At 39.5% G+C, this 115343-nt stretch carries 111 protein-coding genes, 5 tRNA genes, 2 pseudogenes and 1 riboswitch (2 of these 119 cut by a window edge); of the genes and pseudogenes, 44 read left to right on the top strand and 74 right to left on the bottom strand.

Going from position 1 to position 115343, the window contains the following annotated elements; all coding sequences use genetic code 11:
• From F886_RS04175 to F886_RS04160, 4 genes are all read right to left on the bottom strand, one after another.
• Positions 1–407, bottom strand: partial view of a DMT family transporter gene (locus F886_RS04175; protein ID WP_005301817.1) — the 5' portion only. It extends 508 nt beyond the left edge of the window; 407 of the gene's 915 nt are visible here — the first part of the coding sequence; the start codon lies at positions 405–407; its stop codon lies off the left edge, out of view.
• Positions 408–442: 35 nt separating this feature from the next.
• On the bottom strand, positions 443–1192 hold the full coding sequence (rlmB, locus tag F886_RS04170; protein WP_005301814.1) for a 23S rRNA (guanosine(2251)-2'-O)-methyltransferase RlmB: 750 nt from the start codon (positions 1190–1192) through the stop codon (positions 443–445).
• 102 nt (positions 1193–1294) lie between these two features.
• Complete coding sequence (locus tag F886_RS04165; RefSeq protein WP_004795031.1) at positions 1295–1621, bottom strand: pyrimidine/purine nucleoside phosphorylase; 327 nt, start codon at positions 1619–1621, stop codon at positions 1295–1297.
• Between the two features lie 76 nt (positions 1622–1697).
• Complete coding sequence (locus tag F886_RS04160; RefSeq protein ID WP_005301811.1) at positions 1698–3008, bottom strand: tetratricopeptide repeat protein; 1311 nt, start codon at positions 3006–3008, stop codon at positions 1698–1700.
• 114 nt (positions 3009–3122) lie between these two features.
• On the opposite strand from F886_RS04160, the gene recN reads away from it, so the two are divergent.
• From recN to ruvX, 3 genes are all read left to right on the top strand, one after another.
• Positions 3123–4790, top strand: coding sequence for a DNA repair protein RecN (gene recN, locus F886_RS04155; protein ID WP_005301808.1), 1668 nt, complete (start codon positions 3123–3125; stop codon positions 4788–4790).
• Positions 4791–4915: 125 nt separating this feature from the next.
• Positions 4916–5470 (top strand): YqgE/AlgH family protein, encoded by a 555-nt coding sequence (locus F886_RS04150; protein WP_003654562.1) that lies wholly within the window; start codon positions 4916–4918, stop codon positions 5468–5470.
• Complete coding sequence (ruvX, locus tag F886_RS04145) at positions 5470–5910, top strand: Holliday junction resolvase RuvX (protein ID WP_005301800.1); 441 nt, start codon at positions 5470–5472, stop codon at positions 5908–5910. The genes F886_RS04150 and ruvX overlap by 1 nt, the downstream gene beginning before the upstream one ends.
• 57 nt (positions 5911–5967) lie before the next feature.
• Here the strand turns inward: ruvX and F886_RS04140 are convergent, their stop codons facing one another.
• From F886_RS04140 to F886_RS19615, 4 genes and pseudogenes are all read right to left on the bottom strand, one after another.
• On the bottom strand, positions 5968–6969 hold the full coding sequence (locus tag F886_RS04140) for an HlyD family secretion protein (RefSeq protein WP_004795040.1): 1002 nt from the start codon (positions 6967–6969) through the stop codon (positions 5968–5970).
• A 39-nt stretch (positions 6970–7008) separates the two neighbouring features.
• The gene (locus F886_RS04135; protein WP_004795042.1) at positions 7009–7215 is read right to left on the bottom strand and encodes a DUF1656 domain-containing protein; all 207 of its coding nucleotides are present in this window, start codon (positions 7213–7215) and stop codon (positions 7009–7011) included.
• A complete protein-coding gene (locus F886_RS04130; RefSeq protein ID WP_005301795.1) occupies positions 7208–9307 on the bottom strand; it encodes an FUSC family protein in 2100 nt (699 codons plus the stop codon). Before F886_RS04130 ends, F886_RS04135 begins: the two co-directional genes overlap by 8 nt.
• Positions 9298–9429: pseudogene (locus F886_RS19615) on the bottom strand (hypothetical protein). The gene F886_RS04130 and the pseudogene F886_RS19615 overlap by 10 nt, the downstream one beginning before the upstream one ends.
• A gap of 367 nt (positions 9430–9796) precedes the next feature.
• Between F886_RS19615 and F886_RS04125 the strand changes: the two are divergent.
• The gene (locus F886_RS04125) at positions 9797–10570 is read left to right on the top strand and encodes an IclR family transcriptional regulator (RefSeq protein WP_004795045.1); all 774 of its coding nucleotides are present in this window, start codon (positions 9797–9799) and stop codon (positions 10568–10570) included.
• Positions 10571–10754: 184 nt separating this feature from the next.
• On the opposite strand, the gene F886_RS04120 is transcribed toward F886_RS04125, so the two are convergent.
• From F886_RS04120 to F886_RS04095, 6 genes are all read right to left on the bottom strand, one after another.
• Positions 10755–11366: an alpha-ketoglutarate-dependent dioxygenase AlkB family protein gene (locus F886_RS04120; protein ID WP_004795047.1), complete on the bottom strand. Its 612-nt coding sequence runs from the start codon at positions 11364–11366 to the stop codon at positions 10755–10757.
• Complete coding sequence (locus tag F886_RS04115) at positions 11363–12217, bottom strand: methylated-DNA--[protein]-cysteine S-methyltransferase (protein WP_005301791.1); 855 nt, start codon at positions 12215–12217, stop codon at positions 11363–11365. The genes F886_RS04120 and F886_RS04115 overlap by 4 nt, the downstream gene beginning before the upstream one ends.
• Positions 12218–12342: 125 nt before the next feature.
• Positions 12343–12930, bottom strand: a complete 588-nt coding sequence (gene pgsA, locus F886_RS04110; RefSeq protein ID WP_004795051.1) for a CDP-diacylglycerol--glycerol-3-phosphate 3-phosphatidyltransferase — start codon at positions 12928–12930, stop codon at positions 12343–12345.
• A gap of 118 nt (positions 12931–13048) precedes the next feature.
• Positions 13049–13843: a thioesterase family protein gene (locus F886_RS04105; protein ID WP_005301789.1), complete on the bottom strand. Its 795-nt coding sequence runs from the start codon at positions 13841–13843 to the stop codon at positions 13049–13051.
• 120 nt (positions 13844–13963) lie between these two features.
• Positions 13964–15763: an excinuclease ABC subunit UvrC gene (uvrC, locus tag F886_RS04100; RefSeq protein WP_005301786.1), complete on the bottom strand. Its 1800-nt coding sequence runs from the start codon at positions 15761–15763 to the stop codon at positions 13964–13966.
• A 133-nt stretch (positions 15764–15896) separates the two neighbouring features.
• The gene (locus tag F886_RS04095; protein ID WP_034590871.1) at positions 15897–16427 is read right to left on the bottom strand and encodes a peptidoglycan hydrolase; all 531 of its coding nucleotides are present in this window, start codon (positions 16425–16427) and stop codon (positions 15897–15899) included.
• A gap of 139 nt (positions 16428–16566) precedes the next feature.
• On the opposite strand from F886_RS04095, the gene F886_RS04090 reads away from it, so the two are divergent.
• Both F886_RS04090 and F886_RS04085 read left to right on the top strand, forming a co-directional pair.
• Positions 16567–16938, top strand: coding sequence for a hypothetical protein (locus F886_RS04090; protein WP_005301782.1), 372 nt, complete (start codon positions 16567–16569; stop codon positions 16936–16938).
• A 33-nt stretch (positions 16939–16971) separates the two neighbouring features.
• Complete coding sequence (locus F886_RS04085) at positions 16972–17208, top strand: hypothetical protein (protein ID WP_005301778.1); 237 nt, start codon at positions 16972–16974, stop codon at positions 17206–17208.
• A 76-nt stretch (positions 17209–17284) separates the two neighbouring features.
• On the opposite strand, the gene lpxO is transcribed toward F886_RS04085, so the two are convergent.
• Positions 17285–18199: a lipid A hydroxylase LpxO gene (lpxO, locus tag F886_RS04080; RefSeq protein WP_004795061.1), complete on the bottom strand. Its 915-nt coding sequence runs from the start codon at positions 18197–18199 to the stop codon at positions 17285–17287.
• Between the two features lie 572 nt (positions 18200–18771).
• Between lpxO and fadB the strand changes: the two genes are divergently transcribed.
• Positions 18772–20925 carry a fatty acid oxidation complex subunit alpha FadB gene (fadB, locus tag F886_RS04075; RefSeq protein ID WP_004795062.1) on the top strand — a complete coding sequence of 718 codons (2154 nt, stop codon included), beginning with the start codon at positions 18772–18774 and terminating at the stop codon, positions 20923–20925.
• A gap of 12 nt (positions 20926–20937) precedes the next feature.
• On the top strand, positions 20938–22110 hold the full coding sequence (fadA, locus tag F886_RS04070; RefSeq protein WP_005301776.1) for an acetyl-CoA C-acyltransferase FadA: 1173 nt from the start codon (positions 20938–20940) through the stop codon (positions 22108–22110).
• Between the two features lie 46 nt (positions 22111–22156).
• Here the strand turns inward: fadA and F886_RS04065 are convergent, their stop codons facing one another.
• Positions 22157–22648 carry a hypothetical protein gene (locus tag F886_RS04065; RefSeq protein WP_005301773.1) on the bottom strand — a complete coding sequence of 164 codons (492 nt, stop codon included), beginning with the start codon at positions 22646–22648 and terminating at the stop codon, positions 22157–22159.
• A gap of 279 nt (positions 22649–22927) precedes the next feature.
• Here F886_RS04065 and F886_RS04060 point away from each other — a divergent pair, with 279 nt between their 5' ends.
• Entirely contained in the window at positions 22928–23644 is a 717-nt protein-coding gene (locus F886_RS04060) for a YidX family protein (protein ID WP_005301771.1), read from the top strand.
• 69 nt (positions 23645–23713) lie between these two features.
• Here the strand turns inward: F886_RS04060 and F886_RS04055 are convergent, their stop codons facing one another.
• Entirely contained in the window at positions 23714–24358 is a 645-nt protein-coding gene (locus F886_RS04055) for an RBBP9/YdeN family alpha/beta hydrolase (protein ID WP_034590836.1), read from the bottom strand.
• Between the two features lie 71 nt (positions 24359–24429).
• Here F886_RS04055 and F886_RS04050 point away from each other — a divergent pair, with 71 nt between their 5' ends.
• Positions 24430–24795 (top strand): MerR family transcriptional regulator, encoded by a 366-nt coding sequence (locus F886_RS04050; protein WP_005301767.1) that lies wholly within the window; start codon positions 24430–24432, stop codon positions 24793–24795.
• A 21-nt stretch (positions 24796–24816) separates the two neighbouring features.
• Here F886_RS04050 and F886_RS04045 read toward each other — a convergent pair whose 3' ends face one another.
• A complete protein-coding gene (locus tag F886_RS04045) occupies positions 24817–25575 on the bottom strand; it encodes a hypothetical protein (RefSeq protein WP_005301764.1) in 759 nt (252 codons plus the stop codon).
• Positions 25576–25752: 177 nt separating this feature from the next.
• On the opposite strand from F886_RS04045, the gene F886_RS04040 reads away from it, so the two are divergent.
• From F886_RS04040 to F886_RS04030, 3 genes are all read left to right on the top strand, one after another.
• Positions 25753–26454, top strand: coding sequence for a DsbA family oxidoreductase (locus F886_RS04040; RefSeq protein ID WP_005301761.1), 702 nt, complete (start codon positions 25753–25755; stop codon positions 26452–26454).
• 360 nt (positions 26455–26814) lie between these two features.
• Positions 26815–27957 (top strand): hypothetical protein, encoded by a 1143-nt coding sequence (locus tag F886_RS04035; RefSeq protein WP_005301758.1) that lies wholly within the window; start codon positions 26815–26817, stop codon positions 27955–27957.
• Positions 27958–28082: 125 nt separating this feature from the next.
• Complete coding sequence (locus F886_RS04030) at positions 28083–28979, top strand: hypothetical protein (RefSeq protein ID WP_005301756.1); 897 nt, start codon at positions 28083–28085, stop codon at positions 28977–28979.
• 83 nt (positions 28980–29062) lie between these two features.
• Here the strand turns inward: F886_RS04030 and htpG are convergent, their stop codons facing one another.
• The 5 genes from htpG to F886_RS04005 form a co-directional block, all read right to left on the bottom strand.
• On the bottom strand, positions 29063–30982 hold the full coding sequence (gene htpG, locus F886_RS04025; protein ID WP_005301754.1) for a molecular chaperone HtpG: 1920 nt from the start codon (positions 30980–30982) through the stop codon (positions 29063–29065).
• Between the two features lie 102 nt (positions 30983–31084).
• Complete coding sequence (locus tag F886_RS04020) at positions 31085–31438, bottom strand: lysozyme inhibitor LprI family protein (protein ID WP_005301752.1); 354 nt, start codon at positions 31436–31438, stop codon at positions 31085–31087.
• A gap of 189 nt (positions 31439–31627) precedes the next feature.
• The gene (locus tag F886_RS04015; protein ID WP_005301750.1) at positions 31628–32218 is read right to left on the bottom strand and encodes an OmpW/AlkL family protein; all 591 of its coding nucleotides are present in this window, start codon (positions 32216–32218) and stop codon (positions 31628–31630) included.
• Positions 32219–32546: 328 nt separating this feature from the next.
• Positions 32547–33971, bottom strand: coding sequence for a Na+/H+ antiporter family protein (locus F886_RS04010; RefSeq protein ID WP_005301747.1), 1425 nt, complete (start codon positions 33969–33971; stop codon positions 32547–32549).
• Positions 33972–34072: 101 nt separating this feature from the next.
• Positions 34073–34951 carry an alpha/beta fold hydrolase gene (locus tag F886_RS04005; protein ID WP_081402088.1) on the bottom strand — a complete coding sequence of 293 codons (879 nt, stop codon included), beginning with the start codon at positions 34949–34951 and terminating at the stop codon, positions 34073–34075.
• Positions 34952–35068: 117 nt separating this feature from the next.
• Between F886_RS04005 and F886_RS04000 the strand changes: the two genes are divergently transcribed.
• The gene (locus F886_RS04000; RefSeq protein WP_005301740.1) at positions 35069–35554 is read left to right on the top strand and encodes a DUF4442 domain-containing protein; all 486 of its coding nucleotides are present in this window, start codon (positions 35069–35071) and stop codon (positions 35552–35554) included.
• A gap of 44 nt (positions 35555–35598) precedes the next feature.
• On the opposite strand, the gene F886_RS03995 is transcribed toward F886_RS04000, so the two are convergent.
• From F886_RS03995 to F886_RS03845, 30 genes are all read right to left on the bottom strand, one after another.
• Positions 35599–35955, bottom strand: a complete 357-nt coding sequence (locus F886_RS03995) for a hypothetical protein (RefSeq protein WP_004795095.1) — start codon at positions 35953–35955, stop codon at positions 35599–35601.
• A gap of 215 nt (positions 35956–36170) precedes the next feature.
• Positions 36171–36536, bottom strand: a complete 366-nt coding sequence (locus tag F886_RS03985) for a hypothetical protein (protein WP_005301737.1) — start codon at positions 36534–36536, stop codon at positions 36171–36173.
• 180 nt (positions 36537–36716) lie between these two features.
• The gene (gene rpoC / locus F886_RS03980; protein WP_013199106.1) at positions 36717–40910 is read right to left on the bottom strand and encodes a DNA-directed RNA polymerase subunit beta'; all 4194 of its coding nucleotides are present in this window, start codon (positions 40908–40910) and stop codon (positions 36717–36719) included.
• A gap of 86 nt (positions 40911–40996) precedes the next feature.
• Positions 40997–45085 (bottom strand): DNA-directed RNA polymerase subunit beta, encoded by a 4089-nt coding sequence (rpoB, locus tag F886_RS03975; protein ID WP_005301734.1) that lies wholly within the window; start codon positions 45083–45085, stop codon positions 40997–40999.
• Between the two features lie 305 nt (positions 45086–45390).
• Positions 45391–45756 carry a 50S ribosomal protein L7/L12 gene (rplL, locus tag F886_RS03970; RefSeq protein WP_005037257.1) on the bottom strand — a complete coding sequence of 122 codons (366 nt, stop codon included), beginning with the start codon at positions 45754–45756 and terminating at the stop codon, positions 45391–45393.
• Between the two features lie 48 nt (positions 45757–45804).
• Entirely contained in the window at positions 45805–46311 is a 507-nt protein-coding gene (gene rplJ / locus F886_RS03965; protein ID WP_004699170.1) for a 50S ribosomal protein L10, read from the bottom strand.
• 313 nt (positions 46312–46624) lie between these two features.
• On the bottom strand, positions 46625–47320 hold the full coding sequence (gene rplA / locus F886_RS03960) for a 50S ribosomal protein L1 (protein WP_005301727.1): 696 nt from the start codon (positions 47318–47320) through the stop codon (positions 46625–46627).
• Between the two features lie 3 nt (positions 47321–47323).
• Entirely contained in the window at positions 47324–47752 is a 429-nt protein-coding gene (rplK, locus tag F886_RS03955) for a 50S ribosomal protein L11 (protein ID WP_001074682.1), read from the bottom strand.
• 109 nt (positions 47753–47861) lie between these two features.
• A complete protein-coding gene (gene nusG / locus F886_RS03950; protein ID WP_003654499.1) occupies positions 47862–48395 on the bottom strand; it encodes a transcription termination/antitermination protein NusG in 534 nt (177 codons plus the stop codon).
• A gap of 7 nt (positions 48396–48402) precedes the next feature.
• Positions 48403–48843 carry a preprotein translocase subunit SecE gene (gene secE, locus F886_RS03945; protein WP_004795106.1) on the bottom strand — a complete coding sequence of 147 codons (441 nt, stop codon included), beginning with the start codon at positions 48841–48843 and terminating at the stop codon, positions 48403–48405.
• A 75-nt stretch (positions 48844–48918) separates the two neighbouring features.
• Positions 48919–48994, bottom strand: a tRNA-Trp gene (locus tag F886_RS03940).
• 60 nt (positions 48995–49054) lie between these two features.
• On the bottom strand, positions 49055–50245 hold the full coding sequence (gene tuf, locus F886_RS03935) for an elongation factor Tu (RefSeq protein WP_004794160.1): 1191 nt from the start codon (positions 50243–50245) through the stop codon (positions 49055–49057).
• Positions 50246–50391: 146 nt separating this feature from the next.
• Positions 50392–50466 (bottom strand) — tRNA-Thr (locus tag F886_RS03930).
• Positions 50467–50479: 13 nt separating this feature from the next.
• A tRNA-Gly gene (locus tag F886_RS03925) sits at positions 50480–50555 on the bottom strand.
• A gap of 37 nt (positions 50556–50592) precedes the next feature.
• Positions 50593–50676, bottom strand: a tRNA-Tyr gene (locus F886_RS03920).
• 52 nt (positions 50677–50728) lie between these two features.
• Positions 50729–50804 (bottom strand) — tRNA-Thr (locus tag F886_RS03915).
• A gap of 98 nt (positions 50805–50902) precedes the next feature.
• On the bottom strand, positions 50903–52396 hold the full coding sequence (trpE, locus tag F886_RS03910) for an anthranilate synthase component I (protein ID WP_005301723.1): 1494 nt from the start codon (positions 52394–52396) through the stop codon (positions 50903–50905).
• A 108-nt stretch (positions 52397–52504) separates the two neighbouring features.
• The gene (locus F886_RS03905) at positions 52505–53173 is read right to left on the bottom strand and encodes a phosphoglycolate phosphatase (protein ID WP_005301721.1); all 669 of its coding nucleotides are present in this window, start codon (positions 53171–53173) and stop codon (positions 52505–52507) included.
• 65 nt (positions 53174–53238) lie between these two features.
• Positions 53239–53868 carry an FHA domain-containing protein gene (locus F886_RS03900; protein ID WP_005301719.1) on the bottom strand — a complete coding sequence of 210 codons (630 nt, stop codon included), beginning with the start codon at positions 53866–53868 and terminating at the stop codon, positions 53239–53241.
• 39 nt (positions 53869–53907) lie between these two features.
• Entirely contained in the window at positions 53908–56175 is a 2268-nt protein-coding gene (gspD, locus tag F886_RS03895; RefSeq protein ID WP_005301716.1) for a type II secretion system secretin GspD, read from the bottom strand.
• Positions 56176–56216: 41 nt separating this feature from the next.
• Complete coding sequence (locus F886_RS03890) at positions 56217–57053, bottom strand: type II secretion system protein N (protein WP_005301713.1); 837 nt, start codon at positions 57051–57053, stop codon at positions 56217–56219.
• Positions 57053–57796 carry a type II secretion system protein N gene (gene gspN / locus F886_RS03885; RefSeq protein WP_005301710.1) on the bottom strand — a complete coding sequence of 248 codons (744 nt, stop codon included), beginning with the start codon at positions 57794–57796 and terminating at the stop codon, positions 57053–57055. Before gspN ends, F886_RS03890 begins: the two co-directional genes overlap by 1 nt.
• Positions 57797–58128: 332 nt before the next feature.
• Positions 58129–58455 carry an H-NS histone family protein gene (locus F886_RS03880; RefSeq protein WP_002053185.1) on the bottom strand — a complete coding sequence of 109 codons (327 nt, stop codon included), beginning with the start codon at positions 58453–58455 and terminating at the stop codon, positions 58129–58131.
• Between the two features lie 194 nt (positions 58456–58649).
• The gene (locus tag F886_RS03875; RefSeq protein WP_005301707.1) at positions 58650–59090 is read right to left on the bottom strand and encodes an acyl-CoA thioesterase; all 441 of its coding nucleotides are present in this window, start codon (positions 59088–59090) and stop codon (positions 58650–58652) included.
• Between the two features lie 7 nt (positions 59091–59097).
• Positions 59098–60291 (bottom strand): hypothetical protein, encoded by a 1194-nt coding sequence (locus F886_RS03870; RefSeq protein WP_005301703.1) that lies wholly within the window; start codon positions 60289–60291, stop codon positions 59098–59100.
• Between the two features lie 9 nt (positions 60292–60300).
• The gene (locus F886_RS03865) at positions 60301–61143 is read right to left on the bottom strand and encodes a hypothetical protein (RefSeq protein ID WP_005301699.1); all 843 of its coding nucleotides are present in this window, start codon (positions 61141–61143) and stop codon (positions 60301–60303) included.
• Positions 61144–61151: 8 nt separating this feature from the next.
• A complete protein-coding gene (locus F886_RS03860) occupies positions 61152–61919 on the bottom strand; it encodes a uroporphyrinogen-III synthase (protein WP_005301697.1) in 768 nt (255 codons plus the stop codon).
• 3 nt (positions 61920–61922) lie between these two features.
• Complete coding sequence (hemC, locus tag F886_RS03855; RefSeq protein WP_034590869.1) at positions 61923–62840, bottom strand: hydroxymethylbilane synthase; 918 nt, start codon at positions 62838–62840, stop codon at positions 61923–61925.
• A gap of 101 nt (positions 62841–62941) precedes the next feature.
• The gene (locus F886_RS03850) at positions 62942–63682 is read right to left on the bottom strand and encodes a LytR/AlgR family response regulator transcription factor (protein ID WP_005301691.1); all 741 of its coding nucleotides are present in this window, start codon (positions 63680–63682) and stop codon (positions 62942–62944) included.
• A gap of 60 nt (positions 63683–63742) precedes the next feature.
• Entirely contained in the window at positions 63743–64882 is a 1140-nt protein-coding gene (locus F886_RS03845) for a sensor histidine kinase (RefSeq protein ID WP_005301688.1), read from the bottom strand.
• Here F886_RS03845 and argH point away from each other — a divergent pair.
• Together argH and F886_RS03835 are read left to right on the top strand one after the other, a co-directional pair.
• A complete protein-coding gene (gene argH, locus F886_RS03840; protein ID WP_034590825.1) occupies positions 64873–66306 on the top strand; it encodes an argininosuccinate lyase in 1434 nt (477 codons plus the stop codon). The two genes, F886_RS03845 and argH, sit on opposite strands and share 10 nt — an antisense overlap.
• Before the next feature lie 9 nt (positions 66307–66315).
• Positions 66316–66585: an oxidative damage protection protein gene (locus tag F886_RS03835; protein WP_004795121.1), complete on the top strand. Its 270-nt coding sequence runs from the start codon at positions 66316–66318 to the stop codon at positions 66583–66585.
• A 310-nt stretch (positions 66586–66895) separates the two neighbouring features.
• Here the strand turns inward: F886_RS03835 and phoU are convergent, their stop codons facing one another.
• The 4 genes from phoU to F886_RS03815 all read right to left on the bottom strand — a co-directional run bounded on the left by phoU (position 66896) and on the right by F886_RS03815 (position 70631).
• Positions 66896–67618: a phosphate signaling complex protein PhoU gene (gene phoU, locus F886_RS03830; protein WP_013199117.1), complete on the bottom strand. Its 723-nt coding sequence runs from the start codon at positions 67616–67618 to the stop codon at positions 66896–66898.
• Between the two features lie 105 nt (positions 67619–67723).
• Positions 67724–69055, bottom strand: coding sequence for a multidrug efflux outer membrane protein AbuO (locus F886_RS03825; protein ID WP_081402087.1), 1332 nt, complete (start codon positions 69053–69055; stop codon positions 67724–67726).
• A 96-nt stretch (positions 69056–69151) separates the two neighbouring features.
• Entirely contained in the window at positions 69152–70057 is a 906-nt protein-coding gene (locus F886_RS03820) for a DMT family transporter (RefSeq protein WP_005301679.1), read from the bottom strand.
• Positions 70050–70631 carry a TetR/AcrR family transcriptional regulator gene (locus F886_RS03815; protein WP_005301675.1) on the bottom strand — a complete coding sequence of 194 codons (582 nt, stop codon included), beginning with the start codon at positions 70629–70631 and terminating at the stop codon, positions 70050–70052. The genes F886_RS03820 and F886_RS03815 overlap by 8 nt, the downstream gene beginning before the upstream one ends.
• Before the next feature lie 107 nt (positions 70632–70738).
• Between F886_RS03815 and F886_RS03810 the strand changes: the two genes are divergently transcribed.
• From F886_RS03810 to gluQRS, 6 genes are all read left to right on the top strand, one after another.
• Complete coding sequence (locus F886_RS03810) at positions 70739–71824, top strand: hypothetical protein (RefSeq protein WP_212749659.1); 1086 nt, start codon at positions 70739–70741, stop codon at positions 71822–71824.
• Between the two features lie 34 nt (positions 71825–71858).
• A riboswitch (TPP riboswitch) is annotated at positions 71859–71993 on the top strand.
• Between the two features lie 88 nt (positions 71994–72081).
• Positions 72082–73959 (top strand): phosphomethylpyrimidine synthase ThiC, encoded by a 1878-nt coding sequence (gene thiC, locus F886_RS03805; RefSeq protein WP_004795134.1) that lies wholly within the window; start codon positions 72082–72084, stop codon positions 73957–73959.
• A gap of 75 nt (positions 73960–74034) precedes the next feature.
• On the top strand, positions 74035–74670 hold the full coding sequence (locus tag F886_RS03800) for an NUDIX domain-containing protein (protein ID WP_005301669.1): 636 nt from the start codon (positions 74035–74037) through the stop codon (positions 74668–74670).
• Positions 74667–75479, top strand: coding sequence for a 3',5'-cyclic-AMP phosphodiesterase (gene cpdA / locus F886_RS03795; RefSeq protein ID WP_005301666.1), 813 nt, complete (start codon positions 74667–74669; stop codon positions 75477–75479). The genes F886_RS03800 and cpdA overlap by 4 nt, the downstream gene beginning before the upstream one ends.
• Positions 75480–75690: 211 nt before the next feature.
• A complete protein-coding gene (gene dksA / locus F886_RS03790; RefSeq protein WP_002121205.1) occupies positions 75691–76227 on the top strand; it encodes an RNA polymerase-binding protein DksA in 537 nt (178 codons plus the stop codon).
• Between the two features lies 1 nt (position 76228).
• Positions 76229–77125, top strand: coding sequence for a tRNA glutamyl-Q(34) synthetase GluQRS (gene gluQRS / locus F886_RS03785; protein ID WP_005301662.1), 897 nt, complete (start codon positions 76229–76231; stop codon positions 77123–77125).
• 50 nt (positions 77126–77175) lie between these two features.
• Here gluQRS and ftsW read toward each other — a convergent pair whose 3' ends face one another.
• The 5 genes from ftsW to F886_RS03760 all read right to left on the bottom strand — a co-directional run bounded on the left by ftsW (position 77176) and on the right by F886_RS03760 (position 82289).
• The gene (gene ftsW / locus F886_RS03780) at positions 77176–78372 is read right to left on the bottom strand and encodes a putative lipid II flippase FtsW (RefSeq protein ID WP_004795141.1); all 1197 of its coding nucleotides are present in this window, start codon (positions 78370–78372) and stop codon (positions 77176–77178) included.
• Between the two features lie 24 nt (positions 78373–78396).
• Positions 78397–79743 (bottom strand): UDP-N-acetylmuramoyl-L-alanine--D-glutamate ligase, encoded by a 1347-nt coding sequence (gene murD, locus F886_RS03775; RefSeq protein ID WP_005301658.1) that lies wholly within the window; start codon positions 79741–79743, stop codon positions 78397–78399.
• A 160-nt stretch (positions 79744–79903) separates the two neighbouring features.
• Positions 79904–80155, bottom strand: a complete 252-nt coding sequence (locus F886_RS03770; protein WP_005301654.1) for a DUF6587 family protein — start codon at positions 80153–80155, stop codon at positions 79904–79906.
• A gap of 20 nt (positions 80156–80175) precedes the next feature.
• A complete protein-coding gene (gene feoB / locus F886_RS03765) occupies positions 80176–82029 on the bottom strand; it encodes a ferrous iron transporter B (protein WP_005301651.1) in 1854 nt (617 codons plus the stop codon).
• Positions 82026–82289, bottom strand: coding sequence for a FeoA family protein (locus tag F886_RS03760; RefSeq protein WP_013199126.1), 264 nt, complete (start codon positions 82287–82289; stop codon positions 82026–82028). Before F886_RS03760 ends, feoB begins: the two co-directional genes overlap by 4 nt.
• Before the next feature lie 143 nt (positions 82290–82432).
• On the opposite strand from F886_RS03760, the gene xerD reads away from it, so the two are divergent.
• The 4 genes from xerD to thrC all read left to right on the top strand — a co-directional run bounded on the left by xerD (position 82433) and on the right by thrC (position 87051).
• Complete coding sequence (gene xerD, locus F886_RS03755; RefSeq protein WP_005301648.1) at positions 82433–83353, top strand: site-specific tyrosine recombinase XerD; 921 nt, start codon at positions 82433–82435, stop codon at positions 83351–83353.
• A 146-nt stretch (positions 83354–83499) separates the two neighbouring features.
• On the top strand, positions 83500–84312 hold the full coding sequence (locus F886_RS03750; protein WP_005301646.1) for a DsbC family protein: 813 nt from the start codon (positions 83500–83502) through the stop codon (positions 84310–84312).
• A gap of 243 nt (positions 84313–84555) precedes the next feature.
• Positions 84556–85857, top strand: a complete 1302-nt coding sequence (locus F886_RS03745) for a homoserine dehydrogenase (protein ID WP_005301642.1) — start codon at positions 84556–84558, stop codon at positions 85855–85857.
• 54 nt (positions 85858–85911) lie between these two features.
• Positions 85912–87051 (top strand): threonine synthase, encoded by a 1140-nt coding sequence (gene thrC / locus F886_RS03740; RefSeq protein ID WP_004795157.1) that lies wholly within the window; start codon positions 85912–85914, stop codon positions 87049–87051.
• Between the two features lie 105 nt (positions 87052–87156).
• Here thrC and pbpG read toward each other — a convergent pair whose 3' ends face one another.
• Positions 87157–88203, bottom strand: coding sequence for a D-alanyl-D-alanine endopeptidase PBP7/8 (gene pbpG / locus F886_RS03735; protein ID WP_147306163.1), 1047 nt, complete (start codon positions 88201–88203; stop codon positions 87157–87159).
• 212 nt (positions 88204–88415) lie between these two features.
• On the opposite strand from pbpG, the gene F886_RS03730 reads away from it, so the two are divergent.
• The 3 genes from F886_RS03730 to F886_RS03720 are packed head-to-tail and all read left to right on the top strand — an operon-like array spanning position 88416 to position 92073.
• Entirely contained in the window at positions 88416–89051 is a 636-nt protein-coding gene (locus tag F886_RS03730) for a response regulator transcription factor GacA (protein ID WP_003654436.1), read from the top strand.
• 10 nt (positions 89052–89061) lie between these two features.
• Positions 89062–90630, top strand: a complete 1569-nt coding sequence (locus tag F886_RS03725; RefSeq protein WP_005301638.1) for a sensor histidine kinase — start codon at positions 89062–89064, stop codon at positions 90628–90630.
• Positions 90631–90654: 24 nt separating this feature from the next.
• Positions 90655–92073, top strand: coding sequence for a sigma-54-dependent transcriptional regulator (locus F886_RS03720; protein ID WP_005301635.1), 1419 nt, complete (start codon positions 90655–90657; stop codon positions 92071–92073).
• Between the two features lie 2 nt (positions 92074–92075).
• Here F886_RS03720 and F886_RS03715 read toward each other — a convergent pair whose 3' ends face one another.
• From F886_RS03715 to lptF, 4 genes are all read right to left on the bottom strand, one after another.
• Entirely contained in the window at positions 92076–93260 is a 1185-nt protein-coding gene (locus F886_RS03715; RefSeq protein WP_005301631.1) for a S41 family peptidase, read from the bottom strand.
• Positions 93261–93275: 15 nt separating this feature from the next.
• Positions 93276–94823: a 2,3-bisphosphoglycerate-independent phosphoglycerate mutase gene (gene gpmI, locus F886_RS03710; protein ID WP_005301627.1), complete on the bottom strand. Its 1548-nt coding sequence runs from the start codon at positions 94821–94823 to the stop codon at positions 93276–93278.
• A gap of 126 nt (positions 94824–94949) precedes the next feature.
• Positions 94950–96020, bottom strand: coding sequence for an LPS export ABC transporter permease LptG (gene lptG / locus F886_RS03705; RefSeq protein WP_005301624.1), 1071 nt, complete (start codon positions 96018–96020; stop codon positions 94950–94952).
• On the bottom strand, positions 96020–97120 hold the full coding sequence (gene lptF / locus F886_RS03700; protein ID WP_013199136.1) for an LPS export ABC transporter permease LptF: 1101 nt from the start codon (positions 97118–97120) through the stop codon (positions 96020–96022). The genes lptG and lptF overlap by 1 nt, the downstream gene beginning before the upstream one ends.
• Positions 97121–97263: 143 nt before the next feature.
• Here lptF and F886_RS03695 point away from each other — a divergent pair, with 143 nt between their 5' ends.
• From F886_RS03695 to F886_RS03680, 4 genes are all read left to right on the top strand, one after another.
• A complete protein-coding gene (locus tag F886_RS03695) occupies positions 97264–98712 on the top strand; it encodes a leucyl aminopeptidase (protein WP_005301620.1) in 1449 nt (482 codons plus the stop codon).
• Positions 98705–99112: a DNA polymerase III subunit chi gene (locus tag F886_RS03690; protein WP_005301618.1), complete on the top strand. Its 408-nt coding sequence runs from the start codon at positions 98705–98707 to the stop codon at positions 99110–99112. The genes F886_RS03695 and F886_RS03690 overlap by 8 nt, the downstream gene beginning before the upstream one ends.
• A gap of 37 nt (positions 99113–99149) precedes the next feature.
• Positions 99150–99788 (top strand): cell division protein BlhA, encoded by a 639-nt coding sequence (locus tag F886_RS03685; protein ID WP_005301616.1) that lies wholly within the window; start codon positions 99150–99152, stop codon positions 99786–99788.
• A 130-nt stretch (positions 99789–99918) separates the two neighbouring features.
• The gene (locus F886_RS03680; protein ID WP_005301614.1) at positions 99919–100137 is read left to right on the top strand and encodes a hypothetical protein; all 219 of its coding nucleotides are present in this window, start codon (positions 99919–99921) and stop codon (positions 100135–100137) included.
• Positions 100138–100198: 61 nt separating this feature from the next.
• On the opposite strand, the gene F886_RS03675 is transcribed toward F886_RS03680, so the two are convergent.
• From F886_RS03675 to glnK, 6 genes are all read right to left on the bottom strand, one after another.
• Positions 100199–100858, bottom strand: coding sequence for a riboflavin synthase (locus F886_RS03675; RefSeq protein ID WP_005301612.1), 660 nt, complete (start codon positions 100856–100858; stop codon positions 100199–100201).
• A 43-nt stretch (positions 100859–100901) separates the two neighbouring features.
• On the bottom strand, positions 100902–102194 hold the full coding sequence (locus F886_RS03670) for a DNA adenine methylase (RefSeq protein ID WP_005301611.1): 1293 nt from the start codon (positions 102192–102194) through the stop codon (positions 100902–100904).
• On the bottom strand, positions 102191–103276 hold the full coding sequence (gene ribD / locus F886_RS03665) for a bifunctional diaminohydroxyphosphoribosylaminopyrimidine deaminase/5-amino-6-(5-phosphoribosylamino)uracil reductase RibD (RefSeq protein ID WP_005301609.1): 1086 nt from the start codon (positions 103274–103276) through the stop codon (positions 102191–102193). Before ribD ends, F886_RS03670 begins: the two co-directional genes overlap by 4 nt.
• A gap of 15 nt (positions 103277–103291) precedes the next feature.
• Positions 103292–103750 (bottom strand): transcriptional regulator NrdR, encoded by a 459-nt coding sequence (gene nrdR, locus F886_RS03660; protein WP_004795187.1) that lies wholly within the window; start codon positions 103748–103750, stop codon positions 103292–103294.
• Between the two features lie 164 nt (positions 103751–103914).
• Positions 103915–105309 (bottom strand): ammonium transporter, encoded by a 1395-nt coding sequence (locus F886_RS03655; protein ID WP_005301607.1) that lies wholly within the window; start codon positions 105307–105309, stop codon positions 103915–103917.
• Between the two features lie 56 nt (positions 105310–105365).
• Positions 105366–105704, bottom strand: coding sequence for a P-II family nitrogen regulator (gene glnK, locus F886_RS03650; protein WP_000780326.1), 339 nt, complete (start codon positions 105702–105704; stop codon positions 105366–105368).
• Positions 105705–105982: 278 nt separating this feature from the next.
• Here glnK and F886_RS03645 point away from each other — a divergent pair, with 278 nt between their 5' ends.
• Both F886_RS03645 and F886_RS03640 read left to right on the top strand, forming a co-directional pair.
• Positions 105983–106210, top strand: a complete 228-nt coding sequence (locus F886_RS03645) for an accessory factor UbiK family protein (protein WP_004795193.1) — start codon at positions 105983–105985, stop codon at positions 106208–106210.
• Positions 106211–106275: 65 nt separating this feature from the next.
• Positions 106276–107115, top strand: a pseudogene (locus F886_RS03640) (YifB family Mg chelatase-like AAA ATPase); the annotation flags it as partial.
• A 141-nt stretch (positions 107116–107256) separates the two neighbouring features.
• On the opposite strand, the gene F886_RS03635 reads toward F886_RS03640, so the two are convergent.
• The gene (locus tag F886_RS03635) at positions 107257–107496 is read right to left on the bottom strand and encodes a helix-turn-helix domain-containing protein (RefSeq protein WP_005301602.1); all 240 of its coding nucleotides are present in this window, start codon (positions 107494–107496) and stop codon (positions 107257–107259) included.
• 69 nt (positions 107497–107565) lie between these two features.
• Between F886_RS03635 and F886_RS03630 the strand changes: the two genes are divergently transcribed.
• The 9 genes from F886_RS03630 to F886_RS03600 form a co-directional block, all read left to right on the top strand.
• Entirely contained in the window at positions 107566–108048 is a 483-nt protein-coding gene (locus F886_RS03630; protein WP_228129964.1) for a hypothetical protein, read from the top strand.
• Positions 108049–108255: 207 nt separating this feature from the next.
• Positions 108256–108519 (top strand): hypothetical protein, encoded by a 264-nt coding sequence (locus tag F886_RS19595; protein ID WP_005301597.1) that lies wholly within the window; start codon positions 108256–108258, stop codon positions 108517–108519.
• A 78-nt stretch (positions 108520–108597) separates the two neighbouring features.
• Complete coding sequence (locus F886_RS03625; RefSeq protein WP_005301595.1) at positions 108598–109302, top strand: metallophosphoesterase; 705 nt, start codon at positions 108598–108600, stop codon at positions 109300–109302.
• Between the two features lie 319 nt (positions 109303–109621).
• Positions 109622–110692, top strand: coding sequence for an ImmA/IrrE family metallo-endopeptidase (locus F886_RS03620; RefSeq protein ID WP_005301594.1), 1071 nt, complete (start codon positions 109622–109624; stop codon positions 110690–110692).
• A gap of 239 nt (positions 110693–110931) precedes the next feature.
• Entirely contained in the window at positions 110932–111060 is a 129-nt protein-coding gene (locus F886_RS20645) for a hypothetical protein (RefSeq protein WP_000106063.1), read from the top strand.
• 109 nt (positions 111061–111169) lie between these two features.
• Positions 111170–112210 (top strand): nucleotidyltransferase domain-containing protein, encoded by a 1041-nt coding sequence (locus tag F886_RS03615; RefSeq protein ID WP_005301591.1) that lies wholly within the window; start codon positions 111170–111172, stop codon positions 112208–112210.
• Complete coding sequence (locus F886_RS03610; RefSeq protein ID WP_005301588.1) at positions 112207–113937, top strand: ThiF family adenylyltransferase; 1731 nt, start codon at positions 112207–112209, stop codon at positions 113935–113937. Before F886_RS03615 ends, F886_RS03610 begins: the two co-directional genes overlap by 4 nt.
• Positions 113930–114421 carry a Mov34/MPN/PAD-1 family protein gene (locus F886_RS03605; protein ID WP_000572367.1) on the top strand — a complete coding sequence of 164 codons (492 nt, stop codon included), beginning with the start codon at positions 113930–113932 and terminating at the stop codon, positions 114419–114421. Before F886_RS03610 ends, F886_RS03605 begins: the two co-directional genes overlap by 8 nt.
• 11 nt (positions 114422–114432) lie before the next feature.
• Positions 114433–115343 carry the 5' portion of an SAVED domain-containing protein gene (locus F886_RS03600; protein WP_005301585.1) on the top strand. The gene runs 691 nt beyond the window's last position, so the window shows 911 of its 1602 coding nt (coding positions 1–911); its start codon is at positions 114433–114435; its stop codon lies off the right edge, out of view.

Genomic DNA, 115343 nt, shown 5'->3' with positions numbered 1-115343 from the left:
AGAGTCAAGGCAGTAATCATAATTACCAGACTCACCCAGGTATGCTTATCAAACGGCTGCCTAAATAAAATGTATGCTGCAAACGCAGTACAAATTGGGATACAACCATTTAAGAAAATTGCAGCATGCGCAGCGGGAGCATAGAGAAAAGCTGTATAGACGGTGAGACAATAAATGACCCCGCCAATCAAGGCTAAAATAACAGCATGCCTACTCCACAAAAAAGCGAGATCTTTTTTATAGATTAAAATGGGCATTAAAATTAGGAAGGCTATAGCGAAACGCAATGCGGCTATGTCCCAAGCACTGATATGCCATTGTGCATTTAAACGGGCAAAAAGCGTAAACCCGCCCCAAATGCACATGGTCACCAATACAAAGAAATAACCTTGCTTACGGGGAGACATATCAAGATGACTTAAAAACTAAAAAGGCAGCGAGATTATATCTCAGAACGCTGACGGCAAGCCTCATAAAGTGCCATACCTGTCGCTACGCTGACATTTAGACTTTGTAGGTTTCCTGACATTGGAATATAAACTTTATGATCACACTGCGCCTGTGTAATAGGACGCAAACCAGTGTCCTCAGCTCCCATTACGATTACAACTGCGCCAGAGAAATCACATTTTTGAAGTGGCAATGCACTTTCATCAAGCATAGTGCCAATTACGCGTACATGAGTTGTTTCTTTAAGATGAGCCAATGTACGAGCTAAATTTGTGACTTGAATAAATTTAACTTTCTCGGCTCCACCCGCTGCAACCTTACGAGCAGTTGGCGTTAAACTTGCCGAACGATCACGAGGCACAATAACAGCTTGCACGCCCATCGCAGCGGCAGTACGAATGCAGGCCCCTAAGTTATGCGGGTCTGTCACCTGATCCAATGCCAACAACAAGGCATCTGGAGTTTCTCTTAAAATTTGATCAAGATCTTGCTCATTCAAGACAGGATGTGGACGTACTGCGGCAACTACACCTTGATGAAATGGTAAACCTGCAAGTTTCTCAAGGCTATCGCGGCTTGCTTTTTGTACACTGATTCCAAAAGGCTCTGCCAATTGCAAAATCTTTTGCAAACGCTGATCATCCCGTCCTTTTAAAGTAAACAGGGTTAGCACACGCTCCGGCTCAAGTTCTAACAATGACTCCACTGAATGAACGCCATAATAATATTCCTGTTTTGCCATGCATGACCTCTAACAACGTTTGAGCAAAAAAATAAAAATCCTGCAAAGCCAACTTCACAGGATTTCTTTGGGCATAGTGTACCCGATTTGAACAGGAATTTCTTAGCCTTCTAAATGGCACACATAATCGAGTACTTCGTCAGTTTCGATTTTAAAAAGACTGTTGCCCGGTACATAAAATGATTGGCCTGCACGGAACAATTCACTTTCCGTGCTGTCTGCAATTGTTACGCGACATTCGCCTGAAATAATTTCCATACGCTCAGGAACATGCGTTTCAAAAGTTAAAGCTTGCTCAGTCGGCAAAATAACACCTAATGTTTTTTTAGTTCCATCTTCAAATTGCACGGTATGGCTGATACATGCTCCACCAAAATAAACGTTTGATTTTTTGATGACCGTTACATGATCAAATTGGGTTGAACTCATGCAGATTCTCCAGATAATGCCGTATTTATATAAATTATGATGAATGTAGTTTAATTGTGCCTAAATAACTAATCAATCAGTTTTCATACGGATAGACTTGTAATTTCCACTGCTGTGCCTGAATTTTTTTGGCAAAAGCATAAGGTAAGTTAATCTCAATATTTCGACTATTCGACACAATTGCATCGTATCTGCAAACTTCGACCTGATTTTCATCTAGGAGTATCCAACACACTTTTTGCGCCGTTGGATGGGCAATTGCTGTAGCAATTACCGGTGAACCGTCATTCATTCCTACATGAAAATTTTCACTGTCGTTTTGCATTAACGCCAGATCATAAGCTGGAAAATCGATAGCATCTGAATCGAATTGCTGGCTATCGTGTATAAGCACACTCTGCTTTAAAGTCGGCCAAATACAGTAGCGCAAATAATGTTGATCCATCACCCTATTATCCAGATAACGTCCGGTGGCAACATAATCTCTGATATGTGCTTCAATATTATGAAAAATCCCTGTACACCCGCCCCACATTCCAGCCAAAATTAACTCAGTATGAGAATAATTATCGCGCATTAAATGAAACCATTTATCACTCTTGAGCCATGCATCTACAGCCGCCTTTTCGCGGTGCGACACAATAGAGTCGGCATCACGTATTAGAAAACGCTTAATTGTAGGATCACCCATCACAAAAAAACGCCAAAACAGGCCAGATAGTTGTTTTTGAGAATCTGTAACTTGAATGACTTGCGCACCCTTTTCTTTTAACCGTTGTTGTACCAGTACTGGCACACTATCATCGACATAAAATCGACACGTCCATTCTGGATAAATCTGTTTGGCTAGCTGAGTATTTAAAATAGAGGTTTCACAATAGCGAGGATTTGCCCCAAATAATGAGAAGGCAATAATATTTTCTTCAGGGTTTGTACTAAATGCTGGTGGTGCATGATCTGGAATCGATAAAATAGGTTCGCTCTTCGCTAGCTCTTTTTTTGTTGTAATTGCTAAGCGTCCAAATTTGATCGTTTCTTCTTTTTTATTTAAATGATGACAAACCTCTGTGAGTCCATCATATAAGTTTGTATTTACATTAGTTCCACTCACCTGAATCGCTTGTAAATAATGTTGATAGGCCTCGTTATAACGGCCTAAGCGCAATTCGGTATAAGCCAAGTCAGATAAAGCTCCCGGATGCTTAGGAACTAAGCTAACAGCTTGTTTAACATGTTGATAAGCTTTGGCATAATCACCTTGTGCAGCTGCTTGTTTAAATGCATTAAAATGTTGATTTAAAATTTTATTCATTTCTGCAGGATTGTTTTTTTTATGACGATTGACCATCCCTATGGGTGGTTTCGGTAAGCTGAATGTTTTTTTCATTGTAAATATCCGCAATCTTGCTGTTCTATAATTTCAGTTAGAATAATAGATCACTTGTAGCAAATTCAAAACTTCTCTATCTTTAACCCATAATTTGGCGCGTTGGATGCGTTTATGCTCACACATTTAACTTTAATTAATTTTGCATTAGCTGATCATTTAGCTATTGATATAGAACAGGGATTTAATGTTCTAACAGGCGAAACAGGTGCCGGAAAATCATTATTACTGGATGCACTCTCTGCCTGCCTCGGGGAACGTACAGATACAAATTATGTCCGTTATGGTTCGGACAAAGCGGATATTACCGCGGTTTTCACCTATCAGAATAATAGTCCTGAAGCAAAATGGCTCCAAGACCATGAGCTAGATGATGATTCTGGAGAAATTCATTTACGTCGTGTTATTTTTGCAACTGGCCGTAGTAAAGCATGGGTTAATGGACGCCCGAGCAGTCTATCTGAACTTAAAGAGTTAGGGCGTTTGCTGGTTCAACTCTATAGTCAGCACAGCCAGCAGCAGCTGCTGGAACCGCCTTATCCAAAGCATTGGCTAGACCGTTATAACAATTTTTATGCTGAAGCGAATGATGTACGTGAAGCCTATAGCTCATGGCAACGTACCATTCGTTTGCACCAAGCAGCCCTAGATGCACAAGCAACCCGTCTACAACGGATTGGTACTTTAGAGCATCAAATTGAAGAACTCGAAGAAGTCATTCAAACCGACTATAAAGAAATTGAGCAAGAGTTTGATCGACTTAGTCATCATGAACATATCATGCAAGACTGTAGCTTTAGCTTAAATGTCTTAGATGAAGCTGAGCAGAACATTACTCAAGAAATATCTTCGATTATTCGCAGATTAGAGTCCCATGCGGGGCGCAGCGAACAACTTTCTGAGATCTATAATTCTTTACTGAATGCTCAAAGTGAAATAGACGATGCAACGGCAAACTTGCGTCAATTTATAGATCGTCAAAGTTTTGATCCCGAGCGAATGGAAGAACTAAATTCCAAATTGGAAGTTTTCCATCGTCTGGCACGTAAATACCGCACTCAACCGGAAACACTTAAAGAAGAATACGAAACTTGGCAAAGTGAGCTTGAGCAATTGCATCAACTTGAAGACCCAGAAACATTGGCAGAACAAGTTGAAAAATCGCATGAGGAGTTTTTAGAAAAAGCTCAGCATTTAGACAATATTCGTCGTGAAGCTGCCGCTCCGCTTGCGAAACAATTAACTGAACAAGTGAAACCTTTAGCACTACCAGAGGCACACTTCGAGTTTAAGTTCGAACCATTAGAGCAACCAGGTGCAGAGGGTTTAAGCTTTATTCAACTTTTATTTACTGCCAATAAAGGCATTCCTCCACAACCATTGGCACGAGTGGCCTCAGGTGGTGAACTTTCTCGTATTGCCCTCGTCATGCAAGTCATGAATGCAGAAAAAACTGAATCTGAAGTTTTGGTGTTTGATGAGATCGATGTCGGAATTAGTGGTGGCACCGCAGAAGTTGTAGGACGTTTACTTGCTGACTTGGCACAACATGTCCAACTCTTATGTATTACTCACCAAGCACAAGTTGCTGCACAATCTGATCAGCATTTATTAGTGAAAAAACAACAAACTGACCCAGCCAGCAGTACAATTGTAGAACTTGATGAAAATCAAATCATTTTTGAGTTAGCTCGCATGTCAGGGGGTGTTGAAATTAATGAAACAACCTTGCAGCATGCTAAACAATTACGCCAACTTAAATTTCAGGCTTCTTCAAATTAATAAAGAAAATGAGAGAAAAAGATTGGCGAAATCCGATTAACTCTTGTATGTTGATAAAAAGAACCTATATAGATAAAAGGGTCGAGAGGCCCTCTAGTGACATTTTTTGAGGGAGAACCGCTTAGGTGACCAAACAATATCTGACTCACCGTTGTCTGATTGCCCCGCCAGAAATGGCAGATGACTTTTTCGCAAACACTGTAATTTATCTTGCCCGTCATGATGAAGAAGGTGCTCAAGGCATTATTATTAATCGTCCTTCTGGTATTCAAATTAAAGAATTACTCAATGATCTCGACATTGAAGCAGACAATGTAAATCCACATGCGGTTTTACAAGGTGGGCCATTACGTCCTGAAGCTGGATTTGTTCTTCATACTGGACAACCAACATGGCATTCATCTATTGCTGTAGGTGAAAATGTTTGTATTACCACCAGTAAAGATATTCTAGACGCGATTGCCCATAATGAAGGCGTAGGTCGATATCAGATCGCTTTAGGCTATGCGAGCTGGAGCAAAAATCAGTTAGAAGACGAAATTACGCGTGGTGACTGGCTCATTTGTGATGCTGATATGGATCTGATTTTTAACCTGCCTTATGACGACCGTTGGGATGCAGCTTATAAAAAAATTGGTGTAGATCGTGCATGGCTAGCATCTGAAATCGGACACGCTTAATGACCGAAACACTATCAAAATCGATTATGGCTTTTGACTTTGGTACTCAAAAAATGGGAATGGCGATTGGCCAGTCTTCCATTGAAAGTGCCAACCCTCTCCCTCTATTTGTTATGAAAGATGGCATCCCAAATTGGGATCAACTCTTAAAAATTGTGAAAGAATGGCAACCCAATTTATTTTTGGTTGGCCTGCCATTAAATATGGATGATAGTGAGTCAGAACTCTCTACACGTGCCCGCAAATTTGCGAGACGTTTACGCCATCAAACTAACATAGAAACGTTGATGGTAGATGAGCGCTTAACTACACGTGAAGCGAGAGAAGAGCTAGGTTTTTACCAAGAACAAGGTCGAGCAAAAAAGCTCTCGGCTGATAGTTTTGCTGCTGCACTACTCATTCAGAGTTGGTATCGAAATCCAGTTGGATTAACACCATAAAACAAAAAAGCATGTAATTAAAACTACATGCTTTTTTTTAATTAAATCACTTCGATTTTATTTTTCAACGATATGCACAGTCGCAGTTCGTCCAGAAACAAAAGCAAGTTCATTCTTCGGTGTTTCATCTAATACAATCTTCACAGGTACGCGCTGTGCTAAACGAACCCAACTAAAAGTTGGATTTACATTAGCAAGAAGCTTAGAACTGCTTGAGCGCTCACGATCTTCAATACCCGATGCAATACCTTGTACATGACCTTTAATTTTCTGGTTATCACCCATTAATTGCACAGTAGCCTGGTCACCTACATGAATACGGTTTAACTTCGTCTCTTCAAAGTAACCCACCACATAGAGCTGTTTACGATCAAGTAATGCTGCAACAGCCTGTCCAACTTGAACATAGTTACCTGGGCGCATATCAAAGTTAGATAATGTACCATCAGCTGGAGCAATTACCGCAGCACGATGCATATTAAGCTCGGCCAAATGCAAATTGCTCGTTGCAACCTCAATGAGGGCCTGTTGTTGCTTAACTGTTGCTTCCGCCTGCTGAATTGCTGCTTGGAGTTGCTCATGCTCTGCAAGGGATTGATCACGTGTGGCAAACACTTGGTCTTGTTCTTGTTTAGAGATAGCGCCATCCATTAGGTTCGAGTAACGACCGGCATTTTTCTCGGCCAATTTGATATTACTAGCCGATTTAATCAAGTTCGCTTTTGCTTGTGCCAAACCCGCCTGCGCTTGAGCAAAGGCAGCGTTTGCTTTTGCTAAATCCGATTTGGCCTGCTCTACATCTAAAGCTCGACGAGAAACATCAATTTTAAAGAGCACCTGACCTTTTTTTACAGTCTGGTTATCTTGAACTAATACTTCTGTGACAAGGCCAGCGACATCCGAAGATACTTGAATAACATCACCACGCACTCGACCATCGCGTGTCCACGGCGCTGCATTATAGTAGTTCCACAAATGCACAATGGTATAGACCGCCACCATTAATGCGACAATCAAAATTACTGGACGGATGACCTTTTTCAAATCCACCTGATTCATTTCACTCACCTAACTCAATCTTTAATTTCGCAATCATCTCTATGCACCCACCCCAACAAAAATTTGATGTATTACCAAAAGCAATAAAAGGTAAAAGCACAAATTGAAAATACTAGGTAATGCAATCCAGCCTTGTGCAATCCACTTGTTGGTCAAAGGACTTAACCCACGAAAACATATATATGCCAAGAGGGCTTGAACGAGCAAAGAAGGCACGTAAATACCATAAACATTAAACTCACCCATTTGCTGTCGCTCCTCTCAAGGTACTGTTCTCATTCATTTGATCTGATGAAACATGACACATGCTATAAGCAATATTGTTAAGTGAAATGAGTAATCTTTGTCGCATCGTCATATCTTCAATATTTGAAGCAAGCTGTTTTAATTCAAATAAGCCGTGATGGATTTGCTCAACCAAAGCCACCGTATTATCTACATCATTTTCTTTGGCTCTAAACAGTTCATCTAAATTTTGTTGCAAATTTCCGATGTGATGAGCCAGTTCCGAATTTTGGGGAGACTGATTTGCCAGTTCTTGTAATCTACTTAAATCGACAATACTGCTCGACTCAATCAATGCTTGATGAATTGAGGTTTTAATCTCATTAGATTGCACTACTTTACTGTTAAGAATTCCAATTCGGTCCAGCATACTGCGTAGGTGAACTTTAAAATCAAGACCATAAGGCAAATAGATCGCTTGTCTCATTGCACGATAATGCAAGGCCAGAATACGGCTGGCACTCGTGTCTGGAGACATTGCACGAACAACGTCGATGACAACTAAAGACACTAAAACGCCTAAGATCATGGCAAAAGAACCATCAAGATAAGACACCGCATCCATGCTATAAGCATTATGTAGATTCAGGCCCATCATGGTATTAATACCCAAAACCATGCCTACTGGCATAAGCATTTGATTGGCCATCATAGATACAGCAAACAGGAACATCGGCAATAAAACCAGTCCAAGTTCCCAGAATGTGGTGACATGAGGGAAAATACCAAATGCATAAACGAAGACTAAAACTGCTGAAGCAATACTGCCCCAGATAAAAATACGCAAAACCGGAACAGGGTTATCTAAGGCCGTTAAAATACAGGCTGTTACCGCACCCATTTGCGCCATCATAAATCCAGCTTTCCAACCTGAAATAATCCAGACCCCAGTCACAATAAATGTAATAAGGACTGCACTAATGCCACCTCGAATAGCCACACCATGGTCACGGTGTAAACTTGGGTATTTGGTGGTCATTGGCGTAATGTTGTCAGGGATTTCTTTATTGCCTTGCTGAATTCTTTGCCACAAGACTTTAACCGCTAAAACATTGCTAATGAAATGACGTACATCCATTTTCATAGCTGCGACCAAAACTTGCTGATGTGTCGAAGCCGATTCCATCAAACTCAAGAAATCACTTTCAAACTCATCTGGTAACTGCAAAATATTTTCATCAATAATTAAATCTTTTTGCTCCAGAAAATGAACAACATGCGCTGAGAGCTGTTGCAGTTTTTCTGAATGAGTTTCGATAAACCGAAGTTCTTGAAGCTGCTTAATACGTTCAGATAAAGCAACCAGATTCGCAACGACCATTGAGATTTGATGAAGCATTTCCTGCAAGGGTTTGGTCATGCCATGCAATTCACCCTTCTCATAACTCAAATGTACTGCCAAAGCATGAATATCTGTGGTGTCACGAGTAATAGTGGCTAAAAGTTGAGTATTGTTCTGCTGAGGGTCAGCAGTTAATAAATTGGCAAACAGATTTTCTGTATCTTTAAGCGTTTTGATGACGCGCTGCTTAATCGCAGAACCAATGTGCATTGGAAGAATCGTGGCAGAAACCACAGCACTTGAAATCACCCCAATCGAAATCTCAATGACCCGAGCTAAAGCAATATCAAAAATATTGTATTGATCAATATACGTAATCGCATTGAAGACAATCATGGCTGTCGAGTAACCCGCCAGCATAAAAGCATAACTGCGTGGAGTCCGGTCAAGTAAAGACACATAAAGTGCAAAACCTACCCACAACGACAACACTACGGTAAACAACCAAGGTGTATTAATGAGATGTGGCGTTAGCGTTAAGGCAACCACTGCCCCACCCATCGTTCCTATAACACGATAGACACACTTAGAGGACACCATCCCTGAATAAGGATTGGCAATAATCAGGACTGTACCAATCGACCACATCGGGTTAATCAGATCTAATTCAAATGAAACAAATAACGCCAACATCCCGGCAATAAATGTTTTTATTGCAAAGATCAGATCAAGCCTACTCGGGCGAAACGCCAGTATTTGCTTTAATAACATGAACTCATCTCAAATACAGATTTGAACTGATGAGCATGCCCTTCAATGTTCAATTATCTTTCTAGAGACAACAAAACTTTGCCATTTGCCTAAAAGCAAATGAGATGAGGAGCATCCTTCAATACAATGATTTTTCCACATCCTGCCTGATTGGCCCAGATGATTTCAATTTGGGCGCTATTTAAACGGCCAAACTTTGGAAAGAAGAGGTATCAAGAAATTCGCCTAGAACCGACTAATTTCTCGATTAGATATTTTGTTTGGCAATTTTTTCAAAATAAAGCAATTTAGTCAACTAAAATATCTCCATTTGATAATTTGATATGTTTTTTGATTATCGTATATGATGTATTAGCCAAGAGAAGTTTTCTCTTTGTCAGAGTAAAATACTCAAATCAGGCATTTATTTTAGAATTGAGACAAATTCTCTTTTTTTCTGTTATAAAAACTCAAAGATGACTCATTGTTAAAGGATACGAACAAGACACTATGGCAATTTCAAGTTTTGGCAAAATTTTAACCGTACTGGACCTGTTTTCAGTTTCGCGTCCAGTCATTAATGTCGATATTATTTGCGAAGAACTTGGCTTGTCTAAACCAACCAGTTACCGTTATCTCAAAGAACTAGTGTCTACCGATCTATTAAAACGCATTAATGGGACATCTGGCGATTATACCTTAGGCTCAAAAATTGCAGTTCTTGACTATATATCTCGCACAACAGACCCATTAGTTCAAATCAGCACACCGTTTATGCGAAATATTGTAGAGCGCACCGAACTGTGCTGCTTGCTCACCTATTTAAATGATGACTATTGCATCGACATTCATCATGAAATATTTAAAGACACTGAACTGCTCTCGTATGGTCGAGGCTGCCCAAGACCGATTTACGTTGGGTCATCTCCAAAAACGATGGTTTCGCATTTAAGTAAACAACGGATGCAAGATTACTATCATCGTTATCAACAAGAATTAAAACAATCAGGTTTTGCTGAAGATGAACCGAGCTTTATTCAGCGTATGCGAAAAATTAAAAAACAAGGCTTCTATTTCTCACAAGGTGAGATTGACCCAAATGTTTCTGGGCTTGCCGTTCCAGTACGTTTTTCGAACAAAGAAGTGCCTTTAGCTTTAACTCTAGTTGCCTCTAAAAATCGTTTTGATTTTTTAAATGTTGAAAAGCTCATCGAAATTTTACAAGAAAATGCAGCACTTATTGAGCAGCGTTTTATGGAGTTATCTGAAAAAGGTGAAATCTAAAACTCCACCTTATGATAATTTAACCTTTTCTTACACTTTAAAATATTGAATATCTCACAATATTCTCATATTATGATTTTAGCTCCTATTGGTGATTCTTTTCATCAGCAGCTCATCAATAGAAGCATCCCCCTCAGAGGAATAAGCTCATGTTGCCATCATGGGCTTTTTTCTTATCCAATTTTTATAAGAACTGAAATTGCCGAAAAGTAAGATTAATACGTGGTTGTAAAATTTTTGTTGAGCGATTTAAACGGTGTTGCCAATATTGTTGCGTCTCTCCACGCATCACAATGAGTTGACCTGGTTGGAGCCACAATTCAACTTTCTCTTTACTTTGAATGTGCCTAAAAGAAAATTTTCGGGTAGCTCCAAAGCTTAAAGAAGCAATTGTTGTGGTTTTTGCCAAAGACACATCCGAATCACTGTGCCAAGCCATACCTTGAGTTCCATCTTCATAGAGATTTGCTAAGCAAGAATTAAATTTCTCTGAAAGTATTTGCTCTACCTGTTGTTTTAATTTGGCGAGTGCTTTGTCCCACGGCAACGAATCACGTGCGACACCCGAATATTTATATTGATAATAGTCATCTCCATACCATGCAACTTTTCGAGCTGTAATAAAGTGCTTGCCATACAATTTAGCCTCGTCATGTTTCCACGCGAGGTGCTGGTAAAGATAGTGAAAATATTGTTCAGCTTCTTCTGGGCTTAAAATACAACCATAGTCCTGAACTTCACCATCGTAGGGTAATAAATTCTCACAAGGCTCTGGAGAAAATAAATCCAAGGTCATACGGTCTCTCCATGTTGCTTTGACATCTCCCAAGCTAACAATGCCAATTTACGCCCCTTTTGCCAATGATATTCTCCGACCATTCCTGTTGCGCGGATCACTCGATGACAGGGAATCAAATATGCAATTGGATTTTGTCCAATTGCTGTAGCAACGGCTCTGACTGCTTTAGGTTTGCCAATTTGCTCCGCAATATCTTGATAAGTCCGCAATTGACCTTCTGGAATAGTCAGTAACGCTTCCCAGACTTGCAACTGGAATGGGGTTCCCGCCAAATTAAGAGGAAGTTTCTGCTGTAAGTGTTCTGAAAAATCTTGTTCGAACCATTCTGCAACTTGTTTATGCCAAATCGGTGACTGATTTTTCAATTGGGCTTTTGGGAAATACTGCTTAATTAAATCTTCAATATTCTCATGAGTTTCGATAAACCGTATAGAACATATGCCTTTTTCACTACTGACAACCAACAGCTCACCAAATGGACTGGTCTCAACCGAATAATTAAGAATAACGCCTTCACCTTGCTGTTTATACTCACCAGGTGTCATCCCTTCGAGCTGAATAAACAGATCATGCAAACGACCAGTACCCGACAAGCCTGTGTTTAAAGCAGTTTCTAATAAGCTTCGCTTTTGTAGAAGATAATATTTAGCCTGCTGCAAACTCATATATTGGACAAATTTTTTCGGGCTAATACCCACCCATTCCTGAAACTGACGTTGGATATAACCTGAACTTAAATTCATATGGCTCGCAACATCGTCCAGACTCGGTTGTTGGTCTAGATGTTCATATAAATATTCAATTACATTGGCAATTACAGCAAATTGCCGAGAAGAAAGCATTTGCATGTGTCACCTCCTTAGCATTCATATCTTACATTAAAGTAGCTAAAGCCCTATGACGACCCGATTCTTGCACTTTTGAAAATAAAAAAGCCTTTCATTATAGAAAGGCTTAATCATTCAATCTGAGCTTAAGGTTGCTTTAAATATGGCCAAGCTGCTTTAAGGTAAATAAACATTGACCATAAAGTTAAAATGACTGCTGTATATAACAACGCATAAGCCAACATTTCTAAAGGCTGCCAATTGAGTAAGAACACACTAATGGCAATCATCTGAAAAGCTGTTTTATATTTGCCTACTGTCGATACAGCTACACTCGTTCTTGCGCCAAGTTCTGCCATCCACTCACGTAAAGCAGAAACTGTAATTTCCCGTGAAATAATGACAATTGCCGCAAAAGCCATTGAAATGGTTGGATTCCACTGCACCAAAACAATAAGTGCTGCCGCCACCATGAGCTTATCTGCAACTGGATCTAAAAAACGGCCAAATGCTGAAGTCTGGTTTAAAGTTCGTGCCAAATAGCCATCAAACCAATCGGTAATAGCAGCCAACACAAAAATAGCCGTCAAGATAATATGACGACTCATATTTCCTGCTTGCTCACCAATACCCATTGCAGGCGGCCAATACGCAATCACCAAAAATACAGGAATAAGCGCGATACGCGCCAACGTTAGGATATTTGGGATATTCAGGATTCGCCCTGTGGTCATAAACACCGCCAATTTAGTCTTCATGCATCTTGTAACAGACAAAAATACATTCTTCAATATTGTATCTATCTGTAACAGCCACTTTATACGAAATATATGAATCGAGGAAGTGGACTGCTTAGGTAAATACCGTAACAGTTTGCCGTAAAATTGCAATTAAATGATCATTTTGGTCCCAAAGATGGGCATATTCCGTGGAATAACCTTCACCAGCATATTCAGTCACCACTTTATATTTAAACCAATCACATAATTGATGTGGAAATGGATGGACATAGGTAATGTGCCAAGTTAAAGAACTTGCAGGAGCAACTTGTTTAAACATTGGTAATACACCAGGTGGCCAAATATCCATCAAAACAATTAAATCTGGCAATGTCATTTGACGATTTTCATGCTTCTCTGGAGAGAACCTTGACCATCCTCCAAAGTCAGCATACTGACTTCCTGTAACAGGATAATGACCTTCTGCCCAGCATACATCAAAATGTTGATAGCATTCTGGCATTTGTCTAGCAAAAGGAATCGGTTGTAAATCTTCGGGTGGTGCATAAATTGGCACAATAGGTTCTTGCCGTACTTCAATATTCGACGCACGAGGCACACCAAAGCTCGCGACCAAAATAGTTTGTACCGCGCCATCTTGCCATAAACGGGTTTCAAGTGTAGTGACCGACTTCCCTTCCCTTAAAATTTCAACAGTCAATTGAGCAGGCCCCTGCTGTACAGGTCCCACAAAAGTAACACTACAACTTAATAATCTTTTATTTGGATCTTGAATATTGGCGCACGCTTTTTGCATCAGCAATCCCGCAACGAGACCGCCAAACACTGTCCGTCCTTGCAGCCACCCTTCAGGTATTTCAATCCATTCCTTTTGTTTTATTTCTTCAAACAATTGCAGCAAAGACATTCCTTTCCCTAAAACAAAAGTGTTATTAGGGACGATCTTTCCTCATTTTGATTGGAATGTGAATGGTCAATCCTTTAGTAATGGGCGAGCTATTTTGTCACTCCGCCTTTAAAACGATGCTTATTCATGCAGAATTTTATAAATCGTTCGGGCCATCATTTCCCCAAAACCAGGCACAAGCGTAAGTTCTTTTTCAGAGGCTTTTAAAACACCTTGAATCCCACCAAAATGAGTTAATAAATCTCGACGGCGCTTTGGACCTAATCCTGGAATCGCTTCTAAAACTGAAGTGCTACGGCGTTTATCACGTTTAGCACGGTGTTTAGTAATTGCGAAGCGATGAGCTTCATCACGCACCTGCTGAATTAAGTGCAATGCTTTATTGTCTTCTGGCAACTGGATTTTCGTGCCATCTGTGAAATGCAGGGTTTCAAGGCCCGGTTTACGCCCTTCACCTTTAGATACACCCACCATAAAAGCATCGAGCCCAAGCTCTTGCATAACTTCCATCGCCATGTGAAGCTGACCTTTACCACCATCAATTAACAACAAATCAGGCAATATGGCTTTTTTATAACGGCGTGTTAAGGCTTGACGCATAGCGGCATAGTCATCGCCTGCGGTAATATCTTGAATGGCAAATTGGCGATAGTCACGCTTACGAGCACCACCTTGGTCAAACACCACACACGACGCAATTGGAGCTTCGCCCATGGTATGGCTAATATCAAAACATTCGATACGATCGACAGGCCTTCCAATCACTTGCTCTAACTGATGGAAACGTTCATTGAGCTCTAAATGATTACTCAACTGCCCCTTAATGGCATGTTGAACATTCATTTCAGCTAACTCTAGCCATTCGGCACGAGTTTCTCGAACATTACTCTTAATCTGAACCTTTTTGCCAAACTGCTGTGCCAATGCTTCTTCTAATTCTTTACGGTCAGGCAATGCAATGTTCACAATCAATTCATTGGGTACTTCATCTGCAACTTGAAAGTAAAAGTTTGCCATAAAGTCACTCAGCATTTGCCCAAGATCATCACCAAGCATGTCAGGGAAATAGCTTTTTCCACCTAGCATTCGCCCATTGCGTACATACATAATCTGCACACACGTCACGCCAGCCTGATAAGCAATCGCCAGAATATCCGCCTCACCTTTGACTTTAAACACAGCTTGTTGCGCTTGAACTTCACGAAGCAAAGATAGTCGATCACGATAAAAAACAGCTTTTTCAAATTCAAGTTCTGCTGCTGCTTGTTCCATTTTGGCAATGAGCTCTTGATTCAGCTCTTTCGTATCACCTTGCAAAAAGCGAATACTATTATTAATGTCTTCTTTATAATCTTCGGGTGAAATCAGCCCTACACAAGGTGCAGAACAACGTTTGATCTGATATTGCAAACACGGGCGCTTGCGCTGCGCAAAGTAGCTATTTTCACACTGACGTACATTAAAAAGCTTTTGTAGAACGAGTAAAGTATCACGGGCACTATAGGCACTTGGATAAGGTCCAAAGAACTTACCAATTTGGTGCTTCCCTTTGCCGCGACCACTAGCAAGCCGAGGATAGGGCTTATCTGCCGACACAAAAATATAGACATATGACTTATCGTCCCGCAGCATGATGTTATAAGGCGGACGATGTTGTTTAATTAAATTTTGCTCGAGGAGTAGCGCTTCAGTTTCTGAACGAGTGACTAAAGTTTCAATATCATAAATTCTGGCAACTAAGGCCTGAGTTTTAGGATGCTCAATTGTTTTAACAAAATAACTCGATACCCGATTCTTTAGGTTTTTTGCTTTGCCGACATATAACAATTCTCCCTCTTTCCCTAGCATTTTATAAACACCTGGAAGTTGGGTCATATGGGCTAAAATTTTTTCAATATGGGGACGAGCGTTTTGATTCACTATCGACAGACATGGCTTAATACTGAATACCTAATGTGATGTTTTCAACCTGAGTTTTCAAGTGCTTTACTGTGCCACAAGCCAAATTTGGAAACAGATTTGGATATGCCCCGACAGACTATGTCGTACTCGCTTAAGAATCGAGGCGATAGTAGCTATATTTCACATCTTTTTCTTTATAGACCGCATAGGTTTTTTGGCGAAAATCTGAGAACCAGCCATTCCCTGTATATCCCGCAATATGACCATATGTATGGCCACTTGTTCGCTCAATAATATAAATATCGCCTTCTTGAGGACGATTAAAAGCCGGTTTAATTTTCTTATAACCGTTCTTCTCAAGCGTATGCCCCCAGTCTGAAGCTGCTACCGGATGCTTAGACACATCGGCGCCTGCTGCTTGTAAAGCAATGCGAATATTTTTGGCGCATTTCTCTTTACTATGGTTGGCAGATATACTTTCAAGCTTACTTGAGAACTTATGCAAATTAATATTTTGATCTTCAGATTGATGGCTTTTCACATCAGTTTTTTTATGTTTTTCAGTCGACGAAGCAGCTTGTCTTAACATCACTTTCATTTTTAAATCATCTTGAGAGCTTTCTTCTTTTCTCTCTTCGATATGATGAACGTGTGCATGAACTGCGTGATGAGCATGAGCCATTTTAAAACCTACTTCCGCTAACCAGTCTTCGAAAAAACCGCGCCATTGTAGAATCAAAATTGGTCCTTGGCTTTTAATAGTTGTAACAAATTGCCAGCACTGTGAAATGAGTCACAAAATTTAATAAAGGTTAATTTCTATGAATACTAAAGAATTTGTCAAAGAACTTATAAATACTATTTCAGACGAATATATCGATACTTATAAACAGATTTACTCATCTACTTTAATCGATAATAAAATTAAAGAAGATCCCTACTGGTTTGATGCTCTCACTTTTTATCAATCTTTATCTCAAAAAGATAAGGAAACCTTATTTAAAATCATTAAACAGACGACTATTGATACTACAAGTATAATTCTAGGTATTATTGATGGTCCTGTGACCTTAAATCAGATCCCTGGTGACTTTACGCTGGCATATACAGAAAATGAGAAGACAGTAATTTTAAATGGAGATCTACAGGATGAATTCCTTACCAAAATAAAAGAAAGAGACATATCACAATGATATATAATGAATTATAACAATGGAAATATAATTATGAGATTAAAACAAAAGCTTATTTATAAAAACTCGAAAAACGAGAAAATCAAATTAATACTCGAACCTTGGGCAGAAGAATATAATATTGAATCAAATTCTGAAGTACAGATTATTGTTGAAGGCGATATAGAAAAAGGATATTTAATGATTGAATCAGAGATAGATCGTGTTGTCATCTATGGTTGGCAAGGAAGTCTTATTCAAGTCTTCAAAAATGGTAAACTTATTGACTAATGATTTTATTAATAATCTATTCCTTATAACAGGTTATTTTAGCTTAAAACAAAAAACGCCCTTTCGGGCGTTTTAATTAAAATATATATGGTCGAACAAAAATCAGGAAGAAAATCCCAAGCATTAATAACCATTTTAAGAAGTAATACAACTTACGGTTTTTAGCTTTTAATGCTTTAGCTTTAATACGAATTTGATAAACATAACCAAAAGCTTTATTTAAACCACCTGTTTGGTCACCTGTTTCATTCGGTGAACTTGCAGCAGTCATCACTTTACGACCAAACCAATGATTGAAACGTTCCATCCATTTCACTTTCATTGGACGTTCAACATCTGCAAAGAAAATAATGCGGTTTTGATCCGTCTTATTTTCAGCATAGTGAATATAGGTTTCATCAAACACGACACTTTGACCATCTCGCCAAGAGTATCTTTCACCATCAACATCAATAAAACAACGATCATCATTTGGCGTAATTAAACCCAAATGATAACGCAGTGAACCTGCATATGGGTCACGGTGTCTTACCAAACGGCTGTCAGGTGCAAGCTCTGTAAACATTGCTGCTTTAATTGTCGGCAATGTTTTAAGAAGTGCTGTGGTTTTAGGGCAGAGCTCAGCAGCAGACGGATGACTCGATTCGTACCATTTGAGGTAAAAACGCTTCCAACCTGTTTTAAAGAATGAGTTAAAACCTAAGTCGTTATATGTACTTGAAGCTTTGATCCCACCTTGATCATATAAAGCTTTCGCTTCATCACGAATCATTTCCCAATTTTCATCCAACACTTTTAAATCTTTAAAATGCTGGGTGTCGATATAAGGTTGATTCGGCACCTTTGAAAAGATGTACATTAAAAAGTTAATCGGTGCGAGCAAGGTTGAATGGTCAAAAAATTGACGATAAAACGAGTGACGCACTTTGCCGCGATGCTGGATATACAATGCTGATATCACAAAAATCGCTAATATGATCCACTTAATCATATTGCTACTCTTTCAAAAGATTAGGGGCAACTTCACCTTATATTTAAGGTAATAGAAACCGGAAGTTTATTTAATTGGCACAAATTTTAACAAAATTGACTTATAAAAAGCGAATGTAAAAAAATAAGTCAAATAATAGGTCTCATATTTTTATAAGAAATAAAAGAAGCCTCGGTGTTTTTTCAGCACTTTAAAAAGTTAAAACTTGTTGTTATTTTTATTCGCTTTTTTAAGATAAAAATTGAACAATTGACTTTTTTGACAAAAAATTAACTTTTGAATTTTCTTATTTTTTATAAGAAATCTTGATAATTCCAGAGCTTTATAAAGAAAAATTTAAAGCAAAACAAAAGCCTTGGATTAGCAGCTATCTTTATGATTTCTTTTATGCATTTAATACAGATGAATTGAATAATAAATAAGATGACCCTTGCGTCACGGCTTGATACAACTTGTCAGGTTTTTTTTAGATATAGTTATCGTAAGATTAGCGAAGCATAAATGTGTACCAAAGCTGTGCACACGCTTCATAACATCAACTTAGAAGTCCTCCAAAACCAAGGAGATCAGGCATGATCCACGCTGGCAATGCCATTACCGTCCAAATGCTTTCGGACGGAATTGCAGAATTCCGCTTTGACTTACAAGGTGAGTCGGTCAATAAATTTAACCGTGCAACAATTGAAGATTTCCAAGCTGCTATTGCTGCGGTAAAAGCAAATAACGATATTAAAGGCTTAGTTGTTACGTCGGGCAAATCAACATTTATTGTTGGGGCAGACATTACCGAATTTGGTGAAAACTTCGCTCAAGGCGAAAAAGCGATTGTTGACTGGCTTATGCCTGTTCACGAAATCTTCAATAGCTTTGAAGATTTAGAAATTCCAAAAGTTGTTGCTATTAACGGTATGGCGTTAGGCGGCGGTTTTGAAATGTGTTTAGTGTGTGACTATCGTGTGATGTCAGAAGCTGCACAAGTGGGCTTACCAGAAATTAAACTTGGTATTTACCCAGGTTTTGGCGGTAGCGTACGTTTAAGCCGTCTTATTGGTATCGACAACGCGGTTGAATGGATGGCGATGGCTGCTCCTAAAAAACCGGCTGCTGCCCTTAAAGATGGTGCTGTAGATGCGGTTGTAGCTGCTGATAAATTACTTGAAGCTGCAACTGACTTAGTTAAGCAAGCAATTTCTGGTCGTTTGAATTGGAAAGCAAAACGTCAAGAAAAACTTGATGCTGTAAAATTGAACCCACTTGAACAAATGATGGCGTTCAACACAGCAAAAGGTGCCGTACTTGCTAAAGCAAATCCTGCTCAATACCCTGCTCCAAAATTATTACTTGATTCATTACAAGCAGGTGCAAGCCTTGCGCGTGACGAAGCATTAAAAGCGGAAGCTGAAGGTTTTGCTAAAGCTGCGATTACTCCACAAGCTGGTGCATTGATTGGTTTATTCCTCAATGACCAAGTTGTTAAGAAAACTGCTAAAAAACATGAAAAAGGTGCTCACCCTGTAAACCAAGCAGCCGTACTTGGCGCTGGTATCATGGGTGGTGGTATTGCTTACCAAGCAGCAAGCAAAGGCACTCCAATCATCATGAAAGATATTGGTAACCCACAACTTGCACTAGGTATGTCAGAAGCGAACAGCTTGTTAACTAAACAAGTTGAGCGTAAGAAAATGAAACCTGCGCAAATGGGTGAAACCCTTGCACGTATCCGCCCTACTTTAAGCTACGATGAGTTTAAAGAAGTTGATATCGTGATCGAAGCGGTTACAGAAAATCCAAAAGTTAAAGAAATCGTTCTTGCAGATACTGAAAAGCATGTTCGTGAAAACACGATTATTGCGTCTAACACGTCTACAATTTCAATTACACGTTTAGCGAAAGCATTACAGCGTCCTGAAAACTTTGTAGGTATGCACTTCTTCAACCCAGTTCACATGATGCCGCTTGTAGAAGTCATTCGTGGTGAAAAGACTTCTGAAGAAGCGATTGCAACTACTGTTGTTCTTGCTCAAAAAATGGGTAAAACACCAATCGTTGTAAACGACTGCCCAGGGTTCTTGGTTAACCGTGTATTGTTCCCTTACTTTGGTGCGTTTGACCTTCTTGTAAAAGACGGCGCAGACTTCCAGCAAGTTGACAATGTAATGTCTAAGTTTGGTTGGCCAATGGGTCCTGCTTACCTCATCGACGTTGTTGGTATCGACACGGGTGTTCATGGCGCAGAAGTTATGGCTGAAGGTTTCCCAGACCGTATGAAGCCAGACTACAAAGGTTCAATCCAAGCAATGTACGAAGCTAAACGTCTTGGTCAAAAAAATGACGTTGGTTTCTACAAATACGAACTCGATAAGAAAGGCAAGAAAGCAAAAACTGTTGATCCAACAGCGTATGAAATCATTGCTCCTTTCGTAACAGGTGAAAAACGCGAGTTTGATAACCAAGAAATCATTGACCGCATGATGCTTGCTTTCTGTAACGAAACAGTTCGTTGCTTAGAAGACAACATCGTTGCAACTGCTGCTGAAGCAGACATGGCAATGATTATGGGTGTAGGTTTCCCTCCATTCCGTGGTGGTCCATGTCGTTATATCGACCAGACAGGTGTTGCTGAATATGTTGCGCTTTGCAACAAATATGCACACTTAGGTAAGGCTTATGAAGCGCCACAAATGTTGCGTGACATGGCTGCTAACAACAAAAAATTCTACGGTTAAGGAGCAACGTGAATGGCTACTTTAAATCCACGTGACGTTGTCATCGTTGATGGCGTACGTTCTGCAATGGGTAAAACCAAAAACGGTATGTTCCGCAATGTACGTGCTGACAGCTTATCTGCTGAGTTGGTTCGTGCGCTCGTTGCTCGTAACCAGTTTGACACCAATGAAGTTGAAGATCTGATCTGGGGCTGTGTAAACCAGACTTTAGAACAAGGTATGAACATTGGTCGTAACATCGGCTTATTGGCTGACTTACCAAAAACTGTAGCAGGTCAAACTGTAAACCGTCTTTGTGGTTCATCTATGCAAGCACTTCATACTGCTGCTGCACAGATTGCAACTAACCAAGGTGATATCTTCATTATTGGTGGTGTAGAGCACATGGGCCACGTAGGTATGATGCACGGCATCGACCTAAACCCAGAAGCATCTAAACACTATGCAAAAGCATCTAACATGATGGGCTTAACTGCTGAAATGTTAGGTCGCATGAACGGCATTAGCCGTGAAGAGCAAGACGCTTTTGGTGTTGAATCTCACCGCCGTGCTTGGGCTGCAACTCAAGAAGGTCGTTTCAAAAACGAAATCGTTGGTGTTGAAGGTCACGATGCAAATGGTTTTAAAATCCTTTGCGACATCGATGAAGTAATTCGTCCAGATGCAAACCTTGAGTCATTCAAAGCATTACGCCCTGTATTCGATCCGAAAGGCGGTACGGTAACTGCGGCTACATCTTCAGCGTTGTCTGACGGTGCTTCTGCAATGTTGCTTATGTCTGCTGAGCGTGCACAAGCGTTAGGTTTAAGACCACGCGCTGTAATTCGCTCTATGGCAGTTGCAGGTTGCGATGCTGCAATCATGGGTTATGGTCCAGTTCCAGCAACTCAAAAAGCGCTTAAACGTGCTGGTTTAACGATGGCTGATATTCAAACTATCGAATTAAACGAAGCATTTGCTGCTCAAGGCTTATCAGTAATGAAAGGCTTAGGTATTTATGACAAGCAAGACATCATTAACTTAAATGGTGGTGCGATTGCTTTGGGTCACCCACTAGGTTGTTCTGGTGCGCGTATCACCACTACGTTGTTAAACGTAATGGAACAACAAGATACTCAAATCGGTCTTGCGACCATGTGTATCGGCCTTGGTCAAGGTATTGCAACAGTGATCGAACGTGTTTAATTAACACCAAGATAAAAAATCCCCGCTCAATGCGGGGATTTTTATTTTAACGGCCTTTTAAACCGTCTTGAATTTGCTGCTGTAAATTTATGAGATCATTAAGGTTTACTTTCATCGCACCCTCACGATAAGCATCGACATTACTGCGATTAATATTCAAAGGTCTTAACATTTCAAAGATACCATTGGTTGGATCAGAAGACTGTATTCCACCCGCTACCGCTAAAATGTATTGTTGTAAGAATGGAGAAAGTTGAGACAAATCAGGCTGTGCCATCACTGGCTGATAATCTACCGTAGTCATGCCTTCAGGGACTAAAGCATTTTGTATATCATAATGCGTTTTATACTCATGATGTTGCAGAGCTTGACGCACTTTTTTATCTTCTTGGAAGGGTACAAATCCCACCTCTTCACGTAGCTCAGATTCAGCCATTACACGAATTGTTGGTAAAGTAGCCACTTCTTCTGCTTGAACAGTCGGTAAACCCATAAAAGCAAATGCAGCAATAAAGGCTGATTGTTTTAGAAAGTTCATAACTTGCTCCAAAAATCACTCACCCTATTTCAATTAAAAGATGATGATTAAATTAAAAGTATCTATAAATAGGCTACAACAAAGTCGAATTTGATTCAGTAATGCTCAGATAAACGGTAAATATAATTAAATTTTTTAATGTGACAGTAAGGGACTTCATAAAAATATTGTAGAAATTAGTCTGAATGTGGCTAGGTCAAATCATATTGTTAGATTTAAATACTACGATTTTTTGTTTATAGTCAGCCTTTTATAAATCTATTGAATTCAACAGAAATAATGAACTTTAAAATATTAAATCAGAATATTCTTATGAGCTGCCTACTTGTCAGTTTCTTTCTTACTGGTTGTGCAAGTAATCGAATTATTGGTGAAAACACGCGAGAGCTATTTACAAAATATGACTCAGGTCATGAATGGATCAATTTAGTTGAAGATGATGTAATCGCATTCGGTAAACCATCAATATCTCTCCCTAATGAACCAGAGGATAGTATTGTCATCGCAGGGAAAAAATATAGTTATGTGATTAATAAAGGCGGTACCGATTTTATTCAATTAATTAGCCAGCTAAATCCACAATATATTCAAATAAGTAATCAGCTAGATTTTAATGCCCCAGCTTCGAATAGTAACCGTTTTTACGGACATATTAGATTTTCTTACACCCCACCTAATGGTAAATTGAACGAGAAAGAATCAGCTTTATTTAAAAAATATGGTGTAGTGCCATGTGGCTGTGCAAAGAAATTAGAACCGCATAAATTTGATTTAAATATTGAAGGAACTGTTTATCCTCCTGTAAACAATCTTAAAACAACAACCCCTTTATCTAAGCCATATCACCTTAAAATCCAATATCTTCACGATAAAAGCGGAAAAGTGCCCTTATCAACTAAGGAGAAGCTAGCAAATTTACCACTGCTTCCGTTTACCTTAACTTTCGATATTATCGCTTTACCTGCGAAAGTCATGGGTATCATTTACCAACCTTAATAGACTACGCATAAAAATTACAAATTTTCAGACAGAATTTAAAATCCCCGCTCAATACGGGGATTTTTATTAATCATTTAACATCCCTTTTAAAGAATTCACGACTTGTGGAAACGTCGTATAACCTTCCCTTCCTAAAAAATGCCCGCCATTAGGTACTGTAATGTACGGCGCATCAATTTCTTTCGCTAATTCAATAGTGAGTTTAGGCGGAACCAAACCATCATTATCAGATAAATACACCAGCTTTTTCTTTATGTCCTTAAAATAGTTCGTATCGACTTTGCTTTTTGTTATATAGGCATCGAGTGGAGAAAAGTCTGAAATTGGGCCAGAAAATCCAGATACTAAAATCATTCCACCAATATTCTGGTAATCATGTCTTTGCAAAAAGTGCAGTAACGTAATCACTCCTAAACTGTGTGCAACAAAATAGGTATTCTCATCCACCTTAGGGATCTGTTGATCTAAAACCTTCTGCCAAGCATCCACATCTGGATGCTCAGAATCTGGAAATGGAATTAAGGTAACAGTCGTATGTTCATCTTCTATTTGATGTTTTAAATCTAAAAACCAATGATCATCTATAGAAGCTGAATAACCGTGAAGTACAAATATTTGACGCATGTTCTTCTCCTGAAGTTCCAATGTTTTGTCATTTGTAACAAATGACATTAATCCGAATAACACCAATAAAATGAGTTTTCTGATCATGGAACAAGTACCATTTTGAAATATACAAACATGCTAAACTATGACACCACTGTTAAGGTCAACCCCATTTTATGAACCTTGCCAAAGTTTCCGAACTCACAAAAGTTAGCCCGCGTATGCTGCGTTATTACGAAAGTTTAGGACTTATACATCCTCATCGGGCGAATAATAACTATCGAAGTTACACACAAAAAGATATTGAAAATATTAAGAAAATTAAAATATTAAATGATGCGGGCATGCACTTAAAAGACATTCACGCCTTACTGCCTTGTTTTGATTTAGATGAACGTGTATTTACGCTGTGCTCAGTGGTTCAAGAAAAACTGCAAACTGAACTCATGCATGTGTCTGAACAATTAAACAAACTACAAAGTTCTCAAAGTTTATTACAATCTTTTTTAACCAAAGGAAAAGCCGAGAGCACCAATCCATAATTTTTGATGCTCATGCCACACTTATTCTTTTAAATCTCCTTCGAGTGCAGCTACATTCTTTTTCTTAATTTTTTCAATTTTTGCATTCAGTTTTAGAACATCTTGATAAAGCCCATTAAACTTTTTGACTTGAGCATTTTCATGAAAAAGAATCATCTGATCTTTCTTCTGCCATTCATAATTTTTTAGAAGCTTAAACATTTCTTCTGCTTTATCTAAAATTTGTAGCTCAATCATAAAAATTGCATGATCTTGATCAGCTTTTTGCTGAGTTCCTAATTTCATTTCAAGAAGTTGTCTCATCTCTGCATCAACAGATAATTCTTGAACCTTTGCTAAGAAAGTTTTATGAATTTTTTCATATTCAGTTTGATACTGATCCGAAGCTATACGGACATCAGCTAACATCTTTTCGGTTTCTACAAACTTTTGCTTTTTATCAAGATCTAGACGATCAACATTTAAAAAAGTATCCCATTTTGCTGCCTTTAACTCTCTTAAATATGCATTTCGTGCATTAATATTTTGAATCCAATAACTTAAAAGAAATTCTGAAATTTGCTTATAGTGTCCTGCTAACCGTTTATCGTGAATATCAAGCTCGACGGGTTTAGACCAGTCTTGCGCTTGCTCATAAAGCTGATTCATTTTTTCAGTCATGACCACATCAAACATTTGACTACTGTCTTTGGCCTGCTGCTGTTTGATATGTTGATAGGTGAAAAAAACAATGCTTGTGATAACAATCAGACTTGCAATTGCAATCAAAACTCGGCGCATACACACCTCCTATTTCCCTTCTTATAGTTTTGCTCTTTATAGTTATAAAATAGAGCTTATTCTTCTTTATATGCCATTTATTTCACAATACGCAACACTGTATTCGCTACTCAAAGCTTTAAATCCTTGTGCATCATCCCTATTATGATGGGTAATTAAAATTTATGAGATTCTCCCATGCGTGTTGATGTCTGGTCTGATGTAGTTTGCCCTTTCTGTTATATCGGCAAAAAACGCCTTGAACATGTAGCTGCCGAAGCAGGTATTGAGCTTGAAATTCACTGGCATAGTTTTGAATTAGATCCTGATGCGCCAGCAAAACATGACACATCAAATACAGAACGTTTAGCTAAAAAATATGGCCGTACCTATGAAGAGATGGAAGAAATGGAGCGCAATATTGCGGCCATGGCTGCCTCTGAAGGTATTGATTTCCAATGGCAAAAAGCGAATTCTGGCAATAGTTTCAATGCACACCGTATTATCCACCTTGCGCAAAGCAAAGGCTTAGGCAACCAAGCAAAAGAAGCTTTTTTCCATGCTTATATGACCGAAGGTCTGGCAATTGGTGAACGTGAAGTTGTAGAAGAAATTGCTTCTCGTATTGGTCTTGATAATGCGGAAGTTGAATTTGTATTAGATACCAATGAACTATCTGACTTTGTTCGTCATGACGAAAAGATTGCTAAAGAGCAGTTAAATGTTACGGGCGTGCCATTTTTTGTATTTGATCAACGAATTGCACTCGCTGGTGCTCAACCACGTGACGTCTTTTTAAAAGTCTTAGAGCAAGCACAACTTAAAGCAAATGCTGAAGCTGTTGAGCAAGATGAGGCAACTGTTTGTAATGATGAATCATGTGATATTCCACAGAAATAAATCAACACAATTGAAAATGTGATGAAATCGTATGTTTTATCACCATTTTAGCAATAGAGCGTTCTAAAAAAAGAACTATCTAATTGTTTAAAATCAGTTTATGATTGCTTCTTAGAATATTCGCGCTGTAATGTTCTGTTTTTTATGTGTTTAATGATCGGAATTTGAAGTTTCCTTGATCTATCATCCCCCTTAATTGGGGGATTTTTTTTGCTTAAAAATAATCGCTACTAGCATAAACTTTTTCATTTATTTCAAATATGTAAAAAAAGTTAAATTTACTTAACTTTTGTGTCGTCCTCTTGATTTTATTAGAAAAATCAACAAAAGTGGAAACAACAACAAAACATAAAGATAGATATGAAAACATTTCACGTAATACCTTATCGGCAGCTTTTTGCACTTTTAACTCTTGGATTCGGTTCGGTATGCATTGCTCATGCAGAAACGAGCTCTTCCCCTCAAAACCAACAAGTAGAAGGTTTGTCATCTGGAGTTCAAACCGAAGCTACAACAGATGAAAATCTGTTAGATCAGATCCCCCGTTGGGTAGATGCGACCCCAACCATTTTTCCAGAGCAGTCTAGTCAACCTATTGTTCCCCCTACCGAACAAACAGAAGATCAAACGTGGGTTGACCGTAAGCAAAAGAAAATTCGTAATTGGGCCGATCGTACTTCTGAAAAAATTGATAACTGGTTTGGAGAAGTCGATCCACAGAAACCTGCTACTGCAACCATTCGCGTAATGGTCGATAACTATTGGAATGAATACGACAACTTTGAAATTAAGCCCAGAATACGAGGCAGGATTAAATTACCAACGCTAGAAAAACGTCTAAGTGTGGTATTTGGTGATGACTCTCTCGATAACGAATTTAATAACAGTCCGGCCAATATTAATCAAAACCCAAATCAAGACTCCAATAAGAAGTTAAATGGTAAACAAACGAGAGATGACAACAGTTCTATTGCTTTACGTTGGTCAGACTTCTCAAAAAAATTGCCTTTTGAAACAGATGCTGACTTAGGTATCCGTTCTGGAGATGATATTTATGTTCGTTTAAAAGCATCAAGAAATTGGCAACTCCGTAATGATTTTAAATTTTATGCTGAGCAAATTTATCGTTACGGCATAGACAGTGAAAACTACTTACGTACCAATCTTGAACTTACCCATGCCAGACCAAATCAACCAATTTTATCAAATCAATTCAGCTTAACTTATGCTGATGATCAAGATGATGATCTAAGTTGGGAAAATAGGGTTTTCCGTGAACATAGTTTCTTTGCAAATAACCGTTTTAACTATGGTATTTATACAGGTGGTTATTACAACGACAATGACTTGCGTTTAAATAGTTGGGGACCATTTGTTTCATGGCGCCAACCTGTTTTACGTGAATGGTTCTTTGTTCAGGGAGATGTAAATTACTTTAATGATCACCGTGAAGATCGCAACCATTTCGTCAGCACCTTCTTGCGCTTAGAAGCTCTTTTTTAAGCTGCCAAACATCACCTTGGAACCCATCCAAGGTGATGAATAATAAAATACTTTTAAATAAATTTTTAAGCTTAGCCTTTTAAAGTACTGTTCTAATTTTTATTTTTGATTCCTTCTCTTTAAAAATGAATCAATTCTCCCCTTTTTCATTTCAATACAGATCAGCTGCCTTAGTTTGTATTTATAGTTTAGGCGTATTGGCTTTAATTCCGCATACTCAATTTTTTTATAATACGTTCAAGCACCAACGGTCACGGCGTTATCCTTATTCTTCTACGAGTTTTACTAAACCAAAAAGACAATCACTTTCACTCTCTCCTTGTGAAATAGAGACAAATGATGCTTTACCCGATGTCACCTTAATTCAAGAACTAATGGCTGTATTTGGAAATGATACGTTATGGAAACGTGCGACTCAGCCTGAACTAACTTATAAAACCTTTGGTAAGAAAAAGAAGAAGAACTCTTCAGCTCAGGTTTCGACAAATAATCCACTGAGTGCAAGCTGGGCGACCATTTCAACCTGGATGCCTTTTGAAAATAATCTTGATTTAGGTTCAAACTCAGAAAACGATGTTTATGTACAATTTTTGGCAAAGAAAAAATGGAATTTAAGACATAACATTAGTTTGGATACAGAACAGGTATTTCGCTACGGCTCTACTAGTCGGAACTACACCGAGACAACGCTAAACTTAACGCAGAAAATGCAAGATAACACTCTTTTCGCTAATAAATTTAATGTGAATAAGAGTGAAAATGAAAATTATAGTTGGGGAAATTGGACTTTTCAGCAGTATCAATTTTTAAAGGATAATCATCTTACTTACGGTGTCTATAGTGGTGGCGTATATACCAAAAATGACATTCGGCTAAATACTTGGGGGCCTTATATTTCTTGGCGCCAGCCTGTGTGGCGAAATTGGCTTTTTATGCAAAATGACCTTAACTTTTTTAACCATATTGATGATGATTCGAAACATCAACTCAGCGTTCAAATGAATCTAGAAGCTAATTTTTAATCAAAAATTATTAAATTGTGGATAACTCTTTCTTTATCCACAAAAAAAGCCCCTGACAGTTCAGAGGCTTTTTTTACACTGAATTATTTCAGCAATAAGCTATTAATACGTTTTACATAAGCTGCTGGGTCTTCCGGTAAACCACCTTCAGCAATAACAGCCTGATCAAAAATGACATTAGCCAAGTCATCAAACTGTTCTGAACTTTCGAGTTTCTTCACCAATGGGTGTTCAGGGTTAATTTCTAAAATTGGTTTGATTTCTGGTACTGCCTGTCCTGCTTGTTTAAGCATACGAATAAGTTGAGGTGATAATTCACCTTCACTTGTCACTAAACATGCAGGAGAATCAACTAAACGCGTTGTTACACGCACTTCTTGCGTTTTAGCTTTCAATGAGTCACTTAGTTTATCAACAACAGGCTTAAACTGTTCAGCTGCTTGCTCAAGTGCCTTTTTCTCTTCAGCATCTTGCAAGTCACCTAAATCAACTGCACCTTTAGAGACATTCTTTAATGGCGTACCGTCAAACTCTTGAACAAAATTCATTGCCCATTCGTCAACACGTTCAGCCATTAATAATACTTCAATGCCTTTTTTCTTGAACAACTCAAGCTGCGGTGAGTTTTTCGCTGCCGCTAAGCTGTCAGCAGTCACATAGTAGATAGCTTTTTGGCCTTCTTTCATGCGAGCCTTATAGTCAGCAAAAGAAGTTGTTACTTCATCGTTTGTTGATGTCGCATAACGTAATAATTTTAAAATACGTTCGCGGTTACCAAAGTCTTCGCCCAAGCCTTCTTTAAGTACTGAACCAAACTCACTATAGAATGTCTTGAATTTTTCTTGGTCTTTTTCATCTTCCGATTTAGCCAAGCCATCAAGTACAGTTAATACGCGGCGTGCATTACCTTCACGAATCGTTTTAACATCACGGCTTTCTTGCAACAACTCACGGCTGACATTGAGTGGTAAATCAGCGCTGTCCACCACACCTTGAACAAAACGTAGATAATTAGGAATTAAATTGTCCGCATCATCCATAATAAAGACACGTTTTACATAGAGCTTAATACCCGCTTTGGCTTCACGAGTAAAAATGTCATGCGGTGCTTTACTTGGAATATAAAGTAACTGCGTATATTCGGTACTACCTTCAACACGGTTATGCGCCCAAGCCAGTGGCGCTTCAAAGTCATGCGTTAAGTTTTTATAGAACTCAACATACTGCTCTTCAGTCACTTCGCTCTTGTTACGTGTCCATAAAGCGCTGGCTGAGTTGATTGCTTCCCACTCGCCAGTTTTAACCATTTGGCCGCCTTTAGGCTCTTCACCTTCAGCAACCTCTTCTTCTTGCCAAACTTCTTTTTGCATTTCAATTGGCAAGCTAATGTGGTCAGAGTATTTATTAACGATCTGCTTAACTTTATAAGATTCTAAATAATCAAGTGCGTTATCACGCAAGTGAAGAATAATGTCGGTACCACGTGAAGCTTTATCAATTTGTTGAACTTCAAACTCGCCTGTACCACCGCTAATCCAACGCACCCCTTCAGATGCATCTAGACCTGCACGGCGTGATTCCACGGTAATTTTATCTGCAACAATAAAACCTGAGTAAAAGCCAACACCAAATTGACCAATCAACTGAGCATCTGCTTTTTGATCGCCAGTCAATTTTGACATGAAATCTTTAGTACCTGATTTTGCAATTGTACCTAAGTTATCAATTGCTTCTTGCTGATTTAGACCAATACCGTTATCAGAAATCGTTAAAGTTTTATCTTCTTTATTTAAAATGACTCGTACACGTAAATCGGGATCATTTTCATAATATTCAGGATGATTAATTCCTTCAAAACGTAACTTATCACATGCATCTGATGCATTAGAGATCAGCTCGCGTAAGAAAATCTCAGGGTTAGAATAGAGAGAATGCGTCACTAAATGTAAAAGCTGTGCAACTTCCGCTTGGAAACTATAATTTTGTGATGCTTGTTCACTCATAAATCACTCCTTAAATTTTGAAGTTTGTTTGTTCTCGAATGCTTTATGAATGGAGTACTTCTAGAATTTTTCAATCCTGAATATTAAAAATTTTTACTCTAATTAAAATGGACCGTGGCTTAACACTCTATCTTGCAATATTGCATCTAGCTGCTGTTGTCGTTGTTGATAAGCTTTACTAATACAACTTACACCAGCTGCACAGGCATTTCTTTTTTTCAGCCATTGTTGCTGAGCATCTTTTTGATTGTCCCGCCCGCCCATTGGTAAAGCATGTAGAACAATTTGATAGGTCGTCGCCATTTTCACATCGGCATCATTTAAAGAACGGTTTTTACAAATACTCTTTTCCGTTTTCGTTTTTGCAGCGTCACATGAGAAACTTGCGGCTTGCAAACTCTGTGTAAAGGCAATACCACTAAAAAGTGCTAAACAAAGCGCTAATTTTTTGTTCATAATTTTATTCCCATGTTTTGTAATGAATAGAAATTAGTTTAGAAAAAAAATTGCATAAGATATGTATAAAACTGTCTGTTTTATGCTTTTTTTAGTGCAAATAAAATCCATAAAAAAACCTCACATAAAATATATGTGAGGTGCCTGAGTCTAGGTTTATTATTATATTTTTTCTATTTATTATTATGCTTAAAATTTATAGCTATAACCTAAAGTGTAAACAAACGGATTAATATCTAAATCAAATTTATAGTTAGCAACTGATGGATCAATTGTTACTTCAGGACTAATATCCATATAACGAACATCTACAAATACACCCCAGTTTTTAGCATCCGCAGGTTGGAAATTAAAACCAACTTGTCCTGCTACACCAAAATCCTCTTTAACTTTTACCGCCACCCCTTGTTCATCCCAAGGAATGAATGCTGTAGCACCAACACCAATATACGGTGTGAAACGAGTCGAATTTTTAAAATGATATTTAGCAGTAATCGTTGGTGGTAACTGTTTAATACGCGCTACATTTTTACCATCTAACAATACGTCATGATTAATAGGTGCTGCTAATAATAATTCTGCCGAAAATGGAGACTGGCCAAAAAAGTATTCTACCGATGGTGTAAATGCATATTCATGATCTGCTTTTACCACGCCTAAAGGTGTTGTTGTATCTTCTGATGGAGCAATAACACTACCACCAAATTTCACTTGCCAGTTACCAGCAAAAGTAAAAGAAGACATCCCCATTAATGCAACAACCAAAGCTTTTTTGAACACGTTAATATCTCCAACCTTATTTATATTTATAATAAACATGTATTTTAAAATCATGCAATACGCATTATAAAATTAATTTATCATTTATTTTTAAATAACTGTTTTAAATAAAAATATATATTAACCAACTATTTTAATAGGTTTTTATTCCAACCTTATTAATCAAGATTATTTTATATTGCCAACTATTTTAATATACTTTTTAATTCTGAGTATTTTAATATAATTTATTTTAAATACATCTTTTATTTAACCAATAAAAAACCTTCTTAATTTAAATCTAAAGATCATCATTAAGAAGGTTAATAATTTAATATTTTATAAAAAACTATAAAACCATTGCAGCAATCCAGCCAAAAATTAATAGCGGAATATTAAAATGAATAAATGTAGGTACAACCGTATCCCATATATGGTCATGTTGCCCATCTACACCTAAACCAGCTGTTGGGCCTAAGGTCGAATCAGAAGCTGGTGAGCCTGCATCACCTAATGCTGCTGCTGTCCCAATAAGGGCAATCGTCGCTAATGGTGAAAATCCGAACTGAACGCATAACGGTACATAAATAACGGCCAACACAGGTACACTTGAGAAAGATGAACCAATACCAATCGTGACAAATAGACCAATACAAAGCATTAAGAAAGCTGCAAGTGCTCGATTATCTCCAATGATTTCAACCACACCTTTTACCAGTTGATTGATATCCCCTGTATGCGTCATTACCGATGCAAAGCCCGCAGCAGAAATCATAATGAAACCTACCAAGGCCATCATTCGCATGCCTTGTACAAAAACATCATCTGCATCTTGCCACTTAAAAATTCCGGCAGTAGATAGAACAGCAAAACCGACTAAACCACCTAAAATCATTGAACCCGAATAAAGCTGTGCAGCGAGTGTCAGGCCAATTGCAAGCAATGCCATATAGATCGTTTTCTTTGCAATTACGGGCGCTTGCTCTGCCTCATGCTTTAACTCTTCTGCATCTGCTTTTAAGTCAGCTGTTTCATCTTGCGCTGTTGCACGAAGAGGTTTATCTAAATCAATCGTTGTAGTTGGTGTAATAGCACGATCAGCATAAATTCTTGGTTTACGGTAGCTAATAAATACAGCAACCAAAGTACCTAAAACCATTCCCAAAACTGGAATAGCCATGCCAATTGACATCATGCCACGCTCTACATGCAAGCCATAGGCTGCACCAACTTTGTTGATATTTCCCATCAAAATTTGTTCAAGGAAAATTGCACCAAATCCAACCGGAAGAAAAATATAAGTTCCGACTAAACCTAGCGTAAGCACACAGGCTGCAGCGCGACGGTCTAACTTTAAATGGTTCATTACCCGTAATAATGGCGGAACAAGTACAGGAATAAAGGCAATATGAACCGGGATTAGGTTCTGAGAGAAAATAGCAGCGATGAGTAAAATACCTAACAGTAGATATTTCACTTTCGTTTCGCGGCTTTTTCCAGCTTCCATTCCCAACAAACCAATCAGTTTATGGGCAAGTAAATCAGGTAAACCAGATTTTGAAAGTGCCAGAGCGAATGCCCCTAACACAGCATAGGCAAGTGCAACTTCAGCACCATCGCCAAGACCAGCGTTAAAGGCATCAACGGTTTGAGAAAGGCTTAAACCTGCTACGAGGCCGCCTACAATGGCAGAAACCACTAAAGTCAGTACGACAGAAACGCGCGCCAGTGATAATAAAAACATCACTGCAATCGCAATAACGACAGCATTCATGAATAAATTCAGAGCAAAACAAAAGGCGACATTCTATCAGATTCAGACCTATGAAGCCGAAAATATCGCCGAATTAACAGTTTTATGCAGTCACTCAATGATTAAGCTTGGGCCTTAATAAACTGACGAATATGATCTGCAATTTTTGCCGGCTCACTTAGAATTGCCCAGTGATTTGCTTCAAGCTCTACATATTCAAAATTTTCTACCCACTTTGGCATAGCCTCAGTAATATATTCAGGGCTCACAAAAGTGTCATATTTTAAAATAACGGCTTTAACTGGACATTGAGCATAACGCTGACGAGGGCCAGTTAAACGAGGAATAAAATTTGCTCGATATAAATTAATGCCATATTTACTGTCTGCATTAATATTATTATTTAAGGGTAAATTACTTTTTCTCTCCAGCTGAGTCAGGACTTTCCCCCATTTTTCAGGGCTAAAAAGAGACCATACTGTTGGTGCTAGCAAAGGAAGATGGAATGCACCGATATACCAAGATTTGGTTAATATTTTTAGGATCTGAGCTGGTGAAGATTTAAATTTATCACGCAAAAACAAAGCTGCATGGTCAAGACATGGCCCAGAAATGGTTGTGTATGATAATAACCGTCCTTTAAATTTAGGCTCAGTTACCGACTCCCAAGATTGAATTGAACCCCAATCGTGTGCAGCCATATGGAATTGACGATTTGGTAATAATTCATCAACCACTTCTTGTAAATCTAGAGATAACCGCTCTAAACGGTAATCGCGTATACGTTTCGGTATAGACGACAAACCCGCCCCACGTACATCATAAGTGACAATGTAAAAGTCATTGATTAAATGTTCAATGATTGATTCCCATACTTCTTGATTGTCAGGATAACCATGTACTAAAACCAACGGTGTATTTTTTTCGTCGCCCCATGTTTTGGCACAAAGCGTTTGTTGGTCACTTGTTGTTACTGTATGAACTTTTGGCTGCATAATCATTTCCTATCTTGTTTTTCAATCGATCATGTCGTTAGTCGGATAGAGCATTGCCATCAATATAAAAAAGATGATACTTATCTAGTATGAATACTGTTTCAATAAAAAAAATTGACTATTATGGCTATTTTAAGAAGACTTCAGAACAATCCTACGATTTCAAAATTTCTATTTAATCACTACCCACCTTATCGTGGTGCAGGGATTTATATTGAAATCATGAATTTAGAGCTTTGCCATGTACGTGTGAAAATGCCTTTGACCTGGAAAAACCAAAACTTGGTCGGAACACACTTTGGGGGCAGTCTTTATTCAATGGTTGATCCATTTTACATGATGATTCTGCTGCATCATCTCGGATCAAAATATATTGTTTGGGATAAAGCTGCTGAAATTAATTTTCTTTCCCCGGGTCGAAGTACAGTACATGCAGACATTCGAGTAGATTTAGCTGAGATTGAGCAAATACGTGAGCTTGCTGAAAACTACGACCCTGTTTTAAGAACTTATCATCTAAACATTTTTGATGAATCTGGGGTAAGAATTGCCGAAGTTAAAAAAACGCTTTATATCCGACGTAAAAAAGCAAAACCTTTCCCTCAATGAAAATAAGCGCTAAAAAGCGCTTATTTTATTCAATCAATACGGTGTTATCTTTTTTCTTCAATCGCTGCACCAGCACCACCACCGATCGCACCGCCAATTGCAGCACCAGAGTCACCACCCAATATTGCTTTACCTACCACAGAACCGATACCAGCTCCGATTGCACTCTTAGTCGTGGTTTGCTTACTACCACCTTGGCTATTTGAACCAACACCAGCACCGACTGCTGCACCTAAGCCAGCACCAACACCACCGCCTACATGGTTACCTAAGCCACCACCTAGTGCTCCACCTGCTGCTGCTGCACCAATACGCTGGTCAGACGGACTCATATTTTGACAACCCGTAATCATAAGCGTAGACAACATTAAAGCAGAAACTAATCCTATTGTTTTTTTCATGGCCATACTCCTACTACCTGTTCTAATAAAAAGAATAATCCTCTTTTATGAGGAATTTGATCAGATTGTGTTATTCATCTGTCCTAATCGATTGATATTTTGTAAAGCTCTTCTATTTATGATCATCAAGCAAAATTTTAATTATAAAAAAGACATAAAAAAGAAGTCTCTAACAGGTTAAAGACTTCTAATTTTAAACATTATTAGGAATACTTTTAGTACTTCCCTTTCTTCTCTTCATAAGCTGCGCCCGCACTGCCACCCAGTGCACCACCTGTAGCAGCACCAGCATCGCCACCAATGATTGCGCCACCTAACACCGCACCCACACCGGCACCAATTGCACTATTACGCACGGTTTTACTACTAGATCCTTTTGCATTAGCTGCAACGCCGGCACCGAGAGCCGCTCCTAAACCTGCGCCAATATTACCGCCCACATGTTTACCTACAGCACCACCTGCACCACCACCGATAGCAGCCGAACCAATACGTTTACTCTCTGGGCTCGCATTCTGGCAACCAACAAACAAAGTTGTTGACATCAGGCCAACACTCACAATCATCATCATTTTTTTCATTAGATTTACTCCAGTCTTCATAAGCATGTAGCCTAATCTGTTTTTGTGGAGCGTTTATCGCGCTTAAGTAATAAAATAATGACTCTTTAATATGTTTATGTAATTACCACTTTTAATTGTTATAAATAAATATAAATAAAAAAGGCACCCTGAGGTGCCTTTTTTAGTGCCAGTCCAAACTTAGAATTGTTCTGAGTTTAATGCTTGGCTGAATGCTTGGTCTACTTCGCTGAAGTCATTGTGAAGCTCATGTTCAGCAGCTTCTGCTTCTTGACGACGACGCTCTAAGTGGTATGCAAGACCAGTACCAGCTGGAATCAAGCGACCCACAACAACGTTTTCTTTCAAGCCACGTAAATCATCTTCTTTACCTGTTACAGCAGCTTCAGTTAACACACGAGTTGTTTCCTGGAACGATGCAGCAGAGATGAACGAGTCTGTAGAAAGCGATGCTTTCGTAATACCCATCAATTGACGTTCAAACTTCGCAGGGAACTTGTTCTGAGCCAAGACAGCTTGGTTCTCTTGAACAACGCGGATGTAATCCACTTGCTCGCCTTTAATAAAGCTTGTATCGCCACCATCAGTGATATCAACTTTACGCAACATTTGACGTACGATAACTTCAATATGTTTGTCGTTGATTTTTACACCTTGGAGACGGTATACGTCTTGAACTTCGTTCACGATGTAGTTAGTTAATGCAACTTCGCCTTTCAAACGTAAGATGTCGTGCGGGTTTTGTGGACCATCAGAAACTGTTTCACCACGGTTCACATGCTCGCCTTCGAACACGTTGATTTGACGCCATTTTGGAATCAATTCTTCGTAAATCTCAGAACCATCATCTGGGGTAATTACTAAACGGTTTTTACCCTTAGTTTCTTTACCGAAGCTTACAACACCTGAAACTTCAGCAAGAATTGCATGTTCTTTCGGTTTACGTGCTTCGAATAAGTCAGCTACACGCGGAAGACCACCGGTAATATCACGAGTACGTGATGTTTCTTGTGGTACACGACCAATTACGTCACCGACACCAATCGTTTCGCCATCGCGAACAGTTACGATTGTGTTTTGCGGCAAGAAGTAGAACTGTTCGCCGCCATCTGTTGTATCCAACACGATTGCAGGACGTAAATCTTTACCAGAAGCAGGACGAGCTGTTACAGGCAAGATTTCAACAGTAGTCATACCAGTTGCATCATCAGTTTTCGATGTTGCAGTTACACCATCAGCGATTTGGCTGAAACGTGCTTTACCAGCAACTTCTGTTACTAATGGATGTGTATGCGGATCCCAAGTCGCTACGATGCCGCCAGCTTCTACAGCTTCACCATCTTTCAACAAGATGCTTGCACCGTAAGGAAGTTTATAACGCTCGCGCTCACGACCTAAGTCATCGGCAATACCAATTTCACCTGAACGTGAAACTGAAACCAAGTGGCCTTTTGCATGTTGTACAGTTTTCACGTTATGGAAACGTACAGTACCTTTGTTACGTACTTGAACACTGTTTGCAGCAGAAGTTCGGCTCGCAGCACCACCAACGTGGAACGTACGCATCGTTAACTGTGTACCTGGTTCACCAATAGATTGTGCTGCCATTACACCAACTGATTCACCTGGGTTAACCAAGTGACCACGTGCAAGGTCACGGCCATAACATCTAGCACATACACCAAAAGCAGATTCACAAGCAATTACTGAACGTACTTTGACTTCATCCACACCCGCTTCTTCAAGATGAGCTGCGATTTTTTCGTCAATTAACGTACCACGAGGTAATACAACTTCATCATCAGATGCACGACGTACATCTTCAGCAGTTACACGACCTAATACGCGGTCACGTAATGGCTCGATGACATCACCACCTTGAATGAATGGAGTCATTACCAAACCACCAGCTGTACCACAGTCAGGTTCGGTAATTACCAAATCTTGCGCTACGTCTACAAGACGACGAGTCAAGTAACCAGAGTTCGCAGTTTTCAATGCTGTATCGGCCAAACCTTTACGCGCACCGTGTGTTGAAATAAAGTACTGGAGTACTGTTAAACCTTCACGGAAGTTCGCTTTAATCGGTGTTTCGATAATCGAACCATCCGGTTTTGCCATCAAGCCACGCATACCAGCAAGCTGACGAATCTGTGCCGCACTACCACGGGCACCAGAGTCAGACATCATATAAATGCTGTTGAATGATTTTTGTTTCTCGTCTTCACCTTGTTTGTTTTTCACAAGTGTATAAGACAAGTTATCCATCATCGCTTTAGCAACTTGGTCGTTTGTACGCGCCCAGATATCGACAACTTTGTTATAACGCTCACCAGCAGTTACGAAACCTTGTTCGAACTGTTGTTCGATTTCACGAACTTCTGTTTCAGCTTTATCAATAATTGTGTGCTTAGTAGGTGGAATTAACATGTCTTCCATACCTACAGATACACCTGAACGAGTCGCTTGACGGAAGCCCAAGTACATTAATTGGTCAGCAAAGATAACAGTATCTTTCAAACCAAGTTTACGGTAGCAAGAGTTGATTAACTTCGAGATATTCTTTTTAGTCATCTCAAGGTTGATCATGTCAAAGCTTAAGCCTTGTGGAACAACTTCCCAAAGCAAACAACGACCTGGTGTCGTATCAACAATAATAGTTCCGTGTTCACGTTCACCATTTTCATTGATAACAGTTTGATGCACACGTACTTTAACACGAGCATGGATCGCAACCTGACCAGTTGCAAGTGCACGGTTTACTTCGTGAGTATCAGCAAACACCATGCCTTCGCCTTTAGCATTTACTGCATCACGCGTGATGTAGTAAAGACCCAAGACAACGTCCTGAGAAGGAACGATGATCGGCTCACCATTCGCTGGTGACAAGATGTTGTTTGTTGACATCATCAATGCACGAGCTTCTAACTGTGCTTCAAGTGTCAATGGAACGTGTACCGCCATTTGGTCACCATCGAAGTCGGCGTTAAACGCAGCACAAACGAGTGGGTGAAGACGGATTGCCTTACCTTCGATAAGAATAGGTTCAAATGCTTGAAGACCTAAACGGTGAAGTGTTGGCGCACGGTTCAACATTACTGGATGTTGACGAATTACAGAAGCAAGAACGTCCCAAACTTCTGGAGTCTCGCGCTCAACCATTTTCTTCGCAGCTTTAATGGTTGTTGCTTGACCTGAAGCTTGTAGTTTCGCAAAAATAAATGGCTTGAATAATTCAAGTGCCATTTTCTTCGGAAGACCACATTGGTGAAGACGTAAAGTAGGACCTACAGTAATTACCGAACGACCAGAATAGTCAACACGCTTACCAAGTAAGTTCTGACGGAAACGACCTTGTTTACCTTTGATCATATCTGCCAAAGATTTTAATGGACGTTTGTTAGAACCGGTAATTGCACGACCACGACGACCGTTATCAAGCAATGCATCTACAGACTCTTGTAACATACGTTTTTCGTTACGTACGATAATGTCTGGTGCTGCAAGATCAAGAAGACGCTTCAAACGGTTGTTACGGTTAATGACACGACGATATAAATCGTTCAAGTCAGAAGTCGCGAAACGACCACCTTCAAGTGGAACTAATGGACGTAAATCAGGTGGAAGTACAGGAAGTACATTCATCACCATCCATTCTGGCTTATTGTTTGAATCGTTGAATGCTTCCATCAATTTCAAGCGTTTAGACGCTTTTTTCAACTTCGTTTCAGAAGTTGTCTGAGGAATTTCTTCACGTAAACGTGCGATTTCAGCTTCAAGATCGATATCTTTTAATAAGTCCTGAATCGCTTCTGCACCCATTTTCGCAGTGAATTCATCACCGTGCTCTTCAAGTGCATTGAAGTATTCTTCGTCTGTTAAAAGTTGATACTTTTCAAACGGAGTCATACCAGGATCAGTTACAACGTATGATTCGAAATACAATACGCGTTCGATATCACGAAGCGTCATATCAAGTAATAAACCGATACGAGATGGTAACGATTTTAAGAACCAGATATGTGCAACTGGAGAAGCGAGTTCAATGTGACCCATACGTTCACGACGAACTTTCGCTGTAGTTACTTCAACGCCACATTTTTCACAAATGACGCCTTTGTATTTCATACGCTTGTATTTACCACACAAGCATTCGTAATCTTTTACTGGACCAAAAATTTTGGCACAGAACAAACCGTCACGTTCTGGTTTAAAAGTACGGTAGTTAATTGTCTCAGGTTTTTTAACTTCACCATGAGACCATGACTTAATCATTTCTGGTGACGCAAGACCAATACGGATACGGTCAAACTCAATTGGTGCATGACCATCTGAGTCCGTTTTCTTACGCATGATATCGAGCAAGTCTTTCAATTTTTTTCTCCGTGTGTCGGGAAGCAACGCTTACCCGACTGGGTCACAAATATTGTTTTTTCCTAAAAAATCGTGAGCCTTACGACTTAGTCACCATTTTTCAGTTCAATGTTGATACCTAAAGAACGGATCTCTTTGGTCAATACGTTGAACGATTCAGGCATACCCGGATCCATATAATGGTTACCATCTACAATATTCTTATAGATGCGTGTACGACCTTCAACGTCATCCGACTTAACAGTTAACATCTCTTGAAGAGTATATGCTGCGCCGTAAGCTTCAAGTGCCCAGACCTCCATCTCACCGAAACGCTGACCACCGAACTGTGCTTTACCACCAAGCGGTTGTTGTGTAACAAGTGAGTAAGAACCAGTTGAACGCGCATGCATTTTGTCATCAACCAAGTGGTTCAATTTGAGCATGTACATGTAACCTACAGTTACAGGACGATCAAACTGTTCACCCGTACGACCATCAAACAATACTGTTTGACCAGTACGTGAAATGTCAGCTAATTCAAGTAAGTCTTTAATTTGGCTTTCTTCAGCACCATCAAATACAGGAGTAGCTAAAGGCACACCAGCACGTAAGTTGCCAGAAAGAGCTAAAACTTCAGCATCAGTTAAGCTATCAAGATCTTCTTGCTCGCCACCAACTTTGTTATAAATCTTGTCTAAGAATTCACGAAGTTCTAAAACTGTACGCTGTTCTTTCAACATTTTTTCGATTTTATCGCCAAGCCCTTTAGCCGCCATACCCAAGTGAGTCTCAAGAATCTGACCCACGTTCATACGAGATGGTACACCCAATGGGTTCAATACGATATCTACTGGTACACCGTTCGCATCGTGTGGCATGTCTTCAACAGGTAAAATGTTAGATACAACACCTTTGTTACCGTGACGACCAGCCATTTTATCACCAGGCTGAATGCGACGTTTAACTGCTAGGTAAACTTTAACAACTTTCAGAACGCCTGTTGTTAACTCATCACCAGTCGAAAGCTTACGTTTCTTCTCTGCAAACTTCTCATCAATTTCTGCGCTCTTCTCTTTCAAGAACACTTGAATTTGAGATAAACGTTCAGCAATTGCTTCGTCTGTAGGTTGGATTTCAAGTAAGTCAACAAGCTCTAAACCAGACAACATATCTTCAACAAGTTTGTCGCCACGTTTAGTCGAACCACCACCGTTAGATTCTTGGCCTTTAAGCAAACGAATTACACGCTCACGAGCTGCTTCTTCAAAGATCTTGTATTCTTCTTTCAAGTCTTTACGGTAAGAGTCAAGCTGTGCTTTTTCAATTGCTAACGCACGATCATCTTTCTCTAAGCCATCACGAGTGAAGACTTGAACATCGATAACTGTACCTTTAGTACCAGATGGAACACGTAAAGATGAGTCTTTAACGTCAGCTGCTTTCTCACCGAAGATTGCACGAAGCAATTTTTCTTCAGGAGTTAACTGAGTTTCACCTTTAGGCGTTACTTTACCAACAAGGATGTCACCAGCAGTAACTTCAGCACCGATATAAACGATACCTGATTCATCAAGTTTAGAAAGTGCAGCTTCACCTACGTTAGGAATATCGGCAGTAATTTCTTCTGCACCTAACTTAGTATCACGTGCTACACATGATAATTCTTGAATATGAATTGAAGTTAAACGGTCTTCTTGAAGTACACGCTCAGATAACAAGATCGAGTCTTCGTAGTTGTAACCATTCCACGTCATGAACGCTACACGCATGTTTTGACCAAGCGCAAGCTCACCCATATCTGTTGACGGACCGTCTGCCAAAATGTCACCGCGAGCAACTTTGTCGCCCAAATTCACGATAATATTTTGGTTAATACAAGTGTTTTGGTTAGAACGTGTATATTTAATGAGGTTGTAAATATCTACACCAGCCTCACCTGCAATCATTTCATCTTCGTTTACACGAATAACGATACGAGAAGCATCTACATATTCAATCGCACCACCACGGTTTGCGATCACACATACACCAGAGTCACGTGCTACGTTCGCTTCCATACCTGTACCTACAAGCGGTTTATCCGCACGTAGAGTAGGAACCGCCTGACGTTGCATGTTTGAACCCATTAATGCACGGTTCGCGTCATCGTGTTCAAGGAATGGAATAAGCGATGCAGCTACAGATACAACCTGCTGTGCAGATACATCCATATGCGTCACTTTTTCAGGTGGAATACGTACGAATTCACCTTGATGACGAACAGAAACAAACTCTTCTGTTAAGTTACCATCTTTATCTACAGCAGAATCGGCCTGTGCAATAACAGTACCTACTTCTTCAATAGCAGAAAGGTATTCAACAGCATCAGTTACTCGACCATCTACCACTTTACGGTAAGGTGTTTCCAAGAAACCAAAATCATTTGCTTTTGCATAAACAGAAAGCGAGTTGATCAAACCAATGTTTGGACCTTCAGGCGTTTCAATTGGACATACACGACCATAGTGAGTTTGATGTACGTCACGTACTTCAAAGCCCGCACGTTCACGCGTTAAACCACCAGGCCCAAGCGCTGAAACACGACGTTTATGTGTAATTTCAGATAATGGGTTGTTTTGATCCATAAACTGAGACAATTGGCTTGAACCAAAGAATTCTTTGATTGCAGCTGCAACTGGTTTTGCGTTAATGAGATCTTGCGGAGACAAATTATCTGTTTCTGCTTGGCTTAAACGTTCTTTAACAGCACGTTCAACACGAACTAAACCAACACGGAATTGGTTTTCAGTCATTTCACCAACAGAACGTACACGACGGTTACCCAAGTGATCGATATCGTCGACTTCACCTTTACCGTTACGGATTTCAACTAATGTACGTAATACATCGATGATATCTTCGTGCGATAAAATACCTTCTACTTCACGTGACTTCTGGTCAGTACCAACTTCGTATGGGCGACCCAAACGACGGTTGAACTTCATACGACCTACTGGAGATAAGTCATAACGTTCAGAAGAGAAGAATAAGTTATTAAATAAGTTTTCAGCAGCTTCTTTTGTTGGTGGCTCGCCTGGACGCATTACTTTATAGATTTCAACTAATGCTTCTTCACGACCAGATGTTGTGTCAGCACGTAATGAGTCAGCAACAAATGAACCACGGTCAATATCGTTCGTAAACAAGATATTGAATTGTTTAACGCCGCCTTCTGCCAGTTTCACCATAACTTCATGGCTTAACAATGTATTTGCAGCAATCACATCACCATTACGTAAAGTAATATCTTCAGCAGTGATACGCTCATACAAGTACTCATCAGGAACTGATAGCTTAGCTAAACCAGAAGCTTCCATTTGACGTACGTGACGTGCATTAATACGTTTACCTTGTTCAACAATGATTTTACCGTCATTGTCAGCAATATCAAATTGCGCCATTTCGCCACGCAGACGATCCGGAACGAGGTCAATTTGATAGCTACCCATATCAAGATATACAGGCACTTTCTCATAGAACAAATTCAAGATTTGTTCATTGTTATAACCCAATGCACGCAACACAACAGTTGCTAATAATTTACGACGACGGTCAATACGTACATAAACTAAATCTTTAGCATCAAATTCGAAATCTAACCATGAACCACGGTAAGGAATAATACGTGCAGAATAAAGTACTTTACCACTTGAATGTGTTTTGCCTTTATCGTGATCGAAGAACACACCAGGTGAACGATGTAATTGAGATACAATTACACGCTCAGTACCATTGATAACAAAGGTACCATTGTCTGTCATAAGTGGCATTTCACCCATGTAGACTTCTTGTTCACGTACGTCTTTAATAGATTTAGTTTCGCGATCTTTAATAATCAAACGAATTTTTACGCGCATTGGTGCCGCATAAGTCGAACCACGTAAAATACATTCACGCACATCAAACTCAGGCTTACCAAGGCTATACTCAACAAATTCTAAAGCAGCATTGCCAGAATAACTTTCTATAGGAAAAACTGAACGAAATGCGGCTTGGAGACCGATATCTTCGCGGTTTTTTGGAGATTTGCCACCTTGCAAGAACGTTCTATACGAATCGACCTGAATCGAAAGTAAGTACGGTGCTTCCATTACTTGGGGCAATTTACCAAAATTCTTACGGATCCGTTTCTTTTCGGTATATGAGTATGCCATCTGGAGTCCTCGGAAAGTAAACCAAGCCCGCCTGCAGAACGGGCTCAGAAGGAATTACACAGGCCGATATGGCCACCACTGTTTACAAATGCTGCAATTTTTAGTGGTATTAAAACGCTTAACAATATTTTTTAAAAAGAAAAATATTGGTAAGCATTTGAAATTACTTTGATTCTTCTGAAATATAACAGTTATTGTACAGAACAAACAAAAATCGAGCCGATTATTGTAACGCAAAAAGGCTGATGACCCAAGAGCCATCAGCCATTTTATGGAGCCGATTTAAAAACCGACTCCTTTTACAATTACTTAAGTGTAACTGTAGCACCAGCTTCTTCAAGTTTCTTCTTAAGTTCTTCGCCTTCTTCTTTAGAAACGCCTTCTTTAAGAACTTGTGGAGCACCTTCAACTAGGTCTTTAGCTTCTTTAAGACCAAGGCCAGTTGCTTCACGAACTGCTTTAATTACAGCTACTTTGTTAGCACCAAAAGAAGTCAACTCAACGTTGAATTCAGATTGTTCTTCAGCAGCAGCAGCAGCAGGAGCAGCAGCTACAGCTACAGCAGCAGCAGATACGTTGAATTTTTCTTCAAAAGCAGAAATAAGTTCAACAAGTTCAAGAACAGTTTTTTCAGCAACTGCGTTTAGGATTTCTTCGTTTGTTAAAGCCATGAGATTAACTCCAAATGGGTATTGAATGGTGTGGAAGTAGATTTAAGCTTAAGCAGCTTCTGACTCGTTTTTCTCTTGAAGCGCTGTAAGTAAGCGACCCAATTTCGAAATAGGAGCTTGAAGAACAGATGCGAGCATAGTAAGCGCTTTTTCTTGGTTTGGAAGGTTTGCGATAACGCTAACATCAGCACCTTGATAAAGTTTGCCGTCAAATGCAGCAGCTTTTAATTCAAATGCTTTGTTAGTTTTAGCAAATTCTTCAAACAAGCGTGCAGCTGCACCCATATCGTCTTCAGAAGTTGAGAATGCTAAGATTGTTGGGCCAACAAGGTTGTCATTCAAGATTGCAAATTGCGTATCTTGAAGAGCACGTTTAGCCAAAGTGTTACGTACAACACGTGTAGCAACACCTAGTTTACGAGCTTCAACACGAAGAGTAGTTAATTGCTCAACGGTTAAACCTTGATAGTCAGCAACAACGGCAGCGAACGCTGTAGAAGCAGTTTGAGCCACTTCAGCAACGATCTGTTTTTTGCTTTCAATAAGAAGAGCCATTGTAAAACCTCCTAACGGTGATTTATGTACTCAAAAAAGTACACTCCCAATTCGCAAGTCAATAAAGATTTGACTTGCACGCGGAGGAGGAATAAATCACACCACCGCGTCTACGCAGGCTGGGCTATTAAGAAGATATTCAAAAGAAGTCTCTTCGCCTGTGGTCTTTGACGCTGATAAATTTACATTTATCAATTCAAAGTCCGCCTGATGAGTGAGGAAACAAAGCAATACTTTGAATGGGTATAAAAACCTATGATTTTTATACCCTGCCCTCAATCAGGACTTTAAAATTCTTGACCAAGTTTTAAACTTAGTTAGAAACGTTGCTTACATCAACAGTAAGACCAGGACCCATAGTTGAGCTCAAAGTGATCTTTTTGATGTATACACCTTTAGAAGTTGCAGGTTTTAACTTTTTCAAGTCAGCAACTAAGGTTTCAACGTTTTGACGGATAGCAGCAGCTTCAAAGCCTAATTGACCGATCGCAGCATGGATAATACCCGCTTTGTCTACACGGTAACGAGCCTGACCAGATTTAGCGTTTTTAACAGCATTCGCTACGTCAGGAGTTACAGTACCAACTTTAGGGTTTGGCATTAAACCACGTGGACCAAGAATTGTACCGAGCTTACCAACAACACGCATAGCGTCAGGAGCAGCGATTACAACATCAAAGTCAAGGTTTCCACCTTGGATGCTTTCAGCAAGGTCATCAAAACCTACAACATCAGCACCAGCTTCTTTAGCAGCTTCTGCTTGCGCGCCTTGAGCAAATACAGCTACACGTACAGTTTTACCAGTACCTGCAGGTAATGTAGTTGCACCACGAACAACCTGATCAGATTTACGTGGGTCTACACCAAGATTTACAGCTACATCCAAAGATTCTTTGAACTTTGCAGCAGGTAGGCTGTTAAGAACTTGCACTGCTTCTTCCAAAGTGTAAACTTTGTTTGCTTCAACAGCAGCAGCAATGGCTTTTTGACGTTTAGTTAACTTTGCCATGTCTTATAGCTCCACTTCCAAGCCCATAGAACGCGCAGAACCAGCAATGGTACGTACACGTGCGTCTAAATCAGCACCAGTTAAATCTGGTTCTTTAGTAGTCGCAATTTCTTCTAACTGAGCACGAGTCAACTTACCAACTTTAGTTTTGTTTGGTACAGATGAACCCTTTTGGATACCAGCAGCTTTCTTAAGAAGAATAGAAGCTGGAGGAGTTTTCATGATGAATGTGAACGACTTGTCGTTGTACACAGTAATCACTACAGGAATTGGAAGACCTGGTTCAACTTTTTGTGTAGCAGCATTGAATTCTTTACAGAATGCCATGATGTTTACACCACGTTGACCTAATGCAGGACCAATTGGTGGAGATGGATTTGCTTTACCAGCTGGAACTTGCAGCTTGATATAGCCGTCAATCTTCTTAGCCATTTTAAAATACCTCTGGGTACGAACGCCGCTAGGCTCCCCAATCTTTACGCAACACTACTGTTACAACAACAATGCCCGATAAAATCGGGCGATTTTCAACCAATTAAGATTAAATCGTTTTTTCGACTTGGCGAAATTCGAGTTCAACCTGAGTTGGTCGATTAAATACATTAATCGTCAACGTTAAACGTGACTTTTCGTATTGAACTTCTTCCACCACACCTTTAAAGTCTGTGAATGGACCGTCAATAACAAGTAATTCTTCACCAGGCTCAAACATCGTCTTAGGACGTGGTGCTTCACCTGTATTACGTACACGCGCAAGAATCGCATCTGCTTCGCGCTGAGTGATGGGTGCTGGTTTTTCAGGTGTACCACCAATGAAACCTAGAACCTTTGGACATTCTTTAACGATATGCCAAGTATCATCATTCATCTCCATTTCGACTAATACATAGCCAGGAAAGAATTTACGCTCAGATTTACGTTTCTTACCATCCTTCATTTCTACCACTTCTTCGGTAGGAACAAGGACATCACCAAAGCTATCAGCAACAGCGCTACGCTGGATTCGTTCTGTAAGCGAACGCAACACTTGTTTTTCATAGCCAGAGTAGGCATGAATAATGTACCAACGTTTCATAGCTCTTTTACCCGATAATCAACTTAATTAACCAACCCAAACCATAGTCAAAACACCATAAAACCAATGATGCAACAACTACAACCAATAGAACCTGCCACGATGTAGTGACTGTTTCTTGTTTTGTTGGCCAAGTTACTCGACGCAATTCGACTCGTGCATCTTTTAGCAAACGAACGAAGCCTTTACCTTGATGGGTGGCGTATAATAAACCTAAAGCCACAACGATACAAGCAAAAATTGCCCCAACGCGCACCCAAATATTATTTGCAGGCGCCCAATACGCTGGTAAATACTGATTCACCATAGTAGCTAAAAGCAAGAATGCAATTGCAATCACCCATAGAACAATATCTAGAGGCGAACCAGAACGAACAACTTCAGCAGAATTATTTCTTTGAGGAATTGGCGCGTCGCTCAATGCGTCACGCGATTTATCATTCGACATTTTTGTACTCGTCGTAGAACTCGCGACTTATTATATGAACAACTAAGCCAGCATCAAGCTTTTTATTTCAAAATATGGCAGGTCAGGAGGGACTCGAACCCCCAACATTCGGTTTTGGAGACCGACGCTCTACCAATTGAACTACTGACCTATAATGCAAGTTGAGAGCCAAAGCCCTCAACCTGAGACGTAATCCGTCACTATATTATGCTTATGCAGTTACTTTCGCAACAACACCAGCACCTACAGTACGACCACCTTCACGGATCGCAAAACGTAGACCTGGGTCCATTGCGATTGGGTGGATTAATTCTACTGACATTTCAACGTTGTCACCTGGCATAACCATTTCAACGCCGTCTTGTAATTGGATTGCGCCAGTTACGTCAGTTGTACGGAAGTAGAACTGTGGACGGTAACCGTTAAGGAATGGAGTATGACGACCACCTTCTTCTTTAGAAAGTACGTATACTTCTGCATCGAATTTAGTGTGCGGCTTGATTGTACCTGGTTTAGCAAGTACTTGACCACGTTGTACGTCTTCACGCTTAGTACCACGTAAAAGAACACCACAGTTCTCGCCTGCACGACCTTCGTCAAGAAGTTTACGGAACATTTCTACGCCAGTTACAGTTGTTTTAACTGTATCTTTAATACCAACGATCTCTACTTCTTCACCAACTTTAACGATACCAGCTTCTACACGGCCTGTTACTACAGTACCACGACCAGAAATTGAGAATACGTCTTCGATTGGCATTAAGAATGCTTTGTCGATAGCACGTTCTGGTTCTGGAATGTAAGAGTCAAGCGCTTCAACAAGAGCAAGAACTGAAGACTCGCCATATTGACCAGCATCACCGTTAAGAGCAGCAAGAGCTGAACCACGGATAACAGGAGTGTCATCACCTGGGAAGTCATAAGTAGAAAGAAGTTCACGAACTTCCATTTCTACTAATTCAAGTAATTCTTCATCATCAACAAGGTCACACTTGTTCAAGAATACGATGATGTAAGGTACACCAACCTGACGAGAAAGAAGGATGTGTTCACGAGTTTGTGGCATTGGACCATCAGTCGCAGCACATACAAGGATCGCGCCGTCCATCTGAGCAGCACCAGTAATCATGTTTTTAACATAATCGGCGTGGCCCGGGCAGTCTACGTGAGCGTAGTGACGGATTGGAGAATCGTATTCTACGTGTGAAGTATTAATTGTAATACCACGTGCTTTTTCTTCAGGTGCTGAGTCGATTTGTGAGTAATCTTTCGCTTCACCGCCGTAAGTTTTTGCACAAATAGTTGCAATCGCAGCAGTTAAAGTTGTTTTACCATGGTCAACGTGACCAATTGTGCCCACGTTTACGTGTGGCTTATTACGTTCAAACTTAGCCTTAGCCATGTTTATAGTCCTCGTTTACGTCGAACACAATTCTGAGCAAGACTCAGCATCGACATATCGCCTAAAAAATCAAACACCCAATACTTGAAAAGCAGACTAATAAGCCTGCTTTTTAAATCTTTGTAGAAAATCTACTAAACTGTATCTGGAGCTCTTATCGAGATTTGAACTCGAGACCTCTCCCTTACCAAGGGAGTGCTCTACCACTGAGCTATAAGAGCGATTATCCTTCGATGGAGCGGGAGACGAGGGTCGAACTCGCGACATGCAGCTTGGAAGGCTGCCGCTCTACCAACTGAGCTACTCCCGCACGATGCTGGTATACTTAGCACTTCAATCGAAGTTAATGGTGGTGAGAGAAGGATTCGAACCTTCGAAACTTTCGTAGCGGAGTTACAGTCCGCCCCCTTTGACCGCTCGGGAATCTCACCATATCACACTTATTTCAGTGTTATCCTACACTTAACAACTTCACACTTTAAATGGTGCCGGCACACGGATTCGAACTGTGGACCTACTGATTACAAGTCAGTTGCTCTACCAACTGAGCTATGCCGGCGCTTCTTAGTGTTTCGTACGTTTCGTATCGGAACGGTGTGCAGTTTAGCAAAACTTCCAAACGATGCAAGCAGTTTTTTTAAAAAAACTGCTAAAAACTCATAAAATCAATCCGTTTGATGATAATTCAACCGCTTTGATCACTGCGCGAGCTTTTATTTGGGTTTCATTCCATTCCGATTCAGGATTTGAGTCAGCAACTAAGCCCGCTCCAGCCTGCACATACACTTTTTTATCACGGATTACACACGTACGGATTGCAATCGACATATCCATTTCACCATGCCATCCTAAATATCCCACTGCCCCACCAAAAACACCTCTTTTCACAGGCTCTACTTCGTCAATAATTTCCATTGCACGAATTTTTGGTGCGCCAGACAAAGTACCTGCTGGAAAAGTTGCCTTAAATACATCTAGTGCATCGATATCATCACGCACTTCACCTTGTACATTTGAAACGATGTGCATGACATGCGAATAGCGCTCAATGACCATCTGATCAGTCACTTTGACCTTACCAATTTTAGAAACTCGCCCAACATCATTTCGACCAAGGTCAATCAACATTAAATGCTCTGCGATTTCTTTCTCATCAGAGAGTAAGTCTTTTTCTAAAGCGATATCTTCTTCTTTAGTTTTTCCGCGTGGTCTCGTACCAGCCAACGGGCGAACTGTCGCAATACCATTTTCAAGACGAGAGAGAATTTCAGGTGATGACCCTACAATATGGAATGGTTTTTGATCCGTAATTGTTTGACCTTGTACTAAGAACAAATAGGGCGAAGGGTTTAAATGACGTAAAGCACGGTAAACCTGTAAGGCCTCCCCATCAAAGTCGGAAACCATACGTTGACCAGGAACAACCTGCATAACATCGCCCGCACGGATGTATTCTTTAACCTTTTCTATGGTCTCTAAGAATTTCGCTTTACCCGTAATCGATTCAAAATGTGGGGGTGTATGTGGCTTAGCCTGCAAACTAACTGGTGTAGCCAACAACTGTTCCAATTGATCTAACTTTTGCTGCGCATCTTCATAAGCATTTGGCTGTGCTGTATCGGCATGAACAATTAAAAACAGAGTATCTTTAAGGTTATCAAAGACAATGACCGTTTTTGATAGCATTAACCATAAATCCGGCAATGTGATTGGATCAGCCGCAGGAACATTTTTTAAACGTGGCTCTATGTAGCGAACTGCATCATAGCCTAAATAACCAACCAGCCCACCAGTAAAACTTGGTAAGTCTGGTAAAATCTCAGCTGGTGGAACTGTAAATTGCTTCTGGAATTCACGAATATATTCAAATGGATCTAGACAATCTTCTTGTGTGATCGAACCATCAGCATGCTGTATAGATAAAACGCCAGCATTACATGAAAAAACTGTCGATTCACCCAAACCAATCATGGAGTAACGCGCCCAGTTTTCACCACCCTCAACCGATTCAAATAAATAAGCTTGTTTTTGCTCCTTAAAACGAGCAAAAACAGATAAAGGTGTTTCCGTATCTGCCAAACGTTGACGATAAACTGGAATAGTGTTGTAACCTGATGCTTTAAGCTGTTCGAATTGCGCTAAAGTAGTCATGAATTTTTCTCTAATATGGTTTCGATTTAAAAGTGTGTTTTCTAGTTTCGATTTAGACACGCCATCGAAAAACCATACGCTTATTCATGCTGATCTCCATTTCACTCATTAGATAATTAACTCAGCCAAACTATCAACCACTTGCTGAGGTTTGCAATCATAGATATTTTCTCCATGATTATAGCCATAGCTAACCACAATACAATCAATTCCCGCACGACGCGCAGCCTCAATATCATTGCTTGAATCGCCAATCATTAATGATTGTGACGCAGATATTTTTAGACTTTGCATGCAATGCAATAAAGGCAATGGATGTGGCTTTCTCTCGGGCAAACTATCGCCTCCAAGTACAACTTGAAAATAAGAAGAAAGTTCTAATGCATCAAGTAACCCTTGAGCAAGTTGCACAGGCTTATTGGTAACACATGCCATATGTATATTCAAAGTTTTACAATGCTTTAAAAACTCAGTTACACCAGGATAAATTTGAGTATTCACACAAAGTTCAGCACGGTATATGTCAACAAACTTCTGCAAGAGGACTTTATGCTGTTCAGCATCTAATTTTCCAAAAATATGAAGCAGAACACTTTCACAGAGTTTAGACACTCCCTTACCTACCCATGCTCGGATCTGGGCTTCTGTTATTAAAGGCCATTTTAATTCTTGTAAACTTAAATTCATTGATCTATATAAATCAGCAGCAGAATCAACTAGTGTTCCATCTAGATCAAATAAAATTAAATCGCGCTTACTTAATTGTGCAACAGACATCTTCTTCTTCTCAAAATTTAAAAGGCATGCGTTTAGCATGCCTTGATTGTAAAAGCAGCAATGGATTATTTAAAGAATAACCATGCCAATAAAGCTAAAATTACTAAAATAATAATAGTGATTAAACCAACTGAGGCATTCTTCTGTTGCTCTTTTTCTTCAGCAACACGAGAAAAAGGCTCCTCAAAGGCAACAGGTGATGGTTGTTTTACATTGACATCCACACCCTCTGGAATAGGTGCAGGCTTTGGTATAGAGATATTCTGTGGCATACCATCACGACGAACTTCTGTTTCTGCAGCACGCTCTGCAAGACTTGGCATTCCTTGATCACTTAAGTCTTGTGTTAGTGCAGCAGTTTGCACTGGTTCTGCTTCGATTTCGGGTAAATCCAATATTTCTTTCGCAGGCGCTAATACAGAAAATTTAAAGCTAGCAAATTGAACAATATCACCATCATGCAGCTGTTTTTCTTGCTCAATACGAATATCGTTTATGAATGTACCATTTGATGAATTAAGGTCTTGCACCCATAGCAATTGATCTTTTAAAAGCAATGCAGCGTGGCGACGTGAAATTTCAGCGGCTTGCAACAATACATCAGCATCTTGATGGCGCCCGACTAACATATCACGATCAACACTAATTTCTTGGCCAGTAATCTCGCCAGTAATTGCTTGTAATTTCCAAGTCATGCGTATGTCCTATCATTTTTTATCAATCATAACATGCTACTACGGTGCTGTGCTTGGACGCAGTGTCGTTGTTGTTACGGTATTTTTAGTACGATTAACTTCAGGTTCAGGCAACTGTAAGGCTTGTCTTTGAACCGATGGCTGTACAGCTACAGGCGTTGTTACTGTCGAGCTTTTGCCACCTGAAGGAACCTGCTGATAATTTTTTGGCTGAGAGGCAATACTTGGCGGTGTCATCTTTTGATTATAGACATCATCAACCTGTTCAGGCAATTTGGCAAAGTTGCCATTTTTATCCATCGCCAATTGTAAGCTGTAAAGCTGATTGTAGCGCTGCTGAGACAAACGGCGCACATCATTTGCATCACCCACAATTGTTGGATGAATAAAGACGAGAAGATTACGTTTTACATTGCTTCGAGTATCCGAGCGGAATAATCGACCTACATATGGAATACTGCTTAACCCAGGAATACCTTGACGGTTAAATTCAACATCGTCAGAAACTAAACCACCCAAAACTACTGTCTGCCCATGCTCAGCCAATACAGCTGTTTTAATCGCACGTTTATTGGTAATTAAATCGGCCGCTTGACCTTTACTCGCCTGAACATTCGAAACTTCTTGTTCAATTTCAAGTCGAACTGTGCCATTTTCACCTATGTGAGGTATAACCTTTAATGTCACGCCTACGTCTTTACGCTCAACAGTTGTGTATGGATTGATGCCTGTACTGTTTGTAGTGACCGATCCTGTTACAAATGGAACGTTCTGGCCAACAACAATATAAGCTTCTTCATTATCCATCGTCACAATAGAGGGCGTAGACAACAAATTAGAAGCTGTATTCTCTTTTAGAGCTTGAATTAAAGCTCCATAAAGTTGGCGAGAACCATCTGCACCCTCTTTATACTTTCCTAATGCAATTGAACTACCTGCTCCAATTGCACTTCCCAAACCAGAAGCACCGCCCGTTAGATAACCAGCTGCCAGTGAAGCTAGACTTGAACCAGCGTTCGTAAAATTAATTAAACCAATACCACTATTGATATCACCAAGTGCCCATTGCACCCCTAATTGATCGGCATCTTTACCCGAAACCTCAATAATGGCAGCTTCAATAAGAACTTGCTGACGGCGAACATCTAGCTGTTGAATCGCAGATTCAATTTCACGCATTAATTGCGGATCAGCCTTAACGACCAAAGAGTTTTGAGCATTATCTGCAATAATGCTCACACCATTTTGGCTAAAGCTAGAGATATTGTTTTGATTACTACTGTTTGAATTGCCATTTAGGTTAATAGATGGCGTAGAAATTGAGCTACCATTTGAACCAGAGGTATTTGAACTGGAATTTTGGTTATTACCCATCAAATTATTGATCGGATTCGATGAGTTAGAAGAACTATTATTATTTGACGAAGAAACCGCTTGTCCTGTTACGAGGCCTTGCAAAATCTCAGATAAATTTTTTGCACTTGCATATTTTAATCGAAAAACTTTTAAGCCGCCCAAGCGGTCTGCTGAAGGCACATCCAGCATTTCGATCATGTGGCGAATACGTTTACGTGTTTCAGGATCGCCCTTTACTAAAATACGATTCGTTCGGTTGTCTGCAATAATACGGATACGGGCCCCGTTAAAATCCTTAGATGCTCCCGTAGCGCTCATTGCCTCAAGTTGAGTAATGATTTCTTCTGCCTGACTTGATTGCAAGTTAATAGCTTCAATATCATTTTGCCCCGTACCGTCGAGGTTACGAATGATATTTTCAAGTTGATAGATATTTGCAGCTCGATCCGAAACAATTAGCGCATTAGTCCCTGCTATCGCAGCCATATGTGCAAATTGTGGCATTAAAGGACGAAGTGCTGGAATTAAATCATTTGGATTCGTGTTTTCAAGCCAAATAACTCGAGTGACGATTTGATCACCACGTAGTCTATTTCTAGAATCGTAAGGGATTCCCGAATTCTTAACATTACTATCTGGCACAAGTTTGATGGTGTTCCCTGAAGGAATTGCCACCACCCCATTTACATTTAAAACCCCAAGAAATAGATCATAAACTTCATCTTTATTAAGTGGTTTATTCGATATTACTGTGACATTGCCACGCACTCGCGGATCTACTGCAAAGTTTTTCCCCGTAATGTCTGCAACTTCATTAATAAATGCAGTTAAGTCAGCATCACGTAAATTGATCTTCCATGTCTGGGCATAGACGCTGCTGCTCACTGTCGCAATCAATGGGGCTGCTGCAAGTAATGCCCAAAGTGGACGTTGATGATTCAATAAAGCCATAACTTGCGATAATTCCTAACTCTTATGGTGACGTGTTATCACTAAAAATTTTGTTGTATGGTCATCACTTGATCACCACGTTTTATTTCTAATTTCACTTGCCCAGCTCGACGAGCTTGTTCAAGTAACTGCACATCCGTTTGCCCTTGCCCAACCGTTTGACCGTTTAAGGAAACAATCCGGTCACCCGGCCTTAAACCTAACTTATTTCTAAGCGCGGTGGGTGTACGTTCTGTAACTTCAAAACCTTCGCTTGAGTTCCCGCTTACACCCATATCACGTAGATATTGTTCACGGTTCCCCTGCATTTGCTGAATAGCCTGTCCTAACGCCTCTTGAGTCGTATTAACAGGTGCCGATGACTGAGGCGCAGTAGCAGTTGGTTGTGAGGCATCTGGCGTCATAGGTTGATATAAACCATTTGGCAAACCTTTAAACTGAAGTTCACGCGTACTTCCATTACCTTGACGCAATATCACGTGATCCCAATAAACTTCTGCCAACTGATAAGAGGTAGAACCTATTGTTTCTCCCACCCGATACCGGTCAGCAGTATTATCAAGCTTAATCACAGCCGAAGAAAAACGGTTGGGATAACCCAGCATCACACCTTGTAATTCTAGGTTGACATTTTCCTGAGCTGCATTGGCTGAAGGTTCATTAAAAAGCGAAAAAGTACTAATGTTAGGAATCTGCGGTTGCTGTGATCCTAACTCTACCCGATCAAACTGCATCATTTGAGGAGGTGCAATCACCCACCAAAATAATGAAGCCAATTTCCAGCACAGCCATAGAATTAAAACGGCAAATACAACCACACTTAACCGATCTAATTTTTGCCATTGTAGATGCTGTAATTTCTCAATCCACACTTTCATTAGTTACCCCCTTGTATTAAGGGCTGACGAGAACTAATGACAAATGTATCTAAACCAGCTTTCCCATCATAAGATGGAATATTCAGTAATAATCTTTGCGTAAGCTGCACATCAAGCATCATGTTGGCATCTAATAAAAGATTCGCCATTTTTTGACTGCGTTGATCACGTATATCAACTTGTAATTGACCGTTTTGATCCGTTAGTTGTCCATTTAAAGAGGGCATATTCATCCGGTCTTGACGGTCACCAATATTATAAATTAAAGCACCGCCACCCCAATGCAATTGACCATCAACTGCGGCGAAACCCTGCTCTTTTTTATAATTAAAATTAATATCTTTTAACTGGATACTATTCACGGGCCATTGCCAGTTCACAATTTGTTTTAATGTTTCAGGCGCAACCTGACCATTCATAGCTTTTACAATTACTTTTTTACCCACGCCATAGCCCATTACCCCAGATAATTGGGTATTTCCACTATGGATATCTACATCAGCAGCGAACCGTAATAAAAACAGGTCAAGAGGTCTAGTTTTCCAATGAATCGAGCCTCTCAAAGTACCACGCCGCCAATCTGCTTGGCCTTGCCAGATATTTCCACTTACATTGTGTAGAGTTTGATTATTCTTTGAAAATTTAGAAATTAGCCACGTCGCCGGAATCTGTAAAATAATAAAAATTAAAAATGCAATGAGTGCAAATAACCACCACTTCCATTGCTTAGACTTTTTCTTCATTCAGCCTTACCAACATGCAAATTATCGTCCTTATTTTGAGAGTAGCTCCCTAGTCTGACATTATGCATACTTTTTCAACATCGCCAATTCACTTCATATAAAAAAACCAAGCAATCGGGCTTGGCTTCGGTAGTAAGACTATAAGTTGAACGTATGACAAAATCATGAAAACCGAGTGCTAAAAGAACTAAATGCAAATTTGATCTCAACAATCTATTTAAAGATGAATTTAAACACCCAATTTCTTAAATAATTTTCAAAACACACTTTAGATATTTTTATGCATAAAAAAACCAGGCAAATCTGCCTGGTTTTTTAAATCGGCAATACGATTAGATTAAGAAATCTTCAAGTTTTGCGCCTTTTTCAATTTCAGCAACTAACCAACGTGGTTGTTTACCACGGCCAGTCCAAGTCTCTTCAGAATTGTTTTTGTTGCGGTAACGTGGCTCAACAGATTTACGTGTTGTTTTCTTACGTTTTTGAGCACCAAACTCAAGAAGTTGTTCAACACTAAAACCTACATTTTCAGCGATCTCGATAATTTGATTATAAGCATCTTCGATTGCTTGATCTTTTTTACTTGCAATTAAAGCTTCCGCTTCTTCTTGTAAGCGTTTTAACTCTTCAACAGATAATTCACTGATATCCGGTTTCATTAATAAATACTCCAGTCTTACAGACAATTCAAAATAATACAGACAAAATTTAAAAACATAAAATCAAGACCAATATTATTTATAATCTATTCAATAAGCAATAGTTTGAAAGCCGTGTTCATCAGAATAACTAAAAAAATTACCTTTTAATTACACTATCAATTATAAATGAAATATATTTTATTAATATTTATTTAAGATAAATGTATTAAGTCATGCCCAACAGATTTTTCTAGCTCAATAATTTTTTGTTTTATTTTCTGAGGTATTTCACATTTTCGTTCTGTTAATTTATCTACGCAGACCATAACCGCTTCACCAGTAGCCACGATTTGTTGTTGTGTCTCGCTCCATAATATATAAGCCATACGGAATGCACTATTACGGAGTTCTTCCACGCGAACACCGACTTTCAATACATCTGGATAAAAAACTGGCTTTAAATATTTACACTGACTTGAGGCTACAACGGTATATAATTGAGGGGTTAATATATTTATAGCTTCCATATATAAAATACGTGAGCTTTCAATATATCGATAATATTGTACATTATTGACATGCCCGAAAGCATCCATATCTCCCCATGCGACTTTCTGTTCATATATTATCGGGTAGACAGACAGTTCTTTCATTTTTGCCTCATATTTTAAATTTTAAAAAATTCGCATCATTTTCAAAGATTAGGTTTAACTGTTTGATTAATACTTCATCTTCATTAAGCGTAGACTTAATACGTAAATAGCTCATTAAAATATTATCTGGATATAATGATAATAATGTTTCAGCCTCTGCTTGACGTCCAGTTGCCATATAGACATGCCATTTTGCAAAGGTTAAAACAGGCAAATTCATATATTGATTTTCAAACTCGATAATTTTTTCTTCGACATCTGCATAGTCTGGAACCTGTTTAAGCAGCTGTTGCTGAAACCAGAGATAAAACACTTCTGGATCGAACTGTTCTTTTAATAAGTGTAGTGTTAAGGCTGCGTGCTGCATGCTCATATCAGGCATACGCGCCAATAGCTTGAGCCATAACAACTTACTGCTATAAGGTCTAGTTTGAATTTCAGACTCTAAATCTAGATAACGTTGTTGCAAAGCATGCAGATCATCAACAGAAGCTTCATCAAACTGCTGAAGGAGTTGCTGTAACCATAAATCACGGTGCTCAGCATCTAGCAAACCATACTTCATTGACCGTAAATACACCCATGGGTGTTGCAGCGCCAATTGCCCCCATAACGCTGTTAATCGTTGCTGGTAGGCTGTTTCTATTTCCTCAAGCCAAGGCGATAACTGATGCTGGTATAAAAACTCAAGATGAGTTAATGCACGTTCAGCTTCGTTTTGGGCTAAAAAGATTTCGATTCGTTCTAATTCTGCCAATTCAAATGCCATAGGCGGTGATTGATCTAAAGCAGCCAATGCTTTTGGATAGTCTCCACTTAAAACCAGAAATTTGGCATCAATAATATTTTTTAAAAGCGCTGACTGAGTAAAAACACGTTCAATAAATACACGTTGATCTTCGGCGGCCTCTAATAACCAGACAATACCTAATTGTTCATAGGGATGAAGGTTTTTAAACTGGAAGATGTTTTCACTTTTCCTCTGCTCGCGAGAGGAATAACGTTTAACCCAAAGCCATATAAGTTGAGCAATAAAACTCATGGCAACAAAAGCAAGGGTTAATCCCCAGACATTTGTTTGCAACTGCAATTGTCGCCAGTAAATGTAGACATACCCCATTCCATAGCCATAACTCAATAAAGCTAAAGCGGCAAAGAGTATTAAACTAATTACGAAATAAACCGACAGGAGGTGTTTCATATCTCCTCCTTATGAGCCAATTAGACCAAGTGTAGATAATTTAGGAACAGGCACTATCGATAAATGTGCCACTTTAGCAATACGTTTTTTTAACTGTTGACTCGTTGCATCAGGCATTTCATCTAGCTTTTGCATCACAGATTGCAACTCGTTTTGGTACTCTGTCATTTTGCCTTGATTGAGTGCCTGTTCAGCAATTAAGAGTCTTAATTGCACTTCTTTGAGTACCACACTTCGATTCATTAAATTAATAGACGGCGTTTCTACTTTTTCTATGCGGAACCATTTTTTCCACCAAGACACAGACTCGGATTGATCCATCTCAAGCTTAGGCTGAGCTAAAGCTTGCTGAATATTTTTATCAATCGTCTGTAATAAATCGTCGATCAATTGATGGCGCTGATTTTGAGCCAAAGTGAATTGTTGAACTGCTTGCTTATCCTGCTCAAGCGATTGGTTCAAGCTATGTTGCAATGCTGGAGCAATTTCATAGTGCACGAGAGATAGCTGCAACTGATTTAATTGATCAACTGCATAAATCAATTGTTGTTGGTCAATTGCAAATTGAATTAAATCTAACTTTTGTTTAATTAAAACTGTAGGAGCAATACCTGTCGGTGGAGCATCTGGGTGAGTTACCGAACTTACTTTATCACCAGTATTTACAGGTTGATTCTGTAATTGTCGCTGTAAAGCAACCAATTGATCATTTAGATTGGCATAGTGCTGTTCTGATTGAAGCAGACTTTGCTTAAGCTCGGGAACAGTACGAGAAATTTGCCACATATCGTAACTGAGCTTAGCCAACCAAGCCATGCCCAGTAAAATGATGATAGAAACAAGTTTTCTCATACGAATCCTTATAATGCCTGAATGTGATGAATCATCCCCGAAGGCGATAAATTTTCAAGTTGAATAATGTGAAAATGAGCCTGTTGTTGATCGCGATATTCTTTAACAATTTGAAAAAGACGTGGTCCTAAAACCAAATATACACAATCAGGTTGTACATTACTTTTTGAACAAAGCTCTAACCAATATTTCCAGCTGGCCTCACTGGTAATTAAGACCAGCCATTTGTGTAAATTATAATTTGAATTCTGTGTCAGATGTTTGAATGTAGAATATGAGGTTTCTGGGCATTGCCGATGATATAAAACGAAATTTAAAATCTGAATGCCTTGCTGCTGCAAAGTTTCCATCATAAATTGACGGCCACCCTCTCCTCGCCAGAAAGCGACACTACCAACCTGCTTCATATTATGAAGAATCGGTAGGTTTAACATTCCCTCAGAAGTTTCCACATCTGGAATATGTGCTTCTATTCCATATTCACTTAGACGATTAGCTGTAGCCTGCCCAACCGCAATCCACTGAATATGTTTTAAGTCATCTAGCTTTAAACCACTTTGTATTAAGTACTGCATACCCACATCAACAGCAGTTGGGCTGACCACAACAATAGCTTGTGCTTTAACTAATTGTTGGTAAAGCTGAAGTAAGTGTTCGGAAAAGGGTTTAGCAACGAGTTCTAAAAGAGGTAAAGACTCAACCTGATAACCTTCATTTTGCAAAGCATCTGTTAATTCAGCTGCACGAGAATCAGGTCGAGTATTAATAAACAACATGGTTTAGTAAAGAGCCTTTAATAGCTCACCCGCACCTTGATCAAGTAAGTTTCGAGCAAGGTTTTCACCCAGTTGATGAGCATTGCTCGCTTCATCTGTCAGTTCAGCACGTAATAATGTTTGCCCATCAGGACTTCCGACACGACCTTCAATATGGATTTGTCCATTTTGTAGTGTGGCATAACCTGCAATTGGAACCTGACAACCACCTTCAAGATAGGCATTAAAAGCACGCTCAGCACGTACACAAACATCTGTTTCTTCGTGTAATAGCGGTTGAATTAAAGCTAATACATCTTGGTCAGCTGCACGGCATTCCAAGCCCAACGCACCTTGGCCCACCGCAGGCAAACTAATATCTGGTGTTAAACAATGACGAATACGTTCTGACAATCCTAAACGCTTCAAACCAGCGCTAGCTAAAATAATAGCGTCATATTGACCATCATCTAGTTTCGCTAAACGTGTGCCAACATTTCCACGCAAGTCAATAATTTGCAAATCTGGTCGTTGTTTTAAAATTTGAGATTTACGACGTAAACTTGAGGTACCAACTTTTGCACCTTGAGGTAAGTCGGCAAATTTTTCAAATTGATTTGAAACGAAAGCATCTAATGGATCTTCACGTTCACAAATTACTGCCAAGGTTAGACCTTCTGGCAAAGCCATCGGGACATCTTTCATTGAATGTACAGCTAAATCTGCACGCCCATCTAAAAGTGCTGCTTCTAACTCTTTAACAAACAGCCCCTTCCCACCAATTTTTGCTAAAGGCGTATCTAAGATTTTATCGCCCTGCGTGACAAATTTAACCAACTCCACCGTTAAATCTGGGTGAAGCTCCTGTAATCGGGCACGAATATATTCTGCCTGCCAAAGAGCAAGTGGGCTTTGTCGTGTAGCAATTTTCAAGGTTTTCATAAATTCAAGCATGGGCTGGTCAAACGATACACCCTAAACTTAACTTGATCCCTTAAAATTGCAAGTAAAATCTCGCACGCCCAAGATAACTCTTTTTAACTTTAGAGCTGATGGATCCGCTCTCTAAGCATAGATAAATGTCGACGACTCACAGAAAGTCGCTCATCTAAGCCACGTAAACGAACCTGATATTGCCCAGAGCTAACGAGCTCCAGTCCATCTAAATATGCAACCGCAACTAAGGCATTTCGATGAATACGAATGAATTGATCTGCAAATTCGGTTTCAAGCTCTTTTAAAGTTTCATCAATTAATACACTGCCATTTTGATGACGCACCGTGACATATTTTTGATCAGCTAAAAAATAATAAATATTTTCAACTGGAATTAGCTCAACCCCACGATAGGTTTTTGCAGCAATTTGATGTCGTTGTGTTTTTAGATCATGTAAAAAATCATGTTGTGGTAAAGCATTGAGCTGTGCTCGAGTAAGCTGAGTCAGTTGACTAAAAACTTGTTCAAGCTCTTGAGGATCAATTGGTTTAAGAAGATAAGCTTGAGCTTGAGACTTAAATGCTTCCAATGCATGTTGGTCATAGGCCGTACAGAATACAATCGCCGGTCGAGGATTTAGCTGACTTAGCTGTTCCGCACAGACAAGACCATTCATACCTGGCATTTGAATATCAAGTAAAATTACATCCGGTTGATGAAGCCGCGCCTGTTCCAAGGCTTCTTGTCCATGATGAGCCGTTGATACAACTTCATGTCCCATCTTTGAAACTAAACGTGATAATCGCTCCACTGCAAGTGGTTCGTCATCACAAATCAGCACCTTCATTCATCCTCCTTGTCACCGTTAACTTGATCCATTTTTTTATGGTTAACTCTGACTAACTTATTATTTTGTTTGATATTGATAGCTCATAATGGTGGTATATAAGGTTTCACCTTTATAAACCTGAAATCTTACGGAACTCCCATAATATGCTTTCAGGCGCTGCTTAACATTTTCAAGCGCGATTCCATGCCCTTTCCTTGAATTTATTGTATCGTCTGTATATGGGTTGGTAATGACTATACTGACCTGATTTTGCAATATTTCAACCAATACCCCTATGGTTGCCTTACCCATCATTGGTTCTACCCCATGAAAAATACTATTCTCTAACAAAGGTTGTAATGTCAATAAAGGAATGGTGATCTGTTTGAGTTGCACAGGTGAAAGCTCGACTTTCCAATCTACTTTTAAACGCTCCCCCAAACGCACCTGCTCAATCATTAAATATTGTTTACTTAGCTCGATTTCTTCATACAGACTCACCAATTTCAATTCTTGGAAGCTGGCACGAAATAAACGTGACAGGCTAATGAGCATGCTTTCTGCTTTATCTGGATCTATCGCAATTAAACTGACTACATTATTTAGACTATTAAATAAAAAATGAGGATGAATTCGCGCTTGCATGGCCTGAATACGGGCATTTAATTCTGCATATTGCTGATGTAACCATTGTTCTCTGACATATAAATAACGTAGGCAGAAAGCCCCGAGTAATATTCCATAGCTTAGATATAAAGGCACATTGGTAAAATAAATGCTCCAGCCCTGCGTTAATGACGCATGTTTATTTAAAAGACCAAACTGAAAAAAATTACTCATCAAAGTGGTTAAAACAACAATACCTTGCAACATGATAAAGCCAATAACCAAGGCAAACACTTGACGTAAAGTGCTAAAAAAACCTTGAAAGCGCTCGACCAAGGCAAAAAAGGACAATATTACCCAGTTAATAAAAACGATGTATTGAAAAAGCCTTCCCCCGCTTAACGCTTGCCAAGACTGCGCTTCAGCCAATGCTAAGACCAGGGCCAAAACATTACTTGCGATAATTAATTCGAATAAGTGTTGCCAACGCCCGTTTTTCGTAAAAAAATAGGAGGAATTTTGATTTCGGTATGCTGTAGGAAACAACTTTGTTTGTTGAGCTTCGGCAAGTGATATACTCTTTTTTATTTTACTGAGCCACCATGACCACATCTTCAAATCCCCCTAATTCAGTAACCCCAGACCAAACCTCAGGTATGTGGGGTGGTCGTTTTTCTGAAGCGACGGACGCTTTTGTAGCCGAATTTACCGCCTCTGTTCAGTTTGACCAACGTTTTTATAAACAAGACATCGCTGGTTCGATTGCGCATGCTACCATGCTTGCGAAAGTTGGCGTACTCACAGAAGCAGAACGCGATGACATTATTGAAGGTTTAAGCACCATTCGCTCAGAAATTGAGGCTGGAAACTTTGAGTGGCGCATCGATCTTGAAGATGTTCACATGAACATTGAATCACGTTTGACTCAACGTATTGGCATTACAGGTAAAAAACTACACACAGGTCGTAGCCGTAACGATCAGGTTGCAACTGATATTCGTCTTTACCTGCGCGACGAAATTGATGATATTTTAAAATTATTAGAACGTTTACAAAAAGGCTTGTTAGGCTTGGCTGCCAAAAATGTAAATACAATTATGCCGGGCTTTACACACCTACAAACTGCTCAGCCTGTGACTTTTGGTCATCACTTGTTAGCATGGTTTGAAATGTTGATTCGTGACACTGAACGTCTTCAAGATTGTCGTAAGCGCGTTAACCGCATGCCACTTGGTTCAGCTGCTCTTGCTGGTACAACTTATCCGATTGACCGTGCCTATACAGCAGAACTTTTAGGTTTTGAAGCCGTATCTGAAAACTCTCTTGATGCTGTATCTGACCGTGACTTTGCCATTGAATTTAATGCTGCTGCTGCACTGATCATGATGCATTTATCACGCATGTCAGAAGAACTGATTCTTTGGACTTCTGCACAGTTCAAATTTGTGAATATTCCTGACCGCTTCTGTACTGGTTCTTCAATCATGCCGCAGAAGAAAAATCCGGATGTTCCTGAGCTTATTCGTGGTAAATCAGGCCGTGTATTTGGTGACTTAATTAGCTTACTTACGCTCATGAAAGGTCAACCATTGGCGTACAACAAAGATAACCAAGAAGATAAAGAACCGTTATTTGATGCAATCGATACGGTTCGTGGTTCACTCATGGCTTTCGCAGATATGATTCCTGCATTAGTTCCAAATATTGAAATTATGCGTGAAGCTGCACTTCGTGGCTTCTCGACTGCAACCGATCTTGCAGACTACCTAGTGAAAAAAGGCGTTGCTTTCCGTGATGCGCATGAAATTGTAGGTAAAGCTGTTGCATTAGGTGTTGCTGAAGAAAAAGATTTATCTGAGTTAACACTTGAGCAATTACAACAATTCTCTGACTTAATTACAGCAGATGTATTTGATAAAGCCTTAACACTAGAAGCTTCTGTAAATGCACGTGATCATATTGGCGGAACTTCACCAAAACAGGTTGAAGCTGCGATTGCTCGTGCCCATACACGTTTAGAACAGTTATACGCTTAAGGATAAACCATGAGTCGACAAGTTTTTTGCCGCAAATATCAAAAGGAAATGGAAGGTCTAGATTTCGCTCCTTTCCCAGGTGCTAAAGGCCAAGATTTTTTTGAAAATGTTTCTAAGCAAGCATGGCAAGAATGGTTAAAACACCAAACTACGCTGATTAATGAAAAACGCTTAAACGTGTTTGAACCAGATGCGAAGAAGTTCCTTGAAGAACAACGCGAGAAGTTCTTTAACAATGATGAAAGCGTAGAAAAAGCTGAAGGCTGGAAACCAGAATAATCGGTTTGTTTTAGCTTCTTCATCATTAAAAAGGCGGGTCCTATACACATAGACCCGCCTTTTTTTACGTGAAACTTACACAAGCATAAAAAGCCTTACATAGAGCGAACAGGACTCTACATGACATCAAAAAGCAAAGAACTTAATATCAATCCATAGCAAGAAGAACACGATCCCTGTCGTGTTTATGCACTTGATTTTCTGTCCTGAACTTCCCCCCAAAGTTCGGGACATTTTTTTATCTATTATTTTTAAACAAATAAAAAAAAGCCTTGTTTCAAACAAGGCTTTTAAATATTTCAGCTCAAAATTACTTTTCGTGGACTTTAGCTTCAATTTCTTCAATTTTGGTATGACGAGCATCAAAGCCTTTTGCCATATAAATGACTTGCTCAGCAATGTTACGTGCATGGTCACCAATACGCTCTAAAGAACGTAGAACCCACATAACATTAATAACACGAGCAATATGGCGTGGATCTTCAATCATATAGGTCATTAATGTGCGGGTTGCTGACTGATATTCACGATCAATGTCAGCATCGGCTAAAAGTACACGTAAAGCTTGATCTGCATCTAAACGTGCAAAAGCATCAAGTGCATCATGAATCATGACACGAACCTGATTACCAATATGACGTGTTTCCATGTAGCCACGAGGCGAACCACCCTCTTCACAAAGGTTCTGTGCAATACGGGCAATTTTTGCAGCTTCGTCACCAATACGCTCAAGGTCAGTATTGGCTTTGCTCATGGCAATAACCATACGCAAGTCAATCGCTGCTGGATGACGACGCGCCAAAATTAGCGTCAAGCCTTCATCAATATCACGTTCATATTGATTGACTGCATTATCTTTAAATTGAACATCAATCGCTAAATTTGCGTCTGTATCAAGCAAAGAATGAATTGCATTTGCGACCTGTTGTTCGACCAAGCCACCCATGGTCATAAACTTTGTGTTTACATCTTGCAAATCTTCATTAAATTGAGAAGAAATATGATGGGTTAACACCGGATTACTTGGACTCAAGGGAAGCCTCCAACATGATGGCGCAGGAATAAAATGATTGAGCATTAAAACACAGCAATCATTAAGTTTTTATGACAAAATTAAATTTCAGATAAAAGCCTTTTATTACTGATAAGTTAACCAGCTATTAAGCTCAACCAGATCTTTTTCACCGAGCTGGCCTACCGCAGCTTTTAAACGAAGCACATTCAATAAATAGTCATATTGAGCATTAAGATAATCCTGTTTTGCAGAAAAAGCATTACGCTGGGCCAATAAAACATCAACCATACTTTTTAAGCCTTCGTTATAACTCGCTTTCGAAGCTTGCGAAACTAAAGAAGATGAATCCATTGCAGCTTTTCTTGCTTCGAGTTTGGCTTGGTCCGTATCAACCTGCATAAATGCACTTTTCACGTCGACATTGGCACGGCGGATGGCTGCATCAAGTTGAGCCTGAGCTTTACTGGCTTCTACAGTCGCTTTTTTAATTGATGTTCGAGTGCGCCCGCCATTAAATAAATTCCAGTTCATTTCTACCCCAACCTGATCAAATTTTCCGTCAGTCGAAATAAGAGTCTCTGGGGTCTGTTTGGTATAACCATAGCTCGCCACCGCATCTATTTGAGGATAAAGCGCGGCTTTTTCCACACGGCGCTGATCTTCACTATATTGTTGCTGTAACCGGGCTTGCTGGATCTTTAGATTTTTTTGCTGGGCCAAAGAAATCCAATCATTAAGTTCTGCTGGATAAGGCTTTTGAAAACTAAAGTCACTTCGTAATACAGCAAGTTTATCTTGATAAGAACCAATATATTCAGACAACTGTTCTTGGGCTAAAAGTAATTGAACATTGGTTGAAATACGATTGGCTCTGGCATTTTGGTATTGAGCATTTGCTTCACTCACATCACTACGTGCCACCAAACCTTCTTTGAGTTTGGCATTCATCATATTAAGCTGCTCAAGCAAAGCTTTTTCTTCTTGTAGGTATGCAACACTCAATGCCTGCTGACGCAACACATTAAAATAGGCTTCTGCTACATTTAAAACATGATCTTGTTTTTGCAGTCTTAAGGTAATTTCACTTAAGGCAACCGAAGTTTTAACTTGTTTATAACCTTCCCAAGCATCCATTCGAAATAATGGCTGACGTGCTGTTAAGGTCGCTTGCCGAGTCGTTGAGGTATTACTTACCAAAGCATCGGACAGTCCTTCTTGATCAACACCTGGAAAGTTTGAACGCTTTACAGTTTGTCGATTACGAGTAATGTTTCCAGACAATGTAACGGTGGGTAATAACGCTCCCGTTGCCAAGCCTAAATTAAGTTGATCTGCTTCAAATTGTTGTTGATTGGCTTGCCATGTCGGATCATTTTGTTTTGCGCGCTCATAAGTCTCAACCAAATCTAGAGCAAAACTCGAAGATGCAAAACTCCAAAGGCCAACAGCGACCATTAATTTTATTTTCATTGTTCAAATCAACGATAAAACTTGCCTTTAAGACTAAGAAAAATTCGAATCAAACTCAAGCCATTAAAAGTTTTAGTTTTTTTAAGCGTTCTCAGTTTTTGACAATATTAAAATACAAATAAAAATCAAAAGCATGCCTATCCAACCCAACCATGAAACATGCTCACCCACCAACACAATGGCAAAAATCGCAGCGACTAAAGGTTCAAATAAAGTTAAGGTCGTCGCTTTGCTGGCATTTACTGTTTTTAGTCCAAAACCGAAAAGTAAATAACCCAAAAACATAGGAATTAGCATCATATAACCAGCCACAAGTAAATTGGTTGAGCTTTGTAATAACCCACCACCTGTAACCAACAAAGTAGGAAGCAAAATAACTGCCCCACCACCCATAATCATGCCCATTGCAGCTTTAGAGGCAACACCTCGATCTATTAATCTTTTTGCAGCCCATGAATAAAGTGAATAAGTTGTAGCTGCGACAAGCCCAAGAAAAATACCGAAGTATTTATTCCATTGATTTGTACCGTCTAGAACCGCATGACTTTCACCCATCGACAACATCGTTACGCCAAGCACACCGCAAATAAAACTTAGAAACCATATAGCTGACAAAGCTTTGCGATCAAAAAAACGCTCTAAAATTGCTGCGATCAGTGGAGCAGAACCAATTGAAACCACGGTGCCAATCGTAATGCCTGCATAATGCATTGAGGAATAAAAAGCCAAAGGGTAAATACCCACCGCCGCTACACCCAAAAGCAGTATTAAAAGATTTTCCCTTATAAATTGTCGGTTTTCACGTATCGCTCGTGATGCAACCAAGGCTTGTAAAAGACCTCCACCGCCCATCGCTACGGCACCAATAGCGAGTGGGCCAAGTGTCGGAGCAAATGCGGCCGCAGTACCGGTTGTTCCCCACAAAACAGAGGCAACTAAAATTGCAATTGTGCCTCCATAACTACTATTTTTAATGAGGCTAATCATGTGGACATTCTCTATTTAAAATATCTTCTGCCATTTGTTTTGCTAACAGGAGTTGACGACTGTTTCCTTCTAAGCCAGCTCTTGCCATAGAACCTTCTAAAAGAAAAGAAAGCTGCGTAGCCACATAACTAATCCGCTTTGAGTCTGGTATCAATTTTTTTAAATGTTCAGCAACAATAGCCTCAACTTCTTCTTTATGTTGTCTTACCGAACTTCGCCCTGCACTATTCGCCGGAAACTCAGCCGCAGCATTCAATAACCCACAACCTCGAAAGCCTTTTTCATAGGCAAATTCCGCATGGTCTTGATAGGCATCAAATACGGCCAAAATGGCTTCTTTAGCTGTTTTTATTTTTTCTAAACGCTTTTGATAGAGATCGAGCCACTCTTGATGGCGCGCAGCAATGTAGGCATCGACAAGCTCACCTTTTGAAGAAAAATTATTATAAAGCGACATCTTAGCAACATCTGCTTTAGCCGTAACCGAGTTAATTCCAGTTGCAGTAATGCCATCGTTATAAAACAAAGTTGAAGCGGCATCGAGAATTTTCTGTCTTGCTGTTTTATCATTCATAGCTTTAATTTAAGTAGACCGACCTACCTAATAATAAAGATTTCTAACAATGATGCAATCTTTTTCCGAGTTATAATTTGAGCAATATTCACTTTGATAAAAATATAATGATGAAAAAATTTCTAATGATGAGTATGTGCAGCGCACTACTTTTAGCTGGATGTAATAAAACATCAGAGCAAGATCAGACTGTATCTAAAGAGCAAAAATCAACTGAGCAAAAGGCCACTCAAAAACAAGACAGTAGCTGCTTACAAATTATGGTAGCTATGCACACGATTAATCAAAACAGCAAAATAGAAGACTTAAATCAAATTAATGAAAAGCTTAAAACCTGTGTTCCGTCTTTAAAAAATGATGAACAGCTTAAGCTGATTGATGCATCAACAGCCATGTATCAACGTTTTATTAAACAAGACTACACTGAAAAAACAGGTAGAGCGTTTGAAGCTTTTGGCTATGCTGTTTTAGAACATAAACAACAAGACCTTAAAAAGGTCATCCAAACTCAGAAAAAACTCTTCGGCCAACTGAGCCCACGTGATCAATATTTACTTCAACATGAAGGTCAAGCCTATATTGAACTACTCTATCAAGGCGAAGGCATGTTCACCTATCGACGTCAGCCAAACTATTTAGTTGATGTTTTTTCTAAAGCCTTACCTGCTGACCAAAAAGAGTTTTTAACTCGTATGGCGAAAGACAATCAAAATATTTTCTATAACGATGGTGCGTTGGCTATTTCATGGAAAGAGCTGACTGAACGTGCATTATTTTGGGAAAAGTTTATTCAAAAGTATCCAAAAAGCCATTTTATTAGTGATGCAAAACTACTCTTTAACGAATATAGCTATTTTATTTTCTTTGGTCTCGATAATACACCTGTGTCAGATGAATATGCACCAAACACATGGTTTGATAAAGATACGCTTCAACAAATTCAGTTTCTATCTACACAGAGCCAATCGAGTTTAGCGAAACCTGCTCAACTATTTCTTAAGTTTATTGCCACGCCTGTAGAGGAGCGTAATAAGCAATTTAAAATAGATTTAAGTGATAAGAATGGTGATAAAAAATCAAATTATCAGATGACCCATGAACAACTTGAGCAGCTATTAAAATTAGACTCCCCATGGAACACTGAAGTGTATCGTGACTGCCATATGGATGCGGTTTGTATAGATACAAATTGACAATGCCACCCAACCTAAAACATGTTAGTCTATAAATCGCTTGACGGAGCGCGAGTAATAACTCGCTGAGATTGTGTAAATTTCGTGTTATCGCAACACAAGTTTGAACATGAGTACCGTTGAACCTGATCAGGTTAAGACCTGCGTAGGAATCAAGCCATCTGAAAACTTAAGCCTTAAATTTATCTAGCAAAGATAAATCCGCCATCGTTTTTGGTCGTGCTTGATTCGTTGATGTTATTCATAAGGATCATGTAATGAACCAGTTAACGAATCTCTCTTCTGCTGAAATTTCAGCGCAACATGAACAAGATGCAAAAGATTTAACCCGCATCTTACCCGCTTCTAAAAAAGTTTATATTGAAGGCTCTCGTCCTGATATTCAGGTTCCAATGCGAGAAATTTCTTTAACAGATACTCCAACTGGTCTGGGCGGTGAACATAATCCCCCTGTTATGGTCTATGACACTTCAGGTGTTTATACAGATCCAAATGTTCAAATTGATTTAGACAAAGGTTTACCTTCAGTTCGCCAAAACTGGATTGAAGAACGTAACGATACTGACGTACTTTCTGGTTTAACTTCAACTTTTGGTCAAGAACGTTTAAAAGACATTCGTACCGCTGACATTCGTTTTGCTCACATTCAAAACCCACGCCGTGCTAAAGCTGGCAAAAATGTCACTCAAATGCACTATGCCAAGCAAGGTATTATCACGCCTGAAATGGAATATATTGCAATTCGTGAGAATCAGCGCCAGCGTGAAGGTGTTGATATGCGTCAACATGCTGGACAAAATTTCGGTGCAAAAAACTTAAAAGAAATTACACCTGAATTTGTTCGTCAAGAAGTTGCTGAAGGTCGTGCGATCATTCCTGCCAACATTAACCATCCAGAACTTGAGCCAATGATTATTGGCCGTAATTTCTTGGTTAAAATTAATGCCAACATTGGTAACTCAGCGCTTGGTTCTTCAATTGACGAAGAAGTTGCCAAAATGACGTGGGCAACGCGTTGGGGTGCCGACACCATTATGGATTTATCGACAGGTAAAAACATTCATGAAACACGTGAATGGATTATTCGTAATTCACCTGTTCCAATCGGTACCGTACCTATTTATCAAGCGCTTGAAAAAGTTGATGGTGTTGCAGAAGATCTAACATGGGAAATCTTCAAAGACACACTGATTGAACAAGCTGAGCAAGGCGTTGACTACTTCACGATTCACGCAGGTGTATTGCTTCGTTATGTGCCACTTACAGCAAACCGTTTAACAGGTATTGTGTCTCGTGGTGGTTCAATCATGGCGCAGTGGTGTCTAGCGCATCATGAAGAAAACTTCTTATACACTCATTTCGATGAAATCTGTGAAATCATGAAAGCCTATGACGTTTCATTTAGCTTAGGTGATGGCTTACGTCCGGGTTGTATTCAAGATGCAAATGACGAAGCACAGTTCAGCGAACTTAAAACACTAGGTGAACTTACACACCGTGCATGGGAACATGATGTTCAAGTCATGATTGAAGGCCCTGGTCATGTACCAATGCACATGATCAAAGAAAACATGGACCTTCAGCTAGAAGTGTGTAAAGAAGCACCATTCTATACGCTTGGGCCTTTAACGACTGATATCGCTCCGGGTTATGACCATATTACTTCTGCAATTGGTGCAGCCATGATTGGTTGGTACGGCACAGCGATGCTTTGTTATGTGACACCAAAAGAGCATTTGGGTCTACCAAACAAAAAAGATGTTAAAGACGGAATTATTACCTACAAGCTTGCGGCACATGCTGCTGATCTTGCTAAAGGACATCCGGGTGCTCAAGTTCGCGATAATGCCTTGTCAAAAGCTCGTTTTGAATTCCGTTGGGATGATCAGTTCAACTTAAGTCTAGACCCTGACACAGCGCGTAGCATGCATGATGAAACCTTACCAAAAGAGGCTCATAAATCCGCTCACTTCTGTTCAATGTGTGGACCAAAATTCTGTTCGATGAAAATCACCCAGAATGTTCGTGACTATGCCAACAATCTCACTAATAGCAATTCAGAGGTTGAAGAAGGCCTCAAAGCGATGAAAGAGGTTTATCAAGAGCAAGGTCAAAAACTGTATCACAAAGTGTAAATATTCAAAAAAAACACTTGCCTAGCCATGATTCTCGGTTAGGATGAAATAAATAGATTTCGTCCTGATCGAATCATGAGTATTGTTGAACGTCCAAGTTATACATCTAAAGATGTCGAAGTAACATCACGTGAATCTCTATTCCGTGGTTTTATTCAAGTTGAAAAAGTCAGCCTTCGACATCGTCTATTTAATCAAACTGAATATACTCATGTATTACAACGTGAACTGATTCATCGGCCTGAAGCGGCTGGCGTTCTACTCTACAACGATCAAAGACAACAGTTTGCGCTGATTGAACAATTTCGTGTAGGTGCAATTAATGATCCCGATTCGCCGTGGCAATTGGAAGTAATTGCTGGTGTATTAGATGGAGATGAAACGCCAGAGAGCTGTATTCGCCGTGAAACACTTGAAGAGTCAGGATGCACAGTTAATCATTTACATCATCTATTTAGCTTTTATCCATCTGCTGGGGCGTGTTCAGAACTATTTCACTTATATGCTGCTGAAACAAACTTACCATCAAAAGGTGGGGTTTTTGGCATGCCTGATGAAGGTGAAAATATTCTTTTACACCTGTTTGACTACAGCGAAATATCAACATTATTGAGTCAAGGACGTTTGAGAAATGCCCCTGTCATTATGGCGTTACAATGGCTATCTCAACACATCACAACGATAATAAAATCCGACGAGGTAGGACGGTGACTTTTCAAGTCTCAACACTTTCACAAAAAGACCATGTCATTATACAAATTACCGATACCCACTTATTGGAGTATCCACACTTAGAATTTGTGGGGATGAATCCTGAAGAAAGTTTTCATGCCATTATTCAACAGATCCTGAAAAAACATCCTGAAGCTGATGCCATCATCCACACTGGAGATTTGGCTCAAGCACCAACGCCCATTACCTACAAACGTTATATTCAATATATGCAAACGTTAGGTCTGCCATTTTTTCAGACACTGGGCAATCATGATAACGTTGATCATTTTCCATTACATAAAGAAAATCATCAGGACCCTGTGGTCATTTGTTTAGGAAACTGGCGCGTTATTTTATTAAATAGTGCAGTAAAAGGTCAGATTAATGGGCACCTGTCGCCAGAACAACTACAAAATTTAGCGGGATTGCTCGAAGAATTTTCAGATAACCCTGTTTTATTGGCTTGTCATCATCATCCTTTTGCAATGAAATCTAAATGGATTGATCATCACAAGTTACAAAATTCTAATGCTTTACTTACTACATTAGCTCCATTTAAAAATGTAAAAGCTTTAATCTGCGGGCACGTTCACCAAGACTCACTAAACACTTGGCAAGGGATCGAATTTTTCTCGACCCCCTCAACAAGCGTTCAGTTTAAACCATTTAGTAATGAGTTTGCCCTAGACCAAAATGCTCCCGGCTACCGTTACATTCGTCTAAAAAACGATGGTAGTTTTGAAACAGAAGTCTTCCGTCTTGAAAATTTTCAGGGCCTTATAAATACCAATATTTCAGGCTATTAGCTCTATTTTATATATGCTTATATGCAATTATAACTAGGGTAAACACGTTTTGAAAATATTTACGGGACAGAATGACTATCATCTTGCAGGAAAAATCTATATGATGACGACCCGATGGGAAAATCCCATCGATGGTTTTCTATAAAAACACTTGCATATCACCATATTTTTTGCGTATAGATAATACGTGTATGATGAGGAATGCCCTATTATGGCGAATGACAACCACAACCAAGTTTTGGATGAACATACAGAAGTTGTAGTGGAAGGTGACAAAGCTTCTGCAAAACGTGCACGTAAAGTGAAACCTAAAACTTCTGACATAGGCACAACTGCAAGTTTATTTGGTATTGCACCTTATCAACCTAAGAAAAATGAAGAGTACATGTCTGAAGGACAGCTCGAGCATTTCCGACAAATTCTGCAAGCATGGAAAGCTGAATTAATGTCTGAAGTTGATCGTACGTTGAATACGATGCAAGACGAATCAACTGCATTGCCAGATGTAAATGACCGTGCCACCCAAGAAGAAGAGTTTGCAATTGAATTGCGTACACGTGACCGTGAACGTAAGTTAATTCGTAAAATCGAACAATCTATGGAAGCAATTAAAAACGAAGACTACGGTTTCTGTGAAACATGTGGTATCGAAATCGGTTTACGTCGTTTAGAAGCACGTCCAACTGCAACGTTATGTATTGACTGCAAAACTTTGGCAGAAATTAAAGAGAAGCAAAATAACGGTTAATATGACCGCTGTAGCTACTCAAGAAAAGCCTAGCTTTTCATACTTAGGTCGGTTTGCGCCCTCGCCAACCGGCCCTTTGCATTTTGGATCACTCATTACCGCTGTCGCCAGTTATTGTGATGCTAAAGCTCACCAAGGCAAATGGCTGGTTCGTGTCGAAGACACAGATATCCCTCGTATTTATCCGGGCAGTGAAGAGCATATCCTCACCTCATTGGAATCCTTCCAGTTCGAACCCGATGCAGAAATCATCTTTCAAAAAAACCGTTTAGATATTTATGAAAGTGTATTAGATCAACTTAAAAAAGAGGGTCTAATCTATGCTTGTCAATGTACACGCAAAATACTGGGTTCAAATGCCATCTATGCGGGCACATGCCGCAATCTGAATCTTGATTTTCAAGACCAAGCAATTCGGGTAAAAGTTAAAGATCAACCAATCTGTTTTGATGACCGACTGCAAGGACTTCATTGTTCTAATCTACAACATGACCTTGGGGATTTTGTTCTTAAACGCCGTGACGGGATTATTAACTACCAACTTGCTGTCGTCGTGGATGATTATCTGCAAGGTATCACCCATGTCGTTCGAGGCTCAGACCTATTAGATAACACAGAACGTCAGATCTGGCTTGGCGAGCTCTTAGGATACCCTAAACTGAGCTACATGCACCTCCCTCTCGCCATGAATGATCAGGGGCAAAAGCTCTCTAAACAAAATCTTGCTCAAGCACTCGATTTATCTAAAGCACCTGAATTGCTACAACAAGCCATACAAGCATTGGGACAACCTCATGTTGATTTAGACCAGCCTAAAGTTATGCTAAAGCAGGCCATATCACAGTGGAATGTTGATTTAATTCCCCATGGACAAGAGCTCAGCGGAACCTATCTATAAATAAAAAAAGCCCGATTTGATATCGGGCTTTTTATAACAACTGAAATGCTTTAGAAGTTTGATTCTTCTCTTTCAGGGTTCACTTCTTGAGTTGATGCATCAATCTTTAAGATCAAGCTAATCATCGCAGCACACATCATTAAAGATGTACCACCATAACTAATAAATGGCAGAGTTAAACCTTTGGTTGGCATTAAGCCCATGTTCATACCCGCATTTACCAAAATCTGCAGCAAGAAAATAATACTGATACCGTAAGCCAAATAGCCTGCGCGAAGGTAATGATGTTTCAATGCACGATGACCAATTTTGATACAGCATGCCAACATCAAGAAAGACAAACCAATGACAATCGAAATACCAAAGAAACCAAACTCTTCACCTAACACCGCCAACATAAAGTCAGTATGCGCTTCAGGTAAATAAGATAACTTTTGGACACTATGTCCTAAGCCTGTACCAAACCACTCACCACGGCCAAAGGCCATTAATGCATTTGATAACTGATACCCCACCCCTAATGGATCTGCCCATGGGTCAGTAAATGAAATCAAACGCTGGAAACGATACGGCTCAAATAAGATCAAGAACACAATACCAGTTACAATCGCACCTAACATAATTAAGAACTGTGTCGGCGGTGCACCAGCTAAAAAGAATACCCCGACCATCATCAATACAATTACGATCGTAGCACCCAAGTCAGGCTCAGCAATAATCAAACCAACCGTAATTGCCATGACCCCACTTAAACGTAATAAGCCTTTCCAATGAGTACGAACCTCTTTGGCACGGCGCACAACGTAGTCTGCAGTAAAGATTGCCATCATGACTTTGGCAACCTCGGTTGGCTGTAAAGTAAAGCCACCGATCTTAATCCAACGTGTAGAACCGTTCACTTCTGAACCTACCACCAAAGCAGCAAGCAGCAGAACCATGGTCAACAGCCACAGCGGGAAAGTATTTTTAAACCACGTATTGAGTGATATCCGATAGGTCAAATATGCCACCACAGCCGCAGCAACAATCGAAATACCATGACGAATCACATAGTGAAACGGGTTTTCATGCATATATTCAGCATAGGGCATCGAAGCAGACGCCACCATCACTGAACCGATACACAACAATGCAACGACACAGAAAATCAGGACATTACGTGGCGTCACTTCCGCTGGCCATTTAGGCAATATCCGTTCATACCAATGATTGATTTTCTGGATTGTGGTCTGAGCTAAGCCTGCCATACAACATTCCTAATCATGTTTTCTTTAAACCAACGAATTGACACAGGCAACAAACTGCTGACCACGGTCATTATAACTTTTAAACATATCAAAACTTGCACAGGCTGGTGATAACAACACCACATCTTCAGCTTGTGTTTCACGTTGACACAGCTCTACAGCTTCTTTAAGCGTTGCTCCATGTAAAATTTTGGTTGCGCCCTGAATTGCTTGTTCAATAACTGGAGCATCTTCACCAATCAATACCACAACTTTGGCATATTTTTCGATAGAAGAACGTAATGGAGCAAAATCTTGACCTTTACCCTGCCCACCTAAAATCAAGGCAACCTTACCTTTTTTAACCTCAATTGCAGCCCCTAAACCGTCAATTGCTGCAAGTGTAGCACCAACGTTAGTCCCTTTAGAGTCATTATAATAACGCACATCATGCACAGTTCTCACATACTCACAGCGGTGCTCTAATCCTTTAAATTGTTTTAACGTTTCAAGCATAGATTCCATAGGCAAACCAATTGCTTCACCTAATGCTAAACAAGCTAAAGCATTGGCTACATTGTGCATGCCTTGAATATATAAATCTGAGCTTTTAATTAAACGCTGCAAACCACGTGCAAGCCAAAGCTCGCCATCACCATCTCTTAAAACACCATATTGATTTAAGTCTGGTGCATTTAGACCAAAGCTTTGCATTGGTGTGGTATCTGGAACAAGAGGGCGACTTAAAGCATCATCACGGTTAAATATAACTTTTTTAACGCCTTGGAAAATACGATGTTTTGCTTGGTGATAACCCCACATATCGCCATGACGATCTAGGTGATCTTCACTCATGTTAAGAACCACAGCAACCTCAGCATTTAAATGTGATGTGGTTTCCAATTGAAAACTTGATAGCTCAAGTACAAGCAACTCTGGTTGGTCTTTTAGCAAGTCTAGAGCTGGGCGTCCTAGGTTTCCGCCCACAGCAACTTTTTTACCTGCATCTTTAGCCATTAAACCAATTAGAGTCGTTACGGTACTTTTGGCATTAGAACCCGTAATAGCCACAATAGGCACTTCTGTCGCACGGCGTAATAATTGAATGTCGCCTACCACTGAAATCCCTTGAGCAATAGCTGCCTGAATTTCTGGTAATTGCGGTGCAAGGCCTGGGCTTAAAATAATTTCTTCTGCTTGTAATAATAATTCTTGGTCAAGTTGACCAAAACTGGTTTTAACGCCAGCTGGAATCTGGTCATGACCAGGAGGGGTTGGACGAGAGTCCGTTACTGCAACTTGGTAGCCTTGTTCATGCAGGAAATTAACAGCAGAAACACCTGATATTCCTAAGCCTGCGACAACTTTTAATCCACCACGTTGTATTAACATTTTTGCCCCACAATTTATCAATCGACAGAATGGCAAAAATGTTAGCACTTTGCTGTTTTGAATGCTTTTTCAGTTTGAACTTTATTCATCTTTTTTTGTGTCAGTGCGTAAAAAAGCCATCAATATGATGGCTTTTTAAACGAAACAGGAAATACTAAATTTATTGCCATTTAATCGGCTTAATTTCTTGAACTGCATTGGTAGGTTTATCTTCGCTTGAACAACCACAGCCACCAGCACAACCAAAGGTCATTTTTGGTTTAAGCCATTTTGCCAAAGTTATCCAACCCTGCTTTTCACAAAATACAGAGAGTGAAGAAAAGACTGAATTTGCTGTTTTTGGAAATACTTTCTTAAAAACAACAACCGCACTCCAACTCACTACAACCGCAATAATCAGATATTGAATCATATACAACCTCCTTTCTTGCCTTAACCCCAATAGTGGGAAGCAATTTGATAGGTAACAAACGATGCCAAATAAGCCAAACCGAACAGATATGCAGTCATGGCAGCAACATGTTTCCATGAACCTGTTTCACGTCGTACTGTTGCCAACGTAGCCAAACAATGTGGGGCATAAATGAACCACACTAAAAGCGACAATCCTGTTGCCAAAGACCAACCTGTACCATCTGCACTAATCAGATGTGACAAACCTTGAGCTACAGCATCGTCACTCGTTGCAGACAAAGCGTAAACCGTACCTAATGCTGCAACCACAACTTCACGCGCTGCCATAGCTGGAATCAAAGCAATACAGATTTGCCAGTTAAATCCAATTGGAGCAAATAAAGGTTGAATAAGGTGCCCGAGCATACCGGCAAAACTATAATCTATAGCAGGTAATGTCGCCCCTTCTGGTGGTTGGGGGAAAGTACACAAAAACCATAGCAAAATAGAGAGCGCAAAAATGATTCCACCGACGCGTTTTAAGAAGATCTTTGCACGGTCCAGCAAACCGATTCCCACACTTTTTAAATCAGGGAAACGATAACTCGGCAGCTCTAGCAATAAAGCATGTTGAGACTTATCTTTTTGGAAGAATTTCATTAAAAATGAAACACAAAGCGCACTTACAATACCAGCCATATACAGACCGAATAGCACCAGACCTTGTAGGTTGAAAATACCCCAGACCATTTTCTCTGGAATAAATGCAGCAATCAGCAAGGCATATACTGGTAAACGTGCCGAACAAGTCATTAATGGCGCAACCATAATGGTTGTAAAGCGATCACGAGGGTCACTAATACTACGCGTTGCCATGATTCCCGGTACTGCACAAGCAAAGCTTGAAAGTAAAGGAATGAAAGCTCGCCCACTTAAACCAGCTTGAAACATTAATTTATCAAGTAAAAATGCTGCACGCGGTAAATAGCCAGATTCTTCTAATACTAAAATGAAGAAGAACAAGATCAGAATTTGTGGCAAGAACACCACTACGCCACCAGCACCCGCGATAATTCCATCAACGACCAAACTATGTAGTAGGGGCTGTGTAATCACACTTCCGATTACTTCACCCAACCAACCGAAGAAACCTTCAATGCCATCCATGAATGGGGCTGCCCACGCAAAAACTGCTTGGAACACAATAAACATCATGAGCGCAAGGCTAAGTAGGCCTAAAACTGGATGCAAGAAAATTCGATCTAGAAAATCAGTACGCTTATCACCCTGCTCAACATAATGAACAACATCTTTAAAAATCATATCGATTTTTTGATGATGAGTTCCAGTTAAACCACTCAATTCGGTTTGTGGCACACTGTATTTTTCTTGATCAAGGGCATGTAATAAATTTTCAATACCCGCATTACGAACAGCAACTGTTTCAACAACGGGCACACCCAAACGTTGAGATAACTTTTGAGTATTAATTTGGATGCCACGACGACGCGCTTCATCCATCATATTCAGTACAAGTAAAATCGGACGGCCTAGCCCGATCATTTCGAGTACTAGTCCTAAATGCAATTTTAAGTTAGTGGCATCAACCACGCACAAAAATGCATCTTGCTGCCCTTCTTCTGCAATCTTACCCAAACAAACGTCACGGGTAATAACTTCATCAGGACTAGTTGCATTTAGACTATATGTACCCGGTAAATCGAGTACACGCACTGCTCGACCTGACGGTAACTGAAAATGACCTACTTTACGCTCAACAGTTACGCCCGCATAGTTTGCAACTTTTTGTCGAGTTCCAGTTAAATGGTTGAAAAGAGAGGTTTTACCACAGTTCGGGTTTCCCACAAGGGCAATACGTAACGCATCACTCATGCGGGTACTCCTTCTTCTACTAGAATTTCAATTTTTTCCGCTTCTGCTTTACGTAAAGCGAAACGAGTAAAGCCAATTTGGATCAAGATCGGATCACCACCAAAAATACCCTTGGTAATCACTTCCACTCGTGTGCCTGGTACAAAGCCCAGACTTTCCAAACGAATTGCGACCAAATCTTGCTGCTCGGACTCTACTTCTATCCGATTCACTTTGGTGATGGTCGCCGCTTGCTTCACTTTTAAAGCTGATAAACGCACCGCATCCGATCCTAAACCTTTTTTTCTAGTATACATATAAATGAGAATAATTACCAAATAAGGTTAAATTTCACTTCTTATTCAGTTTAATCGACAAACCTTAAAGTTTCTTTTAAAGTACAGAGGTTTAGAGGATCTAGTGTATGTTGAATAAAAAACCACGTATTCCAAGCCCAGTTCAAATTCCTGAACATTTAAGCTTTTTACAAGGTTTTCGAGACTATTTAGTTGCACAGACAGTAAGTCCACATACACGAAATGCTTATTTATCTGACCTCATTCAATGCAGTGAACTTCATAAAAAAACAGCTCTTCCACAGTGGACAAGTGATGATATCGCTGATGTTCTAATTGAACTGACAAAAGCAGGGAAAAGTCCCCGCTCGATTGCCCGCTGCTTATCTGCTCTACGCCAGTTTTACAAATTTTTACGTGAACAGAAATTACGAAGCGATAATCCTGTAGCAACTCACCATTCTCCAAAAATTGGACGAGCCTTACCCAAAGATCTATCTGAAGAAGATGTTGAAGCACTGATTCAAGCACCCGACATTAATACGGCACTTGGCTTACGTGATCGAGCAATGTTTGAAGTACTTTACGCCTGCGGTTTACGTGTTTCAGAACTACTTAACTTGCGATTAGAGCTCATTAATTTAAAGCAAGGCTATTTACGTGTTACAGGTAAAGGCAATAAAGAACGTTTGGTTCCGTTAGGACAATTTGCCTGTGAATGGGTAGAACGCTATTTGCATAATGCTCGGCCTCAGCTCTACAAAAGCTCGACTGACTATCTTTTTTTGACCCAACATGGCGGAATTATGAGTCGGCAGAACTTTTGGTATGCTATTAAACGCTACGCGCTTCAAGCCAATATTCAAGCTGAACTTTCACCTCACACCTTACGTCACGCCTTTGCGACACACTTGCTCAATCACGGCGCTGACTTACGTGTAGTGCAAATGTTACTGGGGCATAGCGATTTATCTACAACACAAATCTATACGCATGTTGCACAAGTACGAATGCAACAATTACATGAAAAACATCACCCTAGAGGATGATAAAGCTGTGAAGCTCAAAGTAAATATTTCATATCAATCGTTTGATTTCGTTCACAAAGGTTAAGAAAGTTTTAACAATACACATTAGATTTTTTGTTATGCTTAGCAGCTTCTGACTATAAATACTGATGAAATAAGGGTTATCTATGTCTTTTACCCGCTCTCAAATTTTTCTTGCCTGCGCTCTGGCATCTAGCCTTTTGTTCAGTGCTTGTTCTAAAGAAAACAAACCACAAAAAGAAGATGCGCTCACAGCGACTGCACCTGCTACTGGGGAAGCTTCAACCATTATCGAACGTAATGATAAACAGCGTTTGATCGAAACTTTGCAGAAACAATTTAAGAATGCAAATATCAACGCCAAAATTTTAGATATCAAGCCGACAGAAGTTCCTAATTTGTATTGGGTAAATCTCGAAGGAATGACATCGATTTATACCACCAGTGATGGAAAATATTTAATTCAGGGTGATGTAATCCGATTAGGAGGCAAAGAGCTTCATAATATTGGAGATAATCTTCAAGCTTCAGAAAATAAAAAGCATCTTGCTGCGTTAAAAAATGAAGATCTCATTGTCTATCCTGCAAAAGGTAAGGCTAAACATGTGATTTATGTGTTTACCGATGCAAGTTGTCCTTATTGCCATAAACTACATGAGCACATTCCTGAAATTAATGAAAAGGGTATTGAAGTACGCTATATCGCTTGGCCACGTGGTGAGCAATTTATGCCGACCATGGAAGCTGTATGGTGTAGTGCAGATCGTAAGGCTGCCTTTAGCCAAGCAGTACAAGGTGTCAATATTCCGCCTGCTCAGTGTAAAAACCCTGTTCGTGAACAATATCAACTTGGCTTAAACATGGGTGTAAATGGTACACCTGCTATTTATAGTGTTGATGGCGAGTACTTAGGTGGATATCTAACACCAGATGAATTAATTAAACGTCTTGATAAATAATCTACTTAAAGTTGATGAATGATTAATCATCTATCTCTTACAAAAAGCGCTGCTCTCATTGCAGCGCTTTGTTTTTTCAATAAATAATGCTTTAACTATCTGTGTTTAAAGACTGATCTACTCTTCTTTTCCAAACATCGCACTCTAATTCATTGAACAGGCACTAAAAGCGCTAGAGTCTGGCGTTTTTTTTAGCTATGATCTAGCTTCAACTAAATGATTAAATGATGAATGGAGTGTGACGTGAAACCAGTTCGCCTGGCAATACTCGGTCTAGGAACCGTAGGTGGAGGAGCCCTTAAACTACTACAAGAAAATGCCGCTGAAATTAAACGTCGCACCGGTCGAGAAATTCAAATTACCCACGTTGGAACACGTCGTCCTCGTCCAGATCTAGAATTGGAAGGGATTAAACAAAGCGCCGATTTACTTGACATCGTTCGTCAACCAGACGTTGATGTAGTTGTAGAAGTTATGGGTGGGATCCACCCTGCTTACGAAGTTATCATGGAAGCGATCAAACACGGCAAACAAGTCGTGACTGCAAATAAAGCGTTACTCGCTGAACATGGCAATGAATTATTTAAAGCAGCTGAAGATAATGCTGTACAAATTGCTTATGAAGCAGCAGTTGCTGGCGGTATTCCAATTATTAAAGTCATCCGTGAAGGCCTTGCTGCAAACCATATTGAATGGTTGGCAGGCATCATTAATGGTACAGGCAACTTTATTCTGACTGAAATGCGTGAAAAAGGTCGTGCATTTGATGATGTATTAAAAGAAGCTCAAGAACTTGGTTATGCAGAAGCAGATCCAACTTTTGACGTTGAAGGTATTGATGCTGCGCACAAGCTTACAATTTTAGCATCTTGTGCTTTTGGTATTCCTCTTCAGTTTGATAAGGTCTATACCGAAGGTATCAGTAAAATCACTGCACAAGATGTGAAATATGCAGAAGAACTTGGTTTCCGCATTAAACACCTAGGAATTGCACGTCGCGCTGAAAAGGGTATTGAACTACGTGTTCACCCAACACTTATTCCAGATGAACAGCTTATTGCAAATGTAAACGGCGTTAAAAATGCTGTTTTAGTTCAAGCACATGCTGTAGGCCCAACACTCTATTACGGTGCTGGTGCTGGTGCTGGTCCAACAGCTTCTGCTGTTGTTGCCGATGTAATTGATATTGTTCGTGACATCTCTTATACCGAAGACGGTGCAGGAACAATTCCTCAGTTGGCTTTTGAAGCATTAACAAATGTGCCAATTTTAAGCCGTGAAGAAATGACCACTGGTTATTACATCCGCTTAAATGCAGAAGATCAAACTGGCGTACTTGCAGATGTTACTACCATCTTAAGCCGCGCTGGAATTAGTATTGATGCCATCATGCAACAATCCCGTTTAAAAGACCTTATTCCAATCGTGATTCTGACCGATCCAATCGTTGAATCTAAAATGGATGAGGCTCTTGCACAAATCCAAGCATTACCTGCTATTCGTGGCGAAATCGTAAGAATTCGTTTAGAATCGCTCGATAGTTAATCAGGTTGAGGGAAAGATTCCCTCTCCCGCTTCACCTCTAATTGGAACACCATCATGTCTAATGCCAATCGTTATACTGGTCTTGTAGATCGTTATCGTGACCGTTTGCCAGTTTCGGCAACTACTCGTGCTATCTCTTTGGGTGAAGGCAACACCCCACTCATTAAACTTGAGAATATTCCACGTATTATTGGCAAAGATGTTGAAATTTATGTGAAATATGAGGGTTTAAACCCAACTGGTTCATTTAAAGACCGTGGTATGACCATGGCTGTAACCAAAGCGGTTGAAGAAGGCTCTAAAGCGATTATCTGTGCATCTACGGGTAACACTTCTGCTGCTGCTGCTGCTTATGCTGCACGCGCAGGTATCAAAGCATTTGTTTTGATTCCAGAAGGCAAAATTGCAATGGGTAAAATGGCGCAAGCGATGATGTATGGTGCAATCACTATGCAAATTCGTGGTAACTTCGATGATGGTATGCGTCTTGTAAAAGAAGTTGCTGATCAAGCACCTGTAACAATTGTAAACTCAATCAACCCTTACCGTTTGCAAGGTCAAAAAACCATTGCTTATGAAATCGTTGAAGCTTTAGGCCGCGCACCTGATTATCACTGCTTACCTGTTGGTAATGCAGGTAACATCACTGCTCACTGGATGGGTTATACCGAAGCTGTAGCAAACCAACCTGCTGATCAGTTTGAACAAGTGATTTATGATGCAGCTACTGATCAATTCACTGGTCCAAAACCTGAAGGTTTACCAACAATGGTTGGTTACCAAGCTTCTGGCGCAGCTCCATTCTTACGTGGTGCTCCAGTTGAAAGCCCTGAAACAGTTGCAACTGCAATCCGTATTGGTAATCCACAAAGCTGGAACCATGCAAAAGCTGTAGTACGTGACTCTAAAGGCTGGTTCGATGAACTTCAAGACAGCGAAATTTTAGAAGCTCAACGCTTACTTTCTATGTATGAAGGCGTATTTGTTGAGCCAGCATCTGCTGCTTCTATTGGCGGTGCGATTCGCGATATTAAAGCAGGTAAGATTGCTGAAGGTTCTGTAATTGTATGTACAGTAACTGGTAATGGCTTGAAAGATCCTGACACTGCAATCAAACAATGTGCTGATGCAGTGATGTTGTCAATTGATGCGACAATGAGCCAAGTAAAAGATTCGATTTTATCTAATATGTAAAATCTGAGTTTTCAAAAAACGGCTGTTCAACACAGCCGTTTTTTTATGTCATTTTTATAGCCATAAAAAACGCTTCTTGATAGAAGCGTTTTTAGAATATTTAAATTAAATACGTTTTGGTAAATTACTTAACCAACCTAATAGGTTAGTTGCATCGTTATTACGTGCCTGCGTACTTGGCTCGCCAAGCAATACAATCACTGCTGGACGCGAGTTTACAGTCGTATGCATGACAACACAGCGACCTGCTTCATTGATATAACCTGTTTTAGACAAGTTAATATTCCAACCACCATTACGCACTAGAGCATTCGTATTGTTAGATTTCAACACACGATAACCCAAGTTAAAGTCATAGGTCGGTGTAGTTGAGAATTGGCGAATCAAACCATATTGAGAAGCTGTACTCGCTAAAATCCCTAAGTCACGCGCAGAAGATACATTGCGTGGATCTAAACCAGTTGACTCATAATAATGAGTTGCATTCATACCTAAAGCACGTGCTTTAGCGTTCATTGCCGCTACGAATGCAGGACGACCACCCGGATAAGTACGCGCTAAAGCTGCCGCTGCGGGATTTTCAGACTTCATCAAAGCAAACAACAATACTTCTGCACGGTTCATTTTGTCGCCAACACGAAGTGTTGAACTTGAATTTTTACCGTTTGCCCCAGCAAAATCAATTTGCTCAAGCATAATTTCTTCTGACATGTTCAAACGAGCATCTGCCGTTACCACTGCTGTCATCAACTTGGTAATAGACGCAATTGGCACAGAAGCATTGGTGTTTTTACTAAACAGCACTTCACCCGTTTGCGCATCCATCACTAACGCAGCTCGAGCACTTACGCTCGGCTGAGCATTGTAACCACTCGTATCACGAATTGGAGCAAGCTTAGGAGCAGATGCTATAACTTTAGGTGCATTACTACCACGTAAAGTTGTAGTTACAGATGTTGATCCTTGAATAGTCGGCTCATCATCTTCATCATTCAACAGTTGACTAACATCAGCTGAAGACCAATTTAAATTTGCAGTCCCAGTACTCCCTGAGGACGGGTTATTGACGAGTTCTGCAAAGCTTGTTGAACTCAAACTAAGCAAAATAGACATGCTTAGCACATGTATTAAAGACTTTTTAGAATTTTTCACGGCACAATACTCGACTCAGGGTGATACACATTTGCGCTTACTATAATTATGCCTTACATTTGAGGTATAAGGTATAACGCTTTTACCGACACAATTGTGCACAACTATTCGCTCACTATATAAGAATAGGATTGCTAATTTTGTCATTCCATTGCAAGCTAATTTTGCTTTATGTAACAAAAAACTTGTTTTTTGAAAGAAAGGAGGTCTTCTTGATTACAGTTTTAGTTGTGGATGACCATGAACTTGTACGTACAGGCATTTGCCGTATGTTAGAAGATCATGCCGATGTAGAGGTCATTGGACAAGCCGAATCGGGTGAAGAAGCAATTGCTATTGTTCGTCAGAAACATCCTCAAGTTGTGTTGCTTGATGTCAACATGCCAGGCATCGGGGGTGTAGAAACGACACGTCGTTTACTACAAACCGCACCAGACACAAAAGTTATTGCTGTAAGTGGTTTATCAGAAGAACCGTACCCTTCTCTTCTGCTTAAAGCAGGGGCTAAAGGTTATATCACTAAAGGTGCTCCAATTACCGAAATGGTTCGGGCAATCAACAAAGTCATGCAAGGCGGCAAATACTTCAGTGCCGATATTGCTGAGCAGTTGGCGAGTTCCTATCTATCTGACACGCAACAATCGCCTTTTGACGCTTTATCCGAACGAGAAATGCAAGTTGCAATGATGGTTGTAAATTGTATTAGCGCTCAGGAAATTGCGGACAAACTTTTTGTAAGTGTAAAAACGGTTAATACTTACCGCTACCGTATTTTTGAAAAACTCGCTATCGATAGCGACGTTAAACTCACTCACCTTGCAATCCGTTATGGTTTGATCAAGCCATAATTAAACTTATATGCAATTTCCCTTAAACTCATCCTTGTCCCATACGATTTTTCGTTTGGGCACGTGGTATGGTTTATATCGTCTTATTATTGCGGTTAGCCTCAATATTATTTTGGTTTTAACCGATGCTCAAATCGACAATAGTCTACAACAACCCGCTTTATATTCTTATACCCTGCTCGGCTATTCCATATTAAGCCTTCTTCAGCTTTTGTGTTTTAAGTTTGTTGCAACTCAGGCAACCAAACAGCTTATTTTATTTTTTGTAGTTGATGTTATCTGCCTGAGCTTACTTACATTTTCTGTAGGTGAACCAAATCTACAACTCAGCTTGCTGTATGTTATTGCTATATTTACCTCGGCAATTTTACTCAGCGCAAGAATGTCTTTACTCATTACATTACTTGCTGTCATTGCCGTTATTTACCAACGTTTTGTTGGTAGTTTGTTTGACTACAATAATCTAAATACGATTGGTAATAGTGCCTTATTAGCCTTCTTATTTTTTGTGGTGCATGGCATTGGGCAAATTGCGGTACAGCGCTTTAAACTACTTGAAGCACTGACTTTCCACCAATCCATAGAACTCTATCAACTACAAAATATTAACCGCTATATTTTGGAACAAATTGAAGAAGGCTATTTGGTTTTAGATGAAAACTATGACATTGTTTTAAGTAATCCGGCTGCCTGCTCTCTGTTAGGGATTCCTCCTCAATTTGCTAGTGAAAAATATCCTTTAGCGAAATGGCACCCCGATTTATTTGAAATTCTTAAGTTTGATAACCTGCAAGAAGGCGATCGATTTATTTTTGAGTCTCGGCTGTCGGCGTATTCTATTAATATTAAAGTGCAACATCTTGTGGTGCCGCAACAAGCATTGACACTACTCATCTTACAAGATGCACAGCAAATTAATCAGCAAGCTCAACAACTCAAACTTGCTGCTTTAGGGCAACTTTCAGCCAGCATTGCACATGAAATCCGTAATCCCCTAGCAGCCATTGTTCAGGCAAATGAATTACTTAAAGATAGTGATTTAGAACAGCAAAATACTTTACGTCGTATGATTGGTAAGCAAACAAAGCGCATCGATAGTATTGTTCAAGACACATTAGGACTGGCCAGCAGCGAAAGAACTTACCCAATCCAGATTGAATTAAACAATTTCATAAAGACGTTATTAGACGAAGATCTTTTAGATGTTAAACATTCTATACAGCTTAAAATTTCCGATTCATCCTTAAAATTATTATTTGACGAAAAACAACTTAGGCAGGTACTCATTAATCTTGTCAGAAATGCTTTGCGACATAATGCACCCGATTCACCCTATGTTCTGATCAACATTCACTCACAAACAAATAAAATTTATATTGATGTGATCGATTACGGCGAAGGGGTTTCAAAACGTGATATATCTCAATTATTTAAACCATTTTTTAGTACCGAAATTAATGGAACTGGTTTAGGATTATATTTGTCTCATAGTTTTTGTGAGGCAAACCATGCGAAGCTCACTTATGTAGAGCAAAAACAAGGGGCATGCTTCCGAATGGAATGCCCAATAATATATTGATTTTTTTATTAGGTTTTTGGGGAAATGGCAGAACAGCAACCACTGGTTTTGCTTGTAGACGATGAAGAAGATTTGTGCCTTTTAATGCAAATGACTCTTGCACGAATGGGGATTAAAACACATCTTGCTTATCGGGTTGAACAGGCCAAACAACTCTTTACTCAGTTTCATTACGATGCATGCTTAACCGATTTAAACCTACCCGATGGTAGCGGTTTAGAATTGGTTAAACACGTATCTCAAACTTACCCACACACACCCATTGCAGTCTTAACTGCATACGGCAATATGGATATTGCAATTGCAGCGTTAAAGGCAGGAGCTTTTGACTTTGTAAGTAAACCTATTAACCAAATTCATTTAGATCAGTTATTAAAAAAGGCGCTAAATCAGCCAAAACCAGAGCATGAGTTTGGTGAAACAACTTTGGAAAATGACCTATTAATTGGTCGTTCTCCCCCAATACAAAACTTACGAACAGCTATTAAAAAAATAGCCCGCTCTCAAGCTCCTGTGTTTGTTACAGGCGAGTCTGGTACAGGTAAAGAGGTTGTTGCTAATCTTATTCACCGCTTGAGTAATCGCAGCGAAGGCCCCTTTATTGCGATTAACTGTGGAGCCATCCCAAGCGAGCTCATGGAAAGTGAACTTTTTGGGCATAAAAAAGGGAGCTTTACTGGAGCGACTCAAGATAAACAAGGTCTTATTTTATCGGCACACGGCGGTAGTTTATTTTTAGATGAAATTGCCGAATTGCCATTAAGTATGCAAGTTAAATTGCTTCGGGCCGTGCAAGAGAAAAAAATTCGTCCAGTAGGTTCAGATCAGGAAATTGATGTTGATTTTCGAGTAATCAGTGCCAGCCACCAAGATTTAGATTTGTTAGTCCGACAAGGTAAATTCCGTCAGGACTTATTTTTCCGTATTCATGTGATGGATATCATGTTGCCGCCACTACGTGAGCGCGGTGGCGATATTTTGTTATTGGCCAATCATTTTATTCAAAAAGTTTGTTTGGAATGGGAAATTCCAAGCAAACAATTAACTACAACTGGTGAAACTTATTTATTGCAGCAAGATTTCCCAGGTAATGTTCGTGAATTAAGAAATATGATTGAACGAGCTATTACCTTAAGTGATGATGAATTTATTGATTTAACACACCTAGCACCTCTTCTCAGAGGCAGTAGTGTTAACTCTCAAATCACCACCCAACCATTGAATGACACCTCAACTGCGATTGCCCAAACTCGACCAAAACTACCAATGGAAGGTTTAGAACGCTACTTAGAAAATATTGAAAAAGATCTTCTATTGAACGCATTGGACATGACACATTGGAACCGAACATTAGCAGCTAAAAAACTAGGAATGACCTTTCGTTCTTTACGCTATCGACTGAAAAAGTTTGGCTTAGATACCGAATTGGGAGAAGAAGTATAAAACTACTTTTTCTTTAGAAATAAATCTGCAACGCGATCTAAATAGACGTCTTCTTTCATTTCTGGGGGCATAGGATAGGTCTGATTAGGCTGAATACCTTGCCCTTCAATCATATTGCCATTTGGCGTGTAATAGTGTGAGACCGTCATTTGTAGTGCCGCACCACTTGGCAAAGGAAATAGCTTTTGCACTACGCCTTTTCCATAACTTTTTTCACCCATGACCCATGCACGCTGGTGTTCTTTCATGGCCGCAGTAAAAACTTCGGCTGCCGATGCAGAGCGATGATTAATTAATATACCTAATTTGATATTCTGAAATTCATTGCCGGGCAAAGCCTGAAATTGCTGGTTACCTTCCGAGCGGCTTTTGGTTGAAACAATAATTCCATTATTTAAAAATAAATCTGCTGACTCAACTGCTGCTGATAACAATCCACCCGGATTATTTCGTAAATCGATTAAAACGGCTTTTAAACGCGGTGAACTATTTTCTTCAATTAACCGTTTAATTTCATTAGCAGTGTCTTGCTGGAATACTCTAATTTTTAGCACTAAAACCTGATTATGTAGCATTACAGGTTCGATATCGGTTTCTATTTTTTTATTACGAACTAAGTTAATGTTTCCACTTAACTCTTCTGCTTGTACTTGAAGCGTACTTCCGATAGAACCATAAAGCAGTCCGAGCACCTGATCTTGATTTAAGTTTTTTAAGTCTTGATTATCAATCTTGAGAATCGTCTGACCATTTCTCAAGCCTAATTTATATGAGTCTGAACCTGTTTTAAGATCACGAATTATCCATTTATGGAGATGTAATTCAGGGCTTAACGCAAAATCAACCGAGGCAAGGTCACCTTCGGTATATTGAATGAGTTGACGATATTCTTCTGCCGACAAATAACGTGAATAACGATCTAGCCCACTCACTAACCCTTTAATGGCTTGTTGAAATAAGGCATCGTCAGACTTCACATCGACATAGTTATCTCGAACGATTCCATAAATTTGTACAAACTGTTGAATCGATTCGATCGGCACCTCTGCATAGCTATGTTCTGGTTCTTCTGAATCAGAATGCAAAGGTGACAATTTCTCTTTTACAACTGGCGCCGCAAAAGCAAATTGGCTGCAACACAGCAACATACTTACAATAAGTTTTTTATATTTAATGTGTTGCAGCATCCAATCACCTTTGGTTTATGCAGATAATGTAATCAGGTTACGTCCTTGCATTTCGGCAGGAACAGGAATCTGCATTAAATTGAGAATCGTTGGTGCTACATCGGCAAGCACACCACCTTCTGCAATTGTTGCTTGTGTTGGGCCAACATAGATAAACGGTACAAGTTCCGTTGTATGTTGAGTATGAACTTGACCACTCTCGTAGTCTTGCATCTGTTCAACGTTACCATGGTCAGCAGTAATCAACATATGGCCTTTTTTCGCCATAACTGCCTCATAGACACGACCTAAACAAGTATCAACCGCTTCAACTGCTTTAACTGCCGCATCAAAAATACCTGTATGGCCTACCATATCACCATTGGCATAGTTCACAACCAATAAATCGTATTCACCAGAATTAATAGCTTTAACCAATTCATCAGTTACTTCATAAGCACTCATTTCAGGCTTAAGATCATATGTCGCAACGTTTGGAGATGGAATTAAAATACGTTTCTCACCTGGATATTCATCTTCACGCCCACCACTAAAGAAGAATGTGACATGAGCATATTTTTCAGTTTCGGCAATGCGTAACTGAGTTTTTCCAAGAGAAGATAAATATTCACCCAATGAATTTTTGAGAGCTTCTGGCATATATGCAACTGGCGCATCAATGCTAGCTTGATAACGCGTAAGCATCACAAATTTAGAAAGATTTGGAACAACTTTACGTTCAAAGCCAGCAAAATCTTTTTCTACAAATGCGCGAGTAATTTCACGAGCTCGGTCAGCACGGAAATTCATAAATACAACGCTATCACCGTCTTGGACTTTAGCAATATCACCAATACGAGTCGCTTTTATAAACTCATCGTTTTCATTGGCTGCATAAGCTAACTCTAATCCTTCTACTGCTGTTTGTGCAGTACGAAGTGCTTCGCCTTCAGTTAACAAGCGATAAGCTTGTTCAACGCGATCCCAACGGTTGTCGCGGTCCATTGCAAAGTAGCGGCCAATCATGGTCGCGATACGGCCTTGACCTGGATATTGAGCAAATAATGCATCTAATTTTTCTAAAGATGGCTGAGCACTACGTGGAGGTGTATCACGACCATCTAGGAAAGCATGTAAATAAACTTTTGCACCGCGTTTTAATGCAAGCTCACACATCGCCACAATATGGTCTTCATGTGAATGGACGCCACCTTCTGAGAGCAAGCCCATAATATGAACAGCACCATTAGCAGCTTTGGCTTTTTCAACAGCGTCGATCAACACTTCATGTTTAAAAAAGTCGCCAGTACGAATATCTTTAGTAATACGGGTAAAGTCTTGATATAACACACGGCCTGCGCCAAGGTTCATATGACCAACTTCAGAGTTACCCATTTGTCCATCAGGTAAACCAACATCTTCGCCAGAACCAGAAATTAGACTATTTGGATGCTTTGCGGTCATTGCTGCCAAATTCGGTGTTTTTGCTGCAAGGAAGGCATTATCTTCAGTCGCTTCACGGTGACCAACACCATCCATAATGACCAGAACGTGAGGGATCTTGCCAGCAGTTGCATCCGTCATAATCTATTTCTCTTTTGTCTACAATTTCGTCACAATATCTTACCGAATTTTCGGTCAAGACTCTATTTTTTCCTATGGCTTTCACCAATATCTACGATTGATGAAAACCATAAATTTCAATTATTACTAGCGAGCGCGGTAAAGCAAATAACTTCCGGCACCAAACATTAACAAGATAGGTACGAGTACGAACCACGCAGGAGATGGGGCATAAACCAAGCTGGCATAACCCAAGAAATCCTGCAAATAATAGAAACTCAAACCAATAAACAATGCGATCACCAAACGGAAACCCATCGATTGTTGGCGTAATGGCCCAAAAATAAATGAACATGCCACGAGAACCAGAGCAATCAACGAAAATGGCGAGGCAACTTTTTGCCAGAAAGCCAATTGATAGGTCTTTGGAACCTGACTATATTCATCCATATAGCGCATGAAACTGATGAGCTGGCTTGGCGATAAATCTTCAGGATCTAAAGTCACCATGTGCACATATTTAGGCTTTAATGCTAAAGAAAGCGATTGTTCGTCATGGTCGGTTTTGATGGCATTTCCTGCCGCCAAAATATCCATTTGTTGGGCTTTCTTCAAAGCCCATTGACCATCTTTTACGAACTGGCCTTGCTGAGCATTGATTAATGATTGCAAGTAATAGTTCTGGTCAAAATCGACTACTTGAATATCTTTTAAATTGCCTTGAGAGTTAGCATAGTCGATATAGATAAATCGCTGCCCTTCACGTGACCAATAACCTTTCACTTCGCCTAAAGCAGCTACAGAGCGGTGACTTTTAACACTTGCTGCTTTTTCATTAGTATATGGAATAACCCATTCACTTAAGGCAAAAGACAAAATAATAAGCAGTAAAGCTGAGCGCATCACCCAACCAACAATACGCCATAAGCTAATACCAGCAGAACGCATAACAATAAGTTCACTGCTGGTTGCTAGTGACCCTAAACCAATTACAGCACCAATCAAGGCAGAAATAGGCAAAATTTCATATAGATAACGAGGAGCGCCCCATAACACATAGATGAGAGCTTGCCATGCGTTGTAGTCTGGTTTGAGCTCACCCAACTCGCCCAGATACGTAAATAAGATCTGTAAAATCGACAAAACAACTGTGGTGCCAAACATTGCAAGCGCAGTGGTTTTCGTCACATATTTGGCGACTATTCGACGTGCTAACATTATAATTTCACTCGCTTGATCTGTTTCTTGATTTTTGGTGCCAACTTTTGTTTACGTGAAAATAAGGCTGCTGCAACCCCATAAACCACCAACACGGCAGGATAAGCCCAAATATCGAGTTCTTCTTTACTGATACGAGTCTTGATTGCAATCATTAATACAATCAGACTGGAAAAAATAAAAATCGCCGGAATAAGACGGTAATAACGACCTTGTCGTGGACTCACCTCCGACAATGCCACAGAAAGCATTAAAGCAATAATAATGGTGAATGGTCCAAACAAACGCCATCCCAACTCACTTCTTATGACTGGATCATTTGTTTTTGAAAAGAGTTTAGTCGTTGATAATGCTTCTACATCGCCACTTTCAAACTTAACATCTTTATCATTTTCTAAACGTAGACGATAAGACTGAAACTCTGCTTGCGTATATTTTGGTTGTCCCGGAAATATTTCATAACGACGGCCTTGCACCAGATCAACGACATTGGCTGTGTCATTTGCAACTTCTACACGAGTCGCTTCTTTTGCCAAGATCATGACATCTGGCTTATCTTCTTTGGTCGCACGTTGATAAAAGAAAATGTCCTTCAAATTCTTTCGGTCTTCTGACAATGAACCTGCATAAATCGTATAGGGTCCAGAAGAAATAAATTCTCTTGGACGAACCAAATCGAAGCCCGTCCGAACCGCTTGGGTGGTGGTTAATTTTTCAAACTCACGCAGTCCCCACGGCGTCATCCAGAGCATAAGCACAGACTGACAAACCATATAAACAAGCGTCATTGGAATGAGTAATCGTGCTAATTGATGACGGCTCACACCACTACCGTTCAGTACTGCCATTTCATGGTCAACATATAAACGACCAAACACCAACATTAAACCAATGAAAAAACCCAGTGGTAAAATGAGGGTTAGAAATTCAGGTAAACGATATCCAATGATGCTAAACAAGATACTGGCATCTAAACGCCCCTGCGCCGCCACACCAAAGTATTTGATCAGACGACCACCCATCATGATTAAGGTCAATAAAGAAATGACCACCAATGAGGTAGAGACAACTTGCTTGACGAGATAACGCCGAATAATCAAAGTAATACTTCCAAAAGGCTAATCGGGACGACTGCTAGTTTACCCGAATGTTAAAAATATAAAACCGCACATTGCAACGCTATGCTTGAAAGTGTTTCAATGTTTTAATTCATCATAACTTTCTATAGGCAATCACGACAGCCATGAAATTTACAACTTATACAACTTTTCCCGAACAGACATCTAATGAATCTTTGTGGGTTTTAGTTGATTCAGAACAGCTACAAAGCAACGTCAACACATATCAAATCAATAACCTAGAAAGCGTTCTGAACGCTACCCAATTTAAAGGTAACTTCAATGAAACTCTGCCTTTATTTGGTCAGATTTCAAATCAGCCTCACAGCCAATTACTTGGCTTAGGAAAAACAGCTGAACTTCAGGCAGTCAAGCTCGCTAAACTTGCCCAAACGATTATCAAATCGACACAAAATAAATTTAAGCATATCGCAATTGATATTGCTGCTTTACCTGTCGAGCACCATTATTTATTTGCTTTAAGCTTAACTCAAGCAGCTTATGGTTATGATGAGTTTAAATCGAAAAAAAATGAATTTGTGTTACAACAGGTTGATTTAATTAGTTCAACAACTAGCCTAGATGAAAAACAACTGGCTTTAGTACATGCAGTACAGTCTGGTCAGTCTTATGCACGTGATCTTGGCAACCGTCCGGGCAATATTTGTTTCCCAGAATATTTGGCAGAACAAGCTCTAGCTTTAGCCGCAGAATTCCCTGACTTACTTAAAGTAACTGTTTTAAATGAGCAACAAATGGCTGATTTAGGCATGTATGCTTTTCTTGCAGTCAGCAAAGGATCTGAACGTCCAGGCCGTATTGTAACGCTCGAATATCAAGCACAGATTGATCAAGCTCCGGTTGTTTTAGTGGGTAAAGGCGTAACTTTTGATACAGGCGGTATTTCATTAAAACCAGGCCTTGGCATGGATGAAATGAAATTCGATATGTGTGGCGCAGCATCTGTACTTGGTACAATTCGTGCCCTATGCGAAGCGAAACTTCCTATTCATGTAGTTGGTGCAATTGCAGCAGCAGAAAATATGCCTTCTGGTAAAGCAACTCGTCCAGGTGACATTGTGACCACCATGAGCGGTCAAACTGTTGAAATTCTAAATACAGATGCTGAAGGCCGTTTAGTATTGTGTGACACATTGACCTATATTAAACGCTTTAATCCAGCAGTAGTGGTTGATATCGCAACATTAACTGGTGCATGTGTAGTCGCTTTAGGCAAAGTACTCAGTGGGTTGTTCTCACCAGATGATGCTTTGGCAGCAGAGCTCCAACAAGCTGGCGAACAATCACTTGACCGTGTATGGCGTATGCCAGTCATTGATGATTATCAAGAGTTACTTGATTCACCATTTGCGGATATTGCAAACATCGGTGGTCCATATGGCGGCGCGATTACAGCTGCATGTTTCCTTGAGCGCTTTACACGTGAATATCGTTGGGCTCATTTAGATGTAGCAGGAACAGCATGGTTATCGGGTCCAGCTAAAGGTGCAACCGGTCGTCCAGTACCATTACTCATGCAATTTTTAGCGAATCGTGTAAATACGAATGGCTAAAGTTAGTTTTTATCTGTTTGAAACCAGCGAAGAACGGCAAGTCGATAGTGCTTGCCGTTTATGTCGAAAAATATTACAGAAGCATCCTAAAATCTGGTGGTATTGCCCAGATGTGCAGCTACAACAGATGCTCGATGAAAGATTATGGGATTTCGACCCTGTCAGTTTCATTGCGCATGGCATTGACCAGACTGATGCTGCTGTATGCATTTCGGCTAAACAACCGCTTGAACAAGGCCTATTAGTATTTAATTTTAACAATCATGCACTTGAACAAGTTGATCATTTTAGCCACATTATAGAAATTGTTGAAAATAATGAAACAGCCAAGCAAATTGGTCGAGAAAAATTTAAAATGTATCGCCGTTTGGGTATAGAACCGCGGACCTTTAAATTATAACGCGCTAAAATGTAAATACTGTTGATCAAGGAGAAACATGGTGGCATTAAATGTCGGGCAAGATTTTAAAAAAAGATGGTTAAATGCGCCTGAAGCTGTCCGTCATACCTATCAACAGGATCTGGCACGTATTTGTGACTTACTAGAGCCTCAAACGCCTATTCAGCTTTGGGTTTTAAATGATGAAAAAGCGCAATTAGAATCACAGCAAAAAATTGAACAAGCCTACGCAGATCTTAAAGCGGAGCTCATGGAGCAAGCACGTATTCGTCGTCAACTTGCTTTAGAAAAATCGCTTGCTGACAAACGTGCATCAGAAGCTGCTTATGCTGCGGAGTTGCAAGCAGACGAAGTTCGAAAATTTAATGAACAGACTGAAACATTACACACATTACGTAGTCATTTAGAACAAGAGGTTGCAGAGCAAACTGCGCGTTATCAGAAAAACCCTGAAACACCAGCAGTCAATTACTCTGCTGGCGTAAAACTTAGTATTACCGATGATCAAATCTTATCTGAGCTTGAAAGTTTACGCATTCGTTTAGAACTTGAAGCTGAGAGCTTAATTGAACAGTCTGTAACAGCTTTCCGAGCCAAGCTAAATTCGGCAGCTCAAGAAGAAATTGAATACATTTTAAAGAATTCTAAGTTTTCTGATGAAAAAATAGAAAAGTAAAGTTTTTAAGACTCTCTTTGTCATAAAAATGACATTTAATTGTCACAGAATAGTCATGCACAATATTCTTTTAGTTCAAATAATTATTAGAATACCGCATGGTTATTTATGAAAATTAATGAGGGTAAAAATGGACATTCCGCATCAGATTTCAATGCAACTTGAGCAGCTTAATCAGGGTGAACAATGGACATTTTCAGCACAAGAACTTTATATGAGTCATAACGACTTTAACTCTTTATCTATCTTACTCACACGAGAGTCAGAAAAAGGCGAATTTTCAATTACACGCACCCAACATAATAAACCATGGGTCGGCACAAACTCGGTTACGCTAACCAAGCAATAAGTTTTCAAAATAAAAAAACCGGAACAAGTGTCCGGTTTTTTTATTTTAACAATTCAGCTTTTTATTTTAAAAAACCATTCTCAGCTAAAAAAGCCATACTAATATTTGACTCTGTTTTTTGTTCAGCAGCCTTGTCACCTAGCAATAAACGCTCGATATAGCGCGCCAAAACATCGACTTCAAGGTTTACTTTGCTACCAACTTGCCATGTTCCAATGTTAGTACGCTCTGCTGTATGCGGAATTAAGTTTAAGCTTAAAATATTTCCACGTAAGTGGTTAATCGTTAAGCTAATCCCATCTACGGTCACAGAACCTTTTTCGGCTAAATATTTAGCAAGTTCTGCGGGTGCTGTAACTTCATAATAGATTGAGCGAGCATCTTCACGTACTACAGTAATTTCACCCACACCATCAACATGGCCACTCACAATGTGTCCACCAAAGCGTGTTGTCGGTAACATTGCCTTTTCAACATTGACACGTTGCCCAACTTTCCAGTTACCCAAAGTTGTTCGATTCAAGCTTTCACGAGAAACATCCGCTGCATACCAATTATCGCCCCATTCAATCACAGTGAGACAGATTCCATTGGTCGCAATTGAGTCTCCCAAATGTACATCGGACATATCCAGATCAGTCTGAATACGTAAACGCACATCACCACCTACGCTTTGCAGGCTTTCGACTTTTCCTAAACTTTCAATAATGCCTGTAAACATGGCTCAATCTCCAAATCTTTTTACACTGCTTAAATTGCAGCGCTTACCAAAGTGCGAGCTGTGTACTATTACCTGAGGTATCTACACCACCTAGCTCGGCGAAGTGGTAAAGCTGGCCTAATAACTGACGTAATGGTGGTCCTGACTTAGCATGAGTATCAGTAATCACAATAAACTCAAGTACGCGTGCACGTTCAGACTGTCGCTGTTTACTTACTCGATAGCGTGGAACATCTTGTGTTAACAGGGTCACTTTGCCGCGCTCCAGATTAGCCATAAGCAAATCTTTAGGCTCGATATTACCATCAGTTGAATAACTGGTCAGAATATAGCGGGCATTGATGGTTGAAAGTAACTTTTCATACGCATCTTTCGCATATTTAGAAGAATTATATGGACTTGGACGTTCTTTACGCCAAGCTCTATCAATTCCACTCTTATAACCTTTAGTATCTGGTGATGGTAAATCGACCTGATCCCATAAAGTTAATGCATTTAAAACATGATAATTACTGCTATATGCGTGCTGATTATAGGGTGGATCAAGATAGGCAACATCGACTTCAAAACCACTCATTTGATTTGCGAGATGCTGTGAATCTACACACCACATTTCAGCAGCAGGACGCTTACGGTCACCAATCTCGCAAAAACGGCTTGGTGTTAACCAAAGCAATGACTCAATTCGTTCCAATGCAGTTTGTGTACGTCCGCCCCACCCTTGGTGGAAACTTTTAAATACACCGCTGGTGTTACTGACAAAACTTGCTGAATAGAGTAATGGTGCAAGCAAAGCACTCATCTCTACATCATTAATTGCACCTTGCGCCTGCCATGTTGCAATCTGCTGGCGAATCGCATCAATACGCATACCATTACGGCGTTTAAAGAACAAACGGTCACGGGTTGGATCGTATACATCATCGTTACGTGGACAAAGGTTATGCGTAACCCAACCTTTAACTTCAGGTAAACGATTTAAATAGTCGATTGCCTTCTGATAACCACCCAGCTCTTTAAAAGCAGGTGCATCGGTACAAGCTAAAATCGCATGATTTAAAGCATGGCTATAAGGTTCCCAGTCATTTGCAATCACACGGTAACCATTTTGACGTGCTAAACGAGACACCACACCACTGCCGGCAAAGAAATCGGCAAAAATCGGAGGATTCTTTTTCTTGCTATTCAGTGTCCCTGTAATTTCAAGGGCTTCTAAAATTAGATGGAGCAATCGGCGCTTGTTACCTAGATAAGGAACAAGCTGATGGAAAAGATATTCGTCTGTCGTACGGGCCGCATGACGACGTTTGTGATAAACCGAAGGCTCTGAATTCATACTTTCTCTTGCGTAGGGATTAACCTTAAGCGTATATCTTGATCAAGTTGTGTCACATCAAGAAGTGTAAAACGAAGTTGTTGTGCCATATATTCAAACTCTGCATTGAACATGGCTCTTGCACTTTTCCCCAAAAATGTCGGGGCAATATAACTGATCAACTCATCTACCAAACCTTCTTGTAAAAAGGCAGTAGATAATGTCGCACCGGCTTCCACCAATACATCATAAATTTGATGTTGCTTAGATAGGGTCTGTAACAGCATTTTTAAAGGCTGAATTTCTAATTGTATCACGCCTAAATCGGCAAGTTCTTGACGATATGGTCCCATGACCATCACAGTTTCAGGGTTTTCTAAAATTTTAGCATTAAGTGGCAAACGCCCCTGACGATCTAAAACAACCCGTTTTGGTTGAGCAACTGTCTCAATGTCAATCTGATCGAGTGAGCGCACATTAAGCTGACAATCATCTGCAATCACAGTTTCAATACCTGTAATCACTGCTCCTGAAATAGCACGCCAATGCTGGACATCCTGACGGGCAGCAGAACCCGTAATCCACTTCGATTCACCAGATGCCATTGCCGTACGTCCATCTAGACTTGAAGCTACTTTTAAGCGTACATAAGGTATGCCCGTAGACATTGCCTTTAAGAAACCTTGATTTAATTTTTCTGCTAAATCTTCACAAATGCCAACTTCTACTTCAATTCCGGCATTTTTCAAAATCTGAACGCCCTTACCCGCAACGAGCGGATTTGGATCAGGACATGCCACAACCACCCTTTTAACCTGAGCCTTAACCAGTGCTTCAGCACAAGGAGGAGTTCTACCATAATGCGCACATGGCTCAAGCGTGACATAGGCTGTTGCACCTTGTGCTTGTTCAGCTGCCTGACGTAAAGCAAAGACCTCTGCGTGTGGTTGACCCGCTTTAGGATGGAAGCCTTCACCAATTAACTGATCATCTTTGACAATGACACAACCAACATTTGGATTAGGCTTAGTCGAATATAGACCTCGTTTGGCAAGTTCAATGGCTTGCTGCATCCAATATTGATCTTGTTTCAACTCAGACATAAAAATCTCAAATAGTTATTGTTCACGTTGTTGCATTTGCTCAATTTGACGGCGAAACGCCTCAACATCCTGAAAATCTTGATATACAGAAGCAAATCGGACATAAGCGACATGGTCAAGGGCAAATAGAGATTGCATGACGATTTCACCAATTGTTCTAGATTTTACGTCACGCTCACCTAAACGGCGAATCTGCAACTGAATATCACTTAAAACTGTTTCGATCTGCTCTTGTGTGACCGGACGTTTTTGCAGAGCATGCATTAACGAACGACGTAATTTGGCCTCATCGAAAGGTTCATTTTTTCCATTCGATTTGATCACACGGGGCATTACCACTTCATAGCTTTCAAAAGTGGTAAAACGTTCACCGCAACTTACACACTCACGACGTCGACGAATCTGACAGCCTTCGGCGGCTAAACGTGAATCGATGACTTTACTATCTGCGGCGTTGCAAAATGGACAATGCATAGCGGATTTATAGGGTCGATTACTTTGACCTAGTGTAGCAAAATTTCTACACTTACAGAACCAGCATTCTATAAGACAAAAGAACAGTCCTGAGCAAGATCAAAGTATCACTTTGATCACAGCGCAAGACTGTTCTTTTAAGACAGCAGATATATTAATGATGATTATTCAATACGTTCGCCATGTTGGCTTAAATCCAGACCCATGCGCTCATCATCAGCGTTCACACGGATACCAATCACAAGATCAATCACTTTAAGAATAACGAAAGTCGCGATACCACTGTAAACCATGGTTGCCAATACGCCTTCAACTTGTACCCATAATTGACCAGCGAATGTTGGAGCTAAGGTAACGTTAGCTGCTTTGATAATTTCTTCACTGTAGAATACGCCAGTTAAAATCGCACCGACAATACCCCCTACCGCATGCAAACCAAACGCATCCAAAGCATCATCGGCTTTAAGTAAGCGTTTAAGTGCTGTAATACCCCAGAAGCACACTACGCCACCAATAAGGCCCATCACTAAAGCACCGCCTACCCCGACAAAACCTGCTGCTGGTGTAATCACAACCAAACCAGCTACCGCACCAGAAGCACCACCTAATACAGATGCTTTGCCACGGATCATGCGTTCAACAACCAACCAAGAGAATGCTGCAGCAGCGGCAGCAACTTGAGTCACTAAAATTGCCATACTTGCACGAGCACCCGCGCCTAATGCACTACCACCGTTGAAGCCGAACCAACCCACCCAAAGTAAGCTTGCACCAACAACAGTTAGAGTCAGGTTATGTGGAGCCATAGATTCACGGCCTAGGCCAATACGTTTTCCAAGCATGTAAGCAGCAACGAGACCTGCAACACCTGAGTTGATGTGTACAACTGTACCACCAGCAAAATCTAATGCGCCTGCTTTAAACAACCAGCCATCTGTTGCCCAAACCCAGTGAGTAATTGGTGCATAAACAACAAGTACCCAAATTGCAATGAATGCCATGAAAGCTGAATATTTCATACGGTCTGCAATAGAACCACTCAGAATTGCAACTGTAATGATGGCAAAAGTCATTTGGAAAATAACAAAGAGACTTTCAGGAATTGTTCCGCTCAATGCATCAAACGCGACTCCGTTTAGCATTGCTTTAGACAAATCACCAAAAAATGCACCTGTGCCAGAGAACGCGATTGAATACCCTGCAATCACCCACAGCAAACTTACTAAAATTGCAGCGGAAAGGCTGAACATCATAGTACTTAATACATTTTTCTTACGTACCATACCGCCGTAGAATAGTGCCAAACCAGGAATGGTCATTAATAAAACCAAAGCTGTTGAAACTAAAATCCAAGATGTATCGCCTGTATCAAGTTTTGGTGTTGGTGCTGGAGCTGCTGGAGTTTCAGCAACTGGTGCTTCTGCAGTGGTTGCAGTAGCTGGAGATGTTGATGTAGCCGCAACTTCCGATGTAGGCGTTGTTACAGCATCTTCTGCCCAAACGGCAGTACCACCCAAAAGAGCGCCTGATAGACTCAGCGCCATAAGCATTTTTTTCATTCGTGTCCCCCAACCTCATTTGCGAGTTATTTTCTACTCAGCAAGCTTTGTGCCAATTAGACAGCATCTGGTCCAGTTTCACCCGTACGGATACGGATAACTTGTTCCAGGTTAGTCACAAAAATCTTACCATCGCCGATTTTTCCAGTGCTTGCTACACGAGTAATTGATTCAATTACCGCGTCAACCATTTCATCACTAATCGCAATTTCGATTTTTACTTTAGGTAAGAAATCAACCACATACTCTGCGCCACGGTAGAGTTCTGTATGTCCTTTTTGACGACCAAAACCTTTAACTTCAGTTACGGTAATCCCTTGTACACCAATGTCAGAGAGCGCTTCACGCACATCATCCAATTTAAACGGTTTTACAATTGCAGTTACAAGCTTCATGTTTGTTTCCTTCGGCTTCTTTTCACCAGTAAGGTTTTATGTTCAATTTTCATGCCAATATTTCAAAGGTTGAGGGAAATGAATCTATTGCATGAACTTTCTTTATAACCTATTTAGTGATCAAGATGTAGATGAGCTATTAAAAATAAAATGAATTTTCAGTATCGTTGAGTGCTTATTTAATGTTCTATTTGTACTAAAAGAATTGAAACCTATATCCCAAGTTCAAGCAGTGTTAAACTGTAAACCATAAGGTAATACAACACTTTGGATATTTTATGCTAGAAACATTACTACAGGCCATTTTGGAACAAATTGATGAGCCTAAAAAAGATTTGGAAAAAAATTTACGTGCATTATTAAATGAAGCAGTCGAAAAGTTGGATCTTGTGTCCAAACAAGAAATTGACCGTCAAAAGACTGCACTTCAATCTGCCACTCAACGTTTAGAAGAGCTACAAAAACAAGTAAGTCTGTTAGAAGAAACTTTAAAGAATAAAAAATAAGCACCAACGTAGCGCACTTATACTTTACAACGATTAAAAATGAAGCACCATAATGGAACAATAAGATGTCTTTTTCTAAAATTTATACACGGGGACTTTTGGGTTTGCATGCACCTCTAATTGAAGTTGAGGTACATGTGAGTCAAGGCTTACCTTCTCTTACCATTGTCGGACTAGCAGAGGCGGCAGTTAGAGAGAGTAAAGACCGAGTTCGCTCAGCCATTATTAATAGTGGATTTCAATTTCCAACTAAACGGCTGACCATTAATCTTGCACCAGCAGATTTGCCCAAAGACGGGTCACGTCTGGATTTACCAATTGCTGTAGGCATTTTAATTGCCTCTGGTCAGCTTCCCGAAAACTGTGCCGAAGATTTTGAATTAATTGGTGAATTAGCGCTAGATGGTCATGTAAGACCAGTGTCAGGTACTTTAACTTTGGCAATGGCCTGTCAACAGGCCAAGCATAAAATGCTTTTACCTCTCGATAATAGTCAAGATATTAACCATTTACCGGACCTTGAGTGTTATCCGGTGAGCCATTTAAAAGAAGTCTGTGAACATTTTCTGGGCACGAAATCTCTATCTTCGATTGAACCTTCAACAACATCAAATCAAATGCCTTATAAATTTGATTTGGCAGATGTAAAAGGTCAGCTACGCCCACGTCGCGCACTAGAAATAGCCGCAGCAGGGGGACATTCTCTGCTCTTTAAAGGACCACCGGGCACAGGTAAGACTTTACTCGCTTCACGCCTTCCTTCAATTTTGCCACCTCTTTCTAATCAAGAAACACTTGAAGTTGCGAGTATTTACTCGATTTCGAATACACCGCATACGTTTGGACAGCGTCCTTTTCGTGCGCCCCACCATACCGCATCAGCAATTGCACTGGTTGGGGGCGGATGTGATTTACAAACAACTATGCGACATTACAAACAACTATGCGACAAAGTACTCTGTAATAATGTGTTTTGAAGCGTTAAAGCGTAATTTTGAGAGATTGATATTAAGTTTTAAGACAAAAGAAATCTTATCTAACTAAAATTAATGTTTTTCTAATTTAGAAATTATAATAAATTCTGAAAGTTGTATATCAAGGGCTTTTAGCCAGTCATGTAATTCAATTACATCCAATCTACGATCTAAATTTTCTACTTTAGCAACATACGACTGATGTTTTTTTAGAAATGAAGCTACTTCTACCTGAGTTATATTTTTTTCCTCACGTAAAGATATTAAACATTGTATTAGACCAATATATCTAGGGTCATGTATTGAGCTCATAACCGAAGATGGTGTACTATTTTAAAAAATATCCCAAAATAGGATATTGATTGTTACTTGATGGTAGAAATGACGAAAAGACAAATTCTGCAAAGATTGTTTTTACGTTTCCTTATGAAAAATTCTTTTCATAAATTGGCGTTTACAGAAATATGGTCATTATTTGTAGGCCAAAACAGCTATTTAAATAACGATGAAAACTTTGAAGTAGTTTATAGCTTTTTTATTCATCATTTAGTAAAGGAGTACTTTATTATGGATTCTATAAATATTCCCCCAAAATACACCTCTAAATATCATGCATATCAAATCAAGAAGATTTGTTTACCTGTGGAATTACAAGAGCCTTATGAATCTATTTGTGAGAAGACTAATCAACTAAATAAAGCACTACAGCAAAATGAGCTCGAAATTGAATGTCTTAACGAGTGTTTTAATGAGTTTCCTAGCATTAGATTTCAGATTGAACTTTTGATTCAAAAAAAGAAAGATTATCAATTTTCACTTCAATCAAAAGTAAACGTCTTAAAGGAGTTAATACAAACTTTCTAAATTATACACAATGCCACTTCGTTATATTTGTATTTAAAAATCATTATAAAAAATATGAAATTAAATTAATATAAACTTATTAACAGATAGTTAATTAAGAGCATATTTTCTTGTTAGGTTGAGAATATCTAGCGCTCTTCTTAAATACTAAGTTGGGAATTTACTAGCTAAATATATTTTTATTATCAATATGTTGGAGTATCAACCTTGAGCACCAATAATTCTCTACAAACGAAATCTACACAATGTATAAGATGTGATATTTGTGAACAGCCAACTCCAATCAATTATGGTGTACTGAAAACAGATTGGGATCCGAACACCTATGATAAGAAAGAAAAATATGAAGTTCATCTATGTAAATCCTGCTTCTTAGGGACACTTTCTTATTTAAGAAATCAGAAAAAGTTAAATCACTTATTTGATGAAAATTTTGACTTTAACCAATTAGATAATCTTGGCTTAAGTTAAATGAATAGTCAAAGTTGATATTCTTCATATGAACCATGATTATGTAAACTCATTATTTTTAACCAGTGAATTAGAATTATGAAAGAAATAGATTTAGGACACAATTTAATTGAACACTATTCTAAGCCTATAAATGGCCGTCTTTTTGTAGTAGGTGATCTTCATGGGTGTTACACCCTACTTATGAATAAATTAAAAGAAATAAAATTCAATTTTCAGCAGGATTTATTAGTATCTGTTGGAGATTTAGTCGATCGCGGCAATGAGAATCTTGAGTGCCTAAGCCTTATTAATGAACCGTGGTTTAAGGCAATTCGGGGGAATCATGAACAGATGTGTATTGAAGCGACTCTTGATAATGAAATGAAGGATATGCATACCCATCATGGTGGAGCCTGGCTATATGATTTACCTATTGATCAACAGCAAAGCATAGTTGATCAATGCCGTAATTTACCCATAATTCTTGAAATTCATCATAACAATAAGGTGTATGGTTTTGTTCATGCAGATATAAATATCAATGACTGGGAAAGCTTCAAGCAAAAAGTTCTTAAAAATGACTATTTCATTGCAGGTGAGCAATCAGCTATACAAGTTGCTTTATGGCATCGAGGACGAGTTAGATTTAGTAAATATAACCCCAGGTATAGCACTGTAACAGGGGTTGATGAAATTTATTTCGGTCATACCGTAGTTAAAGAACCAGTCCAGCATCAAAACTGTTTTTTCATTGATACAGGCGCTGTTTTTGGAGGACCCTTAACAGTTCTAGAAATCTAAGAGCTTAATTAACAATCATTCCAGAATAACTAAATTATCTATAGAAATATCGACGTCAATGACCCATCTTATTGTTCCATCTTTCAGAATATCTTAAGAACTTTAGCTGAACCAAGTGCTTTAAAAAATAGATTTCTTGCCATAAAATTTAATAAATGTTTCAACCAAAAACTATATTTAGTAAAAAACTAAAAAACAAACACAAGATATAGGCCTAATTTTAGTTTTGGTTATAGTTTTACAAAAAATTGACAGCCTCAAATATTTCCACTATCTTACCGGCATGAATCAAAAGAAATTTTTGTTTCAGGGAGGACATATGCCTACATTTAATCCAGACATGTTAAGAATTGCTCGGGACCTAAGAGGGATGAGCCAGACTGAGCTTGTCCAAAAAATGGGAAATATTACTCAAGCTGCTTTATCCAAAATTGAGAAAGGTGACATTAAGCCTTCAGATGAAACAAAGTTTAATATTGCAAAGACCCTTAATTTCCCAGAAAGGTTTTTTCACCAAAACGACCACTTTAAAGTGTCCCCAATTAGTTTACATGCTTACCGAAAAAAAGCTTCAACTACAGCTAAAATCCTAAGTCAAATCAATGCTGAAATGACAATTAAAGCTTCAAATCTAGATAAACTTGATTTGTTTTGTCAGTTAGAAACATCTTTACCATTACCAAGTTATCAAATACATATAAATGTTAGTTCAGCCGCTGAAGCTGCATTAAATCTTCGTAAAGAATGGGATTTGGGACTAAACCCTATTGAAGATTTGACTGGACTCATTGAAAAAGCTGGGGTCTTTATTTTCTATTGTAATTTTGAAGAAGATCACATTGATGGGGTATCTTTACAAACTCAAAATAGCCCTCCATGTATTTTCCTCAATGCAAACCAGCCTAATGATCGAATTCGCTTTACCTTAGCACATGAGTTAGGACATTTAATTCTTCATAAATATGCTCCATCAATAGACATGGAAGAAGAAGCGAATGAATTTGCTGCAGAGTTTTTAATTCCAACTGAGGCTGTGCAAGGCCAGTTACAAACAACTAATCTTAAGACTTACGCAACACATAAGTTGTTCTGGAAAGTTTCCATGGCGGCTCTAATTGTGAAATCAAAACACATTGGAGACATCAGTGACAGGCAATCGGCAACATTATGGCGCCAAATGAGTATGTATGGTTACCGCAAAGCTGAGCCTTATTCCTTAGAAAGGGAGCACCCTCAACGCTTTGCTAAATTAATGATGGATTTTTGCCAAGGCGATAAGTCAAAAATCATTCCAGATTTATCATCCTTCTTTAACTTATACCCGGAAGATTTCACTCAGCTTTATAAAGCGGATATCGAAGAGATGGAGAGATTTTCTATGGCTTCTTAATATTTTAGCCGACCCGAAGGTCGGCTAGTAAACGTGAGAAAGGCAGATTTGGGCATATGCCCCTGCGATTTCAGGACCAAAGACTTGGCTATCCATAATTACGGATAGATGTCTTTCACGTTAGTCCTCGTGATGTGGTGTCTCGATTCTAACGTAAAAGCTCTCTCCTCCGCAACGGACAATCCTGTCTACTCCTAAGTCGCACTCACATTATCATGCCCTATGTGAGGAGTAGACTTATGTCTACAAACGACGATGGCATTGAATATGTGTATACACGATTCATTACCAGAAACGGCAAACGTATTTATCACCCAAAAGGCGGTTTATATAAGTTTCCGAAACGTTCAAAAAAGTCAAAGTCTTAGATTGAATTAACTGAGCTAATGGCTTTTAAAAGTTTAAGTAATTGTTCTCTACCCAGTTTTTTTAGGGGGGCTGGGTACCAAATTAACTTACATTTTGAGAGAGCAACCCATGAGTTTGCAAAATAAATTTAATACGTTTAATCAACGAATCTATCTAACCCGTCATGATTCCGAGTATGCAAATGCTCGTGAAAAAGACGATAGCATTACAGCTGCAATCAAGGCTAAATTTAAAGAAAAAGGTTATCCTGTTATTGATAACTTTGTTCAAGGGTCACTTGCTACTTATACGACCATTAAAGAACCTGGTAAAGATTTTGATATTGACCGTGCCATAGTCATTGATTATGAAGAATCTCCATCAGATCCTTTAGTTCCCAAAAAAGTCATTTTAGAAATTCTGGAAGATCGTGGATTTCAAAATGCTAAAATTAAAAAACCTTGTGTTACTGCTGATTATAAATTTAAGAATCTACATATTGATATCCCAGTGTATAGAAAGAATTCCTGGGGAGGATATGAATTAGCAGTGGGGAAAAAAGACTCAGCTGATGAACATAAAACTTGGTCAGAATCCTCACCAAAAGAACTTATTGACTGGGTCAATGACTCATCTCAATTCAGCGTGTATGCCACTGAAAAACTATATCAATTTCGCAGATTGGTAAGGTATCTCAAACGTTGGAGAAACCTGAAGTTTAGTCCTGACGTGTGTAGAAAAATCTATTCAATAGGTCTAACAGTAATGATTAAACAGAACTTTAAACCAAGTATTGATGAAGACGGGTTTCCAAATGATTTACTCGCGCTAAAAGCTACAGTTGATTCAATTCTGGATTGGTCTGGCTATTTTCAATTGCACTCTGATGATCAATGGAAAGTAAAAGTTAACCTCCCAGTTCATCCATCTAGAGATATTTTTCATGGTAGTAGCCTAAATACGGGCACTAGATTTAGAAATCAACTCACTAATTTACGATCAACATTGCAGGATGTAATTGATACATCAGATGAAGCTGAACAATGCTCTTTACTGGTCAAAGTATTTGGTGATGACTTTCCAAATAATGTAAATACCAACAGTGCAAGCAATGCTCAAAAAGTGCAATTCGCTACCTCTGGAGCTGTAGGGACATCTCAAGGCGCATGAACTACTCTTCAATCATTAATCATCTGACAGACCGCGGATACCAAGTATCCGCAACAGAGTTCTGTTTGTTTCCGGCTCTGAGTATCGAATGTTCCGTTGCGGGTTACGATATCACCTTAATTCATCTAAAAGATGAAGAACTTACTGCTCTGCCTTCTTTTTTTCTAAAGTCTCCTGATAAGTACGGGCGAATCGCGCACACACTTGCGAATAAGACTTTAAATGTGGCTTCAATATGCGTAAATGTTCCGGATTCGGTGTCTATCAATTTTGAAGTACCCGAACGAGCCTTTGAAGAATCCTTAAAACGGCATATTTCTTTATTAGAAAGATGTTTATCTGATTCCAAATGGAATGAAGAAGAGTTATTACGAGAATTTTTAGCAGGCTGGAATCATATTCAAGACCAAAAGTATGAGGACTTTTTATGCTTGTCTGATAAAGGTGAATTTGAGCTTTTTAATATTCTGCCTCCCAAGAAAGGTGTTAAATACGGACTGAATGCTTGCCATTTTGGGATACCTCAGGAATTTAAACAAAAGCCTCAGTTTTCAGTAATTAATGATCACATCAATAACCGTGGTAAACCTAAAGGAATTGGATGTATTGTTCCTTTAGAAAAGTTAATCCCAGCCCCATGGCAGAGTGCGGACTTAGAAGAATGGTATCTTGAAATACTCAAGTTTATTTCTCAGGATGTTTTTGAGTCTTTAACCCGTACCCTCGGACAAACTCGAGACCATGCCTTTTGGCTTGTATTTAATGCGGATACACCTTCAGGTAAAACTTGGTTTGGTATCCATTTTCATTTAAAAAATAATATTAAAAGCAAAAAAGGCCTGCCTCTTAATCGTGAGCATTTAGAGTTCTGGGAACTCAAGGCAATGAATGTACGTTTATTTAATAAAGAACGAGTAATGCCACGAAGTGGAGCTATTCAGGAACTACAAAACAAAAAAGTTTTACTTGTAGGTTGTGGATCGGTTGGGAGCCAAATTGCTAATCAACTTGCGTCCACTGGTATCGGCCATCTAACACTTTCAGATCCCGAGACATTTTCTTTAGATAATTTATACCGCCATACTCTTGCAGCTCACTATATTAGCTGGCCTAAGACTTGGGGCTTACAAACAGAATTGAGTAATAAATATCCTTGGCTAGAAGTCCAGGTTATGTTTTCAGAACTCCTAAGCCTAAGATATGAAAATATATTAAATACTTTCGATCTCATCATTATCGCAATCGGTTCACCTACACAAGAACGTATTTTTCATGATTACTGTATTAAGAATTCAGTTGAAACTGCTGTTATAAATACCTGGGTGGAAGGTTACGGAATTGGGGGACATGCTGTACTAGATATTCCTGATTCAAAAGGTTGTTTAAGATGTGCATATGTTGATCCAATTGATTTTTCACGAGGCCTGGGTTCCAACCTTAATTTTTTAAAACCTAATCAGAATCTTACAAAAAATCTTGCGGGTTGCGGAAATGCATTCTTACCTTATAGCAACTTAAGTGCATTACAAACCGCTCTTATCACTTCTAATTTAGCGATCAAGTTTTTAATGGGCCAATTACACAGCTCTTCAAAAGTGAGCTGGAAAGGTAGTGATTTTGATGTTATCCAAGCTGGTTTCCAGGTAACTGATCGATATACACAGTTTGCAAAATCATTAGAAATTCTCCCTCTTCTAAATAGCGGGTGTGATCTTTGCAATGATTGAAAATTATTACTTGCTCCCCTCTAAACAGTTTGAACTCTATATTTCCCATGAAGTTATTCAAACATGGACGAGATATAAGCAACTTGATAGAAAAGATCTAGAAGCATGTGGTGTTCTGATTGGCAATCAGAGCTCCTCTAACCCTAATCAGTACTGGATTGAAGACTTAACTGAGCCCATGCCAAAAGATTGCAGATCTACGCATAGGTTCACCTTAAAAGATCCGGGACATCAAAAGAAAGTAGATTCGGCATTTTCAAAATCAAACGGAACCTCGGTTTATTTAGGAACTTGGCATAGCCACCCGCAAAACATCCCAACTCCGTCACATATTGATTATGCAGACTGGAAAAGTTGCATTTTGAGGAATCCTGACCGCCAGCTTTTTTTTGCCATAGTGGGCATTCAAGCAATACGAATTTTCTTTTACTGCTCCCTTCAAGGGTGGAATCAAGCAGAGATCAATAATCATCACGTACGATAAGGACTATAAGAATGACTGAAGTTACTTTTACTGAAACACTTGTACAAACGGTAAATCCTCCATTTGATTCATTAAAGACTGCACAAGAGTTTACAACTACAATTCAAGATTTCATTACATGGGATACAGTCGGCCTACTTATTGATGAAAGTGGTCAAAACTTAGTTATTTTATTATTAGCAGATAATGCTGTAATCAGTTCCCTAAGGGCTAACCTGTATGAGACTGATCTACTTCAATTCATATTAGAGCTATCTAATAAACAAACCAAAAAAATTATTCTGCATGCTTGGCAAGGTCATACAATAAATTGTTCTCATTTAAGCGATTTAAAAAAACTTGAGCATATTTGGCATAATAAAAGCGCTTATCAAGCTACAGAATTTATTAAAGTAAATGACATTAAAAAATTCATCAAAAGCTATTTTAAGCCAGTAAAAAAAATTGGACGAGGTAATCCGTTTACTGCCGAGACAAAGCGGTTGGTCATGCAAGATAGTCATGGACGCTGCATGTTCACTGGATGCGGTGATCGACTAGATATCGAACAACTTACAGGCATGAAGGGTAATATAGGATATCTGGCTCATAATGTAGCCTCTTCAGAAAGAGGTGAAAGAGGAATTCCGTACCTTTCCGACATACTTTCCGATGACCCGGCAAACGTACTACTCTTGTGTGATAAACATCACCGATTAATTGATAAAATTGCAGCAAGTGATTACTCAGCACAACAACTGAGCGAAATGAGAAAATCCTATTGTGATTTAGCTAATACTTTACTTGACGCCCTAGCATTCAGCCCAATTCCTGTATATTCAATTTTATGGTCTGTAAATAGTAATGCTGTTGGTCATCCAGAACCAAAAGAGATTGCTTCATGTTTATCACTCTTACAACATCGGATGGATGGCTACCTTCA

The sequence above is a fragment of the Acinetobacter sp. NIPH 542 genome (assembly GCF_000369825.1).
In the GTDB taxonomy this organism is placed as follows: domain Bacteria; phylum Pseudomonadota; class Gammaproteobacteria; order Pseudomonadales; family Moraxellaceae; genus Acinetobacter; species Acinetobacter oleivorans.
Note: the sequence above shows the minus strand (reverse complement) of the source record. Positions and strands in the feature narration are given on the sequence as shown.

What these genes read in the sequence shown, in the direction of transcription:
- rlmB (WP_005301814.1), bottom strand. Translation starts at nt 1,192, where the DNA reads ATGGCAAAACAGGAATATTATTATGGCGTTCATTCAGTGGAGTCATTG.
- F886_RS04165 (WP_004795031.1), bottom strand. Translation starts at nt 1,621, where the DNA reads ATGAGTTCAACCCAATTTGATCATGTAACGGTCATCAAAAAATCAAAC.
- F886_RS04160 (WP_005301811.1), bottom strand. Translation starts at nt 3,008, where the DNA reads ATGAAAAAAACATTCAGCTTACCGAAACCACCCATAGGGATGGTCAAT.
- recN (WP_005301808.1), top strand. Translation starts at nt 3,123, where the DNA reads ATGCTCACACATTTAACTTTAATTAATTTTGCATTAGCTGATCATTTA.
- ruvX (WP_005301800.1), top strand. Translation starts at nt 5,470, where the DNA reads ATGACCGAAACACTATCAAAATCGATTATGGCTTTTGACTTTGGTACT.
- F886_RS04140 (WP_004795040.1), bottom strand. Translation starts at nt 6,969, where the DNA reads ATGAATCAGGTGGATTTGAAAAAGGTCATCCGTCCAGTAATTTTGATT.
- F886_RS04135 (WP_004795042.1), bottom strand. Translation starts at nt 7,215, where the DNA reads ATGGGTGAGTTTAATGTTTATGGTATTTACGTGCCTTCTTTGCTCGTT.
- F886_RS04130 (WP_005301795.1), bottom strand. Translation starts at nt 9,307, where the DNA reads ATGTTATTAAAGCAAATACTGGCGTTTCGCCCGAGTAGGCTTGATCTG.
- F886_RS04125 (WP_004795045.1), top strand. Translation starts at nt 9,797, where the DNA reads ATGGCAATTTCAAGTTTTGGCAAAATTTTAACCGTACTGGACCTGTTT.
- F886_RS04120 (WP_004795047.1), bottom strand. Translation starts at nt 11,366, where the DNA reads ATGACCTTGGATTTATTTTCTCCAGAGCCTTGTGAGAATTTATTACCC.
- F886_RS04115 (WP_005301791.1), bottom strand. Translation starts at nt 12,217, where the DNA reads ATGCAAATGCTTTCTTCTCGGCAATTTGCTGTAATTGCCAATGTAATT.
- pgsA (WP_004795051.1), bottom strand. Translation starts at nt 12,930, where the DNA reads ATGACCACAGGGCGAATCCTGAATATCCCAAATATCCTAACGTTGGCG.
- F886_RS04105 (WP_005301789.1), bottom strand. Translation starts at nt 13,843, where the DNA reads ATGTCTTTGCTGCAATTGTTTGAAGAAATAAAACAAAAGGAATGGATT.
- F886_RS04095 (WP_034590871.1), bottom strand. Translation starts at nt 16,427, where the DNA reads ATGGCTCATGCTCATCACGCAGTTCATGCACACGTTCATCATATCGAA.
- F886_RS04090 (WP_005301782.1), top strand. Translation starts at nt 16,567, where the DNA reads ATGAATACTAAAGAATTTGTCAAAGAACTTATAAATACTATTTCAGAC.
- F886_RS04085 (WP_005301778.1), top strand. Translation starts at nt 16,972, where the DNA reads ATGAGATTAAAACAAAAGCTTATTTATAAAAACTCGAAAAACGAGAAA.
- lpxO (WP_004795061.1), bottom strand. Translation starts at nt 18,199, where the DNA reads ATGATTAAGTGGATCATATTAGCGATTTTTGTGATATCAGCATTGTAT.
- fadB (WP_004795062.1), top strand. Translation starts at nt 18,772, where the DNA reads ATGATCCACGCTGGCAATGCCATTACCGTCCAAATGCTTTCGGACGGA.
- fadA (WP_005301776.1), top strand. Translation starts at nt 20,938, where the DNA reads ATGGCTACTTTAAATCCACGTGACGTTGTCATCGTTGATGGCGTACGT.
- F886_RS04065 (WP_005301773.1), bottom strand. Translation starts at nt 22,648, where the DNA reads ATGAACTTTCTAAAACAATCAGCCTTTATTGCTGCATTTGCTTTTATG.
- F886_RS04060 (WP_005301771.1), top strand. Translation starts at nt 22,928, where the DNA reads ATGAACTTTAAAATATTAAATCAGAATATTCTTATGAGCTGCCTACTT.
- F886_RS04055 (WP_034590836.1), bottom strand. Translation starts at nt 24,358, where the DNA reads ATGATCAGAAAACTCATTTTATTGGTGTTATTCGGATTAATGTCATTT.
- F886_RS04050 (WP_005301767.1), top strand. Translation starts at nt 24,430, where the DNA reads ATGAACCTTGCCAAAGTTTCCGAACTCACAAAAGTTAGCCCGCGTATG.
- F886_RS04045 (WP_005301764.1), bottom strand. Translation starts at nt 25,575, where the DNA reads ATGCGCCGAGTTTTGATTGCAATTGCAAGTCTGATTGTTATCACAAGC.
- F886_RS04040 (WP_005301761.1), top strand. Translation starts at nt 25,753, where the DNA reads ATGCGTGTTGATGTCTGGTCTGATGTAGTTTGCCCTTTCTGTTATATC.
- F886_RS04035 (WP_005301758.1), top strand. Translation starts at nt 26,815, where the DNA reads ATGAAAACATTTCACGTAATACCTTATCGGCAGCTTTTTGCACTTTTA.
- F886_RS04030 (WP_005301756.1), top strand. Translation starts at nt 28,083, where the DNA reads ATGAATCAATTCTCCCCTTTTTCATTTCAATACAGATCAGCTGCCTTA.
- htpG (WP_005301754.1), bottom strand. Translation starts at nt 30,982, where the DNA reads ATGAGTGAACAAGCATCACAAAATTATAGTTTCCAAGCGGAAGTTGCA.
- F886_RS04020 (WP_005301752.1), bottom strand. Translation starts at nt 31,438, where the DNA reads ATGAACAAAAAATTAGCGCTTTGTTTAGCACTTTTTAGTGGTATTGCC.
- F886_RS04010 (WP_005301747.1), bottom strand. Translation starts at nt 33,971, where the DNA reads ATGAATGCTGTCGTTATTGCGATTGCAGTGATGTTTTTATTATCACTG.
- F886_RS04005 (WP_081402088.1), bottom strand. Translation starts at nt 34,951, where the DNA reads ATGATTATGCAGCCAAAAGTTCATACAGTAACAACAAGTGACCAACAA.
- F886_RS04000 (WP_005301740.1), top strand. Translation starts at nt 35,069, where the DNA reads ATGGCTATTTTAAGAAGACTTCAGAACAATCCTACGATTTCAAAATTT.
- F886_RS03995 (WP_004795095.1), bottom strand. Translation starts at nt 35,955, where the DNA reads ATGAAAAAAACAATAGGATTAGTTTCTGCTTTAATGTTGTCTACGCTT.
- F886_RS03985 (WP_005301737.1), bottom strand. Translation starts at nt 36,536, where the DNA reads ATGAAAAAAATGATGATGATTGTGAGTGTTGGCCTGATGTCAACAACT.
- rpoB (WP_005301734.1), bottom strand. Translation starts at nt 45,085, where the DNA reads ATGGCATACTCATATACCGAAAAGAAACGGATCCGTAAGAATTTTGGT.
- rplL (WP_005037257.1), bottom strand. Translation starts at nt 45,756, where the DNA reads ATGGCTTTAACAAACGAAGAAATCCTAAACGCAGTTGCTGAAAAAACT.
- rplJ (WP_004699170.1), bottom strand. Translation starts at nt 46,311, where the DNA reads ATGGCTCTTCTTATTGAAAGCAAAAAACAGATCGTTGCTGAAGTGGCT.
- rplA (WP_005301727.1), bottom strand. Translation starts at nt 47,320, where the DNA reads ATGGCAAAGTTAACTAAACGTCAAAAAGCCATTGCTGCTGCTGTTGAA.
- rplK (WP_001074682.1), bottom strand. Translation starts at nt 47,752, where the DNA reads ATGGCTAAGAAGATTGACGGCTATATCAAGCTGCAAGTTCCAGCTGGT.
- nusG (WP_003654499.1), bottom strand. Translation starts at nt 48,395, where the DNA reads ATGAAACGTTGGTACATTATTCATGCCTACTCTGGCTATGAAAAACAA.
- secE (WP_004795106.1), bottom strand. Translation starts at nt 48,843, where the DNA reads ATGTCGAATGATAAATCGCGTGACGCATTGAGCGACGCGCCAATTCCT.
- tuf (WP_004794160.1), bottom strand. Translation starts at nt 50,245, where the DNA reads ATGGCTAAGGCTAAGTTTGAACGTAATAAGCCACACGTAAACGTGGGC.
- trpE (WP_005301723.1), bottom strand. Translation starts at nt 52,396, where the DNA reads ATGACTACTTTAGCGCAATTCGAACAGCTTAAAGCATCAGGTTACAAC.
- F886_RS03905 (WP_005301721.1), bottom strand. Translation starts at nt 53,173, where the DNA reads ATGTCTGTTGCACAATTAAGTAAGCGCGATTTAATTTTATTTGATCTA.
- F886_RS03900 (WP_005301719.1), bottom strand. Translation starts at nt 53,868, where the DNA reads ATGACTTGGAAATTACAAGCAATTACTGGCGAGATTACTGGCCAAGAA.
- gspD (WP_005301716.1), bottom strand. Translation starts at nt 56,175, where the DNA reads ATGGCTTTATTGAATCATCAACGTCCACTTTGGGCATTACTTGCAGCA.
- F886_RS03890 (WP_005301713.1), bottom strand. Translation starts at nt 57,053, where the DNA reads ATGAAAGTGTGGATTGAGAAATTACAGCATCTACAATGGCAAAAATTA.
- gspN (WP_005301710.1), bottom strand. Translation starts at nt 57,796, where the DNA reads ATGAAGAAAAAGTCTAAGCAATGGAAGTGGTGGTTATTTGCACTCATT.
- F886_RS03880 (WP_002053185.1), bottom strand. Translation starts at nt 58,455, where the DNA reads ATGAAACCGGATATCAGTGAATTATCTGTTGAAGAGTTAAAACGCTTA.
- F886_RS03875 (WP_005301707.1), bottom strand. Translation starts at nt 59,090, where the DNA reads ATGAAAGAACTGTCTGTCTACCCGATAATATATGAACAGAAAGTCGCA.
- F886_RS03870 (WP_005301703.1), bottom strand. Translation starts at nt 60,291, where the DNA reads ATGAAACACCTCCTGTCGGTTTATTTCGTAATTAGTTTAATACTCTTT.
- F886_RS03865 (WP_005301699.1), bottom strand. Translation starts at nt 61,143, where the DNA reads ATGAGAAAACTTGTTTCTATCATCATTTTACTGGGCATGGCTTGGTTG.
- F886_RS03860 (WP_005301697.1), bottom strand. Translation starts at nt 61,919, where the DNA reads ATGTTGTTTATTAATACTCGACCTGATTCTCGTGCAGCTGAATTAACA.
- hemC (WP_034590869.1), bottom strand. Translation starts at nt 62,840, where the DNA reads ATGAAAACCTTGAAAATTGCTACACGACAAAGCCCACTTGCTCTTTGG.
- F886_RS03850 (WP_005301691.1), bottom strand. Translation starts at nt 63,682, where the DNA reads ATGAAGGTGCTGATTTGTGATGACGAACCACTTGCAGTGGAGCGATTA.
- argH (WP_034590825.1), top strand. Translation starts at nt 64,873, where the DNA reads ATGACCACATCTTCAAATCCCCCTAATTCAGTAACCCCAGACCAAACC.
- F886_RS03845 (WP_005301688.1), bottom strand. Translation starts at nt 64,882, where the DNA reads ATGTGGTCATGGTGGCTCAGTAAAATAAAAAAGAGTATATCACTTGCC.
- F886_RS03835 (WP_004795121.1), top strand. Translation starts at nt 66,316, where the DNA reads ATGAGTCGACAAGTTTTTTGCCGCAAATATCAAAAGGAAATGGAAGGT.
- F886_RS03825 (WP_081402087.1), bottom strand. Translation starts at nt 69,055, where the DNA reads ATGGTCGCTGTTGGCCTTTGGAGTTTTGCATCTTCGAGTTTTGCTCTA.
- F886_RS03820 (WP_005301679.1), bottom strand. Translation starts at nt 70,057, where the DNA reads ATGATTAGCCTCATTAAAAATAGTAGTTATGGAGGCACAATTGCAATT.
- F886_RS03815 (WP_005301675.1), bottom strand. Translation starts at nt 70,631, where the DNA reads ATGAATGATAAAACAGCAAGACAGAAAATTCTCGATGCCGCTTCAACT.
- F886_RS03810 (WP_212749659.1), top strand. Translation starts at nt 70,739, where the DNA reads ATGATGAAAAAATTTCTAATGATGAGTATGTGCAGCGCACTACTTTTA.
- thiC (WP_004795134.1), top strand. Translation starts at nt 72,082, where the DNA reads ATGAACCAGTTAACGAATCTCTCTTCTGCTGAAATTTCAGCGCAACAT.
- F886_RS03800 (WP_005301669.1), top strand. Translation starts at nt 74,035, where the DNA reads ATGAGTATTGTTGAACGTCCAAGTTATACATCTAAAGATGTCGAAGTA.
- dksA (WP_002121205.1), top strand. Translation starts at nt 75,691, where the DNA reads ATGGCGAATGACAACCACAACCAAGTTTTGGATGAACATACAGAAGTT.
- gluQRS (WP_005301662.1), top strand. Translation starts at nt 76,229, where the DNA reads ATGACCGCTGTAGCTACTCAAGAAAAGCCTAGCTTTTCATACTTAGGT.
- ftsW (WP_004795141.1), bottom strand. Translation starts at nt 78,372, where the DNA reads ATGGCAGGCTTAGCTCAGACCACAATCCAGAAAATCAATCATTGGTAT.
- murD (WP_005301658.1), bottom strand. Translation starts at nt 79,743, where the DNA reads ATGTTAATACAACGTGGTGGATTAAAAGTTGTCGCAGGCTTAGGAATA.
- F886_RS03770 (WP_005301654.1), bottom strand. Translation starts at nt 80,155, where the DNA reads ATGATTCAATATCTGATTATTGCGGTTGTAGTGAGTTGGAGTGCGGTT.
- feoB (WP_005301651.1), bottom strand. Translation starts at nt 82,029, where the DNA reads ATGAGTGATGCGTTACGTATTGCCCTTGTGGGAAACCCGAACTGTGGT.
- xerD (WP_005301648.1), top strand. Translation starts at nt 82,433, where the DNA reads ATGTTGAATAAAAAACCACGTATTCCAAGCCCAGTTCAAATTCCTGAA.
- F886_RS03750 (WP_005301646.1), top strand. Translation starts at nt 83,500, where the DNA reads ATGTCTTTTACCCGCTCTCAAATTTTTCTTGCCTGCGCTCTGGCATCT.
- thrC (WP_004795157.1), top strand. Translation starts at nt 85,912, where the DNA reads ATGTCTAATGCCAATCGTTATACTGGTCTTGTAGATCGTTATCGTGAC.
- F886_RS03725 (WP_005301638.1), top strand. Translation starts at nt 89,062, where the DNA reads ATGCAATTTCCCTTAAACTCATCCTTGTCCCATACGATTTTTCGTTTG.
- F886_RS03720 (WP_005301635.1), top strand. Translation starts at nt 90,655, where the DNA reads ATGGCAGAACAGCAACCACTGGTTTTGCTTGTAGACGATGAAGAAGAT.
- F886_RS03715 (WP_005301631.1), bottom strand. Translation starts at nt 93,260, where the DNA reads ATGCTGCAACACATTAAATATAAAAAACTTATTGTAAGTATGTTGCTG.
- gpmI (WP_005301627.1), bottom strand. Translation starts at nt 94,823, where the DNA reads ATGACGGATGCAACTGCTGGCAAGATCCCTCACGTTCTGGTCATTATG.
- lptG (WP_005301624.1), bottom strand. Translation starts at nt 96,020, where the DNA reads ATGTTAGCACGTCGAATAGTCGCCAAATATGTGACGAAAACCACTGCG.
- F886_RS03695 (WP_005301620.1), top strand. Translation starts at nt 97,264, where the DNA reads ATGAAATTTACAACTTATACAACTTTTCCCGAACAGACATCTAATGAA.
- F886_RS03690 (WP_005301618.1), top strand. Translation starts at nt 98,705, where the DNA reads ATGGCTAAAGTTAGTTTTTATCTGTTTGAAACCAGCGAAGAACGGCAA.
- F886_RS03685 (WP_005301616.1), top strand. Translation starts at nt 99,150, where the DNA reads ATGGTGGCATTAAATGTCGGGCAAGATTTTAAAAAAAGATGGTTAAAT.
- F886_RS03680 (WP_005301614.1), top strand. Translation starts at nt 99,919, where the DNA reads ATGGACATTCCGCATCAGATTTCAATGCAACTTGAGCAGCTTAATCAG.
- F886_RS03675 (WP_005301612.1), bottom strand. Translation starts at nt 100,858, where the DNA reads ATGTTTACAGGCATTATTGAAAGTTTAGGAAAAGTCGAAAGCCTGCAA.
- F886_RS03670 (WP_005301611.1), bottom strand. Translation starts at nt 102,194, where the DNA reads ATGAATTCAGAGCCTTCGGTTTATCACAAACGTCGTCATGCGGCCCGT.
- ribD (WP_005301609.1), bottom strand. Translation starts at nt 103,276, where the DNA reads ATGTCTGAGTTGAAACAAGATCAATATTGGATGCAGCAAGCCATTGAA.
- nrdR (WP_004795187.1), bottom strand. Translation starts at nt 103,750, where the DNA reads ATGCATTGTCCATTTTGCAACGCCGCAGATAGTAAAGTCATCGATTCA.
- F886_RS03655 (WP_005301607.1), bottom strand. Translation starts at nt 105,309, where the DNA reads ATGAAAAAAATGCTTATGGCGCTGAGTCTATCAGGCGCTCTTTTGGGT.
- glnK (WP_000780326.1), bottom strand. Translation starts at nt 105,704, where the DNA reads ATGAAGCTTGTAACTGCAATTGTAAAACCGTTTAAATTGGATGATGTG.
- F886_RS03645 (WP_004795193.1), top strand. Translation starts at nt 105,983, where the DNA reads ATGCTAGAAACATTACTACAGGCCATTTTGGAACAAATTGATGAGCCT.
- F886_RS03635 (WP_005301602.1), bottom strand. Translation starts at nt 107,496, where the DNA reads ATGAGCTCAATACATGACCCTAGATATATTGGTCTAATACAATGTTTA.
- F886_RS03630 (WP_228129964.1), top strand. Translation starts at nt 107,566, where the DNA reads ATGACGAAAAGACAAATTCTGCAAAGATTGTTTTTACGTTTCCTTATG.
- F886_RS03625 (WP_005301595.1), top strand. Translation starts at nt 108,598, where the DNA reads ATGAAAGAAATAGATTTAGGACACAATTTAATTGAACACTATTCTAAG.
- F886_RS03620 (WP_005301594.1), top strand. Translation starts at nt 109,622, where the DNA reads ATGCCTACATTTAATCCAGACATGTTAAGAATTGCTCGGGACCTAAGA.
- F886_RS20645 (WP_000106063.1), top strand. Translation starts at nt 110,932, where the DNA reads ATGTCTACAAACGACGATGGCATTGAATATGTGTATACACGATTCATT.
- F886_RS03615 (WP_005301591.1), top strand. Translation starts at nt 111,170, where the DNA reads ATGAGTTTGCAAAATAAATTTAATACGTTTAATCAACGAATCTATCTA.
- F886_RS03610 (WP_005301588.1), top strand. Translation starts at nt 112,207, where the DNA reads ATGAACTACTCTTCAATCATTAATCATCTGACAGACCGCGGATACCAA.
- F886_RS03605 (WP_000572367.1), top strand. Translation starts at nt 113,930, where the DNA reads ATGATTGAAAATTATTACTTGCTCCCCTCTAAACAGTTTGAACTCTAT.